This is a genomic window from Streptomyces sp. NRRL S-87, assembly GCF_000719335.1.
GTDB lineage: Bacteria > Actinomycetota > Actinomycetes > Streptomycetales > Streptomycetaceae > Streptomyces.
Map to the genome: position 1 here is coordinate 1 of NZ_JOGB01000019.1, position 113874 is coordinate 113874.

99 protein-coding genes, 2 tRNA genes and 2 pseudogenes (1 of these 103 only partly in view) are annotated in these 113874 nt (G+C 73.6%); 67 read left to right on the top strand and 36 right to left on the bottom strand.

Annotated features, from left to right (window positions below; translation table 11 throughout):
- The 4 genes from IF43_RS0113855 to IF43_RS0113870 all read left to right on the top strand — a co-directional run.
- Positions 1–508 (top strand): Hsp70 family protein (locus tag IF43_RS0113855; RefSeq protein ID WP_030199285.1); only part of this gene is annotated, 508 nt, incomplete at its 5' end.
- Complete coding sequence (gene grpE, locus IF43_RS0113860; protein WP_030199288.1) at positions 508–1128, top strand: nucleotide exchange factor GrpE; 621 nt, start codon at positions 508–510, stop codon at positions 1126–1128. The genes IF43_RS0113855 and grpE, both read left to right, overlap by 1 nt.
- A gap of 34 nt (positions 1129–1162) precedes the next feature.
- Positions 1163–2347 (top strand): molecular chaperone DnaJ, encoded by a 1185-nt coding sequence (gene dnaJ / locus IF43_RS0113865; RefSeq protein ID WP_030199292.1) that lies wholly within the window; start codon positions 1163–1165, stop codon positions 2345–2347.
- A gap of 3 nt (positions 2348–2350) precedes the next feature.
- The gene (locus IF43_RS0113870) at positions 2351–2821 is read left to right on the top strand and encodes a heat shock protein transcriptional repressor HspR (RefSeq protein ID WP_051795296.1); all 471 of its coding nucleotides are present in this window, start codon (positions 2351–2353) and stop codon (positions 2819–2821) included.
- 69 nt (positions 2822–2890) lie between these two features.
- Here IF43_RS0113870 and IF43_RS0113875 read toward each other — a convergent pair whose 3' ends face one another.
- Complete coding sequence (locus IF43_RS0113875) at positions 2891–3868, bottom strand: hypothetical protein (protein WP_030199304.1); 978 nt, start codon at positions 3866–3868, stop codon at positions 2891–2893.
- A gap of 416 nt (positions 3869–4284) precedes the next feature.
- On the opposite strand from IF43_RS0113875, the gene IF43_RS0113885 reads away from it, so the two are divergent.
- The gene (locus IF43_RS0113885) at positions 4285–4566 is read left to right on the top strand and encodes a (2Fe-2S)-binding protein (protein WP_051795322.1); all 282 of its coding nucleotides are present in this window, start codon (positions 4285–4287) and stop codon (positions 4564–4566) included.
- 152 nt (positions 4567–4718) lie between these two features.
- Here IF43_RS0113885 and IF43_RS0113890 read toward each other — a convergent pair whose 3' ends face one another.
- Entirely contained in the window at positions 4719–5123 is a 405-nt protein-coding gene (locus IF43_RS0113890) for a pyridoxamine 5'-phosphate oxidase family protein (protein ID WP_030199312.1), read from the bottom strand.
- Positions 5124–5340: 217 nt separating this feature from the next.
- On the opposite strand from IF43_RS0113890, the gene clpB reads away from it, so the two are divergent.
- The gene (clpB, locus tag IF43_RS0113895) at positions 5341–7926 is read left to right on the top strand and encodes an ATP-dependent chaperone ClpB (RefSeq protein WP_030199315.1); all 2586 of its coding nucleotides are present in this window, start codon (positions 5341–5343) and stop codon (positions 7924–7926) included.
- Between the two features lie 188 nt (positions 7927–8114).
- Complete coding sequence (locus tag IF43_RS0113900; RefSeq protein WP_030199320.1) at positions 8115–8648, top strand: YbjN domain-containing protein; 534 nt, start codon at positions 8115–8117, stop codon at positions 8646–8648.
- 223 nt (positions 8649–8871) lie between these two features.
- Here IF43_RS0113900 and IF43_RS0113905 read toward each other — a convergent pair whose 3' ends face one another.
- Together IF43_RS0113905 and IF43_RS0113910 are read right to left on the bottom strand one after the other, a co-directional pair.
- Positions 8872–10767: an NlpC/P60 family protein gene (locus IF43_RS0113905; RefSeq protein WP_051795298.1), complete on the bottom strand. Its 1896-nt coding sequence runs from the start codon at positions 10765–10767 to the stop codon at positions 8872–8874.
- A gap of 186 nt (positions 10768–10953) precedes the next feature.
- Complete coding sequence (locus tag IF43_RS0113910) at positions 10954–12168, bottom strand: pyridoxal phosphate-dependent aminotransferase (RefSeq protein ID WP_199922724.1); 1215 nt, start codon at positions 12166–12168, stop codon at positions 10954–10956.
- A gap of 122 nt (positions 12169–12290) precedes the next feature.
- On the opposite strand from IF43_RS0113910, the gene IF43_RS0113915 reads away from it, so the two are divergent.
- The 11 genes from IF43_RS0113915 (at position 12291) to IF43_RS0113965 (ending at position 23219) form a co-directional block, all read left to right on the top strand.
- Complete coding sequence (locus IF43_RS0113915) at positions 12291–12536, top strand: hypothetical protein (RefSeq protein WP_030199325.1); 246 nt, start codon at positions 12291–12293, stop codon at positions 12534–12536.
- 478 nt (positions 12537–13014) lie between these two features.
- Complete coding sequence (locus IF43_RS0113920; protein WP_030199329.1) at positions 13015–13542, top strand: DUF2617 family protein; 528 nt, start codon at positions 13015–13017, stop codon at positions 13540–13542.
- 94 nt (positions 13543–13636) lie between these two features.
- The gene (locus IF43_RS0113925) at positions 13637–15310 is read left to right on the top strand and encodes a polyamine aminopropyltransferase (RefSeq protein ID WP_078910140.1); all 1674 of its coding nucleotides are present in this window, start codon (positions 13637–13639) and stop codon (positions 15308–15310) included.
- A 246-nt stretch (positions 15311–15556) separates the two neighbouring features.
- Entirely contained in the window at positions 15557–16378 is an 822-nt protein-coding gene (locus IF43_RS0113930; protein WP_030199331.1) for a hypothetical protein, read from the top strand.
- Positions 16379–16532: 154 nt separating this feature from the next.
- Complete coding sequence (locus tag IF43_RS0113935) at positions 16533–17312, top strand: aldose epimerase (protein WP_030199333.1); 780 nt, start codon at positions 16533–16535, stop codon at positions 17310–17312.
- A 62-nt stretch (positions 17313–17374) separates the two neighbouring features.
- Positions 17375–17914 carry an orotate phosphoribosyltransferase gene (gene pyrE / locus IF43_RS0113940; protein WP_030199337.1) on the top strand — a complete coding sequence of 180 codons (540 nt, stop codon included), beginning with the start codon at positions 17375–17377 and terminating at the stop codon, positions 17912–17914.
- Between the two features lie 303 nt (positions 17915–18217).
- A complete protein-coding gene (gene fbaA, locus IF43_RS0113945; RefSeq protein WP_030199340.1) occupies positions 18218–19240 on the top strand; it encodes a class II fructose-bisphosphate aldolase in 1023 nt (340 codons plus the stop codon).
- Positions 19241–19380: 140 nt separating this feature from the next.
- A complete protein-coding gene (locus tag IF43_RS0113950; RefSeq protein ID WP_030199346.1) occupies positions 19381–19794 on the top strand; it encodes a DUF3151 domain-containing protein in 414 nt (137 codons plus the stop codon).
- Positions 19795–20030: 236 nt separating this feature from the next.
- Positions 20031–20876 (top strand): tryptophan 2,3-dioxygenase, encoded by an 846-nt coding sequence (locus IF43_RS0113955; protein ID WP_030199349.1) that lies wholly within the window; start codon positions 20031–20033, stop codon positions 20874–20876.
- Positions 20869–22095, top strand: coding sequence for a kynureninase (gene kynU / locus IF43_RS0113960; RefSeq protein ID WP_030199351.1), 1227 nt, complete (start codon positions 20869–20871; stop codon positions 22093–22095). The genes IF43_RS0113955 and kynU overlap by 8 nt, the downstream gene beginning before the upstream one ends.
- 242 nt (positions 22096–22337) lie before the next feature.
- The gene (locus tag IF43_RS0113965; RefSeq protein WP_030199368.1) at positions 22338–23219 is read left to right on the top strand and encodes a S9 family peptidase; all 882 of its coding nucleotides are present in this window, start codon (positions 22338–22340) and stop codon (positions 23217–23219) included.
- 431 nt (positions 23220–23650) lie between these two features.
- On the opposite strand, the gene IF43_RS0113970 is transcribed toward IF43_RS0113965, so the two are convergent.
- Positions 23651–24934 carry an adenylosuccinate synthase gene (locus IF43_RS0113970; RefSeq protein ID WP_030199372.1) on the bottom strand — a complete coding sequence of 428 codons (1284 nt, stop codon included), beginning with the start codon at positions 24932–24934 and terminating at the stop codon, positions 23651–23653.
- Between the two features lie 184 nt (positions 24935–25118).
- Here IF43_RS0113970 and IF43_RS0113975 point away from each other — a divergent pair, with 184 nt between their 5' ends.
- A complete protein-coding gene (locus tag IF43_RS0113975; protein ID WP_030199375.1) occupies positions 25119–25952 on the top strand; it encodes a diacylglycerol kinase in 834 nt (277 codons plus the stop codon).
- A gap of 30 nt (positions 25953–25982) precedes the next feature.
- Here the strand turns inward: IF43_RS0113975 and IF43_RS0113980 are convergent, their stop codons facing one another.
- Positions 25983–26465 (bottom strand): GbsR/MarR family transcriptional regulator, encoded by a 483-nt coding sequence (locus IF43_RS0113980; RefSeq protein WP_030199382.1) that lies wholly within the window; start codon positions 26463–26465, stop codon positions 25983–25985.
- A gap of 68 nt (positions 26466–26533) precedes the next feature.
- Here IF43_RS0113980 and IF43_RS0113985 point away from each other — a divergent pair, with 68 nt between their 5' ends.
- Together IF43_RS0113985 and IF43_RS0113990 are read left to right on the top strand one after the other, a co-directional pair.
- Positions 26534–27445, top strand: coding sequence for an ABC transporter ATP-binding protein (locus tag IF43_RS0113985; protein ID WP_037888501.1), 912 nt, complete (start codon positions 26534–26536; stop codon positions 27443–27445).
- Positions 27446–27549: 104 nt separating this feature from the next.
- Positions 27550–29058, top strand: a complete 1509-nt coding sequence (locus IF43_RS0113990) for an ABC transporter permease (RefSeq protein WP_234332161.1) — start codon at positions 27550–27552, stop codon at positions 29056–29058.
- An 89-nt stretch (positions 29059–29147) separates the two neighbouring features.
- Here IF43_RS0113990 and IF43_RS0113995 read toward each other — a convergent pair whose 3' ends face one another.
- The 7 genes from IF43_RS0113995 to IF43_RS0114025 form a co-directional block, all read right to left on the bottom strand.
- On the bottom strand, positions 29148–30365 hold the full coding sequence (locus IF43_RS0113995) for a cytochrome P450 (RefSeq protein WP_030199392.1): 1218 nt from the start codon (positions 30363–30365) through the stop codon (positions 29148–29150).
- Between the two features lie 65 nt (positions 30366–30430).
- Positions 30431–31090 (bottom strand): response regulator transcription factor, encoded by a 660-nt coding sequence (locus IF43_RS0114000; protein ID WP_030199393.1) that lies wholly within the window; start codon positions 31088–31090, stop codon positions 30431–30433.
- Positions 31087–32325, bottom strand: coding sequence for a histidine kinase (locus IF43_RS0114005; protein ID WP_324605111.1), 1239 nt, complete (start codon positions 32323–32325; stop codon positions 31087–31089). The genes IF43_RS0114000 and IF43_RS0114005 overlap by 4 nt, the downstream gene beginning before the upstream one ends.
- Before the next feature lie 184 nt (positions 32326–32509).
- Positions 32510–33184, bottom strand: a complete 675-nt coding sequence (locus IF43_RS0114010; protein ID WP_030199398.1) for a response regulator transcription factor — start codon at positions 33182–33184, stop codon at positions 32510–32512.
- The gene (locus tag IF43_RS0114015; protein WP_063753330.1) at positions 33181–34650 is read right to left on the bottom strand and encodes a sensor histidine kinase; all 1470 of its coding nucleotides are present in this window, start codon (positions 34648–34650) and stop codon (positions 33181–33183) included. The genes IF43_RS0114010 and IF43_RS0114015 overlap by 4 nt, the downstream gene beginning before the upstream one ends.
- 10 nt (positions 34651–34660) lie before the next feature.
- Positions 34661–35839 (bottom strand): acyltransferase, encoded by a 1179-nt coding sequence (locus tag IF43_RS0114020; protein WP_030199407.1) that lies wholly within the window; start codon positions 35837–35839, stop codon positions 34661–34663.
- A gap of 152 nt (positions 35840–35991) precedes the next feature.
- Positions 35992–36942, bottom strand: a complete 951-nt coding sequence (locus tag IF43_RS0114025; RefSeq protein ID WP_030199411.1) for an alpha/beta hydrolase — start codon at positions 36940–36942, stop codon at positions 35992–35994.
- Positions 36943–37285: 343 nt separating this feature from the next.
- Between IF43_RS0114025 and IF43_RS0114030 the strand changes: the two genes are divergently transcribed.
- Positions 37286–37738, top strand: a complete 453-nt coding sequence (locus IF43_RS0114030) for a nuclear transport factor 2 family protein (protein ID WP_234332154.1) — start codon at positions 37286–37288, stop codon at positions 37736–37738.
- 94 nt (positions 37739–37832) lie between these two features.
- Here IF43_RS0114030 and IF43_RS0114035 read toward each other — a convergent pair whose 3' ends face one another.
- Complete coding sequence (locus IF43_RS0114035; RefSeq protein WP_030199424.1) at positions 37833–39806, bottom strand: serine/threonine-protein kinase; 1974 nt, start codon at positions 39804–39806, stop codon at positions 37833–37835.
- 393 nt (positions 39807–40199) lie between these two features.
- Here IF43_RS0114035 and IF43_RS0114040 point away from each other — a divergent pair, with 393 nt between their 5' ends.
- The 4 genes from IF43_RS0114040 (at position 40200) to IF43_RS0114055 (ending at position 45625) form a co-directional block, all read left to right on the top strand.
- The gene (locus IF43_RS0114040; protein ID WP_030199428.1) at positions 40200–41561 is read left to right on the top strand and encodes an aspartate aminotransferase family protein; all 1362 of its coding nucleotides are present in this window, start codon (positions 40200–40202) and stop codon (positions 41559–41561) included.
- A 67-nt stretch (positions 41562–41628) separates the two neighbouring features.
- Entirely contained in the window at positions 41629–42312 is a 684-nt protein-coding gene (locus IF43_RS0114045; RefSeq protein ID WP_030199431.1) for a GntR family transcriptional regulator, read from the top strand.
- Positions 42309–44771, top strand: coding sequence for a dolichyl-phosphate beta-glucosyltransferase (locus IF43_RS0114050; protein ID WP_030199434.1), 2463 nt, complete (start codon positions 42309–42311; stop codon positions 44769–44771). The genes IF43_RS0114045 and IF43_RS0114050 overlap by 4 nt, the downstream gene beginning before the upstream one ends.
- Before the next feature lie 203 nt (positions 44772–44974).
- Positions 44975–45625: a hypothetical protein gene (locus tag IF43_RS0114055; RefSeq protein ID WP_030199439.1), complete on the top strand. Its 651-nt coding sequence runs from the start codon at positions 44975–44977 to the stop codon at positions 45623–45625.
- Positions 45626–45668: 43 nt separating this feature from the next.
- Here IF43_RS0114055 and IF43_RS0114060 read toward each other — a convergent pair whose 3' ends face one another.
- Positions 45669–46409, bottom strand: coding sequence for an SLATT domain-containing protein (locus IF43_RS0114060; RefSeq protein ID WP_030199442.1), 741 nt, complete (start codon positions 46407–46409; stop codon positions 45669–45671).
- A gap of 363 nt (positions 46410–46772) precedes the next feature.
- Here IF43_RS0114060 and IF43_RS0114065 point away from each other — a divergent pair, with 363 nt between their 5' ends.
- The 7 genes from IF43_RS0114065 to IF43_RS0114095 all read left to right on the top strand — a co-directional run bounded on the left by IF43_RS0114065 (position 46773) and on the right by IF43_RS0114095 (position 53013).
- Positions 46773–47117 (top strand): YbaB/EbfC family nucleoid-associated protein, encoded by a 345-nt coding sequence (locus IF43_RS0114065; RefSeq protein ID WP_030199447.1) that lies wholly within the window; start codon positions 46773–46775, stop codon positions 47115–47117.
- A 58-nt stretch (positions 47118–47175) separates the two neighbouring features.
- Positions 47176–47775, top strand: coding sequence for a recombination mediator RecR (gene recR, locus IF43_RS0114070; RefSeq protein ID WP_030199449.1), 600 nt, complete (start codon positions 47176–47178; stop codon positions 47773–47775).
- Entirely contained in the window at positions 47768–48424 is a 657-nt protein-coding gene (locus tag IF43_RS0114075) for a DUF5063 domain-containing protein (RefSeq protein WP_030199454.1), read from the top strand. Before recR ends, IF43_RS0114075 begins: the two co-directional genes overlap by 8 nt.
- A 145-nt stretch (positions 48425–48569) precedes the next feature.
- Entirely contained in the window at positions 48570–49853 is a 1284-nt protein-coding gene (locus IF43_RS0114080) for an aspartate kinase (RefSeq protein ID WP_030199457.1), read from the top strand.
- A complete protein-coding gene (locus IF43_RS0114085) occupies positions 49850–50929 on the top strand; it encodes an aspartate-semialdehyde dehydrogenase (RefSeq protein ID WP_030199460.1) in 1080 nt (359 codons plus the stop codon). The genes IF43_RS0114080 and IF43_RS0114085 overlap by 4 nt, the downstream gene beginning before the upstream one ends.
- A 267-nt stretch (positions 50930–51196) precedes the next feature.
- On the top strand, positions 51197–51799 hold the full coding sequence (locus IF43_RS0114090) for a SigE family RNA polymerase sigma factor (RefSeq protein WP_107048483.1): 603 nt from the start codon (positions 51197–51199) through the stop codon (positions 51797–51799).
- A 107-nt stretch (positions 51800–51906) separates the two neighbouring features.
- Complete coding sequence (locus tag IF43_RS0114095) at positions 51907–53013, top strand: hypothetical protein (protein ID WP_037888543.1); 1107 nt, start codon at positions 51907–51909, stop codon at positions 53011–53013.
- A 28-nt stretch (positions 53014–53041) separates the two neighbouring features.
- Here IF43_RS0114095 and IF43_RS0114100 read toward each other — a convergent pair whose 3' ends face one another.
- The 4 genes from IF43_RS0114100 to IF43_RS42115 form a co-directional block, all read right to left on the bottom strand.
- The gene (locus tag IF43_RS0114100; RefSeq protein WP_030199465.1) at positions 53042–53818 is read right to left on the bottom strand and encodes an SURF1 family protein; all 777 of its coding nucleotides are present in this window, start codon (positions 53816–53818) and stop codon (positions 53042–53044) included.
- 142 nt (positions 53819–53960) lie between these two features.
- Positions 53961–55754, bottom strand: a complete 1794-nt coding sequence (locus tag IF43_RS0114105; RefSeq protein WP_030199467.1) for a prolyl oligopeptidase family serine peptidase — start codon at positions 55752–55754, stop codon at positions 53961–53963.
- A 48-nt stretch (positions 55755–55802) separates the two neighbouring features.
- Positions 55803–55988, bottom strand: coding sequence for a hypothetical protein (locus IF43_RS0114110; RefSeq protein ID WP_030199470.1), 186 nt, complete (start codon positions 55986–55988; stop codon positions 55803–55805).
- A 15-nt stretch (positions 55989–56003) separates the two neighbouring features.
- Positions 56004–56489: a hypothetical protein gene (locus IF43_RS42115; RefSeq protein ID WP_063753332.1), complete on the bottom strand. Its 486-nt coding sequence runs from the start codon at positions 56487–56489 to the stop codon at positions 56004–56006.
- 174 nt (positions 56490–56663) lie between these two features.
- On the opposite strand from IF43_RS42115, the gene IF43_RS0114120 reads away from it, so the two are divergent.
- Positions 56664–57662: a helix-turn-helix transcriptional regulator gene (locus IF43_RS0114120; protein ID WP_030199485.1), complete on the top strand. Its 999-nt coding sequence runs from the start codon at positions 56664–56666 to the stop codon at positions 57660–57662.
- Positions 57663–57884: 222 nt separating this feature from the next.
- On the opposite strand, the gene IF43_RS0114125 is transcribed toward IF43_RS0114120, so the two are convergent.
- Positions 57885–57958: transfer RNA gene (locus IF43_RS0114125), tRNA-Pro, on the bottom strand.
- A 99-nt stretch (positions 57959–58057) separates the two neighbouring features.
- Positions 58058–58996, bottom strand: a complete 939-nt coding sequence (locus IF43_RS0114130; protein ID WP_030199488.1) for a metallophosphoesterase — start codon at positions 58994–58996, stop codon at positions 58058–58060.
- A 164-nt stretch (positions 58997–59160) separates the two neighbouring features.
- On the opposite strand from IF43_RS0114130, the gene IF43_RS0114135 reads away from it, so the two are divergent.
- Positions 59161–59625 (top strand): GatB/YqeY domain-containing protein, encoded by a 465-nt coding sequence (locus IF43_RS0114135; RefSeq protein ID WP_030199491.1) that lies wholly within the window; start codon positions 59161–59163, stop codon positions 59623–59625.
- A 79-nt stretch (positions 59626–59704) separates the two neighbouring features.
- Here IF43_RS0114135 and IF43_RS0114140 read toward each other — a convergent pair whose 3' ends face one another.
- On the bottom strand, positions 59705–61981 hold the full coding sequence (locus IF43_RS0114140) for a transglycosylase domain-containing protein (protein ID WP_030199494.1): 2277 nt from the start codon (positions 61979–61981) through the stop codon (positions 59705–59707).
- A 395-nt stretch (positions 61982–62376) separates the two neighbouring features.
- On the opposite strand from IF43_RS0114140, the gene IF43_RS0114145 reads away from it, so the two are divergent.
- The gene (locus IF43_RS0114145) at positions 62377–62727 is read left to right on the top strand and encodes a WhiB family transcriptional regulator (RefSeq protein ID WP_030199497.1); all 351 of its coding nucleotides are present in this window, start codon (positions 62377–62379) and stop codon (positions 62725–62727) included.
- 97 nt (positions 62728–62824) lie between these two features.
- Here IF43_RS0114145 and IF43_RS0114150 read toward each other — a convergent pair whose 3' ends face one another.
- A complete protein-coding gene (locus tag IF43_RS0114150; protein ID WP_030199499.1) occupies positions 62825–64093 on the bottom strand; it encodes an ArsA family ATPase in 1269 nt (422 codons plus the stop codon).
- Complete coding sequence (locus tag IF43_RS0114155) at positions 64090–65070, bottom strand: ArsA-related P-loop ATPase (RefSeq protein ID WP_030199502.1); 981 nt, start codon at positions 65068–65070, stop codon at positions 64090–64092. Before IF43_RS0114155 ends, IF43_RS0114150 begins: the two co-directional genes overlap by 4 nt.
- A 69-nt stretch (positions 65071–65139) precedes the next feature.
- Here IF43_RS0114155 and IF43_RS40675 point away from each other — a divergent pair, with 69 nt between their 5' ends.
- From IF43_RS40675 to IF43_RS0114180, 5 genes are all read left to right on the top strand, one after another.
- Entirely contained in the window at positions 65140–65301 is a 162-nt protein-coding gene (locus IF43_RS40675) for a DUF4177 domain-containing protein (RefSeq protein ID WP_107048484.1), read from the top strand.
- Positions 65298–65762 carry a RidA family protein gene (locus IF43_RS0114165; RefSeq protein WP_030199511.1) on the top strand — a complete coding sequence of 155 codons (465 nt, stop codon included), beginning with the start codon at positions 65298–65300 and terminating at the stop codon, positions 65760–65762. The genes IF43_RS40675 and IF43_RS0114165 overlap by 4 nt, the downstream gene beginning before the upstream one ends.
- Before the next feature lie 82 nt (positions 65763–65844).
- Positions 65845–66786, top strand: coding sequence for an NUDIX hydrolase (locus IF43_RS0114170; RefSeq protein WP_030199515.1), 942 nt, complete (start codon positions 65845–65847; stop codon positions 66784–66786).
- A complete protein-coding gene (locus IF43_RS0114175; RefSeq protein ID WP_030199518.1) occupies positions 66783–67631 on the top strand; it encodes an MBL fold metallo-hydrolase in 849 nt (282 codons plus the stop codon). The genes IF43_RS0114170 and IF43_RS0114175 overlap by 4 nt, the downstream gene beginning before the upstream one ends.
- A 38-nt stretch (positions 67632–67669) precedes the next feature.
- Positions 67670–67951 carry a ribosomal protein L7/L12 gene (locus IF43_RS0114180; RefSeq protein WP_030199526.1) on the top strand — a complete coding sequence of 94 codons (282 nt, stop codon included), beginning with the start codon at positions 67670–67672 and terminating at the stop codon, positions 67949–67951.
- A gap of 4 nt (positions 67952–67955) precedes the next feature.
- On the opposite strand, the gene IF43_RS0114185 is transcribed toward IF43_RS0114180, so the two are convergent.
- The 3 genes from IF43_RS0114185 to IF43_RS42665 form a co-directional block, all read right to left on the bottom strand.
- Complete coding sequence (locus IF43_RS0114185; protein WP_234332162.1) at positions 67956–68834, bottom strand: nucleotidyltransferase domain-containing protein; 879 nt, start codon at positions 68832–68834, stop codon at positions 67956–67958.
- A gap of 122 nt (positions 68835–68956) precedes the next feature.
- Positions 68957–69631, bottom strand: a complete 675-nt coding sequence (locus tag IF43_RS0114190; RefSeq protein WP_017947815.1) for a Crp/Fnr family transcriptional regulator — start codon at positions 69629–69631, stop codon at positions 68957–68959.
- A 366-nt stretch (positions 69632–69997) separates the two neighbouring features.
- Positions 69998–70192 (bottom strand): hypothetical protein, encoded by a 195-nt coding sequence (locus IF43_RS42665; protein ID WP_051795308.1) that lies wholly within the window; start codon positions 70190–70192, stop codon positions 69998–70000.
- Between IF43_RS42665 and nth the strand changes: the two genes are divergently transcribed.
- The 3 genes from nth to IF43_RS0114205 all read left to right on the top strand — a co-directional run bounded on the left by nth (position 70173) and on the right by IF43_RS0114205 (position 72994).
- Complete coding sequence (gene nth, locus IF43_RS0114195; protein ID WP_051795310.1) at positions 70173–70967, top strand: endonuclease III; 795 nt, start codon at positions 70173–70175, stop codon at positions 70965–70967. The two genes, IF43_RS42665 and nth, sit on opposite strands and share 20 nt — an antisense overlap.
- 82 nt (positions 70968–71049) lie before the next feature.
- Positions 71050–71763: a CoA pyrophosphatase gene (locus tag IF43_RS0114200; RefSeq protein ID WP_030199551.1), complete on the top strand. Its 714-nt coding sequence runs from the start codon at positions 71050–71052 to the stop codon at positions 71761–71763.
- Positions 71764–71794: 31 nt separating this feature from the next.
- A complete protein-coding gene (locus IF43_RS0114205; RefSeq protein ID WP_030199552.1) occupies positions 71795–72994 on the top strand; it encodes a MarP family serine protease in 1200 nt (399 codons plus the stop codon).
- Positions 72995–73029: 35 nt separating this feature from the next.
- Here IF43_RS0114205 and IF43_RS42670 read toward each other — a convergent pair whose 3' ends face one another.
- The 6 genes from IF43_RS42670 to IF43_RS0114230 form a co-directional block, all read right to left on the bottom strand.
- Positions 73030–73209 carry a hypothetical protein gene (locus tag IF43_RS42670; protein ID WP_078910144.1) on the bottom strand — a complete coding sequence of 60 codons (180 nt, stop codon included), beginning with the start codon at positions 73207–73209 and terminating at the stop codon, positions 73030–73032.
- A 130-nt stretch (positions 73210–73339) separates the two neighbouring features.
- A complete protein-coding gene (locus tag IF43_RS0114210) occupies positions 73340–74299 on the bottom strand; it encodes an alpha/beta fold hydrolase (protein WP_030199565.1) in 960 nt (319 codons plus the stop codon).
- Positions 74296–74754, bottom strand: a complete 459-nt coding sequence (locus tag IF43_RS0114215; protein ID WP_030199567.1) for a phage holin family protein — start codon at positions 74752–74754, stop codon at positions 74296–74298. Before IF43_RS0114215 ends, IF43_RS0114210 begins: the two co-directional genes overlap by 4 nt.
- 74 nt (positions 74755–74828) lie before the next feature.
- Complete coding sequence (gene nhaA / locus IF43_RS0114220; RefSeq protein ID WP_051795326.1) at positions 74829–76316, bottom strand: Na+/H+ antiporter NhaA; 1488 nt, start codon at positions 76314–76316, stop codon at positions 74829–74831.
- 229 nt (positions 76317–76545) lie between these two features.
- Complete coding sequence (gene acs, locus IF43_RS0114225) at positions 76546–78501, bottom strand: acetate--CoA ligase (protein ID WP_030199569.1); 1956 nt, start codon at positions 78499–78501, stop codon at positions 76546–76548.
- Positions 78502–78694: 193 nt separating this feature from the next.
- Positions 78695–81106, bottom strand: coding sequence for a SulP family inorganic anion transporter (locus tag IF43_RS0114230; protein ID WP_324605107.1), 2412 nt, complete (start codon positions 81104–81106; stop codon positions 78695–78697).
- A gap of 235 nt (positions 81107–81341) precedes the next feature.
- Between IF43_RS0114230 and IF43_RS0114235 the strand changes: the two genes are divergently transcribed.
- Positions 81342–82652: a hypothetical protein gene (locus tag IF43_RS0114235; protein ID WP_030199571.1), complete on the top strand. Its 1311-nt coding sequence runs from the start codon at positions 81342–81344 to the stop codon at positions 82650–82652.
- On the opposite strand, the gene IF43_RS0114240 is transcribed toward IF43_RS0114235, so the two are convergent.
- A complete protein-coding gene (locus IF43_RS0114240; protein ID WP_030199572.1) occupies positions 82624–83655 on the bottom strand; it encodes an ATP-binding protein in 1032 nt (343 codons plus the stop codon). The genes IF43_RS0114235 and IF43_RS0114240 overlap by 29 nt on opposite strands.
- A gap of 102 nt (positions 83656–83757) precedes the next feature.
- Between IF43_RS0114240 and IF43_RS0114245 the strand changes: the two genes are divergently transcribed.
- The gene (locus tag IF43_RS0114245; protein ID WP_030199574.1) at positions 83758–84588 is read left to right on the top strand and encodes a hypothetical protein; all 831 of its coding nucleotides are present in this window, start codon (positions 83758–83760) and stop codon (positions 84586–84588) included.
- Between the two features lie 395 nt (positions 84589–84983).
- On the opposite strand, the gene IF43_RS0114250 is transcribed toward IF43_RS0114245, so the two are convergent.
- Positions 84984–85844 (bottom strand): HAD family phosphatase, encoded by an 861-nt coding sequence (locus IF43_RS0114250; protein ID WP_030199577.1) that lies wholly within the window; start codon positions 85842–85844, stop codon positions 84984–84986.
- 561 nt (positions 85845–86405) lie between these two features.
- Between IF43_RS0114250 and ssd the strand changes: the two genes are divergently transcribed.
- The 7 genes and pseudogenes from ssd (at position 86406) to IF43_RS0114285 (ending at position 92075) form a co-directional block, all read left to right on the top strand.
- On the top strand, positions 86406–87536 hold the full coding sequence (gene ssd, locus IF43_RS0114255; protein WP_051795329.1) for a septum site-determining protein Ssd: 1131 nt from the start codon (positions 86406–86408) through the stop codon (positions 87534–87536).
- Positions 87533–88678 (top strand): TadA family conjugal transfer-associated ATPase, encoded by a 1146-nt coding sequence (locus IF43_RS0114260; RefSeq protein WP_030199582.1) that lies wholly within the window; start codon positions 87533–87535, stop codon positions 88676–88678. The genes ssd and IF43_RS0114260 overlap by 4 nt, the downstream gene beginning before the upstream one ends.
- Before the next feature lie 884 nt (positions 88679–89562).
- A pseudogene (locus IF43_RS43700) lies at positions 89563–90063 on the top strand (type II secretion system F family protein); the annotation flags it as partial.
- Positions 90060–90878 carry a type II secretion system F family protein gene (locus IF43_RS39410; RefSeq protein WP_078910146.1) on the top strand — a complete coding sequence of 273 codons (819 nt, stop codon included), beginning with the start codon at positions 90060–90062 and terminating at the stop codon, positions 90876–90878. The pseudogene IF43_RS43700 and the gene IF43_RS39410, both read left to right, overlap by 4 nt.
- 132 nt (positions 90879–91010) lie before the next feature.
- The gene (locus IF43_RS0114275) at positions 91011–91223 is read left to right on the top strand and encodes a DUF4244 domain-containing protein (RefSeq protein WP_030199591.1); all 213 of its coding nucleotides are present in this window, start codon (positions 91011–91013) and stop codon (positions 91221–91223) included.
- A complete protein-coding gene (locus IF43_RS0114280) occupies positions 91210–91602 on the top strand; it encodes a TadE family type IV pilus minor pilin (RefSeq protein WP_037888516.1) in 393 nt (130 codons plus the stop codon). Before IF43_RS0114275 ends, IF43_RS0114280 begins: the two co-directional genes overlap by 14 nt.
- Positions 91599–92075: an Rv3654c family TadE-like protein gene (locus IF43_RS0114285; protein ID WP_063753333.1), complete on the top strand. Its 477-nt coding sequence runs from the start codon at positions 91599–91601 to the stop codon at positions 92073–92075. The genes IF43_RS0114280 and IF43_RS0114285 overlap by 4 nt, the downstream gene beginning before the upstream one ends.
- Here IF43_RS0114285 and IF43_RS0114290 read toward each other — a convergent pair.
- A pseudogene (locus IF43_RS0114290) lies at positions 92041–94495 on the bottom strand (DEAD/DEAH box helicase). The gene IF43_RS0114285 and the pseudogene IF43_RS0114290 sit on opposite strands and share 35 nt — an antisense overlap.
- An 81-nt stretch (positions 94496–94576) precedes the next feature.
- On the opposite strand from IF43_RS0114290, the gene bldG reads away from it, so the two are divergent.
- The 14 genes from bldG to IF43_RS0114360 form a co-directional block, all read left to right on the top strand.
- Positions 94577–94918 carry an anti-sigma factor antagonist BldG gene (bldG, locus tag IF43_RS0114295; protein WP_030199598.1) on the top strand — a complete coding sequence of 114 codons (342 nt, stop codon included), beginning with the start codon at positions 94577–94579 and terminating at the stop codon, positions 94916–94918.
- 84 nt (positions 94919–95002) lie between these two features.
- Entirely contained in the window at positions 95003–95428 is a 426-nt protein-coding gene (locus IF43_RS0114300) for an ATP-binding protein (RefSeq protein WP_030199601.1), read from the top strand.
- 625 nt (positions 95429–96053) lie between these two features.
- Positions 96054–98477 carry a sodium-translocating pyrophosphatase gene (locus IF43_RS0114305; RefSeq protein ID WP_030199605.1) on the top strand — a complete coding sequence of 808 codons (2424 nt, stop codon included), beginning with the start codon at positions 96054–96056 and terminating at the stop codon, positions 98475–98477.
- A gap of 141 nt (positions 98478–98618) precedes the next feature.
- Positions 98619–99185 (top strand): hypothetical protein, encoded by a 567-nt coding sequence (locus IF43_RS0114310; RefSeq protein WP_030199609.1) that lies wholly within the window; start codon positions 98619–98621, stop codon positions 99183–99185.
- A gap of 92 nt (positions 99186–99277) precedes the next feature.
- Positions 99278–100855 carry a methyltransferase gene (locus tag IF43_RS0114315; RefSeq protein WP_030199612.1) on the top strand — a complete coding sequence of 526 codons (1578 nt, stop codon included), beginning with the start codon at positions 99278–99280 and terminating at the stop codon, positions 100853–100855.
- 195 nt (positions 100856–101050) lie between these two features.
- Positions 101051–101248: a hypothetical protein gene (locus tag IF43_RS0114320; RefSeq protein ID WP_030199616.1), complete on the top strand. Its 198-nt coding sequence runs from the start codon at positions 101051–101053 to the stop codon at positions 101246–101248.
- A 345-nt stretch (positions 101249–101593) separates the two neighbouring features.
- A complete protein-coding gene (gene topA, locus IF43_RS0114325) occupies positions 101594–104440 on the top strand; it encodes a type I DNA topoisomerase (RefSeq protein ID WP_030199619.1) in 2847 nt (948 codons plus the stop codon).
- A 239-nt stretch (positions 104441–104679) separates the two neighbouring features.
- Positions 104680–108054: a dTMP kinase gene (gene tmk / locus IF43_RS0114330; protein WP_030199622.1), complete on the top strand. Its 3375-nt coding sequence runs from the start codon at positions 104680–104682 to the stop codon at positions 108052–108054.
- Between the two features lie 479 nt (positions 108055–108533).
- Positions 108534–109745 (top strand): DNA polymerase III subunit delta', encoded by a 1212-nt coding sequence (locus tag IF43_RS0114335; protein WP_030199623.1) that lies wholly within the window; start codon positions 108534–108536, stop codon positions 109743–109745.
- A 198-nt stretch (positions 109746–109943) separates the two neighbouring features.
- A complete protein-coding gene (locus IF43_RS0114340; protein ID WP_030199624.1) occupies positions 109944–111527 on the top strand; it encodes an alpha/beta hydrolase in 1584 nt (527 codons plus the stop codon).
- A 93-nt stretch (positions 111528–111620) separates the two neighbouring features.
- Positions 111621–111697: transfer RNA gene (locus IF43_RS0114345), tRNA-Thr, on the top strand.
- A gap of 129 nt (positions 111698–111826) precedes the next feature.
- Positions 111827–112336 carry a GNAT family N-acetyltransferase gene (locus IF43_RS0114350; protein ID WP_030199625.1) on the top strand — a complete coding sequence of 170 codons (510 nt, stop codon included), beginning with the start codon at positions 111827–111829 and terminating at the stop codon, positions 112334–112336.
- A 147-nt stretch (positions 112337–112483) separates the two neighbouring features.
- Complete coding sequence (locus IF43_RS0114355) at positions 112484–113002, top strand: SigE family RNA polymerase sigma factor (RefSeq protein WP_030199626.1); 519 nt, start codon at positions 112484–112486, stop codon at positions 113000–113002.
- A 95-nt stretch (positions 113003–113097) separates the two neighbouring features.
- Positions 113098–113874, top strand: the 5' portion of a protein-coding gene (locus IF43_RS0114360) for a hypothetical protein (RefSeq protein ID WP_030199627.1). 477 nt of this gene lie beyond the right edge of the window; the window shows 777 of its 1254 coding nt (coding positions 1–777); its start codon is at positions 113098–113100; the stop codon falls past the right edge of the window.

Sequence of the window (113874 nt, forward strand, 5' to 3'; positions counted from 1 at the left end):
CTTCGACATCGACGCCAACGGCATCATGCACGTGACCGCGAAGGACCTGGGCACGGGCAAGGAGCAGAAGATGACCGTCACCGGCGGCTCCTCGCTGCCGAAGGACGAGGTCGACCGCATGCGCCAGGAGGCCGAGCAGTACGCGGAGGAGGACACCCGCCGCCGCGAGGCCGCCGAGACCCGCAACCAGGGCGAGCAGCTCGTCTACCAGACGGAGAAGTTCCTCAAGGACAACGAGGACAAGGTCCCGGGCGAGGTCAAGACCGAGGTCGAGGCCGCCGTCGCCGAGCTGAAGGAGAAGCTCAAGGGCGAGGACGCGGCCGAGATCCGCACCGCGACCGAGAAGGTCGCCGCGGTCAGCCAGAAGCTCGGCCAGGCCATGTACGCCGACGCGCAGGGCGCGCAGGGCGCCGCCGCCGGTGACGCCCCCGGTGCCCAGGCCGCCGACGACGACGTCGTCGACGCCGAGATCATCGACGAGGACAAGCCGAAGGGCGGCCAGGTCTGATGTCGGAGGAGACCCCGGGCTTCGACGAGAAGCCCGACGTCCCCACCGACGGCACGACGCCCGACGAGCCGACGGCCGCCGACTCCAAGGAGGCGGCGGCCCCGGCCGGGGACGCAACGGACGTGGCGCTCACGGCGCAGCTGGACCAGGTCCGGACCGCGCTCGGCGAGCGCACCGCGGACCTCCAGCGGCTCCAGGCGGAGTACCAGAACTACCGCCGCCGCGTGGAGCGCGACCGGGTCACGGTCAAGGAGATCGCCGTGGCGAACCTCCTGACCGAGCTGCTGCCGACGCTCGACGACATCGGTCGGGCGCGGGAGCACGGCGAGCTCGTCGGCGGCTTCAAGTCCGTCGCCGAGGCGCTGGAGACCGTCGTCGCCAAGATGGGCCTGCAGCAGTTCGGCAAGGAGGGCGAGCCCTTCGACCCGACGATCCACGAGGCCCTGATGCACTCGTACGCGCCGGACGTCACCGAGACGACCTGCGTGGCGATCCTGCAGCCCGGCTACCGGATCGGCGAGCGCACCGTCCGGCCCGCGCGCGTCGCGGTCGCCGAGCCCCAGCCCGGGGCCCCGGCGAAGGCCGAGGAGTCGGACGACTCCGAGAAGGACACCAAGTAACCAGTAGGACCCGTACGCGGGAGGAGGGACGTCGATGAGCACGAAGGACTTCGTGGAGAAGGACTACTACAAGGTTCTCGGCGTCCCCAAGGACGCCACCGAGGCCGAGATCAAGAAGGCGTACCGGAAGCTCGCCCGCGAGTTCCACCCGGACGCCAACAAGGGCAACGCGGAGGCCGAGGAGCGCTTCAAGGAGATCTCCGAGGCCAACGACGTCCTCGCCGACGCCAAGAAGCGCAAGGAGTACGACGACGCCCGCGCCCTCTTCGGCAACGGCGGCTTCCGCCCCGGACCCGGAGCCGGCGGCTCGTTCAACTTCGACCTGGGCGACCTCTTCGGGGGCGCCCAGGGCGGGGGCGGCGGCGCCGGTGCCGGCGGCTTCGGGGGCGGTCTCGGCGACGTCTTCGGCGGCCTCTTCGGCGGCCGGGGCGGGACCGCGGGCGCACGCCAGCAGCCCCGGCGCGGCCAGGACGTCGAGTCCGAGGTCACGCTGAGCTTCGCCGAGGCGGTGGAGGGCGCCACCGTCCCGCTGCGGATGACCTCGCAGGCCCCCTGCAAGGCCTGTTCCGGCACCGGCGACAAGAACGGCACGCCCCGCGTGTGCCCGACCTGCGTCGGCACCGGCCAGGTGGCCCGCGGTTCGGGCGGGGGCTTCTCGCTGACCGACCCCTGCCCCGACTGCAAGGGCCGCGGTCTCATCGCGGAGAACCCCTGCGAGGTCTGCAAGGGCAGCGGCCGGGCCCGCTCCTCGCGCACCATGCAGGTCCGCATCCCGGCGGGCGTCTCCGACGGGCAGCGGATCCGGCTGCGCGGCAAGGGCGGCCCGGGCGAGCGCGGCGGCCCGGCGGGCGACCTGTTCGTCGTGGTCCACGTGGGCAGTCACCCGGTGTTCGGCCGCAAGGGCGACAACCTGACCGTCACGGTGCCCGTCACCCTCCCGGAGGCGGTGCTGGGCGGCGAGGTCAAGGTGCCGACCCTCGGCGGCCCGCCGGTCACGCTGAAGCTTCCGCCCGGCACCCCCAACGGGCGTACGATGCGCGCCCGCGGCAAGGGCGCGGTCCGCAAGGACGGCACCCGGGGCGACCTGCTGGTGACGGTCGAGATCTCCGTGCCGCAGCACCTGACGGACGACGCCCGGGACGCCCTGGTGGCCTTCCGGGACGCCACGGCGGACGAGGACCCCAGGGAAGAGCTGTTCCAGGCAGCGAAGGGAGCGTGACCCATGAGTGCCGACGGCCGACGACGGCAGTCCCGCTTCGGCGCGGGCGCGTACGAACTGACCGACGAGACCCCCGTCTACGTCATTTCGGTGGCCGCCCAGCTCTCCGGCCTGCATCCCCAGACCCTGCGCCAGTACGACCGCCTCGGCCTGGTCTCCCCGGACCGCACGGCCGGGCGCGGCCGGCGCTACTCGGCCCGCGACATCGAGCTGCTGCGCACCGTGCAGCAGTTGTCGCAGGACGAGGGCATCAACCTGGCCGGTATCAAGCGCATCATCGAGCTGGAGAACCAGGTCGCGGCGCTCCAGCAGCGGGTCGCCGAGATGGCGGCGGCGCTGGAGGGCGCGGCGGTGGCGATGCAGCAGCGCGAGGCGCAGGTGCACGCGTCGTACCGGCGCGACCTGGTGCCGTACCAGGACGTGCAGCAGACCAGCGCGCTGGTGGTCTGGCGGCCCAAGCGGCCGACCGACTGAGGTCCGCGCCCCCTCCAAGGCCCCCTTCAAGGCCCCTGCCCTCCCGGGTGGGGGCCTTCGGCGTGCCCGTCAGCCCTCCGTGCCCTCCGGGGCGTCGGAGGCGTCGAGCGGGGTGTCCAGGATCCCCGAGCGGGCGACGAGGTAGCCGAGCTGGGCCCGGCTGCCGCTGCCGAGGTGGCTGGCCAGCTTCGCGATGTGGGCCCGGCAGGTCCGTACGTTCATGCCCAGCCGGCGTGCGATCGCCTCGTCCACGTGGCCCTCGACGAGGAGTTGGGCGATGGACCGCTGGACGCCCGAGATGCCGGACGGCGTGGGGTCGTACGGGATCTGCTCGGTCAGCGGGGTGGCCCGCCGCCACAACTGCTCGAAGACCTTGACGAGGTAGCGCACGAGCGCCGGGTGGCGCAGCTCCAGGGCCACTTTCTGGTCGTCGCGCGCGGGGATGAAGGCGACCGTCTCGTCGCAGATGATGAGGCGCTCCACGAGCTCCTCCAGCGTGCGGATCTGCACCTTCCCGGAGGCCATCCGCTCGACGTACGCCATCGTGCCCGGGCTGTGCCGGGCGGTGTGCTGGTAGAGCGTGCGCATGCTGACGCCGCGTCGGATGAGCGGCTGGTCGCGCTCGATGGCCTGGTTGAGGATGTGCTCGGCGCGGCCGCCGCCGGGCTGGATGGTCAGCATCTCGGTCTGGCACTCGGCGGTGGCGACGTTGAGGGCCGCGTTGATGCGGTTGAATCCTTCCAGCACGGTGATCGCGTGGGTGGGCGCCGGAGTGAGCGCGCTGATGGCCATGAATGGCTCGAAAGCTTCGGCGAGCTCAATGGTTGCGCGGCGTCGTTGCAGGATCTCCCGCTCGATGGGTTGCAACCTTTGGGTCAGCGCGACCGTCGGAGGTACGGGGCGGAGCCAGTTGGCGTCGTCGGGATCGGGATGGAGCAGCGCGAATTCCAGCAGGCAGGGTGCGGATTCAACTTCTACGCGGGCGATACGACCGGAGCTGAGCGCGGTGGCGTAGAGCTCCGCGCCCGGAGCGCACAGATCCGTCACCGAGTGGGGATGTGTCTGCTTTGCGCTGGTTGTTGTCAAATCTCCCACCCCCAGGGTTATGCATCTTCAGGAACATGATGCATCGCCACAGTGGCATCGACATGGCTCGATCGGTCATCGTCTGTCATGCGGGGGAGAGGAATCCATCCAGTGAGGACGAAGTCGACCATGTACAAGAGATTGCTTCGCTCGGTGGTTGCCGTTGCTCTCTCCACAGTCGTGGCGTACGGGGTGGCGGGCGGCCTCGCGGGGACCGCCGGTATCCCTGACAGTGGCTGGGGCAGTGCGCCCACCGACAGTGGCTGGGGCAGTGCACCGCTGGATGACAGTGGTTGGGGTGACGGCGGCAGGACGACGGGCACTTCCGCGGGGGTGGTGGACGCGTGACCCCCGACGACCGCTCCTTCCGCCGGGAGATGGCCTCCGCCTACCGGTCCGGATGGCAGTTCATCGACCTCGTCACGGCGATCCCGCACCCCGGTGACTCGTTGATGGTCACCCTTTTCGGCCAGCCCATCGTCGTCGTGCGCGAGGAGGACGAGGACGTCCGCGCGTACCGCTGCCTGCGTCGGCCGCGGGGAGCGCCGCAGCCGGTGCGCTGCGAAGTCCGGTACGGAATGGTCTTCGTCAACCTCGATGCCCGTGACCACCAGTTGTTCGAGCCCGACATCACCACCGCCACCCCCCGCAGTGCCTGAGGCGATTCCCCCGTCGTTGCAGATCGCCCCAGGTGCTTCCCCCACACAACGGCGCCATCGTGGACCTGAACACGATGGCGCCGTTGTGCTGCCCGCGTCCATAGCGGGGATCAGCCAAAATCAGGCCGGATCCGGGTCCGGTTCCGGCTGCCTCAGGGCCGGCCCATGGCCCGGTCGAGGCGGATCTCGATGAGCACCCGGTCCGGGTTCGGCGACGGCGTGCGCCCGTACCGCACCGCGTAGCGCGCGACCGCGTCCGCGACGGCCGCGTCGTCCGTACGGACCACCGCGCTGCCCTCCAGCGTCGCCCAGTTCTTCCCGGCGAGCTGGCACACCGCCACCCGGGCGGTTCCCGGCTGCGCCGCCAGGATGTTGCGGACCTTCCGGCTGTTCTTGTTGGTGATCACCCGCGCCAGGCCGGCCTCGGGGTCGTACGTCACGCCGACCGGGACCACGTGCGGCGTCCCGTCGGGACGCTGCGTCGTCAGCGTGCACAGGTGCCGCTCCTGCCAGAAGGCGAGGAACTCGGGCGTCGGGTTCAGTGGATCCAGGGACATGCCCCGCAGCCTAGCCAGGCGCGGCGGCGGGGCGTCCCGCGCACGGGGGGCGCCCGGGGGCGGCCGCGCCGCGCACGCACGCCCTCCCGCGGTCGGTTCGCGGCCGAGGACGTTGAGGCGACTGCCTTGAGTGGAATAGACTCAACTTTGTGCACGTTGACTGAGTCAGGCTGACGAGCCGCCCGCCGAGCACCGCCCTGGAGAGGAGAAGCCGTACGTGGACGCCGAGCTGACCAACAAGAGCCGGGAAGCCCTCAACGCCGCCACCACCCGCGCCGTCAAGGACGGCCACCCCGACCTGACCCCGGCGCACCTGCTGCTGGCGCTCCTCGAGGGCTCCGAGAACGAGAACATCACCGACCTGCTCGCCGCCGTCGAGGCCGACCAGGCGGCGGTCCGCTCCGGCACCGAGCGCGTGCTCGCCGGGCTCCCCAGCGTCACGGGCTCCACCGTCTCGCCCCCGCAGGCCAGCCGCGACCTGCTCGCCGTCCTCGCAGAGGCGGACAAGCAGGCGAAGCAGCTGGGCGACGAGTACCTCTCCACCGAGCACCTGCTGATCGCCACCGCCGCCAAGGGCGGGGCGGCCGGCGGCGTGCTCGTCACGCAGGGCGCCACCGCCGACAAGCTGCTGGCCGCCTTCCAGTCCGTACGAGGAGGACGCCGGGTGACCACGCCCGACCCCGAGGGCCAGTACAAGGCCCTGGAGAAGTTCGGCACGGACTTCACCGCCGCCGCCCGCGAGGGCAAGCTCGACCCGGTCATCGGCCGCGACCACGAGATCCGCCGCGTGGTCCAGGTGCTGTCCCGGCGCACCAAGAACAACCCGGTGCTCATCGGCGAACCCGGCGTCGGCAAGACCGCCGTCGTGGAGGGCCTGGCCCAGCGCATCGTGAAGGGCGACGTCCCCGAGTCCCTCAAGAACAAGCGCCTGGTCTCCCTCGACCTCGGCGCCATGGTCGCGGGCGCCAAGTACCGCGGCGAGTTCGAGGAGCGGCTGAAGACCGTCCTGGCCGAGATCAAGAACAGCGACGGCCAGATCATCACCTTCATCGACGAGCTGCACACGGTCGTCGGCGCGGGCGCCGGCGGCGACTCCGCCATGGACGCCGGCAACATGCTCAAGCCCATGCTGGCCCGCGGCGAGCTGCGCATGGTCGGCGCCACGACCCTCGACGAGTACCGCGAGCGCATCGAGAAGGACCCGGCGCTGGAGCGGCGCTTCCAGCAGGTGCTGGTGGCCGAGCCGAGCGTCGAGGACACCATCGCGATCCTGCGCGGCCTCAAGGGCCGCTACGAGGCCCACCACAAGGTGCAGATCAACGACAGCGCGCTGGTCGCCGCCGCCACCCTGTCCGACCGCTACATCACCTCCCGCTTCCTGCCCGACAAGGCCATCGACCTCGTCGACGAGGCCGCCTCCCGGCTGCGCATGGAGATCGACTCCTCGCCGCTGGAGATCGACGAGCTGCAGCGCTCCGTGGACCGCCTCCGCATGGAGGAGCTGGCCCTGAAGAACGAGTCCGACCCGGCCTCCCGCGAGCGCCTGGAGCGGCTGCGCAAGGACCTCGCCGACAAGGAGGAGGAGCTGCGCGGCCTGACCGCGCGCTGGGAGAAGGAGAAGCAGTCCCTCAACCGCGTCGGCGAGCTCAAGGAGCGCCTGGACAGCCTGCGCGGCCAGGCCGAGCGGGCCCAGCGCGAGGGCGACTTCGACAGCGCCTCCAAGCTGCTCTACGGGGAGATCCCGGCCCTGGAGCGCGAGCTGGCGGAGGCCACCGAGGCGGAGGCGGAGGCCGCCAAGGAGACCATGGTCAAGGAGGAGGTCGGCCCGGACGACATCGCCGAGGTCGTGGGCTCCTGGACCGGCATCCCGGCCGGCCGCCTGCTGGAGGGCGAGACCCAGAAGCTCCTGCGCATGGAGGCCGAGCTGGGCCGCCGCCTGATCGGCCAGACCGAGGCGGTCGGCGCGGTCTCCGACGCCGTGCGGCGCACCCGGGCCGGCATCGCCGACCCCGACCGGCCCACCGGCTCGTTCCTCTTCCTCGGCCCGACCGGCGTCGGCAAGACCGAGCTGGCCAAGGCCCTCGCCGACTTCCTCTTCGACGACGAGCGGGCCATGGTCCGCATCGACATGTCGGAGTACGGCGAGAAGCACAGCGTGGCGCGGCTGGTCGGCGCCCCGCCCGGCTACGTGGGCTACGAGGAGGGCGGCCAGCTCACCGAGGCGGTCCGTCGCCGCCCGTACAGCGTCGTCCTGCTCGACGAGGTCGAGAAGGCCCATCCGGAGGTCTTCGACGTCCTCCTGCAGGTCCTCGACGACGGCCGGCTCACCGACGGCCAGGGCCGCACGGTGGACTTCCGCAACGCCATCCTGATCCTGACCTCGAACCTGGGCAGCCAGTACCTGGTCGAGCCCACGACGAGCGACGCGGAGAAGCGCGAGCAGGTCCTGGAGGTCGTCCGCGCGTCGTTCAAGCCGGAGTTCCTCAACCGCCTCGACGACATCGTCGTCTTCACGGCCCTCTCGAGGGACGAGCTGGCGCACATCGCGGAGCTCCAGATCGGCCGCCTGGCCAGGCGGCTGGCCGAACGCCGGCTCACCCTGGACGTCACGCCCGAGGCCCTGGCCTGGCTGGCGGACAAGGGCAACGACCCGGTCTACGGCGCCCGCCCGCTGCGCCGCCTGATCCAGACGGCCATCGGCGACCGCCTGGCCAAGGAGATCATCGCGGGCGAGGTCAAGGACGGCGACACCGTCCGGGTCTCCCTGGTCGGCGACGACATCCTGGTCGGCCCGGCCCTGTGAGCTGCCACGGGGCCGGCCGGACCCGGCCGCCGGCCCCGTGTCACCGGCCCCGACGGGGGCAGGAGCGGGTCGCGTCCGCGCCCGCCCGCCGCGCCGTGTCCGCTGGGAGCGGATCGACCGTGGCGGGGGTTGCCATGCCCCTCCCGTGATGGGGGAGGATGGCGTTATCCGCACGAAGGGAAAACACGGTGAGCATCGATCCGGCCTCGATTCCTAATTTCGGGGGCCAGCCCGACCCGCAGGCCACTGGACCGGCGGGTCCCGTCGTGCCCGACCAGGACCTGGTCAAGCAGCTGCTGGAGCAGATGGAGCTCAAGTACGTCGTCGACGACGAGGGTGACCTCGCGGCGCCGTGGGAGGAGTTCCGCACCTACTTCATGTTCCGCGGCGAGGACGAGCAGCAGGTCTTCTCGGTGCGGACGTTCTACGACCGTCCGCACGCCATCGAGGACAAGCCCCAGCTGCTCGAGTCCATCGACGACTGGAACCGCCGCACGCTGTGGCCCAAGGTCTACACCCACACCCACGACGACGGCTCCGTCCGCCTGATCGGCGAAGCGCAGATGCTGATCGGCACCGGCGTCAGCCTGGAGCACTTCGTCTCCTCCACCGTCAGCTGGGTCCGCGCTTCGATCGAGTTCGACAAGTGGCTCGCGGAGCAGCTCGGCCTGGAGCAGGAGCTCGACTCGGACGACACCGAGGGCGAGGGCGACGAGGCCTGAGGCCCGCACCCCCCTCTGCCGCAGCGGGACCGGCGCGATGAGCGCGAGGTACGTCCCGTAGGCGCACGACAGCCCGGCGAGGGCGGCGGTCACCGCGACCGCGGCCCTCGGCCGGGCTGTCGCCGTCGTGGCGGTCGGCAGCAGCCAGCGGTGCCGGCCGCCGGTGCCCGCCGCCGGTGGCAGCCGGCGCCGGCGGCTCAGCGCGTCCCGCGTCCGGGCGGGCTCAGAAGCGGCGGACCGTCCGGAGCGAGTCCGGGTACAGCTCGTACGCGCCGGACGTGCCGTTGAGCACCGAGCGCGCGCCCAGGTCCGCCATGGTCGGGCCGTTCGGGGTGCGCCGGCTGGAGGCGAACCGCAGGTCGCCGTGCTGGTCGCGGCCCAGGTAGATCCCCGTGTGGTCGACCGTGCCGTCCTTGGTCTCGGGGTTCTTCGGGTCGGGGCCCACCGCGTCGAAGAACACCACGTCGCCGATCCGCAGCGCGGTCAGGGCGGGCGGGGCGGTCGTGCCCTGGGCCACCACCACCCCGGGGCCGCTGGCGCTCTGGGCCTTGGAGGTGCGGGGCAGGTTGCCGTCCCGGTAGTTCCGGTACAGGACCATCGGGACGCCCATGTGGTGGCCGTAGACCATCCGGACGTACCCCGAGCAGTCGAGGTTGCCCCGCCAGTCCGTCCCGGCGGGGGCGCCGGGAGGCGCGGGGTCGGGGTCGGCGTGCTCGCCGCTGGCCGGGAAGTCCCAGCTCAGCCCCATGTAGTCGTGGAAGTCGGCGCCGACCTCACGCGTCCCGTCGGCGAACTGCGGGCTGTAGCCGGACTCGCCCAGCACCTGGGCACCGCCCAGGGCCGGGTCGTGCACGGGCGTGCCGAAGGGGCGCAGGGCCGAGGCGTACGCGAGGGCGTCCGGGGAGGTGTCGCCGGCCCAGGCGCGGACGCACTGCTCCAGTTCGGGGGTCCAGCGGCCGTCGAAGGGCGCGGGGAGCAGCCGGACCCAGGTGTCGTGGGCGACGACCGGCGGGTCGGCCCAGTACGCCTCGGGCACGGCCACGTCGTACACGTAGGCCTTCAGGGGCAGGCCGGTGCTGCCGTCGGAGGCGAGCGCCCGGACGCCGATCATGCCCGCGTCGAAGACCCGGCCCGGGTCGGTCTCGGGGTCGCGCAGGCTGTGGTGCCAGCCGGCGGGTTCGGCGGCGTCCTTCCGCCAGGCGCGGGCGCGCAGCACCGGGCCGGCCTTCTGGACGCGGACGTACCAGTGCTCGTAGGCCTTGTAGCCGGTGCCGAGCGTGACGGCGGGGCTCAGCACGGAGGTCTTGTCGGCGATCTCCTTCTCCAGGACGAACTGCACCTGTCCGGCCGTGGTGACGATCAGCCGGGCCCGGTAGTGGTCGTTCACGCCGCGGGCGGCGAAGACCAGCGCGAGCGAGCAGGGCGCGCCGGTGGGCACCCGTTCGAAGGAGAACCGGGCGGTGGCGTCGAGGTCGCCGATGCCGTCGTCGAGGAGCAGGGCGTAGCGGGAGGAGTTGTCGGCGGAGAGCCGGAAGACGCCGCGCTCGTTGTCCACGAAGTAGTCGGCGGCCGGGCCGTTCACCAGGTCCCACCTGCCGCCGCCGGGGGAGGAGCCCCAGCCCGCCTCGGCCGCGAGGGTGCGGTGGAAGGCGTCGGTGAAGGGCTTCTTCTGCTCGGTGAACCAGCGGCGGGGGCCGCGTACGGTCACGGTCTTCGCGCCCTTGGTGAGCGTGGCGAGCACCCCCGCGTCGTCCAGGACCTCCGTCAGCTCCGGCGGGCCGGGCACGGTGCGGGTGGTCAGCGTGCCGGCCGGGTGCGGGGCGAAGGGCCAGGTTCCGCCCGCGTCGACGGTCAGGGGAGCGCGCCGGAGCGCCGGGGGCACCGCCGCGTCGCCGCCGACGGGGGCGCCGACCGGGGAGGTCGCGGCCACGGCCGGGGCGGCCGCCGCCGGCCGGGCGGCCACCAGCGGGCCGGCGGCCGCCGCCCCGACCAGCGCCGCCAGGGCCGACCGGCGGCTGAAGGCCGAGCCCGGGACGGTGGTGGTCGAGGCGCCCGCGTCCGCGGCGCCGCCGGCGGCGGACGAGGAGACGGACGCGGAGTCGGAAGAACGCGATGGCACGGCAGGAGCCCCCCGGATCATGATCGTCAATTTCCGGGGACTCTATCCGCGCCCCCACGTCGCCCCCCGGCCGCCCCCGCCAGCCGCCCGGCGGCCTCCGCGACGCACGGGCTCCCGAGGTGGACGCACGGGCCCAGGGCCCGGCCTTCGGGCCGGGCCCCATCCCGCGGAGCGACGTGGCCGCTCTCAGCGAGCCAGCCGGCCCAGGCGGTCCGCGGCCTCCTCCAGTACCGCCGTCTGCTTGCAGAAGGCGAAGCGGACCAGGGAGCGGCCGGCGGCGCGGTCGTCGTAGAAGACCGCGTTCGGGATGGCGACCACGCCGCAGCGCTCCGGCAGGGAGCGGCAGAAGTCGACGCCGTCCTTCTCGCCGAGCGGGGTGATGTCGGTGGTGATGAAGTACGTGCCCCGCGGGCGGAACACCTCGAAGCCGGCCGCGCGCAGCCCGTCGGACAGGATGTCCCGCTTGGCCCGCAGCTCCTCGCGGAACCCCGTGTAGTACGCGTCCGGGAGCGCGAGGGCCTCGGCGATCGCGTACTGGAACGGGCCGGAGGAGACGTAGGTCAGGAACTGCTTCGCGGTGCGCACGGCGGTGACCAGGGACGGCGGGGCGGTGATCCACCCGACCTTCCAGCCGGTGAAGGAGAAGGTCTTGCCGGACGAGGAGATGGTGACGGTCCGCTCGCGCATGCCCGGCAGGCCGGCGAGCGGGGTGTGGGCGCCCTCGAAGACCAGGTGCTCGTAGACCTCGTCGGTGATCACCAGCAGGTCCCGCTCGACGGCGAGTTCCGCGATCGCGGTCAGCTCGGCGGGGGTCAGCACGGTGCCGGTCGGGTTGTGCGGGGTGTTGAGGAGGAGCAGGCGGGTGCGCGGGGTGACGGCGGCGCGCAGCTCGTCCAGGTCCAGGTGGAAGGCGCCCTCGCGGGGGCGCAGGGTGACCGGGACCCGGGTGGCGCCGGCCATCGCGATGCAGGCGGCGTACGAGTCGTAGTACGGCTCGAGCGCGATGACCTCGTCGCCGGGTTCGAGCAGCGCCAGCAGCGAGGCGGCGATGGCCTCGGTGGCCCCCGCGGTGACCAGCACCTCGGTGTCCGGGTCGTACGTGAGCCCGTAGAAGCGCTGCTGGTGGGCGGCGATCGCGGTGCGCAGCTCGGGGACGCCGGGGCCGGGCGGGTACTGGTTGCCCCGGCCGTCGCGGATGGCACGGACCGCAGCCTCGGCGACCTCGGCGGGTCCGTCGGTGTCGGGGAAGCCCTGGCCGAGGTTGATGGAACCGGTCCGGGCGGCCAGCGCGGACATCTCCGCGAAGATCGTCGTACCGAAGCCGGCCAGGCCGCGGTTCAGGAAGGGGCGGGGGCCGGGAGCGGCGCCGGAGCTGTCGTGGGATGCGGTCATGAGCGCCATCCTGCGGGCAACCTCTGGACTTGCTCAAGTGTGCTTTGGGCCGTGCGGAGCGGGGGCATCCCCCGTGCACGCGGGACGCGTCGTCCCCGCTCTCGGGGGACCGAGTAGGAGAAGAAGAGGCGGTGGGGGCTGTGTTCGTGGTCCTGTTCGTCGTCGGCGTGCTGGTGCTCGTGGTGTTCGTCAAGATGGCCGCCAAGGGCCAGTACCAGCACAAGGGGCGCCGCCGGTCCTCCGGCGGCTGGTGGGGCGACTCGGGCGGCTCGTGCGGGAGCGGCTCGTCCTGCTCCAGCTCGTCCTGCTCCAGCTCGTCGTGCGGCGGCGGCTCTTCGTGCGGTGGCGGGGGCGGTGGCTGCGGCGGCTCCAGCTGACCGGCGCGGCGCCGCGTACGCCGCCCGCACCGCGTACGCGGCCCGCCCGGAGTGCGTCGCCCGTACCGCGCACGCGCCCGCATGGCGTGCGTCGCCCGCCCCGACTCCGCCGCCCGTACCGCGTACGCCGTCCATCGCCGCGTACGCCGTCCGGGCGGCGCCCGGCGGCGCCCGGCCCGCGCGCGACGGAGCGTCGGCTTCCGGCCGCGCGCGGCCGGGGCAACTGCCGCCGAGCGCGCTCGTGTTGAACACGTGAACTGGATAGCCCCCGCGGGGATGTAAACCACGTCAAGTTGGGTAAAAACGCTGTGTACGCCGGGCCTTTCATGATTCCCTCGGTTGAGTAGACCAGTCCCCGGGCCTCCTGGGACTTCCTGTGGCCCCGAGCCGGCAACACCCCACGACCGCTGATTTCCAGCCGTGGCCCGCTGGGTGCCGCAGCCGGCCGACCTCCCTCGCGCGTTTGCGGAGCCGACTCATGCTCACGACCCTCAAGACCACGTACACCGACACGCGTGCCGCCGACCTCGCCTGGGCCCTGGGCCGCGCCCCGCTGCCCGCCCTCGCCGTACTGAATCTGGAACTCGCGGGCGCCAAAGTGGAGTTGCGCCTGCTCGGCGCCTCCCATCAGGTGCTGCTCGAGGAGGGTGACGTCGCCTGCTCGGAGACCGTGGCCTGCATGCCCGGCAGCAGCACGCCGCTGCCGCTGGGCGTGGCCAAGCGGGTGGGCGACTGGGAGTACGAGTTCGCCGCCCGGGTCGAGACGCTGTCGGAGGGCTCGTTCGCGGGGCGCGCGCAGGAGCTGCTCGCGCTGGTCGCGGATCACCCGAACGGGCTCGCCGGCACCTTTCCCGGCAGCCCGCACGCCTTCACCGCGCTGCTCGCGCAGCGGTACGAGGGCCAGGTGCGCTGGCGCACCTGGCACGCCTATCCGCAGGAGGGGCAGCTGGTGGCCACCCGGACCCGTGTCGGGGTGCGCATGCCGGCGGCCGCCGTGCCGGGCTGAGCGCGCGGCGATCCGCCAAGTGGCTTACGGAGTGCGCCAGTTGCACCCATGTGGGTGACCGGGTGCGGGCAGGGAGTGACGTACGGTTCCGTCCATGATCGACCGTTCCCCTCCCTGCGGTGGGGAGGCACCGAGCGCACTCGCCGCCCCCGGCGGGCCCCCGGCGCCGGAGCCGCGGGAAGCCGCCTCCCCACCGGTGGCCCTTCCCGTACGGCCCCGGACCGGCCGCATGCTGGTCCTCGCCACCGTGTTCGTCTGCGCGGCCTGCGGACTCGTCTACGAGCTCGAACTCCTCGCGCTGGCCTCCTACCTGATCGGCGACTCCGTCACCCAGGCCTCCGTCGTGCTGTCCGTGATGGTCTTCGCGATGGGGGTCGGCTCGCTGCTCGCGAAACAACTGCGCGGCCGCCCCGCCGCCGGGTTCGGCGCCGTCGAGGCCGTCCTGGCCCTCGTCGGCGGCCTCTCCGCGATAGCGCTGTACGCCTGCTTCGCCTGGCTCGGCGAGTCCAGACCGGCCCTGGTGGCCTTCTCGCTCGCCATCGGCATCCTCATCGGCGCCGAGATCCCGCTGCTCATGACCCTGATCCAGCGGGTCCGGCGGCAGGACGCGGGCGGGGCGGTGGCCGACCTGTTCGCCGCCGACTACGTGGGGGCGCTGGTCGGCGGGCTCGCCTTCCCGTTCCTCCTGCTGCCCGTGCTCGGACAGCTCACCGGGGCGATGCTGACCGGCGCGGTCAACGCGGCGGCCGGCGGCGCGCTGGTGCTCTGGCTGTTCCGGGGGGACCTCAGCCGCCGGGCCCGCTGGCTGCTGCTGGCCGCGAACCTGGGCGTGCTGGCGGTCCTGGCCGGGGCCACCGCCCTGGCCGACGACTTCGAACGGGTGGCGCGGCGGGCGGTGTACGGCAGCGAGGTGCGGGTCGCCGTGCAGACCGGTGTGCAGGAGCTCGTCGTCACCGGGCCGTCGAAGGGGTCCCCGCGCACCCTCGACCTGTACCTCGACGGTCGGCTGCGGGTCAGCGGCTACGACGAGCACCGCTACCACGAGGCCCTCGTCCACCCCGCGATGAACGGCCCGCACACCCGCGTGCTGGTGCTCGGCGGGGGCGACGGCCTGGCCGCCCGCGAGGTGCTGCGCTACCCCGACGTGCGCTCGGTGACCGTGGTGGAGCTGGACGAAGGGGTGGTGCGGCTGGCCCGTACCGACCCGATGCTGTCGCGGCTCAACGACCACGCCTTCGACGACCCGCGGATGCGGGTCGTCACCGCGGACGCCTTCGGCTGGCTGCGCTCGGGCGCGGTGGGCTTCGGGTACGACGTGGTCGTCTCGGACCTCCCGGACCCGGGCATCACGCCCAGCACGAAGCTGTACTCGGAGGAGTTCTACGGGCTGGTCGCGCGCAGGCTGCGGCCGGGCGGCCGGATCGGGGTGCACGCCGGGCCGCTGTCGGCCCGGCCGCGGACCTTCTGGACCGTGGAAGCCACCCTGCGGGCGGCCGGGCTGGCCACCCGTCCGTACACCGCGGGCGGCCGGCTGTCCGGCTTCCCGGCAGGGCCGGACCGCTCCACCGCGCGCGGCGGCCCGCCGTGGGACTGGGGCTTCGTCCTCGCCGCCCGCGGGCGGCCGCCGGCCCTCGGGGTGCAGGCCGGCACCACCACCTGGCTGCGCTCGCTGTCGACGGCGGCGCTGTACGCGGCCTCGCGCGACGCGGAGCGGGTGCGGATCCGCGGGCTGCCGCCCTCGACACTGCCGCACCCGCGGTACTCCTAGGGGGTGCCCGCCGGTCCCGACGGCCCGCGTACCGTGTGGCCCCCGGGATCCGCCGGCCTGCGTACCGCGTGGCCCCCGGGATCCGCCGGCCTGCGTACCGCGTGGCCCCGGGGATCCGCCGGCCTGCGTACCGCGCGGCCCGCGGCGTCCGCCGGCCCGCGTACTGCGTGGCCCGCGGCGTCCGCCGGCCCGCGCCGCCCGCGCGGTACTCGTGACCGGGGGGCCGCGTGGGTAGGCTCGGCTGTCATGGAGCACCAGGTGTTCGTACCGATGGACGAGGACAGTCTCCGGGCGCTGCTGCGGGACCCCGCGCGGCTGGCGCGCTGCGTGCCGGGACTCCAGCCGGAGGCCGTCCTGGAGACGGGCGAGGGCGACGGCCCGGACGGCGCGGGCGGCGGCTCCGGGGCGGTGGCCGGCCGGCTCAGGGTGCGGGTCGCCGGCAGCACCGTCACCTACCGCGGGACGCTCGCCGTGACGGAGGCCGGCCCCGCCGGCTTCCTCGTCTCGGGGGAGGGCACCGAGGTGCGGGGCTCCGGCACCGTGACGCTCACCCTGCGGGTCGGGGTGCGCGGCGCCGAGGACGGCACCTGGCTCGACTTCTCGGGCGAGACCGAGGCGGCCGGGCGCGCCGCCGAGTTCCCGGCGGACGCGGCCCGGGCCGCGGCGCGCCGGCTGCTGGACCGGGTGGGCGCGGCGCTCGCCGACCAGGACCCCGGCCCGGACGACGTGGTGGACGCGGACGGGGCGGAGGACGAGGGGACCGCTGCCGTGCACACCCCGCTCTTCGACGTCGACGTGCCGCCGTCCTCGCTCGACCCGGCGCTCGACCCCTTCCTGGACGAAGGGCTCCCGCCCCGGGTCCCCGCCGAGGCCGCGCACGCCCGGCGCACCATGATCGGCCGCAGCGCCGAGGAGGTGGACCACGCTCCGCCGCGCGGCCGCTACGCGCCCGTGCCGGCGCCCGCCACCGTCACCCCGGCCGCCACCCTGCGCTGGATGGCGCCCGCCGCCGCCCTCGCGGTGGCCTCGGCGGTCGTGGTGGCCCGCGCACTGCGCCGGCGCCGCTGACACCGGCCGCGCGGCGGACGTACGGAAGCGGACGTACGGGTGAGGCGCGTACGGGGCACGGGGCTGACGGACCGCCAGGGTATCCGCGGGCGCAGCCCGTTCGGTGCGACGCACGTACGGCCGACCGGCCCGCGCGCGCCGTAGGGTCGGTCCCATGACTACGCAACTGAGCGCGGGCGGCGTGGATGTGGCCGTCGATCAGGAGAACGGCTGCCGCATCAGCAGCCTGCGGGTGGACGGCACCGAGCTGCTGCGCCAGGGCGAGCGGTACGGCGCCTTCCCGATGGTCCCCTTCTGCGGGCGTACCGGGGGCGGCCGCTTCCGCAACGGCGCCGTCGAGCACCAGCTGCCGCTCAACGCGCCCCCGCACGCGATCCACGGCTACGGCCGGGAGGCCGCCTGGAAGCCGGTGCGGCACACCGGGCGCGAGGCCGCGTTCGTCTACGACCTGCGCGACCCCTGGCCGTACTCCGGCCGGGTGACCCAGGTGGTGGAGCTCACCGAGGACGCGCTGACGCTGACCATGGGCGTGGAGACGTACGAGGACTCCTTCCCGGCGCAGGCCGGCTGGCACCCCTGGTTCCGGCGCAACCTCGGCGGCGCCGACGCGGAGCTCGGCTTCGCGCCCGCCTGGCAGGAGGAGCGGGGCTCCGACCACCTGCCCACCGGCCGCCGCATCGACCCGCTGCCCGGACCCTGGGACGACTGCTTCGGCATGCCCGACGGCGTGGACGTGACCCTGACCTGGCCGGGCCGGCTGGAGCTCAGGGTCACCAGCCCCGCCGAGTGGGTGGTCGTCTACGACGAGCAGCCCGAGGCCGTGTGCGTCGAGCCCCAGTCGGGCCCGCCCAACGGCCTCAACACCCTGCCGCGGCTCGTCACGCCCGTCGATCCGCTGGAGATCACGACGGTGTGGAGCTGGCGACGGCTCTGACCCGTGCCGTACGGCGCCGCCGCCGGGCACCCGGTCCCGGCGGCGCCTCTAAGCTGGGGGCCATGAGTGACGTACGTGGTGAGCTGCTGCAGCAGATCAAGGACAAGGCCGTCGTGCACGGCAAGGTGATCCTCTCCTCCGGGCGCGAGGCGGACTGGTACATCGACCTGCGCCGCATCACCCTCGACGGCGTGGCGGCCCCGCTGGTCGGTCAGGTCATGCTCGACCTGACCGCCGAGCTGGACTTCGACTGCGTCGGCGGCCTGACCCTGGGCGCCGACCCGGTGGCCACCTCGATGCTGCACGCCTCCGCCGCGCGCGGGCAGCGGCTGGACGCCTTCGTGGTCCGCAAGGCGCAGAAGGCGCACGGCATGCAGCGCCGCATCGAGGGCACCGACGTCAAGGGCCGTCGCTGCCTGGTCGTCGAGGACACCTCCACCACCGGCGGTTCGCCGCTGACCGCCGTCGAGGCCGTCCGCGAGGCGGGCGGCGAGGTGGTGGCCGTGGCCACCATCGTCGACCGCGGGGCCGCGGGCGCCATCGCCGAGGCGGGCCTGCCGTACCTCACCGGCTACAACCTCGACGAGCTGGGCCTGAGCTGACCGGCCCGCGCTGATCGGCGCCGGGGGCGGTCAACACCGTGCCCCGGGGCCGGTCCGAAGTCGTGACCCAGGTCCCGGAGGGTCCCGGACGGCTGCCCAGGGCCTGCCGAAACCGGCTCTGAGCTGGGGTTCTGCGAACAAGGCGGAGTGTTTCACGTGAAACACTCCGCCTTGTTCGCGTGTGGGCCGGAAGGGCCGGGTGGACGGCATCGGAGAGTCTGGAAAGATAAGGCGCGACGACGACGTCACTCCCCCAGGTCAGGGTCAAGAAGCTCACCACCGCACATCCCAAGGAGCGGACAGATGCCCATCGCAACCCCTGAGGTCTACAACGAGATGCTCGACCGGGCGAAGGCAGGCAAGTTCGCCTACCCGGCCATCAACGTGACCTCGTCGCAGACCCTGCACGCGGCCCTGCGCGGCTTCGCGGAGGCCGAGAGCGACGGCATCGTCCAGATCTCCACCGGCGGTGCCGAGTTCCTGGGCGGTCAGCACAGCAAGGACATGGTCACCGGCGCGGTCGCCCTGGCCGAGTTCGCGCACATCGTCGCCGCGAAGTACGACGTCAACATCGCGCTGCACACCGACCACTGCCCGAAGGACAAGCTGGACGGCTACGTCCGCCCGCTGCTCGCCGTCTCCGAGGAGCGCGTGAAGGCCGGCCGCAACCCGCTCTTCCAGTCGCACATGTGGGACGGTTCGGCCGAGACCCTGGCCGACAACCTGGCCATCGCCCAGGAGCTGCTGCCCCGCGCCGCCGCCGCCAAGATCATCCTCGAGGTCGAGATCACCCCGACCGGTGGCGAGGAGGACGGCGTCACCCACGAGATCAACGACGAGCTGTACACCACCGTCGAGGACGCGATCCGCACCGCCGAGGCCCTGGGCCTGGGCGAGAAGGGCCGCTACCTGCTCGCCGCCTCCTTCGGCAACGTGCACGGCGTCTACAAGCCGGGCAACGTCGTCCTGCGTCCCGAGCTGCTCAAGGAGCTGCAGCAGGGCGTCGGCGAGAAGTACGGCAAGAGCAGCCCGTTCGACTTCGTCTTCCACGGCGGCTCCGGCTCCACCGAGCAGGAGATCGCCACCGCGCTGGAGAACGGCGTCGTGAAGATGAACCTCGACACCGACACCCAGTACGCCTTCACCCGCCCCGTCGCGGACCACATGCTGAAGAACTACGACGGCGTGCTGAAGGTCGACGGCGAGGTCGGCATCAAGTCCACCTACGACCCGCGCACCTGGGGCAAGCTGGCCGAGGCGAGCATGGCCAAGCGCGTCCTGGAGGCCTGCGCCAACCTGCGCTCCACCGGCACCCGCCTGAAGTAGTCACCGCGGGAGCGGGCGCTCCCGAAGTGAGCACCGCGCTCCGGCCCGTCCGCGGGCCGGAGCGTCCCGGAGGGCCCCTCCGCCGCGCCCCGCGCGGCACCGGAGGGGCCCTCCGTCACACGGGGCGGCACACTGGGGGCATGGCTACTCACCAGAACCTCCTCGGGGGCCCGGCCCCGACGCACCTGCCCGACGACCCGGAGCCCCGCGAGCTGCTCGCGTCCGGCGCCGCGCCCGCCGAGGTGGCCGCCAAGTACCCCGCCTCCTCCCTGGCGTGGGCCCGCCTCGCCGACGACGCCTTCGAGGCCGGCAGGGCCGTCGAGTCGTACGCGTACGCCCGCACCGGCTACCACCGCGGCCTCGACTCCCTGCGCCGGGCCGGCTGGAAGGGCCACGGCCCGATCCCGTGGGAGCACGAGCCCAACCGCGGCTTCCTGCGCGCCCTGCACGCCCTCGCCCGCGCCGCCCAGGCGATCGGCGAGCAGGAGGAGTACGAGCGCTGCTCGACCTTCCTGCGCGACTCCTCGGAGACCGCCGCCGAGACGCTCGGCTAGATCCTCCCGCAACGTGCCCACGGCCCGGTCCCCGCTCGGGGACCGGGCCGTCGGCGTACCCCGGGAACCCCGGAGCGGGCGGCCGACCGTACGCCCGGGTAACGGGAATCGTGGCCCAGATCACCCCGGGACTCCGGCCGGAACCGGGCATATGATGCCCGCAGGGGACCGGGGCTCCACGACCTCACACGGAAGGAGCGGACCGCTACCCGGAAGTCTGTGTCGAGGAGACAGAAATGTCGCACGCCCTTGATGCCTCCGGAGCCGGTTCGGACACCCCGAACCTCGACTTCGCCGGCACCACCCCCTACGAGGACTACGTCCAGGCGGACGTCCTCACCCACCTCCAGCACCCCCTCTCGGACGACCCGGGAGAGATGGTCTTCCTGGTCACCACCCAGGTCATGGAGCTGTGGTTCACGGTCATCGTCCACGAGTGGGAGACCGCCGCCCGCGCCCTGCGCGAGGACGACCTGACCGTCGCCTTCGACGCCCTCGCCCGGTCCTGCCGCGAGCTGGAGGCCCTGAACGCCTCCTGGCGTCCCCTGATCAACCTCACCCCCGCGCAGTTCAACGCCTACCGCAGCGCGCTCGGCGAGGGCTCCGGCTTCCAGTCCGCGATGTACCGCCGGCTGGAGTTCCTGCTCGGTGAGAAGTCCGCGTCCATGCTGGTCCCGCACCGCGGCGCGCCGCGCGTGCACGCCGAGCTGGAGAAGGCCCTGCACGAGCCGAGCCTGTACGACGAGGTGCTGCGGCTGCTGGCCCGCCGCGGCCTGCCCGTGCCGGCCGCGGTCCTGGACCGCGACCTGTCGCAGCGGTACGAGTCCTCGCCCGAGATCGAGGCCGTCTGGGCCGCCATCTACGGCGGCGACGACCAGCACGGCGAACTCGTCCGGCTGGGCGAGGCGCTGACCGACGTGGGCGAGCTGGTGTGGCGCTGGCGCAACGACCACCTGATGGCCACCCGCCGCGCGATGGGCGCCAAGACCGGCACCGGTGGTTCGGCGGGCGTGGCGTGGCTGGAGAAGCGCGCCGGCAAGAACGTCTTCCCCGAGCTCTGGACGGCCCGCAGCCATGTCTGAGCGCACCCCGAACGGGCTCTCGATACGCGCGGCCGAGCTCGACGCCGCCGACGACCTCCGCAAGCTGCGGGAGCGCTTCCTGCTCCCCGAGGGCGTGGTCTACCTCGACGGCAACTCGCTCGGCGCGCTCTCCGCGGGCGTGCCCGACCGGGTCGCCGACGTGGTCGGCCGCGAGTGGGGCGAGCTGCTCATCCGCTCCTGGGACGAGAGCGGTTGGTGGACCGCGCCGCAGCGGATCGGCGACCGGATCGCCCCGCTGGTCGGTGCCGCGCCGGGCCGGATCGTGGTGGGCGACTCCACCAGCGTGAACCTCTTCAAGGCGCTGGTCGGCGCGGCCCGGCTGGTGGCGGCCCGGGGCGACGCGGGGCGCGACGAACTCCTCGTCGACGCCACCACGTTCCCCACCGACGGCTACATCGCCGCCTCCGCCGCCCGCATGACGGGCCTGAAGGTGGTCCCCGTCGAGCCGGCCGCCCTCCCCGCGGCCCTCGGCCCCCGCACCGCCGTGGTCCTGATGAACCACGTCGACTACCGCTCGGGCCGGCTGCACGACCTGCCGGGCCTGACCGCCGCCGCGCACGCGGCCGGCGCCCTGACCGTCTGGGACCTGTGCCACAGCGCGGGCGCCCTCCCGGTCGGGCTGGACGCGCACCGGGTGGACCTCGCGGTCGGCTGCACGTACAAGTACCTCAACGGCGGCCCCGGTTCGCCCGCGTACCTGTACATCGCCGAACGCCACCAGGCGGCCTTCGACTCCCCGCTGCCCGGCTGGAACTCGCACGCCGAGCCGTTCGCGATGGCGCCCGGGTACGTGCCCGCCGACGGTGCGCTGCGCGGCCGGGTCGGGACGCCGGACATCCTGTCCATGCTGGCCCTCGAGGCCGCGCTGGACGTGTGGGACGGGGTCCCGGTCGAGGCCGTGCGCGCCAAGTCGCTGGCCCTGACGGACTTCTTCCTGGAGTGCGTCGAGGTGTACGTGCCGGCCGGCCGGGTCGAGTCCGTGACGCCGGTGGCGCACGCGGAGCGCGGCAGCCAGGTGGCGCTGCGCGCCGAGGGCGCGGCGGAGCTGATGAAGGAGCTCATCGCGCGGGGTGTGATCGGCGACTTCCGCCACCCCGACGTGCTGCGGTTCGGGTTCACGCCGCTGTACGTGGGCTTCGCCGACGTGGAGCGCGCCGCGCGCACGCTCGGTGACATTTCGGGTCACGTTTCCGGGTGATCGTTCCGGCCCGGGCCGCGGTGGCTGAAGTTTCGTTTCAGCGCGCGCTGCGTCCCGGGCCGAAACGACTCGGCAGCCGCCGCGGCCCCGCCGCGGGCCTCGAACGGAGCGAACGGATCCGGTCGGGCCTGATAGCGTCCCGCTGCCCGGTCGGACGTACGGACTGACGTACGGACGGACGACGGGCCGCCCGGATGCCACCGGGCCGGCAACGGCCCCCCGCCCCCGAGAGGTTGAACCGCATGACGGACCCCGCAGTCGAACGGGACGCCGCCGAGGCGGCGTCGGCCTTCGCGCATCCGCCGGTGGCCCCGGACGCCACCGCCGCCTACGGCCCGCACCCCGACCAGGTCGTGGACTTCTACGCGCCCCGTCAGTCCGCACCCGGCCAGGACCGGGTGCCGCTGGTCGTGGTCCTGCACGGCGGCGCCTGGCGCGCCCCCTACGACCGGCAGCACGTCACCCCGCTCGCCGACCTGCTCGCCCGGCGCGGCTTCGCCGTGGCCAACGTCGAGTACCGGCGCGGCAGTCCCGTACCCCACCAGGGCGCCGACGGCCCGGTGGCCGGGCGCTGGCCGGAGACCTTCGACGACGTGGCGGCCGCCATGGACGCGCTGCCGCGGCTGGCCGCGGACGCCCTGCCCCTGGCCGACCTGCGGCGCACAGTGGTGACCGGACACTCCGCGGGCGGTCAGCTGGCCCTCTGGGCGGCGGCCCGGCACGTCCTGCCGCCGGACGCCCCGTGGCGGACGGCCGAGCCACCCGCCCTGCGCGGTGTGGTGGCCCTGGCCCCGATCGCCGACTTCACGGTCGCGGAGGAGCTCGGCGTCTGCGGCGGGGCCTCCGCCCAGCTGCTGGGCGGGCCCGAGCGGTTCGCGGAGCGGCTCGGCTACGCCGACCCGGCCGCGCTGCTGCCCACCGGGATCGCCACCGCCGTCGTGCACGGCCGCGAGGACATCGTCGTACCGCACCGGGTGGCCGAGTCGTACGTCGAGGCGGCCGCGAAGGCCGGCGAGACGGTGGGCCTGACCCTGCTCGACGGCGTCGGCCACTTCCCCCTCATCGACCCGGCCGCCGACGCGGCCGCGGTGGTCTGCGAGGAGATCGCACAGCTGGCCTGGTGAGGCGCTTGCCGTCACCAGATCGGGTGTGCTCCGCCGGGAAGACCTTCCTGCCCACCGAGGCACCTGCCAAGCTCGCGCATATGCGGATGGCAACACGGATGAGGCGCTCGCGCCGCCTGTTGCGGGCGCATGCTGGTCAGCGCGGGGAAGGGGCACCATCATGACGTTGATGGACGAGCGCACCTCGACACCTCCGGCTTCGCCGCCCCCGCCGGGTAGCCCGCCGGGCCGGGTGCGGGGTTCCGCGCCGTCGCGGGTTCGGGCGGCGTTCAGTCCGGTGGTCCTGGCAGCGTGAAGTGCTGCACGCCGGAGCTGCGGGACGGTTGAGCCCGGTATGAGCCCGGTACAGGGGGACCGCTGAGCCCGGTACGGCGGACGGGGAAGGGCCCCCACCGTGCGGTGGAGGCCCTTCCCGTGACGATCCGGTCGGATCAGATGAAGGAGTTGATCTCGATCGTCTCGGTGCGGCCGGGGCCGACGCCGATCGCGGAGATCGGGGCGCCCGACATCTCCTCCAGCGCCTTCACGTAGTTCTGCGCGTTCTTCGGCAGGTCCGCGAAGGTCTTGGCCTTGGTGATGTCCTCGGACCAGCCCGGCAGGGTCTCGTAGATGGGCTTCGCGTGGTGGAAGTCCGTCTGCGAGTAGGGCAGCTCCTCGACGCGCTTGCCGTCGATCTCGTACGCGACGCAGACCGGGATCTCCTCCCAGCCGGTCAGCACGTCGAGCTTGGTGAGGAAGAAGTCCGTCAGGCCGTTGACGCGGGTCGCGTAGCGGGCGATCGGGGCGTCGAACCAGCCGCAGCGGCGGTCACGGCCGGTGGTGACACCGCGCTCGCCACCGATGCGGCGCAGCGCCTCGCCGTCCTCGTCGAACAGCTCGGTCGGGAACGGGCCGGCGCCGACGCGGGTCGTGTAGGCCTTGAGGATGCCGATGACGCGGCTGATCTTCGTCGGGCCCACGCCGGTGCCGGTGCAGGCGCCGCCGGCGGTCGGGTTCGAGGAGGTGACGAAGGGGTACGTGCCGTGGTCGACGTCGAGCAGGGTGCCCTGGCCGCCCTCGAAGAGCACGACCTTGCCGTCGTCCAGCGCGTTGTTCAGGATCAGCGTGGTGTCGGCGACGAAGGGCTTGATCTGCTCCGCGTACTGGAGCATCTCCTCCACGATCGCGCCGGGCTCGATCGCACGGCGGTTGTAGAGCTTGGCGAGCAGCTGGTTCTTGCCCTCCAGCGCCGCCTCGACCTTCTGGGTCAGGATCGACTCGTCGTAGAGGTCCTGGACGCGGATGCCGACGCGGTTGATCTTGTCCGCGTACGTCGGGCCGATGCCGCGGCCGGTGGTGCCGATCTTGCGCTTGCCGAGGAAGCGCTCGCCGACCTTGTCGAGGGTGACGTTGTAGGGCGTGATCAGGTGGGCGTTGCCGCTGATCAGGAGCTTGGAGGTGTCGACGCCGCGCTCGTTCAGGCCCTTGAGCTCCGAGAGCAGCACGGCGGGGTCGACGACGACGCCGTTGCCGATGACCGGGGTGCACTCAGGGGTGAGGATGCCGGAGGGGAGGAGGTGGAGGGCGTACTTCTGGTCGCCTACGACGACCGTGTGGCCGGCGTTGTTGCCGCCCTGGTAGCGGACGACGTAGTCGACGGAGCCACCGAGGAGGTCGGTGGCCTTTCCCTTGCCCTCGTCACCCCACTGGGCTCCGAGCAGCACAAGAGCGGGCACAGGCGTACACCTCTTCCGGATGGGGCATGTCCAAGGTCAGGGGGCGTACGACGATGTACACCGCGGGCTGGGCCGTCGGACCGGTACCCCGGAATAGACGAAGCCCCTGGCGCAATAGCGCAAGGGGCTCTTGCACAAAGATGCTACCCGAGGAAGGACCGAGGTGTCGGCTCCAGAGCCCACCATGAGCCACGCGGGCGCGGCGGAGGCCGGCCTGCTCGTGCTCGTCGACCCGGTCGCCCGCCGATTCGACGGCGAGTCCGTGCGGATCGCGAAGGACGTGCTGAGCGCGGGTGCGGAGGCGAAGATCTGCCTCCCCGAGGGGCCCGAGGAGTTCGCGCGGGCGCTGGCCCGCCGGGGCCATCGGCGGCCGGTGGTCGTGGGGGACGACCGGGCGCTCGCGCGGGCGGTGGCCCTGCTGCACCGGGACCGGGAGCTGCGCGAGGAGGAGCTGTCGCTGATCCCGGTGGGTTCGCCCGGGTCGCTGGCGGTGGCCCGCTCGCTGGGGGTGCCGGCCTCGGCCGTGCAGGCCGCGCGGGCGGTGCTGGACGGGGCGGTGCGGCGGCTGGACCTGCTGGTGGACGACAGCGACGGGGTGGTCCTGCGGGGTCTGCGGATCCCGGCGGCGGCGGGGGTGCCGGTGGCGGGGACGGCGGCCTGGGCGGGCGCGCCGTCGGTGTGGAGCGCGTGCCGGTCGCTCGTGCGGACGCTGGTGCGGCCGCCGGTGGGGTCGGCGTACGCGGCGCAGCACCGGCTGCGGGTGGAGGCGGACGGGGAACTGCTCAGCGACGTGGACCGGCTGGTGCGGGACGTCTCGGTGGCCTCGCGCGAGGGGTTCGCCGAGGTGGTCGTGCGGACCTCCGGCGGCGGCCGCGATCCGGTGACGGCCCGGGCCCGGACGGTCACGGTGTCGGGGGCGGACTTCCGCTACCGGGCGGACCACCGCGTGACGGGCCCGGTGCGGCGCCGCACGTGGACGCTGCAGGCGGGGGCGTGGGGGCTGACGGTGCCGCGCTAGCGGGTGGTCCTCCGCGGCGGCCGGGGTGGGTCAGGTCTTCGGGAGCCCGAGCGTTGCGCGGTGGACGCGCCAACGGTCCATCAGTCCGGTCATCTCCTGGTGCAGGAACTCGAAGAAGGCGGCGGTCTCGGCGACGCGGCCGCCGGCCGGGGTGTCCGGGCCGAGGGCGGCGGCGCCGTCGTGCATGGTGCGCAGCCAGAGGGTCAGGACCTGGTCGCGGCGGGTGAAGGTCTCGTACCAGAGCTCGTTGTGGAGCACGTACCGGTCGCGGCGGGAGCCGGGCTCGCGCTCGCGGCTGACCATGTTGACCTGGGTCAGGTACGCCACGGCGCCGGAGACCGCGGCCGGGCTGATCCGCAGCGCCGCGCTCAGCTCGGCGGAGGTCATCGCGCCGCCGTCGCTGGCCAGCAGGGCGGCGAAGACCCGGGCGGCCATCCGCTGCATGCCCGCTTCCGTCAGCTGGGCGGCGAACCGCTCCACGAAGCGCGACACCGCTTCCTCGTCCCTGGTCATGTCCACCCCCGAACTTTATGCGATTCCCTAACTTCACAAGTTTGTGAAAGTAGCGTACGTTCAACATCATGACGAAGGCAATCGGCGTCGCCGGCCTGCGCAAGTCCTTCGGCCGCACGCATGCGCTGGACGGCCTCGACCTCGTCGTCGAGAGCGGCGAGGTGCACGGCTTCCTCGGCCCCAACGGCGCCGGGAAGTCCACCACCATCCGGGTCCTGCTCGGGCTGCTGCGCGCCGACTCCGGCACCGCGGTCCTGCTCGGCGGCGACCCCTGGAAGGACGCGGTCGAGCTGCACCGCCGGATCGCGTACGTCCCCGGGGACGTCACCCTCTGGCGCAACCTCACCGGCGGCGAGGTCATCGACCTGTACGGGCGCCTGCGCGGGGGAGCCGGCCTCGACCGGGCCCGCCGGGCGGAGCTCGTCGAGCGCTTCGAGCTCGACCCGACCAAGAAGGGCCGCACCTACTCCAAGGGCAACCGCCAGAAGGTGGCGCTGGTCGCGGCCTTCGCCTCCGACGCGGAGCTGCTGATCCTCGACGAGCCCACCAGCGGCCTGGACCCGCTGATGGACGAGGTCTTCCGGGGCTGTGTGGGCGAGGCGCGGGCGGCCGGCCGGACCGTGCTGCTCAGCTCGCACGTGCTCGGCGAGGTCGAGGCGCTGTGCGACCGGGTGAGCATCATCCGGGCGGGGCGGACCGTGGAGAGCGGTTCGCTGGCGCAGCTGCGGCACCTGACGCGGACGAGCGTGAGCGCCGAGCTGGCCGCACCGCCGAACGGCCTGGCCCGGCTGCCCGGGGTGCACGGTGTGACGGTGCAGGGCGCGCGGGTCCGGCTCCAGGTCGACACCGACAAGCTGGACGGCGTACTGCGCGCCCTGACCGCGTCGGGCGTACGGTCGCTGACCTCGACCCCGCCGACGCTGGAGGAGCTGTTCCTGCGCCACTACGCGGTGGACACCGACGGGGCGGGGCCGCGGTGAACGGGGTCGCGGTGGACCGCGTCGGGGTGGACCGGGTCGCGGTGAAGCGCGCCTTCGCCGGCACCGGGGCGCTGCTGCGGCTGGCGCTGCGCCGGGACCGGGTCATGATGCCGGTCTGGATCCTGGTCACCACCTTGATGGTCGTCAGCCTGCCCGGTGCGCTGGAGAGGGTGTGGCCGACGGAGGCCGAACGCGCCTCCGTCTCCCGCACGATGAACGCCAACGGTTCGATGCGCGCCCTGTACGGGCCCGTGTTCGGGGACTCGGTCGCCGCGCTGACCGCCTGGCGCATCGGGGTGTACGCGGGACTGCTCGCCGCCGTCATGAGCCTGGTCATCGTGGTCCGGCACACCCGTGAGGAGGAGGAGACGGGGCGCCAGGAGCTGCTCTCCGCCGCCATGGTGGGGCGCCGGGCCCCGTTGACCGCCGCGTTGCTGGCGGCGGCCGTCGCCGACGGGCTGCTCGGCCTGCTCGTCGCCGCCGGGCTGGCCGGGCGCGGGGTGGCCGGTGCGGTCGCGCTGGGGCTGGCCGTCGCCGGGACCGGGCTGCTCTTCGGGGCGGCCGCGGGCATCGCGGCGCAGCTGACGGAGAGTGCGCGGCTCGCCAAGGGGATCACCGCCGCCCTGCTGGGCGCCGCCTTCGTGCTGCGCGCGGCGGGCGACGCGGGCAGCCTCGGCGGCGGGTCGGCACTGACCTGGGCCTCGCCGCTGGGTTGGCTGGAGCACGTACGGGCCTTCGCGGGCGAACGCTGGTGGCTGCTCGGCGTCCTGGCCGCGGCCGTGGTGCTGCAGGCGGCGGTGGCGTACGGGCTGGCCGGCCGGCGGGACCTCGGGATGAGCTTCCTGCCGACCCGGCCGGGGCCGGCGGAGGGGCGGCTGGGCTCGGCGGCGGCCCTGGCCTGGCGCCTCCAGCGGGGCGGCGTGCTGGGCTGGGGACTGGGCTTCCTGGCCGTCGGGACGGTGTTCGGGAGCATGACCGACGGGATCACCGAGCTGGTCGGCGGCAACGAGCGGACGCGGGAGGTCTTCGAGCGGATGGGCGGGCAGGCCGCGCTCACCGACGCCTTCCTCGCCGCGATGGCGGGGCTGCTCGGCATGGTCGCCGCCCTGTACGTGGTGGCGTCGGTGCTGCGGCTCGCGTCGGAGGAGGGCGGGCAGCGGGCCGAACCCGTGCTCTCCCTCGCGGTGGGCCGGCTGCGGTGGGCCGCCGGGCACCTGGTGATCGCCTTCGGCGGGGCCGCGCTGATCCTGCTGCTCGGTGGGGTCGGGCTGGGCCTGGGCTACGGGCACCGCTTCGGGGCGGTCGTCGGGGCCTGCCTGGCGCAGCTGCCGGCGGTGTGGGTGCTGGGCGGGCTCGCCGTGCTGCTGTACGGGGCCGTCCCGCGGGCGGCCGCGGCGGCCTGGGCGGTGGCCGGGATCTCGCTGGCGCTGGGCTGGCTGGGACCGGCGCTGGACCTCCCGCAGGCGGCCATGGACCTGTCGCCCTTCGCGCACCTGCCGAAGCTGCCGGGTGCGGACCTCGCCTGGGGCCCGCCGCTGGCCCTCACCGTCCTCGCGGCCGGGCTCGTCGCCGCGGGCCTCGCGGCCTTCCGGCGCCGCGACCTGGCCGCCTGAACCGCGCGGCGCCGCCCGCACTGCCCCGCACCGCACTGCCCGCACCGTGTCGCGGAGCCGCCGCGCGGAGCAGGGGCGGTGTGCGCCTGCTAGAACTCCACCAGCAGCTCGCGCAGCCCCCGGATCACGTAACCCTCCTGCCACTCCGGTTCGGCGACGAGCCGCAGGGGCGGTACGCCGTCCGCGAGCAGAGCGCCGAAGGAGGCGGACAGCTCCAGCCGGGCCAGCGGTGCGCCCAGGCAGTAGTGGATGCCCGCGCCGAAGGTGATGTGCGGGTTGTCGGTGCGGACGAGGTCCAGCTCGTCGGGACGGGCGAACCGGGCCGGGTCCCGGTTGGCCGAACCGAACAGCAGCGCCACCTCCGACCCGCGCGGGATCTTCGTGTCCCCGACCTCGATGTCGTCGAGCACCCAGCGCTCGAACATCTGCAGCGGGGTGTCGAAGCGCATCAGCTCCTCCACAGCTGTGGACAGCATCCCCGCCGGGTCGGCCCGCAGCGCCGCCAGCTGCTCCGGGTGCCGGAACAGCGTCCACCAGCCGTTGGCCGTGGTGTTCACGGTCGCCTCGTGGCCGGCGTTGAGCAGCAGCACGCAGGTGGAGACCATCTCCTGCTCGCTGAGCCGCCCGTCCTCGTCGTGCGCAGCGATCAACGCCGAGATCAGGTCCGTGTCCGGCTCCCGCCGGCGCTCCTCGATGAGCTCGCGCAGGTACAGGTCGAACTCCACACAGGCCTGCACCGCAGCCCGCGCCGCGTCCTCGGACGGGTTGAGCTCGAACATCCCGCAGATGGCCGACGACCAGGGCCGAAGCAGCCCCCGGTCGCTCTCCGGGACGCCGAGCAGTTCGGCGATGACGGCCACCGGCAGCGGCTCCGCCACGGCGGCGACCAGGTCCCCGCCCCCGGCCGCGTGCAGGCCCGCCACCAGCTCGGCGGCCATCCGCCGCACGGTGGGCGCCAGCTGCTCGACCATGCGGGGCGTGAACGCCTTCGCCACCAGTCGCCGCACCCGGGCGTGGTGCGGGTCCTCCAGGTCCAGCAGCCCGTTGCCGTTGAGCACGGTGAACGCGTCGTGCGCCGCGGGCGGCGGGGTCCGCCCGAACTCCTCGTGCGTGAACCGGTGCAGGTAGGTCCGCCCCAGCCGGCGGTCGCGCAGCAGCGAGCTCACGTCGTCGTAGTGCGGGATCAGCCACTGACCGGTCGGCTCGAACCAGTGCGCCCGTCCCTCCCTGCGCAGCCGCGCGTACGCGGGATAGGGATCGGCCACGAACTCGCGCGACCACGGATCGAACACAGCGCCCTCGTTCATACCCCGACGCTACCCGCTCACCGCACGGAGTTCTCGAGCCCGGCCGTGTCGATCCCGATCCCGGCCTACGACGGCGTGACCAGCCGGGCCTCGTAGGCGAAGACGGCGGCCTGGGTGCGGTCGCGCAGGCCCAGCTTCACGAGGATGCGGCTGACGTGGGTCTTGATCGTGGACTCGGCGATCACCAGACGGTCGGCGATCTCCGCGTTCGACAGGCCCTGGGCGATGAGGACCAGCACCTCCGTCTCCCGCTCGGTCAGGTCGCCCACCGCCGTGCGGTCGGTGGGGCGGGGGGCCTCCGCGAGCTTGGAGAACTCCGAGATCAGGCGTTTGGTCACCGAGGGGGCGAGCAGTGCCTCACCGGAGGCCACCACCCGTACCCCGTCGGCGAGCTGACGGGCCGAGGCGTCCTTGAGGAGGAAGCCCGAAGCGCCCGCGCGCAGCGCCTGGTACACGTACTCGTCGAGGTCGAAGGTCGTCAGGACCAGCACCTTCGCGTCCGCGTCCGCCGCCACGATCTCCCGAGTGGCCTCCAGCCCGTTGAGCACCGGCATCCGGATGTCCATCAGGACCACGTCCGGCTTGAGCGCGGCGACCTGGGTGATCGCCTCGCGTCCGTCGACGGCCTCGCCGACGACCTCGATGTCCGGCATCGCCCCGAGCAGTACCGAGAACCCCTCGCGGACCATGACCTGGTCGTCCACGATGAGGACTTTGATCGTCATGCGCCGTCCTCGTCGGCCCGCTGCCGCGCGGGTATGAACACCGCCACCTCGTATCCGCCTTCCGCCGTCGATCCGGCCGTCATCTCACCCTCCAGCATCGCCACCCGCTCCTGCATGCCGGTGAGGCCGTGCCCCGCCCCGGGCGAGGGCCGGACGTCGCCGGTCGCCGGACCGTTGACGATCCGCAGGCCCAGGCCGCCCAGAACGTAGCCGATCTCCACCGAGGCCGCGGCACCCGGGGCGTGCCGCAGCGCGTTGCTCAGCGCCTCCTGGACGATCCGGTACGCCGACAGCTCCACGCCCTGCGGCAGGTCCCGCACCGCCCCGGTGACGGTCTTCTCCACCGACAGGCCGGCGTCCCGGACGTTGTCCAGCAGCGTGTCCAGCACGGCCAGCGTCGGCTGTGGGGCCTCCGGGGCCTCGTAGTCCGCCGACCGGACCACACCCAGCACCCGGCGCAGCTCGGTGAGTGCCGCCACCGCGTTCTCCCGGATGGTGGCGAAGGCCTGCTCCAGCTCCGGCGGCGGGTTCTGCACCCGGTACGGCGCCGCCTCGGCCTGGATCGCCACCACCGACATGTGGTGGGCCACCACGTCGTGCAGCTCCCGCGCGATCGTGGTGCGCTCCTCCAGCAGCGTCCGCTTGTCCCGCTCGACCGCGGTGACCTCCTGCTGGGCGGTGACCTCCTGTTCGGCCTCCCGCCGGATGTGGATCACCGACACCACCAGCATGGCGATGCCCGAGGCCACGGTCATCTCGCCGGTGTTCCCCACGGTGCCGTAGGCGTTCGACACGTAGGACACCCCGGCGCCGAGGCCCATCGTCATCAGCCACATCCAGCCGGCTGCCCGATGGGTGGTGCGCAGGGCCACCACGGTCATCACCGTCAGGTGCGCGACGAACGAGGACGGGGTCCAGGGCCAGCCCAAGCCGTTGCCGAACACCGCGAGCACCAGGGAGACGAAGACGGAGAACCACCAGGCGGCCAAGGGCCGGATCAGGGTCGTGGCCACGGCAGCCGCCGGCATCAGCCCCGTCAGGGCCCAGCCGACGGGGCCCATCGTGTACGCGCCGAAGACGAAGGCCAGCCACAGCGTGAACAGCGCCGCCCCCAGGACGGCCGCGTGCGGCGCCCACGCCGAGTACCGGCGCAGACGCTCCGGGAGCAGCTGCGTGAGCGGGCCGTCCGTGGACCTCGGGCCCAGTGGTCGGTAGGCGAACGTGTCCGTGAGCATCTCGCGCCGCAGGTTCCCGAGGACGTCCCTGACGACACGCAGCTCAGGAGGCGGTGTCTGCTGTGTCCGGGTCCCCCCGGCGGCCATGTCGGTCATGGTCGAAACCGTAGGCCGCCGCCCCCTTCGACCGCGTCGGGCCCCAAGGGGATTTCCCCGGGTCCCCCTCAAGTACTACGTCGTCCGCTCAGTAGCCCGTCGGACGGATCAGGCCGGTCTCGTAGGCGTGCACGGCGGCCTGCGTGCGGTCGCGCAGGTTCAACTTCACCAGGATCCGGCTGACGTGCGTCTTCACCGTCTGCTCGGCCACCATGAGCTGCTGGGCGATCTCCGCGTTGGACAGGCCCTGGGCGACCAGGACGAGCACCTCCGTCTCCCGTTCCGTCAGCTCGCCCAGCCGCTCCTTCAGCGGCCCCCGCGGCGCGCCCATCCGGGAGAACTCGGTGATCAGCCGCTTGGTGATGTTGGGGGCGAGCAGCGCCTCGCCCGCCGCGATGACCCGCACGGCCTCCGCGAGCTGCTCGGCGGACGCGTCCTTGAGGAGGAACCCGGACGCCCCGGAGCGCAGCGCCTCGTACACGTACTCGTCGAGGTCGAAGGTGGTCAGCACCAGGACCTTCACCGTGGAGCCGGGGGCACCCGTGATGCGGGCGGTGGCCTCGATGCCGCCCACGCCCGGCATGCGGATGTCCATCAGCACCACGTCCGGGGCGAGTTCGGCGACCTTCTCGATCGCGTCGGCGCCGTCGACGGCCTGGCCGACCACCTCGATGTCGGACTGGGCGTTGAGCAGCACGGTGAAGCCCTGCCGGACCATCACCTGGTCGTCGGCGATCATCACGCGGATCGGGGTCGTGGTCATTCCTGGTCCTTGTCGGGCCGTGGGGCGGGCAGGGAGGCGGGCAGGGAGGCGGGCAGGGAAGCGGCGGCGGCCGGGACGGCGGAGCGTCCGGGCGCCGCGGCGGGCGGGGCGGCAGGGGCGTCGACGGGCAGGACGGCGGTCACCTCGTACCCGCCGCCGGGGCGGGGGCCGGCGGCCAGTTCGCCGCCCAGCATCCCGGCCCGCTCGCGCATGCCGAGCAGCCCGTGTCCCGCCCCGGGAGACGGCGGCGCGGCGGTCGTGGGCGCCGTGTTGGCCACGCACACGTGCAGCTCGCGGGGCCCGTACGCGATGCCCACCTCGACGTGCGAACCGGGCGCGTGGCGCAGGCAGTTGCTCAGCGCCTCCTGGATGATGCGGTACGCGGTGAGTTCGGCGCCCGGGCCGAGCGGGCGGGCGACCCCGGCCCGCTCGACGGCCACGTCCAGACCGGCCCCGCGGACGTTGTCCACCAGCGCGTCCAGATCGGCCAGCGTGGGCTGCGGATGGTGCGGGTCGGCCGGGTCCTCGGGGTCCTCCGAGCGCAGCACGCCGAGGACGCGGCGGAGTTCGGTGAGGGCCTCCAGCGCGTTCCCCCGGATCCCCGCCAGGTTCTCCTTCAGCTCGTCGGAGGGGTTCTCCACGAGGTACGGGGCCACCTGCGCCTGGATGGAGATGACGGACATGTGGTGGGCCACCACGTCGTGCAGCTCGCGCGCGATGCGGCTGCGCTCCTCCAGCAGGGTGCGCCGGGCCCGCTCCTCGGCCGTCAGCGTCTCCTGCGCGACGAGCTGGGTGCGCGCCACCCGGCGGGCCCGCAGGGCGGAGCCGAGGACGAGGGTCAGCCCGAAGTAGACGACGGCCTGGGACACGGTGTGCCGGTAGCCGACGCCGAAGCCGTTGACCAGGACCGCGAGGTAGCCCCAGCCCACCGAGACCGCCAGCACCGCCACCGCGATCCGGGGCCGGACCCGCAGGGACACCAGGAGCAGCACCAGGCCGTGCAGCGTCAGGTTCGCGTACGTCCAGGGCCAGGGGTGGTCCCCGACCCGGGTCGCCGCGAGCACCGTGACGGTGGCCGACGCCAGCGACAGCCAGAAGCCGGCGAGCGGCCGGGACATGGCCACCAGGACGCCGACGCCCTGGGTGACCAGCGCCAGGATGGTCAACTCCGGCTGCAGTTGGTACGTGTTGAAGAGCTGGTCCCCGTACGCGAGCGTCAGGTAGAAGCCGATGATGCACACGCCGACGTGGGGCAGCCGGGCCAGCCAGCGCGGCCGGGACATCCGCGGCAGCGGGTCGCGCCCCAGCGAGAACAGGTCCTCCCGCAGGGTGCGAACCGCCTTGCGCTCCAGGGCGCGCACGGTCTGACCGGCCCAGTCGAGGGCGGCCCCCATCTCTTCGGGGCCGCGCGCGTCCCGGGGCGGTAGCTGCGCCGGCTTCGGGGGCTTCGTCTCCTCGGGGCTCACGTCGCCCAGCCTATGCATGGCTGTCCTCCCGGACGGCCGCGCGGTTCCCGCGGACGATCACGGAGCCCCCGCGGCTGCGACGCCGACCCCCCTGCTCGTACGTACGGAACGCGGTCCAGCACACGAGCAGCGCCAGCACGAACACCGGCAGCCAGGCCAGGCGGGCGGGTATCCACCCCGGGGCGTCGGGCACCGTGTGCAGTCCCGGCAGCCGGGTGCCGAACAGCAGCCCGGTCGCGGTGACGGCCATCATCGCGGTCTGGTGCCACAGGAACACCGTCATCGCGGACAGGTTCAGCAGCGCCACCCCCGCCCAGGCCGCGGGCCGGCGCATCAGCCGGGCCAGCGGCTCGCGCACCAGCAGAGCCAGGCCGCACTGGGCCAGTCCGAAGCAGACCGCAGCCAGCGTGGGCGGGTTGAGGTTGGAGACCTCCGCCCCCGGGACGCCCACCATGGCGGCCGGGTAGCCGCCCCACACGACCAGCGCGGTGGTCGTCGCGGCCCCGCCGGCCAGCAGCAGCGCGGCCGACCGCCGCCGGACGAACGCCCCGCGCGCCCAGGCGGCTCCCAGGCAGTAGGGCACCAGCCAACCCGCCGCCACGTTGATCCACCCCAGCCAGGCGGGTCCGCCGAGCGCGAACCGGCCGAGGTCCACCGCCACGACCGCGACCAGGGGCCACGCCGGACCGAACCGGGCCACCAGTGGGGTGGCGGCGGTCAGAGCGGCGAAGACCAGCAGGAACCACAGCGGAGAGAGCACCAGTTGGAGGAGCGTGTGCAGGGTGTCCCGGTCCACGCCGGCCGCCAGCATCGAGCCGGCCGCCACCGTCCACACGACGAGCACGGCGGCCACCGGCCGGAACAGCCGGCGGAGCCGGCTCCCGGCCCATGCCCCGTACGACACCCCGCGGGCCCGCGCCGATGCGTACCCCTTGGCGGCCACGTGCCCGCCGACCATGAAGAACACGGCCAGGGTCTGGAACACCCAGGACACCGGGGCCAGCCACGGCATGTGCGCCAGCGGACTGGTGCCGCGCAGCGCGCCGTCGGCGGTGGTCAACGCCGTCACCAGCCAGTGCCCGAGCACCACGCCGAGGATGGCGAGGGCCCGCAGCGCGTCGACCGACCGGTCGCGGTCGACGGGCGTGACGGCGTCTATCCGGTGTACGAGGTCGTGCAGCGAGCGCATGGGAGCCTCCGGATGGGTGGATGGGTGGATGGGCCGGTGGGTGGACGGGGACGGGGGGTGGACGGGTGGGGATGGACGGACGGGGGGACGGGAGGTGGACGGGTGGGGATGGACGGACGGGCCGTCGGGTCGGGTGGCGTCGACCAGGTCGGTCAGTCGAGGGCCGGGGAGGAGCCCGCGGCTATGTGGGTGAGCTGGTCCAACGCGAAGCTGCCGGGCTTGAGGTAGTCGCTGTGGCCGCCCGGGCCGGCCGGGAAAACCCGCGCCCCGAAAGCCGGGTCCACCGGATCGGTCCCGAACCCCACCGTCGTGCCCGGCAGTTCGAGGCGGAGGTGCGGCACGTTCGCGATCCAGTCGTCGGCGCCCCGCCCGGCCCAGACGCGGGCCGAGGTGGGCAGCTGAGCGGCCCGGTCGGCGCCCGTGCCCGGGCTCCCGAACAGCACCACGTCGGTGACCGATGGCGGCGTCGCCGTCCGCGCGCAGACCACCGAGCCGTACGAATGGCACAGCAGCGCCACACCGGTGCCGTGCGGCGTGAGCCGCCCGAGCTCGTCGAGGAACGGCTCCAGAGCGCCGGCCGCGTCGTCCGCCCGTCCGCTGGTGAGCACGCTCGGGCTGACGGTCCCCGGGGTCTCGTACCCCAACCAGGCCACCACCGCTACCCGCTCCTGCCCCTGGGCCCGCAGCCGCTCGGACAGTGCGCGCGCGCCCGCCCGGAAGCGTCCGTAGGTGTCCAGCGTGGTGTCGGAGCCCGGCACCAGCACCGCGACCCGCTCGGCGCGGGACAGGTCTCCGAACACCTCGACGACCCGCCCCTCGCCGCGCCCGTCGAAGGAGAGAAGGTTCCCGCCGGCGAGCTCGAGGAGCTTCGCGGCCCGGCTGCCGCGTCCGTCCACCTCGGCCATCCGCGCCGCCGTGATGACATCGGCCCGGTTCGCCGCGTAGCGCGCCGCGGGCGGCGTCCCGTCGGCGAACCGCACGGGGGCGGGAGCGGGAGCGCTGGGCAGTGCGGCCGCGGACACGGGAACGGCGACGGCGCCCGCGACGAGTGCGGCCAGCAACGCCCGGCGCAGGCGGCCGAGTCGAACGGGGCGGGGCGTCATGGCAGTCCTCCGGATCCGGGCCCGGGCCGCCCAACGCGCCCCGTGGAATCCGAAGTTACGAACCTCCCCGGCTCGTTCGCGTCACACTGCGGAGCCGCCTTTCCGCGTAGCTCTCAGGTATGACATGGGTGACAGGGCGACACGCACCCTCGCCGCGTTCGTCCGCGTTCGTCCGCGTTCGTCCGCGTTCGTCCGCGATCGGCCCGGCCGGCATCCGGTTCGTGCGCGCGAGCGGCGGGTAGGCGGCGACTCGACCCCCGCCGATTGTGTCGATGTCAATAAGCGTGCAGACAAAGCCTGTTGTGCCCGAACACGCTTGTGCATGCTGCCGCTCATGGAGCCGTTGAGCGTCATACAGGAGCTGTGGGAACGGATCGGGGCGCAGGACTGGGCGCGGGTCGCCGAGCTGATCGCGCAGGACGCGGTCATCGAATGGCCGGTGAGCGGGGAGCGGATCGTCGGGCGGGCCAACTTCGTGGCCGTGAACAGGGAGCACCTCGACAGCCGTGTGGTCGACGACTGGGCGGTCCGCGTGCTGCGCATCGTCGCGCAGGGCGAGGCGGTGGTCTCGGAGGTCGAGGTCCCCCAGGACCACGTCGTCTACCGGGGCGTCTCGCTGTGGACGGTCCGCGGCGGCGAGATCGTCGCCGGTCGCGAGTACTGGACCAGCCCGGGGCAGGACCCCGCGGCCCCGTGGCGCGCCGGGTACGTGGAGCGGTTGGACCTGCCGCAGGAGGGCACCGCGGCCGGGGACCGGGACGGCGGCCGACCCGTCGGAGGCGAACGGGCGGCCTGACCGCCCCGCCTGGACCGCCCCGCCTGGACCGCCCCGCCTGGACCGTCCCGCCTGGACCGGCCCACCCGGACCACCCCACCTGCCACCTGTCCCGCTAGGGCTCCCTCGTGTAGACCAGCGGTGCCTTCCCGCTGCCGACCAACTCCCGCTCCAGGCTCCCGTCCGCCCGCAGCGTCAGCCGGCTCCACGGACCGGGCCCGCAGGTCACGGGGTCACCGACGGTCACGGTCGACGGGTCGAGCTCGACCGGCGGTCCAGCCGAGCGCAGGGGCGCGGTCCAGGTGCACGTGTACGCGGGGTCGGTCTTGGTCAGAGTCATCACCGGCGCCCCGACGCCGCCCGCGCGCAGCGTGAGCCGCCAGGTTCCGGCGGCGGAGCGCCAACTGCCGAGGTAGGACGCCGGAATCCCGGCGTCGGGGGCGGCTCCGGTGGTGCTGCCGGCCGTCCCGCCGGTCCCCGAGGCCGCGCCGGCGGTCCCGTCCGGCGACGACGGGTCGCCCGTGGGCGTCGTACCACCCGACGGGGATCCCGTACGCCGGAGCGGGCCCGGCGCGGCGGAGTCACCGTGCCCGTGCCATCTGCCGCTCACGAACCCGTACACCGTGCCGCCCGCAAGGACCGCGACCACGAGGGCCACCGCCACCAGGAACAGCGTCGAGCCGGTCCGCCGGGAAGCGGACCCCGCGGTCGGCGGCCCCGCGGGCGGGACACCGAAGCCCCCGTACGCCCCGGCTCCCCCGTACGCCCCGGCTCCCCCGTACGCCCCGGCTCCCCCGTACGCCCCGGCTCCCCCGTACGCCCCGTAGCCCCCGTAAGCCCCCGGACCCGCGCCCGCCGGGCCGAAGCGCCCCGCGCCGGTCCCCGAGGCCGCCCCCGAGGGTGCCCCGGGGGCCATCCCCGACGAGGACACTGCGCCGGCCCCCGCCCCGCCCGCACCGCTCGCCCAGCCCCCCGACCCCGCCGCAGCGGTCGGTCCGTACGGCGGGGCCGGCGTCCGCGGGGCCGGCGTCCGCGGAGCCGGCGGCTGCGGAGCCGGCGGTAGCGAAGCCGGCGCGTGCGGAGCCGGCGGCTGCGGGGCGGACGGGTACGGCGCCCGGGCCTCCGCCACGGGCACCGTGTCCTCCCGTACGGGCACCGCGTCCTCCCGCTCCAGCAGCCGGACCGCGTGCCGCCCCAGCTGGGCCACCAGCGCCCCCGGCAGCCACGGCTCCAGCGCCCGCCCGTCGGCCACCGTGTCCCCGGCCCCGACCCGCGCCAGGACGTCGGCCGGGCTCGGCCGTGCCGCCGGGTCCTTGTGCAGGCAGTCGCGCACCAGTCCCCGCAGCGACTCCGGTACGCCGCCCAGGTCGGGCTCCCGCTCCGCGATCCGCAGCAGCAGCGCGGCCAGCCCGCCGGGGCCGCCCGTGGCCTCCCCGAAGGGCAGCGCCCCGGACACCGCGTAGGCGAGCACGGACCCGAGGCAGAAGACGTCGCAGGCGGGCGTCACGGGCTCGCCCCGCACCTGCTCCGGGGCCATGAACCCGGGCGAACCCACGATCTCCCCGGTCCTGGTCAGCCCCGCGTCGGAGGTGGCGTCCCCGGTCAGTGCGCGGGCGATGCCGAAGTCGATGACCCGGGGCCCGTCGATGGTCACGAGCACGTTCGAGGGCTTCAGGTCGCGGTGGATCAGCCCCGCGGCGTGGATGTCCTGGAGGGCGTGGGCCAGCCCGGCCGCCAGGATGCGCGCCGACCGTTCCGGCAGGGGGCCGTGGTCGCGGTCGACCACCGCGCGCAGGCTGGGCCCGGCGACGTACCCGGTGGCCAGCCACGGCACCGGTGCCTCGGTGTCCGCGTCGAGCACGGGGGCGGTCCACCGGCCGCCCACCCGCCGCGCGGCCGCGACCTCCTGGCGGAACCGCTCGCGGAACTCCGGCCGCCGGGCGAGCTCCTGGTGGACGAGCTTCACGGCGACGGTGCGGCCGCGCGGCGACCGGGCCAGGTAGACCCGGCCCATGCCGCCCTCGCCGAGCCGGGCCAGCAGCCGGTGGCCGCCGATCTGTTGCGGGTCCCCGAAAGCGAGCTGGTCCATGGCCGTGCGGTCCTTCCCCCTGAGGACGTGCCGACCGGGCCGACGGTACTCCGGACCCCGTCCGGCCGCAGCTGCCCGGGCAGTACGGATGACGCGGTAGGGAGGACGCGCGGCACGGGCCGTCCAGTTGCGCCCGGCCCCGCCGCCGCTGTCACGACTCCGCTACGCGGCGTGGACCGCGTGGACGGCGTGGACCGTTCCGCGGCCGCGCCGAGCGCGGGCGGCCCGCCGCCCGCGGCCGGCCCCGGGCCGGCACCGCCGCCGCACGGACTGCGGACACGGGGGTCCGGAAACCGGGGGCCGCCCCGGCAGACACACTGCCGAGGCGGCCCGCCTCCCGGCCGACAGGACGCCGATACCGCGTCCCACCTGTGCACTTTTAGCCTGCAGGACATGACCCCTCAGCCCGACCCGCAGACCGGCGCGGCCGTCAAGGCCGCCGACCGCGCGCACGTCTTCCACTCCTGGTCCGCCCAGGCCCTGATCGACCCGCTTGCCGTGGCCGGCGCCGAAGGGTCGTACTTCTGGGACTACGACGGCAACCGCTACCTCGACTTCGCCTCCCAGCTGGTCAACACCAACATCGGCCACCAGCACCCCAAGGTCGTCGCCGCCATCCAGGAGCAGGCCGCGAAGCTCTGCACCCTGGCCCCCGGCTTCGCCGTCGAGTCCCGCTCCGAAGCCGCCCGGCTGATCGCCGAGCGCACCCCCGGCGACCTCGACAAGATCTTCTTCACCAACGGCGGCGCCGAGGCCGTGGAGAACGCGGTCCGCATGGCGCGCCTGCACACCGGCCGCCACAAGGTGCTGAGCACCTACCGCTCGTACCACGGCGCCACCGCCACCGCGATCAACCTGACCGGCGACCCGCGCCGCTGGGCCTCCGACACGGGCTCGGCCGGCGTGGTGCACTTCTGGGGACCGTTCCTGTACCGGTCGCCGTTCCACGCCACCACCGAGGCGGAGGAGTGCGAGCGCGCCCTGCGCCACCTCGAGGACCTGGTCGCCTTCGAGGGCCCAGCGTCGATCGCCGCGATCATCCTGGAGACCGTGCCCGGCACCGCCGGCATCATGGTCCCGCCGGCCGGCTACCTCGCGGGCGTGCGCGAGATCTGCGACCGCTACGGCATCGTCTTCGTCCTCGACGAGGTCATGGCGGGCTTCGGCCGCACCGGCAAGTGGTTCGCCGCCGAGCACTGGGACGTCACCCCGGACCTGCTCACCTTCGCCAAGGGCGTCAATTCCGGCTACGTCCCGCTGGGCGGCGTCGCCATCTCGGCGGCCATCGCCGAGACCTTCGCGACCCGGGCCTACCCGGGCGGTCTGACGTACTCCGGGCACCCGCTGGCCTGCGGCGCGGCCGTCGCGACGATCAACACCATGGCGGAGGAGGGCGTCGTCGAGAACGCGGCCCGGCTCGGCGAGGACGTCATCGGCCCCGGCCTGCGCGAACTGGCCGAGCGCCACCCGTCGGTGGGCGAGGTGCGCGGACTCGGCGCCTTCTGGGCGCTGGAGCTGGTCAAGGACCGGGAGACCCGCGAGCCGCTGGTCCCGTACAACGCGGCGGGCGCGGACAACGCGCCGATGGCCGAGTTCACGGCGGCCTGCAGGAAGTCGGGCCTGTGGCCCTTCGTGAACATGAACCGCACCCACGTCGTCCCCGCCTGCAACATCACCGACGCGGAGGCGAAGGAGGGTCTGGCGCTGCTCGACGAGGCCCTGACGGTCGCCGACCGGCACACCACCTCGGGCTGATCACCCGGTGCCGCGCTCCGCTGCCCTGGCCTAAGGTGTCCGAAGCCTTACAAAGGAGACGGACCCCATGGCCGGCAGCGGAGCTGTCACCCGCAACACACTTCGCCAGCAGATCGCGGACGCGCTGCGGGACGAGGTGCTCGCGGGGCGCCTGCCCCCCGGCACCGAGTTCACGGTCAAGCAGATCGCCGAGCAGTACGAGGTGTCCGCGACCCCCGTGCGCGAGGCCCTGGTCGACCTCTCCGCCCAGGGGCTGCTCGAATCCGTGCAGCACCGCGGGTTCCGCGTACGGGTGATCACGCTCGCGGACTTCCGCGGCATGGTCGAGGCCCGCACACTGATCGTGGACGGCATCTTCCGCCGCCTCGCCGAGCGCGGCTCCGGCCCGGGGTCGAGCCAGGCCCTGGTGTCGGTGCGGCGCCGGGCCGACGAGGCCCGCCGGGCCGCCGCCAGCGGGTCGCTGGAGGTGCTGATCGGGTACGACCTGCGCTTCTGGCGGGAGCTGAGCGGGCTGGTCGGCAACACGTACATCACGGAGTTCCTGCACCGGATCCGGGTCCAGTGCTGGGTCTTCGCCGTCCCGCACCTGCTGCGCGACGCCAGGGCCCGCCAGGACCTGTGGTGCCGGCACGGCGAGCTGGTCGACGCCGTGACCCGCGGGGACGCGGAGGAGGTCCGGCACCTCGTGCACGACTACAACCAGCACGGTCTCGACTGGGCCGCCGGACTGGAAACGGCGGCGGACTCGTGAGCGCCGACGCCCGGCCCGCGCCCGCGACCCCCGCCCCCTGGCTCGGCGCCGTCGACCTCAGCGTGGTCGTCCCCGCGTACAACGAGGAAGACCGCATCGGCCCCAGCCTGGAGGCCCTGCGCGCGTACCTCGACGCCCATGTCGGAACCCGCGCCGGGGCCTGGGAGCTGATCGTCGCCGACGACGGCTCCACCGACCGCACCGCCGAGCTGGTGGCCGCCGCCGCGGCTGCCGAGCCGCGCATCCGCCTGGTCTCCGCCGAGCGCAACAAGGGCAAGGGCGACGCGCTGCGCCGCGGGGTGCTGGCCTCGGGCGGCCGCCGCGTCCTGCTGACCGATGCCGACCTGGCCACTCCCATCGAGGAGCTCGGCCACCTCGAGAAGGCCCTCACCGAGCCGCACGTCGCCGCCGCGATCGGCTCGCGCGCCCACCCCGACTCCCGCATCGAGCACCACCAGAGCCGGCTGCGCGAACTGCTCGGACGGGCCGGCAACCGCCTGATACGAGCGGTCGCCGTGCCCGGCATCCGCGACACCCAGTGCGGCTTCAAGCTCCTCGACGGCGACCGGGCCCGGGCCGCGTTCGCCGCCTCGCGCCTGGACGGCTGGGGCATCGACGTCGAGATCCTCCAGTACTTCCGGCGCCAGGGCTGGCCCGTGGCCGAGGTGCCGGTGCGCTGGTCGCACCAGGAGGGCTCCAAGGTCCGCCCCGGCGACTACCTGAAGGTCCTCGGCGAGCTGGCCCGCCTCAAGGCGGGCGCGCTGGCCGTGGCGGGGCTGTACCTGCTCGGCTCGCTGCTGCTCTACAAGGGGCTGTGGGCGGACCTCGGCACGAGCTACCTCGCCGACGCCGGCCAGGACCAGAACCAGTGGGAGTGGTTCTTCGCCGTCACGGCGGACAACGTCTCCCACCTGCGCAATCCGCTCTTCAGCGACCTCCAGGGCATGCCCGACGGGGTCAACCTGATGGCGAACACGGTGATGCTCGGCCTGTCCGTGCCGCTCACCCCGGTCAACCTCGCCCTCGGCCCCGCCGTGACCTGGGCGCTGGTGCTGACCCTGGGACTGGCGGGTACGGCCCTGGCCTGGTTCTGGCTGATCCGCCGCTGGCTCGTCGGCAGCCGGTGGCCGGCCGCCCTCGGCGGTGCCCTGGCGGCCTTCGCGCCGCCGATGGTCTCGCACGCCAACGCCCACCCGAACTTCTGCGTGCTGTTCATGATCCCGCTGATCGTGGACCGCGCGCTGCGGCTGTGCGCCCCCGGCCACGCCCGCCGTCCGGTGCGGGACGGGGTGCTGCTGGGGCTGTTCTCGGCGTACCAGGTCTTCCTGGGGGAGGAACCGTTCCTCCTGGCCGCCGTCGGCATGCTGCTCTTCGCGGTCTCGTACGCCGTCGTCGCCCCGGCCGCCGCCCGCGCCGCCGTGCGGCCCCTGGCGAAGGGCCTGGGCATCGCCGCGCTGGTCGCGGTGCCGATCGTCGCGTTCCCCCTGTGGTGGCAGTTCTTCGGCCCGCAGAGCTACCACTCGGTGCTGCACGGCGACGCGGCCGGCAACAGCCCGCGCGCCTTCGTCGAGTACGCCCAGCGCTCGCTCTTCGGCGACGAGGCGCAGGCCGACAAGCTGGCCCTGAACCGCACCGAGCAGAACGCCTTCTACGGCTGGCCGCTCCTCGCGCTCTGCGCCGGCATCGCCTTCCGGCAGTGGCGGCGCCCGGCCGTGAAGGCCCTGACCGCCACCGCCGCCGTGGCCGCCTGGCTCTCGCTGGGGCAGCGCATCGGCATCCCCGGCACGGACCTCGTGGTGCCGGGGCCCTGGCGGCTGCTCGCCCACCAGCCGCTGTTCGAGTCCGTCATCGAGGGCCGCGTGGGCATGGTCTGCGCCGCACCGCTCGCGATGCTCGTCGCCGTCGGGGCGGACCGGATCCGGACCTTCCCGGTGCCGCGGGAGCGCACCCTCGCGCTGCTCGTGGTGGCCGCCGCGCTGCTGCCGATCGTGCCCACGCCCTTCCCCGTGCGCGACCGGGCGCCCGTGCCGCAGTTCATCGCCGACGGCACCTGGCGCCGGTACCTCCCGGCGGACCGCACCCTGGTCCCGATCCCGGTGCCGGACCCCGGCGCCGCGGACGCGCTGCACTGGCAGGTCGAGGCGGGCCTGGGCTTCAAGATGCCCGGCGGGTACTTCAACGGCCCGTGGGGCCCCGAGCGCACGGGCATCTACGGCGCCACGCCGCGTTGGACCTCGAACCTCCTCTCCGACGTCCGGGGCGGCAAGGAGCCCCCGACGATCGGCAAGGAGTGGCGGGACCAGGCCCGGCGGGACCTGCGCTGGTGGGAGGCGGGCCTGCTGGTGCTGCCGCAGGACCAGGAGCGCGCGCAGGTGCTGCGCGACACGGTCACCAAGCTGGTCGGCCGGCCGCCGGAGCGGGTCACGGACGTGTGGATCTGGAGGGGTCCGTTCCGCTAGGTCGTCTCCGGAAGGGACGGCCCACCTGCACCCGCGGTCCCGGGAAGGACCGGCCTGCCCGGTCCTCCGTACGGGCCACCCGCCCGCGGGGCGGCACCGCGCGGACCGGCACCGGGGCCGGTTCCGGTCTCCACCGACCCCTTCGCGCAGGGTGCCCGGCGCACTACCCTGAGGCGACCGGCGGACGAAAGATGGGAGCCCGTGTGGCCTGTGACCTGTGGTTGGTCCCCCTTGTCGACGTGCTGTGCCACAGCCCCGACAACCCCTTCGCGGAAGAGATCGCCGCCTACGACAAGGCGCTGGGCGAGGCCGGCCTGCCACCGGTGCCCGTGTTCGCGTACATGCCCGGACTGTCCGGGGACGTGGCCCCCGTCGCCGGCTTCGACTACGACGCCCTGCACTTCCTGCGCCGGGCGTACCTGCTGCAGGTCTGCGGACTGCCGGTGACGCCGGTGGACGAGCTGGGCGGCGACTACGAGCAGCTGCTGGAGATGTTCGAGACCACCGCGCAGCAGTCGCACCTGGTCTGGCACTACGACCACGCCGGCGCGTACGTGCCGGTGGACTTCCCGGTGCCGCTGGCGAACGAGGAGCTGCTCGCGGGCGGCGGCCCGCTGGGCTCCGCGCACGGTCTGCTGCGCGAGCTGCAGTTCGTGGCGCCGGCCATCGGCATCGACCCGGCCAACCCGCCGGCGCCGCCCGCGCCCCCTGGCCGCCCCACGTCCCTCGAGGAGCCCGCGGGGCCCATTCCGTACGACGAGAGCCCGTTCGCGCGGGAGCGGCACGTGTGGCTGGGCCTGCACGCGGCCGCCACCAGGAGCCTGGGCCAGGGCTCGATGATCATCTTCAGCTGAGCGGATGCGGCCGGGGTGGTGCGTGCCGCGCCCGCCCCGGCCGTCAGCGGGGCTGCTCCGGCGGGCGCTGGCGCGGCATGTTCGGCCGGGTCCCCGGCGGCAGCGGGAAGCGGGCCGGCTGCGGGCCGCCCTCCGGCCGTGCGGAGACCGCGCTGAGCGACTGCGTCACCAGCGGAGCCGGCCCCGAGCGGAACTCCACCATCCAGTCCGCCGTCTCGGAGCGCACCAGCTCCGTCACGTCCTCGGAGAACCGCCGCAGCACGGTCAGGCAGCGCTCCGCCGCCTCGCTCGCCGTGCCCTCCGTCGGTCCGAGGACCTCGCGCACGTTCTCCGAGGCCCAGTCGAACTGGAGCGTCTGCAGGCGCCGCTGCACCGCCTGCGCGGTGGCCACGTCCCGCATCCACCCGGAGGTGAGGCCGAAGAACCGGTCGCAGGCCAGTGCCGCCGCGGCCAGCAGCAGCGCGAGGTAGCCGTACGAGGCCCCGTCGGCCAGCAGCCCGGTCAGCTCCGTCAGCGGCAGCATCGCCCCCGTCACCGCGCCCGCCGCGGCCGCCCCGCGCAGCACCCGGGCCCCGCGCCGCTTCCAGGCGCGGTCCGACAGGTACCACTCGGCGGTGCGCAGGGCATCGGCCTCGACCCACCGGTAGAGCTCGTCCAGGCGCTCCGCGGGCTCGCCCCAGTCGCCCAGCGGGAACGGGCGGCCGGTGAGGTCCTGAGGCTTCGGGCCGCCCTCCTCCCGCGGGTCCCGGGGCGGCCCCTCGGGCTGCATTTCCGGCTGGCTCACCCGGCACTCCCTCTGCCTGCGCTGACGTGATGGTGGTGCGCGTGACCGCGGTGCGCGCAAGCGCGTGCCGGCACGGCGGCGCACGCCTCGCGTGGAGCGTGGTGCGCGTGACCGAGCCTGGACGGTCGCGGGACGGTCCGAACGCAACGATCGGCCGTGACCGCAATGATGCGACAGCCCTTCCTACCGTCGAACGGCGGGGTATGGGCAACGAATCACGGTAATTCCGCCCGCAAGGAGGTGTCGATCGGGCACGGGGACGGCCCGACCTTCACTCGAAAGAGTTGGTCCTCACGGCGTAGGGCGCGCCGCGCGGGGAGCACGTAGGCTCGGTTTGACCGCAAGAGACAGGAGCGAGTGACCGTGATTCCCGGTGGTGGGCAGCCCAACATGCAGCAGCTGCTCAAGCAGGCCCAGAAGATGCAGCAGGACCTCGCCAAGGCCCAGGAGGCGCTGGCCGCCACCGAGGTCGAGGGTCAGGCCGGCGGCGGCCTCGTCACCGCCACGGTGACGGGCTCCGGCGAGCTGCGGGCCCTCGTGATCGACCCCAAGGCGGTGGACCCGGAGGACACCGAGACCCTGGCCGACCTGGTCGTCGCGGCGGTGCAGGCGGCGAACGAGAACGCCCAGGCGCTGCAGCAGGAGAAGCTCGGGCCGCTGGCCCAGGGCCTCGGCGGCGGCTCGGGCATCCCGGGTCTGCCTTTCTGACCCTTTCCGGCACTACCGTACGTACCCCTGAAGCAGCACAGGAAGAAGGCAGAGTCCGTTGTACGAAGGCGTGGTCCAGGACCTGATCGACGAACTGGGCAGGCTGCCCGGTGTCGGGCCCAAGAGCGCCCAGCGGATCGCCTTCCACGTGCTGCAGGCCGAGCCCGCGGACGTGCGCCGGCTCGCGCACGCGCTGCTGGAGGTCAAGGAGAAGGTCCGCTTCTGCGCGGTGTGCGGGAACGTCGCGCAGGAGGAGCAGTGCGGCATCTGCCGCGACCCGCGCCGGGACCTGTCGGTGATCTGCGTGGTGGAGGAGCCCAAGGACGTGGTCGCCATCGAGCGGACCCGTGAGTTCCGGGGCAGGTACCACGTCCTCGGCGGGGCCATCAGCCCCATCGAGGGCGTCGGCCCGGACGACCTGCGCATCCGCGAGCTCCTCGCGCGGCTGGCCGACGGCACGGTCACGGAGCTGATCCTGGCCACGGACCCGAACCTGGAGGGCGAGGCCACCGCCACCTACCTCGCCCGGATGATCAAGCCCATGGGCCTCAAGGTCACCCGCCTGGCCAGCGGACTCCCCGTCGGGGGAGATCTGGAGTACGCGGACGAGGTCACGCTCGGGCGGGCCTTTGAAGGAAGGCGACTACTCGATGTCTGACGCAACCCTGCACGCCGTGGGCCAGGATCCGGGCGACTTCGCCGTCCAGATCGCCGATTCCGTCGAGTCCTTCATCGTCGCGGTCACCGAGGTGGCCAAGGGCGAGGATCCCGACAGCGCGGTGCCCTTCCTGCTGTTGGAGGTCTCCCAGCTGCTGCTGGCCGGCGGGCGGCTGGGTGCGCACGAGGACGTCCTGCCCGACGAGCGGTACGAGCCGGACCTCGGACCCGAGGTCGACGTGGACGACCTGCGCGAGCGGTACGCGGTGCTGCTGGACCCGGTGGACGTCTACTCCGAGGTCTTCGACCCGTACGAGCCGCGCAAGGCGCCGGTCGCGCACCGGCTGTCCGACGACATGGCGGACATCGTCAGCGACCTGCGGCACGGGCTGGCCCACTACCGGGCGGGCCGGGTCACCGAGGCGCTGTGGTGGTGGCAGTTCTCGTACTTCACCAACTGGGGACCGACGGCGTCGGCCGCGCTGCGCGCGCTGCAGTCGGTCGTGGCGCACGTACGGCTGGACCAGCCGCTGGAGGACCTGCACGGACTGGACACCGACGAGGACCTGGCCGAGGACGACCTCGTGGAGCAGGCCGGCCGCGTCATGGCCGACGAGATCGCCGGTCCGCTCGGGGTGAAGGGCCGCTGAACGCGCCCGGAGCCCCCGAGGTCCACGTGGTGAAGATCGCATCTCATGATGTGACACGCCCGGATCGCCATCCGGTCCCTCGTTAGACTGGTCCGGACCGCGGACGGCGGTCGGACCGCAGTAATGGACCGAGCGAGGAGCGCACGTGGGCCTTGTCGTGCAGAAGTACGGAGGCTCCTCCGTAGCCGATGCCGAGGGCATCAAGCGCGTCGCCAAGCGGATCGTGGACGCCAAGAAGAACGGCCACCAGGTGGTCGTCGTGGTGTCGGCGATGGGCGACACGACGGACGAGCTGATCGAACTCGCCGAACAGGTATCTCCGATGCCGACCGGGCGTGAATTCGACATGCTGCTGACCGCCGGAGAGCGGATCTCCATGGCCCTGCTGGCCATGGCGATCAAAAACCTGGGCCACGAGGCCCAGTCGTTCACCGGTAGCCAGGCAGGTGTGATCACCGACTCGGTCCACAACAAAGCCCGCATCATCGACGTCACGCCCGGCCGCATCCGCACCGCGCTGGACGAGGGCAACATCGCCATCGTCGCCGGCTTCCAGGGCGTGTCGGCGGACTCGAAGGACATCACCACCCTCGGCCGCGGCGGCTCGGACACCACGGCCGTCGCCCTGGCCGCGGCGCTGGACGCCGAGGTGTGCGAGATCTACACCGACGTGGACGGCGTGTTCACCGCCGACCCGCGCGTGGTGAAGAAGGCCCGGAAGATCGACTGGATCTCCTCCGAGGACATGCTGGAGCTGGCCGCCTCCGGCTCCAAGGTGCTGCTGCACCGCTGCGTCGAGTACGCGCGCCGCTACAACATCCCGATCCACGTCCGCTCGTCCTTCTCCGGACTGCGCGGCACCTGGGTCAGCAACGAGAAGCCCGCAGAACTGCAAGGGGACGATCAGGTGGAGCACGCCATCATCTCCGGAGTCGCCCACGACGTCTCCGAGGCCAAGGTCACGGTCGTCGGCGTCCCGGACAAGCCGGGCGAGGCCGCGGCGATCTTCCAGGCGATCGCCGACGCCGAGATCAACATCGACATGATCGTGCAGAACGTGTCGGCGGCGTCCACCGGTCTGACCGACATCTCCTTCACCCTCCCCAAGGCCGAGGGCTCGAAGGCCATCGACGCCCTGGAGAAGGCCAAGGAGGCCATCGGCTTCGAGTCCCTGCGCTACGACGACCAGATCGGCAAGATCTCCCTCGTCGGCGCGGGCATGAAGACCAACCCGGGCGTCACCGCCTCCTTCTTCACCGCGCTGTCCGACGCGGGCGTGAACATCGAGCTGATCTCCACCTCGGAGATCCGCATCTCGGTCGTCACCCGCCAGGACGACGTCAACGAGGCCGTCCGCGCGGTGCACACCGCGTTCGGCCTGGACTCCGACAGCGACGAGGCCGTCGTCTACGGAGGCACCGGGCGATGAGCCCCACCCGGTCCGCCCCGGCGCTCGCCGTCGTCGGGGCGACCGGAGCGGTCGGTTCCGTCCTGCTCCAGATCCTGTCCCAGCGCGCGGACGTCTGGGGCGCCATCCGCCTGATCGCCTCGTCCCGATCGGCCGGCCGCAGGCTGGCCGTCCGGGGCGAGGAGACCGAGGTGCTCGCGCTCACCGAGGACGCCTTCGACGGGCTCGGGCCGGGCGACGTGGTGGTCTTCCTGACCCCGGACGAGGTCTCCGCCCGCTGGGCGCCGCTCGCCGCCGCGCGCGGGGCCTGCGTCGTGGACCAGTCCGGGGCCTTCCGCGCGGACCCCGAGGTCCCCCTGGTGGTCCCGGAGCTCAACCCGTCCGCCGTGCACTACCGGCCCCGCGGCATCGTGTCCGGGCCCGGCTGTGCCACCCTCGCCCTCGCCGCCGCGGTGGGCCCCCTCCACGCCGAACTGGGCCTGACGGGCCTGACGGCGTCCTCGTACCAGGCGGTGAGCGCCGCCGGCCGCGCCGGGGTGGCCGCGCTGCGCCGGCAGCTCGCGGTGGTCGCCCGTACCGACGGCCTGGGCGAGCAGCCCGGGGACGTGCGCCGGGCCGTCGGCGACGACCTCGGCCCGTTCGCGGCACCGCTGGCCCTCAACATCGTCCCCTGGTCCGGGACTCCGGCCGGTGACGGCTGGTCGTCCGAGGAGATGGCCGTGCGGGCCGAGACCCGCAAGGTGCTCGGGCTCGACGCGCTGCCGGTGTCCGTCACCTGCGTCCGCGTCCCCGTCGTCACCGGCCACTCCCTGTCCGTACGGGCCGTCTTCGAGGCCGAGGTGGACGTGGCCCGGGCGCACGAGATCCTCGCGGCCGCGCCGGGCGTGGTGCTGGTCGACGATCCCGAGGCGGGGGAGTTCCCGACGCCCGCGGACGCGGTGGGTACAGATCCGGCCTGGGTGGGTCGGGTGCGCAGGTCGCTGGACGATCCGCACGGGCTGGAATTCTTCGTTTCCATGGACAATCTGCGCAAGGGTGCCGCTCTGAACGCGGCCCACATCGCGGAACTGCTCGCCACCGAAAGCGCGTCCGCATAAAGGACGGCCTGGCCGAGGCGTGATCCTGTGCTCCTTTGTAGGATCTGTGTGATCCCTGATCAAGGTGCCGGCCCGACTGCCGCCGGATAAATGGGGCAATTGGGAAGAGTGGTTGCGCATGAGGGTTTTCGACCCGCCGTCAAATACGGCGCCCGATGCGTACAACCCTGACGGGGGAATGCGTGTCCAACTGGCGTGGCAGAGGTCCTCGATATCGCATACGCACCGGTACGCAGCACGATCGCGGCGCCGCTCAGGCGACCCCGGATGCCCGGCGGGATGCCCGTGATGGCACCTGTGCCCTCCACCCGGTCGGGCCTCGTGCCGGCGCCGCGTGAGAGCGCCGAGACGACCACGAACACGGGTGCCGTGACGGCCGGCACCACCGTCGACCACCTCACCGAGACCTACCGCGCGCACTACCGCTCGCTCCTCGGCCTCGCCGCCCTCCTCCTCGACGACACCGCCTCCTGCGAGGACGTGGTGCAGGAGGCGTTCATCCGGGTGCACTCGGCACGCAGCCGGGTCCGCGACCCCGAGAAGACCCTGGCCTACCTCAGACAGACCGTGGTCAACCTGTCCCGCTCGGCGCTGCGCCGGCGCATCCTCGGCCTCAAGCTCCTGTCGAAGCCGATGCCCGACATGGCCAGCGCCGAGGAGGGCGCGTACGACCAGCTGGAGCGGGACGCGCTGATCCGCGCCATGAAGGGCCTGCAGCGCCGCCAGCGCGAGGTGCTGGTGCTGCGCTACTTCGCGGACATGACGGAGGCCCAGGTCGCCGAGACCCTCGGGATATCCCTGGGGTCGGTCAAGGCCTACGGGTCCCGCGGCATCGCGGCCCTGCGCGTGTCGATGGAGGCCACGTCATGAGCCGGACCGGCCCCTCGGCCCTTCCGCCGTCCCCGGAACCGAACCCCGGCGGAGCGACTCCCGGCGGACCGAACCCCAGCGAACCGAACCCGAGTGAGAGCGGCACCGTGAACGCGAGCAACAGCCCCGGTCCCGGCCCCGAGAGCGAGCTGGACCTGCGCGGTCTGCTGCAAGGCGCCGTGGAGGGGCTGGAGCCCGCCGACGGCGCGCTGGACCGGCTGCGGGTCGCGGTCCCCAGGCGCCGGGCCCGCAAGCGGCAGGCCCTCGTCGGAGCCGCGGCCGCACTGCTCGTGGGCGCCGTGCTGCCGGCCTTCTTCCGCGTCGCGCAGACCCCCGACGACTCGGGGGTCGACCACTCCGCGATGGCGGGGCACGGCGAGAAGACCCGGACCGGCCCCGGCAGCGGCACGACCGACCCCGACCTGACCGGACCCGGGGTGCACGGGCCCTCGGTGTGGCCCACCACCCGCGCGTCGAACGGCAAGGGCAAGGGCTCCAAGCACCACACCGGTAAGGGACACGGGACCGGCCCGGGCTCCTCGGGCGGATCCGACGGCGGTTCCGGCGACGGGGGCGAGGGCTCGGGAGGCCTCGGCGTGGACCCGAACCGTCCCGCCTCCGTCCCGCCCGGGACCCCGGCCTGCCAGGCGGACCAGCTCGGCGTCGCGGTGGAGGACGCCCGGACGCCCGACGCCGACGGCAAGGTCTACGGCACCTTCCGCATCACGAACGTCTCGCAGAACAAGTGCGTGGTCGGCGGCGGCGGGTCCGTGAGCGCAGTCGGCGCCGGCCAGAAGGCCCTCACCGTCCTCGACCACACCGCGGGCGACGCCGCCCCCGGCCTGCCGGACCCGTCCCAGGAGATCGCGCAGCTGATGCTGCGGCCCAACGACGGGTACGAGGTGCGGTTCGCCTGGGTGCCGGCGCAGGCCTGCCCCACCCCGGACCCGACCCCCGGCGCCTCCCCCTCGGGCGGTACGACCGACGGCGGCACCGACGGGTCCACGGACCCCGACCCGCTCGAGGACGGCGCGACGCCGTCGGACGGGGACGTGGACGCGGGCCCGGACACGACCGCCGCGGAGCCGGGCTCGGTGCAGGTCACGCACGTTGCGGAGCCGGGCGCCCCGGTGGCCTCGGCCACGATCCCGAACGCCTGCTCCGGCACGGTCTACCGCACCGGCATCCTCCCGGCCCCGCCCGCGTTCGAGTGACCGCGCGGCGCCCACCGGGCGTCGCGGGTCAGCCCACCGGCTGCTGCGCCGGCTCGACCAGCAGGCCCGCCTCGGCGTCGCGCCGGGCCTCGACCTCGCGGCGGTAGAGCCGGAACCACATGAACAGCACGAAGGCCGCGAAGACGAACCACTCCCCGGTGTAGCCGAGGTTCTGGAAGGCCTTCAGGTCCAGGCCGGTGTCGGCCGGCGCCACCGCCGGTACGGGCGTGAGCCCCGCCGAAGCCGTCGGCACCGTCAGCCACGCGTCGTACAGCTCGTACGGCACGAGGTTCACCAGCGAGGCCGCCGCGATCACGCCCAGCTGCCCGGCCGGCAGGCCGCCCTCCGCGTGCACGCCCGGCGAGGTGGAGGTCTCCGACGCCTGGAGCGCGCCCGTCACCGTCACCCGGCCCGCCGGAGCCGCGGGGCCGACGCCCTGCGCGGGGCCGGGACGCCAGCCGCGTACGACCGGGACCGCCCGGCCGCCGTCCGTCTTCAGCAGCGTCAGCACGTAGTACCCGGTGCGCCCGTCGAGCGTCCGGTCCGGTACCAGGAACTGGTCGGCGTACGTCCCCGTGACGCTCGCCGGCCGGCCCGAGGTCTTCTTGTCCACCGGCAGCAGCGCGTCCAGCGGCTCGGCCGTCTGCTCGGTGACCGGCCGGGCGGACGCGGCCTCGCGATGGCTGTCGACGCGGTCCTCGAACCGGCCGAGCTGCCAGGAACCCATGAACAGGCAGAAGGGGACGGCCAGCACGACGAAGAGGTTGATCCCCCACCAGCGCGGGGTCAGCAGAAACCGGTGCACCCCTCCACGGTACGGGGGGTGCACCGGATCACCGGCGCCGGGTCTCCGGCGCCGGTCCCGGTGTGCGGACCGGTCACCGGACGGGTGTTTCACGTGAAACACCGTCCGGTGGCGGAGCGTCACCGGGGGCCCGGCGCGGCGGTCACCGCGGCAGGTGCTCGAGCGCGAACTCGATCTCCATCCGAAGCTGCTTGATCCGCTCCTCCACGACCAGCGAACCGTGCCCGGCGTCGTAGCGGTACACCTCGTGCACCGCCCCGCGCGCGGCCAGCCGGTCCACGTAGTTGTCGATCTGCCGGATCGGGCAGCGCGGGTCGTTCACGCCCGCCGCGATGTACACGGGAGCGCGGACGGCGTCGACGTACGTCAGCGGGGACGAGGCCGTGAACCGGTCGGGGACCTCCTCCGGGGTGCCGCCGAACAGGGTCCGGTCCATCGCCTTCAGCGCCTCCATCTCGTCGTGGTACGCCGTTACGTAGTCCGCCACCGGTACCGCCGCCAGCCCGACCGCCCAGGCCTCCGGCCGCGTGCCGAGGCCGAGCAGCGTCAGGTAGCCGCCCCAGGAGCCGCCCGAGAGCACCAGCCGGCGCGGGTCGGCCAGCCCCGAGGCCACCGCCCACTCCCGTACGGCGTCGATGTCCTCCAGCTCGATCAGGCCGACCCGGTGCTTGAGGGCGTCGGTCCACTCCCGCCCGTAGCCGGTGGACCCGCGGTAGTTGACGCGGACCACGGCGAACCCGTGGTCGAGCCAGGCCGCCGGGCCCGCCCCGAAGGCATCGCTGTCGTGCCAGGTCGGCCCGCCGTGGATCTCGAAGATGGTCGGGAACGGGCCCTCGCCGTCGGCCGGGCGCTGCACGAGCGCGTGGATCCGACCGCCCGGGCCCTCGACCCACGCGTCCTCCACCGGTCGCGAGCCGGGCGCCTTGATGCCGGGCGCCTCCAGGACGACGGTGCCGGTCGTCGACCGTACCGAGGACGGCTGCGCGGCCGAGGACCACAGGTACTCGACGGTGCCGTCCGGGCGGGCCGTGGCCCCCGAGACCGTGCCCCGAGGCGTGTCGACGCGGGCCAGCCCGCCGTCGGCGAACTCGTAGCGCCAGAGCTCGCTGCGGGCCTCGAAGCTGTGCTCGATCAGCAGCGCGGAGCCGTCCGGGTACCACTCGGCGCTCAGGTCGCCGGGCAGCCCGAGGACCAGGTCGGTCTGCTCGCCGGTGGCGACGTCCCAGACCATCGGCTCCCAGCGGCCGCGCCGCTGGTGGCCGATCAGCAGACGGGTGTCGCCGGCGACCGGGGCGAAGCCCAGCACCTCCAGGCCGAGTTCCTCGGTGCCGCCCGCGGTGTCGTCGAGCTCGGCCACGGTCGAGCCGTCGAGGCGCAGCACGCGCAGTGCGGAGTGCATGGCGTCGCCGTGCTCGGTGTGCTCGATGGCGAGCAGGGTGCCGTCGCGGGAGAGGTCGCCGACGCCCGCGGACTCGCGGTGCCGGTAGATCTCCACCGGCGCCCGGTCCGGGCGCCAGACGTGGATCGTCGAGCCGTCCTCGTCGGTGGAGCGGCCCACCACCGCGCTGCCGTCGCGGCCGATCGCCAGGCCGGCGGGGAAGGAGGGCGCGAGGCCGGGGGTGGCGGGCTCGTCGGGGCCGCCCCCGAAGGGCTGGCGCAGCCAGACGCCGAACTCGTCGCCGTCGGTGTCCGAGAACCACCAGATCCACTCGCCGTCGGGGGAGAGGGTGCCGTCGGTCGTGCCGTTGGGACGGTCGGTGGCCCGGCGCCGTGCTCCGGTGGCCCGGTCCCAGGCGTAGAGCTCGAACGTGCCCGTGGCGTTGGAGACGAAGAGGCAGCGGTCGGGAGCGTCCTCGGCCCACTCCGGGAGCCCGACGCGCGGGGCGCGGAAGCGCTTCTCCCAGTCCGGCATGGTCGTCGTGTCTTCGGTGGTCATGGGCCCATTGTGTCCGCTGCGCAGGGGCGGGCCGGGCCGACCGGAGGACTACTCCCAGGCGGTGGTGGAGGTGGCGGCGGAGACCGCGGCGGCCTGGGCGAGGTGGGTGCGCAGCATGGCGGGGTCCTTTTCGGGAGCTGGAACGAGCTGGACGGTTCCGGAGCCACGTCCCGCGGTGACGCTTCCTCCGGTGTCCGGGCCGGGCCGCTGTCGCTGGCCCCTTCCGGTGTCCACTAGCTTCGTCGCAGGTCAGGACGGTCGGAAGGGCTTCCGGGTGGACGGAAACGGTCCTGGACGATTCCGTCCAGCAGAGCCGGAGCCGGAGCCGGAGCCGGAGCCAGAGCCGGGGCCGGAGCCAGAGCCGGGGCCGGGGCCGGGGCCGGGGCCGGCGGGACCGGGGCCGGCGGGGCCCGGCCCTGCGGGGACGGTCTCCAGCAGCCGCTCGTAGTACGGCGCGACCAGCGGGGCCCCGACCCGCCCCACCGTCCAGCCGCGCAGCGCCGGCAGCTCCCGCAGGGCGAGCCGGCACAGCGCCGCCGTACGGTCCTCCGCCTCGCCCAGGCTGCCGGCCAGCAGGTAGACCCCGAGCACCGGGTCCGGCCGGGCGTCGGGGTGGGCGCTCACGTGCTCCACCGGGCTGTCGGAGCGCGCCAGTCCGCGGACCGCGTCGGCGCAGTCGGAGGGGAGTCGGTCGGCCGCCGACGGGGCGCGGAGGGCGGCATGGATGAGGTACATGCCCGCACTGTGCCCAAGCCCGGCTCGCGTGCACATAGTGGCAAGCTGGACACTTCGGGCCCCGACCGGAACCGTCCACACCGCTGGTACCGCCGCGTGACGCGTGCGACGATGCATACGACCTTGATCATTAACACTTGCAGGAACCGCAGGGCTCACACGGGGGGAACCGCTGTGCTCGCCACTCTTGGCCTCGACGCGACGGCAGAGGCCGTCTACCGCGCCATGCTCGCGCATCCGGAAGAGGGGGTGCTGGCCCTCGCCGACCGGCTCGGCGTCCCCGAGGACGCCGTCCGGCGCAGCCTGGACACCCTGAGCGAACTGGCCCTGGTCCGGCCGTCGTACGAGCGCCAGGGGCAGCTGCGCGCGGTGTCGCCGGACATCGGCATGGAGCTCCTCATGGCCCGCCAGCAGGCCGAGCTGGCGGCCCAGCAGCAGCGCATCGAGGCCTCGCGCGCCGCCGCGACCCAGCTCATCGCCGAGTTCGCGGACCTCTCGCCGACCTCGGCCAGCCCCGGGGTGGAACAGCTCGTGGGGCTCGACGCGATCCGCGACCGGATCTCGACCCTGGCCCGCGAGGTCCGCCGGGAGCTCATGACGTTCGCGCCCGGCGGCGGCCACCGCCCCGAGAGCCTGGAGGCCTCGAAGCCGAACGACCTCGCGCTGCTCGACCGCGGCGTGCGGATGCGCTCCCTCTTCCTCGACAGCGTCCGCAACAGCCAGGGCACCGTGGCCTACGCGACCTGGCTCACCGAACTCGGCGGTGAGGTCCGCACCGCGCCGGAGCTGCCCACCCGGCTGATCATCTTCGACCGGTCCACCGCCGTCATCCCCGTCAGCAGCGACGACAGCGCCGCCGGCGCGGTGGTCCTGACCGGCCAGGGCACGCTCACCGCGCTGTGCGCCCTCTTCGACACGGTCTGGTCCGCGGCCACCCCCCTCGGCGCCCCCACCGCCCCGAAGGACGAGGGCACCCTGACGGCCCAGGAGAACACGGTCATCCGACTGCTCTCCCAGGGCCTGACGGACGAGGCCATCGCCAAGCGGCTCGGCGTCTCCCCGCGCACCGCCCGACGCCTCGCGAACGACCTGATGGACCGCCTGAACGCGCGCAGCCGCTTCGAGTTCGGCGTCCGCGCCGTCCAGCGCGGCTGGCTCCCCCACGCGGAGTAGCACCACCGGCCCCACCCCGCCCGGCGCCGCCGCAACGGCCGACGGGGCGGGGCCGGTAGGCCGGGAATGTGGGGGAGGCCCGGGAGGGACGGGGGACGGGAGGCGCGGTCGCGCAGGCGCCGGTCCAGGACCCGCCGGGCCGTTCCCTCCCGAGGGCCGCCGAACATACAGGAAGGGCCTGATCCACTCAGTGGATCAGGCCCTTGACCTGGTCTTACGAAGTCGGGGTGGCGGGATTTGAACCCACGACCTCTTCGTCCCGAACGAAGCGCGCTGCCAAGCTGCGCTACACCCCGATCGCCGCCTTGCGGCCTCTCGGCCCTGGCGACATCGATTACTCTAGCGGACCCTCGCGCTGAGACGAAATCCGGTTTTCACCGGGCCCCCGGCGGGGGCTACGCGGCGGGCGTGAGGGTGAGCAGGGTGGCCTCGGGCGGGCAGGCGAAGCGGACCGGGGTGAAGCGGTTCGTGCCGCAGCCGGCCGAGACGTGGAGGTACGACCGGTTGCCCGCGAGCTCGTGGGTCGACAGGCCCTTGACCCGGTCCGTGTCGAGGTCGCAGTTGGTGACGAGCGCCCCGTAGAAGGGGATGCACAGCTGCCCGCCGTGGGTGTGCCCGGCCAGGACCAGCGGGTACCCGTCGGCCGTGAAGGCGTCGAGGGTGCGCAGGTACGGGGCGTGCACCACGGCCATCGAGAAGTCGGCGTCCGCCTCCGGACCGCCGGCGACGCGCTCGTACCGGTCCCGCTTGATGTGGGGGTCGTCCAGGCCGGTGAAGGCGAGCTCCAGGTCGGGCAGCTTCAGTCGGCCGCGCGCGTTGGTGAGGTTCACCCAGCCGGCCGCGTCGAAGGCGTCCCGGATGTCCTCCCACGGGTTGTGGACGGCGCCCACGACCGGCGGGTTGCCGTTCAGGCCGTGCTTGCCCTGGGCCTTCTCCAGCAGGTAGCGGGCGGGGTTGCGCAGCCGGGGCCCGTAGTAGTCGTTCGAGCCGAAGACGTACACGCCGGGGAACTCCATCAGCGGTCCGAGCGCGTCGAGCAGCTCCGGCACGCCCTCGGTGTCGGAGAGGTTGTCGCCGGTGTTCACGACGAAATCGGGGCGCAGCCCGGCCAGGGACTGCAGCCAGGCGCGCTTCTTGCGCTGCCCGGCGACCATGTGGATGTCGGAGACCTGGAGGATCCGGATCGGGCGCACGCCGCGCGGCAGGACCGGGACGGTGACCCGGCGCAGCCGGAACGACCTGGCCTCGAAGCCGGCGGCGTACGCCACGCCGACCGCCCCCGCGGCTGCGATTCCGGCGGTGACCTTCAGGGGGAGTCCGTAACGCGCGCGCATGGGGACATCGTCGCAGACCCTGCCCGCTGCGGCGGACGGTCCCCGGGCCCCCGTCCCCGCGGGGCGGCCGAACGTCCCCCGTCCTGCGGTCCCCCCTGCGCCCCTCGGCGCGGCCGGGGGAAACCGGTAGGCGCCGACCGGGCCCGACCTGGCAGACTCGACCCATGACCAGCCTCAAGTCCAAGCTGCAGGAAGACCTCACGACCGCCATCAAGGCGCGCGACGAGCTCCGCTCGGCCACGCTCCGCCTCACCCTCGCCGCGATCACGAAGGAGGAGGTCGCGGGCAAGGAGGCGCGCGAGCTCTCCGACGACGAGGTCCTCAAGGTGATCGCGAAGGAGGCGAAGAAGCGCCGCGAGGCCGCCGACGCCTTCGCCCAGGGCGGCCGTCCCCAGCAGGCCGAGCGCGAGCTGGCCGAGGGCGAGGTCCTGGCCGACTACCTGCCCAAGCAGCTCAGCGACGACGAGCTCACCGCGATCGTGGCCCAGGCCGTCGAGGAGGCCAGGGCCGCCGGCGCCGAGGGACCGCGGGCCATGGGCGCCGTCATGAAGATCGTGAACCCGAAGGTGCAGGGCCTGGCCGAGGGCGGCCGGGTGGCCGCCGTCGTGAAGCAGCTGCTGGCCGGCTGAGCCGGAGAAGAGCGGAAGAAAGGGAGGGGCGCCCCGGCCGTCAGGCCGGGGCGCCCCTCCCTTCGTCGTGCCCCGCGTCCTACGGGGTCCCGCCGATCAGGCCCGGGTCGGTGGGGAGGTCGGGGAAGGTGATCCCGCCGTCCCCGCCGTTGCCGCCGCCGTCGGCGCCGCCGGTGTCGGTGCCGCCCGTGTCGCCACCGGTTCCGCCGCGACCGGGCTTGTCGTCGCCGCGGCCGGGCTTGTGCTTCTTGCCCTTGTTCTTGCCCTTGCCCTTGCTGCCGCCGGCCGGGTCCGGGGACTCCGGCAGCGGGACGGTCACGAACTGCATGACCTCGCGCCCGGCCAGTGCGCCCGAGACCGCGTCACGCCAGATGGGGCCGGGGACGCCACCGCCGTAGACCTTCTCGTAGTACTGGCCGCCGATGTAGATGTTCTCCATCGAGATCTGCTTGGCGCCGCCCGAGCCGACCCAGGTCGCGCCCGCCATGTTCGGCGTGTAGCCCACGAACCAGGCGTTGTAGCGGGAGTCGGTGGTACCCGTCTTGCCCGCGCTGTCGCGGTCGCTCAGACCCGCCTGGGCACCCGTACCGGAGTCGACCACGCCGCGCAGCAGGGTGTTGATCGTGTCGGCGGTCTTCTCGGACATGACCCGGTCGCAGCGCGACTTCGGCACCGCGATGGCCTTGCCGTGCGGGTCGGTGATGGACTCTATGGCCACGGGGGTGCAGTACGTGCCGCGGTTGGCGAAGGTCGCGTACGCGTTGGCCATGGTCAGCGGGGACATGCCCTCGGTGCCCAGCGCGATGGAGGGCACCTCCTTCAGCTTCTCGCCGTTGGCGGGGATGACGCCGAGCTTCTTCGCCATGGTCGTCACCGGGCAGAGGCCGATGTCGCTGATCATCTCGACGAAGTAGGTGTTGACCGACTTGGCCATCGCCTCGCGCAGTGCGTACGGGCCGACCTCGGACTCCGACTCGTTCTCGACCGTGTCGCCGGTGTTGACCCACGGCGAGCCGCTGCAGCTCTGCACCGGGCTCGGGTACGGCATGTCGTGCGGCGACTGGTACACCTTGCCCGGCGAGACGCCCTGCTCGATGGCGGCGGCGGCGACGAAGGGCTTGAACGTCGAACCGGTCGGGAAGCCGAAGCTCGATCCGCCCATGCGCTTGTCGACGGAGAAGTTGATCTGCGTCTCGTTCGTGCCGAAGCCGTACGGCTTCGACTGGCCCATGGCGAGGATCCGGCCGGTGCCCGGCTGGACGAGCGTCACGGCGGTGGCGACCTTGTCGTCCTGGTTGACGTGGTCCTTGATGGAGGCGTTGACCGCCTCCTGGGACTGCGGGTCCAGGGTGGTGCGGACGGTCAGGCCGCCGCGGTTCCAGACCTTGGCCCGCTCCTCGCGCGTCTTGCCGAAGACGGGGTTGGAGAGGAACACCGCGCGCACGTAGTCGCAGAAGAAGCCGGCGCCGCTGACGGCCGTGATGCAGCCGTTCTTGGGCTTGGTCACCTTCAGCTTGATGGGCGTGGCCTTGGCCGCGTCGGCCTCGGCCTGCGAGATGTCCTTCACCTCCGCCATGCGCTGGAGCACCGTGTTGCGACGCTTGGTGGCTTCCTCGGTGTCGTTGACGGGGTCGTACCGGCTGGGCGACTGGACGAGTCCGGCCAGCAGGGCGGACTCGGCCAGCGTCAGGTCGCGGGCCGGCTTGCTGAAGTAGCGCTGGGAGGCGGACTCGATGCCGTAGGCCTGCTGCCCGAAGAAGGTGATGTTGAGGTAGTTCTCGAGGATCTTCTTCTTCCCGAGCTCCTCCTCGACCTGGATCGCGTACTTCAGCTCGCGCACCTTGCGGCCGAGGCTCTTCTGCTGCGCCTCGGCGACCTTGGCCGGGTCGTCGCCGGCCTCCTCGACGAAGACGTTCTTCACGTACTGCTGCGTGAGCGTCGAGGCGCCCTGGGCGGCGCCGCCCTCCTGCGCGTTGCGGTTGACCGCGCGCAGGATGCCCTTGACGTCGATCGCCCCGTGCTCGAAGAAGCGCGAGTCCTCGATCGCGACGATCGCCTTCTGCATGTACGGGGAGATGGCCGTGAGCGGCACGACCTTCCGGTCCCGCGAGTAGACGGTCGCGATGAGACCGCCCTCGGCGTCGAGGATGTTCGTGCGCTGACTCAGCGGCGGGGTCTTCATGTTGGCGGGAATCTCGTCGAACCCGTCGACCGTGCCCTTGGCCGCGAGACCGAGCACGCCCGCACCGGGAATCGCGATGCCGGCGAGCACGACGCCGGCCAGCGCGGACACCCCGAGGAACTTGGCGGCCTGCTGGGTCCCGGTGAGACCTCCGCCCGAGCGCTTCTTTGGCATGGGGGAAGCCTACGTTCTCATTCCCCGGACACGCGTGCATGCCTTGGCCTAAGCTGCCCTCAACTGTCACAGCAGTGCGGGGGGAGATCAACCCTTCGGCATGACATTCACCCTTTCCGAAGCGGGTGGACATATGTCCGAATGCCCCGCATCCGTCGCACGGCGCCCCTTGTGAGACGACCGGCTTGTCCCGAATCGCCGGAATGGCCCGTCATGTCGCCGCGTCACTCCGTCGGGTGATCTGCCGCTTACGCATAGTCCGTTCGGACCATTCAAGATTGGGCCCGTCGGGGGTGTTGCGCTGTGCCCGCCTTCCGTAACGTCCTCAACTGGCAGCGGTGAATATGCCGCTACCGCCGTGGGGGAGCCTCGATTCGGGAGAGGACGGCGCCGTAATGGGCTGGGTTACCGACTGGAGTGCGCAGGCAGCCTGCCGCACTACCGATCCGGATGAGTTGTTCGTACAGGGTGCAGCGCAGAACAGGGCCAAGGCGGTGTGCACCGGTTGCCCGGTGCGGACCGAGTGCCTCGCGGACGCGCTCGACAACCGCGTCGAGTTCGGTGTCTGGGGCGGCATGACCGAGCGGGAGCGGCGCGCACTGCTGCGCAGGCGCCCGACCGTGACCTCCTGGCGGCGACTGCTGGAGACCGCTCGTACGGAGTACGAGCGCAGCACCGGCATCCTCGGAATGGATGCCGACGAGGAGGCGGACGTCGCCTACGAGACGTACGCGGCGGCCGGGTAGACCCGGCACCGGTACCCCTTCGCGGGCGGACGCGCTCCACCGCGGACGGACCGGTCCCTCCGGGCGTCCCCGGAGCTCCTCCCACGCTCGTGTCCGATCAGCCCCGCTGACCGGTCGTGAGCCGCTCACCGATGGCCCGAAGCCCGGCGAGGTCGTGCACATCGCCGGGCAGGGCGGCCACCTCGGCCACCGGCACCTCAGGGTGCAGTGACGTGAAGCGGTCGCGCGTCTGCTGCTCGCGCGCGATCACCTGCATGCGTTCGGCGTGCAGGCGCAGCAGCCCGGCGGCGATCAGGTCGGCGTCCGAGGCGCCGCTCGTGCCGGCCGATCCGTTCGTGGGGCCACCACCGCCATGCGGGGGAGCGTCCGAGGCGGTGGAGTCACGAAGTCCAGCTTTCCCGGACTCCTGATCGACAATGCCGCCTTCTTCAAGATTCTCCGCGGCTGCCAGGGCCCGCTCCGCCGAGAGCCCGTCGGCGCCACTGCCGTGCACCCGGTTCAACACCAGCCCGGCCAGCGGCATGTCGTCCGCGGCCAGCCGCTCCACGAAGTACGCCGCCTCGCGCAGCGCGTCCGGCTCCGGCGCCGCGACCACGAGGAAGGCCGTCCCCGGCGCCTGCAGCAGCCGGTACGTGGCGTCGGCGCGGGTGCGGAAGCCCCCGAACATGGTGTCCATCGCCGCCACGAAGGTCTGCACGTCCTTCAGCAGCTGGCCCCCCATCAGCTTGCTCAGGGTGCCGGTCATCATCGACATGCCGACGTTCAGGAACTTCATCCCGGCCCGGCCGCCCACCTTCGCCGGCGCCATCAGCACCCGGATGAACTTCCCGTCCAGGAACGACCCCAGCCGCTTCGGCGCGTCCAGGAAGTCCAGCGCGGACCGGCTCGGCGGGGTGTCCACCACGATCAGGTCCCAGTCCTCGCGCGCCCGCAGCTGGCCCAGCTTCTCCATGGCCATGTACTCCTGCGTGCCGGCGAAACCGGCCGACAGGGACTGGTAGAAGGGGTTCTCCAGGATCGCCCGGGCCCGGTCGGGGTCCGCGTGGGACTCGACGATCTCGTCGAAGGTCCGCTTCATGTCGAGCATCATGGCGTGCAGCGCGCCACCGGCCGCACCCGCGTCCGCCACCGGCCGCGGGGTGTTGTCCAGCACGTCGATCCCCATCGACTGCGCCAGCCGCCGCGCGGGGTCGATGGTCAGCACCACCACCTTGCGCCCCCGCTCGGCCGCCCGTACGCCCAGGGCCGCAGCGGTCGTGGTCTTGCCCACCCCGCCCGCGCCGCAGCACACCACGATCCGGGTCTCCGGGTCGTCCAGCAGCGCGTCCACGTCCAGCAACGGGGGAGTCCTCAGCGCACTGCTCACGCGGCGCTCACCTGCTTCCGCAGCTCCGCCGCCAGGTCGTACAGCCCGGCGAGCTCCATCCCGCCGCCCAGCAGCGGCAGTTCGTACGCGTCCACGCCCAGCCCCGCCAGCACGGCACGCTGCTCTCGCTCCAGCTCCACCCGCTCGGCGTGCTCCGCGGCCTGCTCCAGCAGCGGGTCCACCAGCCGCTCGGCCGGGCCGCCGCGGCGCGCCGCGCCCAGCCCCGCCCGGGACAGCGCCCGCGCCACCTCGCCGCGCCGCTCGCCCGAGGCGGCCCGCAGGGCCTCCTCGTCCAGATGGTGCGGACGCACCATGTTGACCACGACCCGGCCCACCGGCAGGCCCGCGGCCCGCAGCTCGTCGATGCCGTCGGAGGTCTCCTGCACCGGCATCTCCTCCAGCAGGGTGACCAGGTGCACGGCCGTGTCGGGGGACTTCAGGACCTTCATCACCGCCTGGGCCTGGTTGTGGATGGGGCCGAAGCGCGCCAGCCCCGCCACCTCGTCGTTCACGTTCAGGAAGCGGGTGATGCGGCCGGTCGGCGGCGCGTCCATCACCACGTGGTCGTAGACGAAGCGGCCCGCCTTGTCCTTGCGCTTGACCGCCTCGCAGGCCTTGCCGGTCAGCAGGACGTCCCGCAGACCGGGGGCGATGGTGGTGGCGAAGTCGATGGCGCCGAGCTTCTTCAGCGCCCGTCCGGCCGAACCGAGCTTGTAGAACATCTGGAGGTAGTCGAGCAGCGCCCGTTCGGCGTCGATGGCCAGGGCGTGCACCTCCCCGCCGCCCGGCGCCACCGCGATCTTCCGCTCCTCGTACGGGAGCGCCTCCGTGCCGAAGAGCTGCGCGATCCCCTGCCTGCCCTCGACTTCCACGAGAAGTGTCCGCTTGCCCTCGGTCGCGAGGGCGAGCGCGAGTGCTGCGGCGACCGTGGTCTTACCGGTGCCGCCCTTGCCGCTGACCACCTGGAGCCTGCTCACGCGTCGAGCCTAACCACTCGCCTTTCGGGCTGCGCATGAGCCCTCGTCCAGGTATTACGCTCCCCTGCTATGAAGAAGTTCGAATACGCGACGGTCCCGCTGCTGGTCCACGCCACGAAGCAGATCCTCGACACGTGGGGCGAGGACGGCTGGGAGCTCGTCCAGGTCGTGCCCGGGCCGAACAACCCCGAGCAGCTGGTCGCCTACCTGAAGCGGGAGAAGCAGGCATGAGCGCTGTCGAGGCCAAGCTCGCCGAGCTCGGACTGACGCTCCCCGAGGTCGTGCCCCCGCTGGCCGCCTACCAGCCGGCCGTCCGCTCCGGCGCGTACGTCTACACCGCGGGCCAGCTCCCGATGGTCGAGGGCAAGCTCCCGCTGACCGGCAAGGTCGGCGGCGAGGTCTCCGCCGAGGAGGCCAAGGCGCTCGCGGCGACCTGCGCCCTGAACGCGCTGGCCGCCGTGAAGTCCGTCATCGGTGACCTGGACAAGATCGTGCGGGTCGTGAAGGTCGTCGGTTTCGTCGCCTCGGCCCCCGACTTCACCGCCCAGCCCGGCGTCATCAACGGCGCCAGTGAGCTGCTCGGCGAGGTCCTCGGCGAGAAGGGCGTGCACGCCCGCAGCGCCGTCGGCGTCGCGGTCCTGCCGCTGGACGCGCCCGTCGAGGTCGAGTTCCAGGTGGAAGTCGCGGACTGACGCTGCCGCCACCGAGGGGGTCCCGGGGACGCGTCCCCGGGACCCCCTCGAACATCCCGCCGGATCGCCGTAGGCTCCGCCCATGTCGAACGGTGAGACGAACGGGCAGCGCGGCCCGCACGGCGAGCAGGACCAGCAGACACCCGGCCCCGCCCCCGCCGGCGGCCAGTGGTACCCGCCGGAGTGGCCCGACCGCATCCGCGCCCTCGCGGACGGCAGCCTGACGCCCGTGGCCCCCAAGCGCGCGGCCACCGTCATGCTGCTGCGCGACGCCGCCGACGGCCCCGACGTCCACATGCTGCGCCGCCGCGCCTCCATGGCCTTCGCCGGCGGCGCGTACGCCTACCCCGGCGGCGGCGTCGACCCGCGCGACGACGACCACCTGGTGGGCTGGGCCGGACCCGCCCTCGACCACTGGGCGAAGCGCCTGGGCACCGAGCCCGCCACCGCCCAGGCCATCGTGTGCGCCGCGGTCAGGGAGACGTACGAGGAGGCGGGCGTCCTGCTCGCCGGCCCGACGGCCGACACCGTGGTCGACGACACCACCGGGGACGACTGGGAGACCGACCGGCAGGCCCTGGTGGCCCGCGAGCTCTCCTTCGCCGACTTCCTCGACCGCCGCGGCCTGCTGCTGCGCTCCGACCTCCTGGGCGCCTGGGCGCGCTGGATCACCCCCGAGTTCGAGCCGCGCCGCTACGACACCTGGTTCTTCGTGGCCGCCCTCCCCGAGGGCCAGCGCACCCGCAACGCCTCCACCGAGGCCGACCGGACCGTTTGGATCCGCCCCTCCGAGGCAGCCGCGGGGTACGACCGGGGCGAGCTGCTGATGATGCCGCCCACCATTTCGACCCTGCGCTCCCTGGAGCCGTACGGGAGTGCCGCCGACGCCCTCGCGGCCGCCGAAGGCCAGGACCTGACACCGGTGCTGGCGCAGGCCAGGCTGGAAGGGGGCGAGCTGGTGCTCAGCTGGCCGGGCCACGACGAGTTCACCAAGCGGGTGGGGACGACGGGAGGTGCGTCATGACGGACGCCGCCGCGCTGCCGGGCCAGCCCCGTGGTGCCGTGGTCTCGGGGCCGGCGACGGCCCGGGCGGTCAACGTCCTTGCGCCGAACGCCTCCGCCATGACGCTGGACGGCACCAACACGTGGATCGTCTCCGAGCCCGACTCGGAGCTGGCCGCGGTGATCGACCCGGGCCCGCTGGACGAGGCGCACCTGCGCGCGGTGGTCGCGGCCGCCGAGGCGGCCGGCAAGCGGGTCGCCCTCACGCTGCTGACCCACGGGCACCCCGACCACGCCGAGGGCGCCGGCCGCTTCGCCGAGCTGACCCGGACGAAGGTACGGGCCCTCGACCCGGCCCTGCGGCTGGGCGACGAGGGCCTCGCGGCCGGCCAGGCCGTCCGGGTCGGCGGTCTGGAGCTGCGGGTGGTCCCCACGCCCGGGCACACCGCCGACTCGCTCTGCTTCCATCTGCCCGCCGACGGGGCCGTGCTGACGGGGGACACGATCCTCGGACGCGGGACGACGGTGGTGGCGCACCCCGACGGACGGCTGGGCGACTACCTCGACTCGCTGCGGCGGCTGCGCTCCCTGACGGTCGACGACGGCGTGCACACGGTGCTGCCGGGGCACGGGCCGGTGCTGGACGACGCCCAGGGCGCGGTCGAGTTCTACCTCGCGCACCGGGCGCACCGGCTGGCGCAGGTCGAGACGGCGGTGGAGGACGGCTTCACCACGGCCCCGGAGGTCGTGGCCCACGTGTACGCGGACGTGGACCGGTCGCTGTGGCCGGCGGCCGAGTGGTCGGTGCGGGCGCAGTTGGAGTACCTGCGCGAGCACGGTCTGATCCCGGGGCCGCCCGGCTACTGACCTGTCCGGGCTGTCCGCCGGTCACTTAGGCTCCCTGCATGATCTTCGCCGTCATCGCCCTCGTCCTCGCCGTGAACTGGATAACGGCCCACGTCAACCAGAAGGTCCGGGAGGTGGCCCGGAAGACCGCCCGGGTCGAGTACAAGCTCGACCTGATCATGGCCCACCTCGGCATCGAGGAGCCGGAGCCGGCGGGCCTGGACGTGGTCCGGGACCTGCTGCGCAAGAACAAGGAGATCGAGGCCATCAAGGAGTACCGGCGGATCACGGGAGCGGGCCTCAAGGAGGCCAAGGACGCCGTCGAGGCGCTCGACTACTGAGCCCTCACCCCGCGGGCCGCGGGGACTTCACCCCGATCACGGCGGCGTACTCCGCCGCCAGCCACGGTCCGAGGTCCTCGGCGTACGCGTGCAGCACGGCGGGGTCGGCCGTCGGCTCCAGTGCCAGCCGGGCCGCCTCGCGCAGCTGCCCGGCGCGCTCGGGGTAGTACTCCGCGAAGGCCTCCGCCTGCCGCCCCAGGTCGCTGGTCCAGCCGCCCCACCGGGGCATGACCAGCGTGAAGGCGGTCCGGACCAGCTGCCGGGACCAGCCGCGCACCAGCCGCCGGTACGCCGCGTCGCCGGGCCCCCCGGCTCCGCTGCCGGTCACACCCGCGACGGCGACCGTTCCCGCACCCGCGCGCTCGGCCTCCGCGATCCGCTGCCGCAGCTTCGGCAGCAGGTCGGCCAGGTCGCCGTTGGTCTCGCGGGCCAGCAGCGCGTCGGGCCGGTACCGGGGCAGGTGCTCGGCGAGGTCGGCCCCGAGCAGCGGGGTGCACAGACAGGCCACGAACCAGCCCAGGTCGTACCGCTCCGCCTCGCTGAGCAGCCGCTCCTTGCCGAACAGCAGGAGGCCCACCCCGTCGACGACGGGGTGGGCGGAGTCGAGGTCGGCGGCCAGGTCGGCGGCGGCCTCCCGGTCCGCCGCCGTGGGCTCCCCGTGCAGGGCCAGCAGCAGGTCGAGGTCCGAGCGGCCGGGGCGGGCGGTGCCGCGCGGCAGCGAGCCGTACAGGTAGGCGCTGTGCAGCCGCCGGCCGTACGTCTTCACGATGCGGTCGCGCGCGTCGGCGACGAGGCCCTGGAACTCGGCCCCGATGCGGGCGAATGAGCCCTCGCGCTCGATGAACCCCTGCCCGTCCAGTCCCCTGTGCTCCACGCGCCCCATTGTGTCCATGGGCCCCACTGTGCCGCGCGGCCTTTTCGCGGCCCTCGAACCACGCGCGAGCACGCCGAAGGCCCCGCCCGAGTGGGCGGGGCCTTCGGTGTCGCGGCGGGGTGCGGGACGCGTCAGCGGGACCGCTTCGCCAGGCGCTCGACGTCGAGCAGGATCACGGCACGGGCCTCCAGGCGCAGCCAGCCGCGCTGGGCGAAGTCGGCCAGGGCCTTGTTCACGGTCTCGCGGGAGGCGCCGACCAGCTGGGCCAGCTCCTCCTGCGTGAGGTCGTGGACGACGTGAATGCCCTCCTCCGACTGCACGCCGAAGCGGCGCGAGAGGTCGAGCAGGGCGCGGGCGACACGGCCCGGCACGTCGGAGAAGACCAGGTCGGACATCTGGTCGTTGGTCTTGCGCAGGCGCCGGGCCACGGCGCGCAGCAGGGCGGTGGCCACCTCGGGGCGGGCGTTGAGCCACGGCTGGAGGTCGCCGTGGCCGAGGCCGAGCAGCTTGACCTCGGTCAGCGCCGTGGCGGTGGCCGTACGCGGGCCCGGGTCAAAGAGCGAAAGCTCACCGATCAGCTCACCGGGGCCGAGGACGGCGAGCATGTTCTCGCGCCCGTCGGGGGAGGTGCGGTGCAGCTTGACCTTGCCCTCGGTGACCACGTACAGCCGGTCACCCGGGTCGCCCTCGTGGAAGAGGGCGTCGCCGCGGGCGAGGGTCACTTCGCTCATGGAGGCGCGGAGCTCCGCGGCCTGCTCGTCATCGAGCGCCGCGAAGAGCGGGGCGCGCCGCAGAACGTCGTCCACGAGTCTCTCTCCTATGTCGACCTGCATCAGGGGACCGTGCTCCCCATTTTGCCGGACGCTGCAAACAGTGCGATCAATCACAGGATGCCGGACGAACCGGGTGTGCTGTGCCGCCGGGGGCGAATCGATGGGCTGTTCGGGCCACCGCGGAGGGGGGGCGCGGGCGGGTCCCGGGGGCCAAGAGGCCGCCGGGCGTGGGCGGAAGGGCCTGTGGGCGCCATCATGCCAGGCGATTCCGCTCTGGGCGAACAGTGGGGGCGGAGTGATTTCGGAAGCCGTCCGGGGCGTTCGGAACCACTCCCCTGCCGCGGCGGTGCCACTTTGCGGACACGGCCCGGTCCTGTCGGCGGCCGGGCGTAGCCTTCGTCACATGGCAGCAGCGAAGAAGGCCGTACCGGCCCCTGCGACGGCGAGGGCCACGAAGACGACGGCGACGAAGACCGCGAAGACGGCGACGACGGCGACGAAGACCGCCAAGACGGCGGCCGGGCGGACGGCGGCCACCCGGACGGCGACCAGGAAGACGGCGGCCGCGCCGGCCGTGACGGCAGGAGCGGCCAAGCCGGAGTCCCGCCTCGCCATGGTGCGGCGCGCCCGCCGGATCAACCGCGAGCTGGCCGAGGTCTACCCGTACGCCCACCCCGAGCTGGACTTCCGCAACCCCTTCGAGCTGCTGGTCGCCACCGTGCTGTCGGCCCAGACCACCGACCTGCGGGTGAACCAGACCACCCCGGCCCTCTTCGCGAAGTACCCGACGCCCGAGGACATGGCCGCGGCCGTGCCCGAGGAGCTGGAGGAGATCATCCGGCCCACCGGGTTCTTCCGGGCCAAGGCGCGCTCGCTGCTGGGCCTGTCCGCGGCCCTGCGGGACGACTTCGGCGGCACCGTGCCGGGCCGGCTGGAGGACCTCGTGACCCTTCCCGGCGTGGGCCGCAAGACCGCCCACGTCGTGCTGGGCAACGCCTTCGGCCGGCCCGGCATCACCGTGGACACCCACTTCGGCCGTCTGGTGCGGCGCTGGAAGTGGACCGCGCAGGAGGACCCGGAGAAGGTCGAGGCGGAGATCGGCGCGATCTTCCCGAAGAGCGAGTGGACGATGCTCTCGCACCGGGTGATCTTCCACGGCCGGCGGATCTGCCACGCCCGCCGGCCGGCCTGCGGCGCCTGCCCGATCGCCCCCCTGTGTCCGGCGTACGGGGAGGGCGAGACCGACCCGGAGAAGGCGAAGAAGCTGCTCAAGTACGAGATGGGCGGCCAGCCCGGCCAGCGGCTGAGCCCGCCCCCGGACTACCCGGGCAGGCCGGCCGCCCCGCTGGGCGCCGCCGCGGCCGACTGACCCGGTCCGCACCGGGGGAGGAACGAATCGGGCCTCCGGCGGCGTTGAGGCCGTCAGGGGCAGTACAGCGAACGGGGAGCCGATGACAGGGGCGACACGGGCCGGCGGGTCCGGATCCACCGAATCCACGCGGACGGGGCTGTCCACCGCCGGGTTGCCGTCGTGGCTGGACCCGGTGGTCGAGGCGGCGCGCACGGTCCGGCCGACCCAGCTGAGCAGGTTCCTGCCGCCCGCCGGCGACGACGTCCGCGAGTCCGCCGTCCTGATCCTCTTCGGCGACGGCGCCCAGGGCCCCGAGCTGCTGCTCATGGAACGCTCGGGAACGCTCCGCTCGCACGCCGGGCAGCCCTCCTTCCCCGGCGGCGCCCTCGATCCGGAGGACGGCGATCCGGAGGACGGCGCCCCGCTGCGCGCGGCGCTGCGCGAGGCCGAGGAGGAGACCGGGCTGGACCCGGCCGGGGTGCAGCTCTTCGGCGTGCTGCCGAAGCTCTTCATCCCGGTGAGCCGGTTCGCGGTCACCCCCGTGCTCGGCTGGTGGCGCGAGCCCAGCCCGGTCGGGGTGGTGGACCCGGCCGAGACCGCCCGGGTCTTCACGGTGCCCGTGGCGGATCTCACGGAGCCGGCCAACCGCGCCACGGTCGTGCACCCGAGCGGCTTCCAGGGCCCGGCATTCCTGGTCGAATCGGCTCTGGTCTGGGGTTTCACCGCCGGACTGATCGACCGGATCCTGCACTACGCCGGCTGGGAGCGGCCCTGGGACCGCACCCGGGAGGTCCCGCTCGACCGGCTCTCGTGAGACGGTGGCCCACGTGAACGTGCTCGACCAGCTGAACGTGCTGGACATCCTCCTGCTGGTCGCCGCCGTGTGGTTCGCGATCATCGGCTACCGCCAGGGGTTCGTCGTCGGCATCCTGTCCGTGATCGGCTTCCTCGGCGGCGGCCTCATCGCGGTGTCCGTGCTGCCGCTGATCTGGAACCAGGTCACGGACGAGGCCGCCGTGACCACGACGGCCGCCATCGTCGCGGTGGTCGTGGTGATCATCTGCGCCTCGATCGGCCAGGCCTTCACCACCCACCTGGGCAACAAGCTCAGGCGGCACATCACCTGGTCGCCCGCCCGTGCGCTGGACGCCACGGGCGGCGCGCTGGTCAACGTGGTCGCCATGCTGCTGGTGGCGTGGCTCATCGGATCCGCGCTGGCGGGCAACCCGACCAACAGCCTCGGCAAGCAGGCCAACAAGTCCCAGGTGCTGTACGGGGTCTCCCAGCTGATGCCGCAACAGGCGGGCACGCTGTTCTCGGACTTCAGCTCCGTCCTCGCGCAGAACGGCTTCCCGCAGGTCTTCAGCCCGTTCTCCAACGAGCCCATCACCGAAGTGAGGGCGCCCGACCCGGCCCTTGCCCGGAGCCCCGTCGCGCAGCGCGCCAAGCGCTCCATCGTCAAGGTCGTGGGCACCGCGCCGAGCTGCAGCAAGGTGCTGGAGGGCACCGGCTTCGTCTTCGCCCGGCACCGCGTCATGACCAACGCCCACGTCGTCGGCGGCGTCTCGGAGCCCACCGTGCAGATAGGCGGTGAGGGGCGGCTGTACGAGGCGAAGGTCGTGCTCTACGACTGGCGGCGCGACATCGCCGTCCTCGACGTGCCCAAGCTCAAGGCGCCCCCGCTGGAGTTCACCGAGCCCGACGCGCGCAGCGGCAGCGGCGCGATCGTGGCCGGCTTCCCCGAGAACGGCTCGTACGACGTGCGCGCCGCCCGGGTGCGCGGCCGGATCAACGCCAACGGCCCGGACATCTACCACCGGGGCACGGTCCGCCGTGACGTCTACTCGCTGTACGCGACGGTGCGCCAGGGCAACTCCGGCGGCCCGCTCCTGACCCCCGAGGGCCAGGTGTACGGCGTGGTCTTCGCGAAGTCCCTGGACGACCCGAACACGGGGTACGCCCTGACGGCCGACGAGATCCGGGACGACATCCAGGACGGCCAGCTGGCCACCCGCCGCGTCACGAGCGAGGGCTGCGCCCTCTGAGGCGCGTCCCGGAGCCGGGCCGGTCCTCCTGCGCCCTAGCTGCGGGTATGCCGCAGCCGGGCCGAGACCCAGCGGGCCCGGCGGCGCAGGATACGCGGGATGTCGAGGCGTGGGTCGGGGCCCTCAGCGGGGCCGCCGACCCTCTCGTGGGAGCCCAGCGGCGCTGCTGAGCGGCGGTTGCGTGCGGAGTCACCGTAGTCGTGCGTCCAGCCCATACTTCGACGTCTGCCCGGGCCTCATGGTCCGTAACCGTGCGGGGGAGGGCCAATTGGCCTATGCGCGGGGCATGTGAACGTTCGACGTACGCGTGTTCAACACGGGGTCCGACGGATCCCCGTCGGACCCTCAGCGGTCGGGCTCGGGGTCCTTCAGCCAGTTGACGAGCTCCGTCGAGAAGGCCACCGGGTCCTCCTCGTGCGGGAAGTGCCCGAGGCCGTCGAACAGCCGCCAGCGGTACGGCGCTTCGACGTACTCGCCGGAGCCCGCGGCGCTGCGGGTGCGCATCACCGGATCCAGCGACCCGTGCAGGTGCAGCGTCGGCACCCGCACCGGACGCTTCATCCGGCGGTAGAACTGCACGCCGTCGGGGCGGGCCATCGAGCGGACCAGCCACCGGTACGGCTCGATCGAGCAGTGCGCGGTGGAGGGGATGCACATGGCGCGCTGGTAGACCCGTACGTCCTCGTCCTCGGGCAGCCGCGGGCCGGACCAGTCCCGGATCAGGTCGCCCACCAGGGCGCCGCCGTCCGCGACCAGCCGTCGCTCGGGCAGCCAGGGCCGCTGGAAGCCCCAGATGTGCGACCCGGCCCGGCTCTGCGTGTAGTCGGCCAGCATCGCCGAGCGCCAGCGCCGCGGGTGCGGCATCGAGGAGACCACAAGGCGGCGCACCAGCTTGGGGCGCATCACGGCCGCGGTCCAGGCGAGGTAGCCGCCCAGGTCGTGGCCGACCAGGGCGGCGTCGGGCTCGCCGAGGGACCGTACGACCCCGGTGATGTCCAGCGCGAGGTTGGCGGGGTCGTAGCCGCGGGGGGTGCGGTCGCTGCCGCCCACCCCGCGCAGGTCCATCGCCACGGCCCGGTAGCCCGCGTCGGCCAGCGCGGTCAGCTGGTGGCGCCAGGTCCACCAGAACTGCGGGAAGCCGTGCAGGAGCAGGACGAGCGGCCCGTCGCCGAGCTCGGCGACGTGGAAGCGCGCACCGTTGGCCGCCACGTCGCGGTGCAGCACCTTCCTCCCGTCAGGGAGGTCGAGCCGGACCGCCGTGGCGGCGGTGGGCGGGGTGCCGGGGTCGGGTGTCGGGGCCGTCATGAGGACGAGCGTGCCACACCCACGGCCTTGGCACTGACCGGCCGCGGGTGCGGCTTGACGGTGCTGACGACCGCCGCGGTCTCCTTGATGGAGGCGATCGACTTCTCCGGCGGGCTGATCTTCTTGAGCTTGGAGACGGCGAACAGCGAGAGCACGCCGGCGACCAGCAGGAACACGCCGCCGACGATCAGGAAGGACCAGGCCAGTCCGAGGCCGAGGTTGTGGATCCCGTACGCCGCGGCGAAGCTCAGCACCGGCACCGCGAACAGCGCCAGCGTGCCGGCGACGCCGATCGCGCCACCGCCGATGCCCACGCGCTTGACGTCCTCGCGGATCTCGGCCTTGGCGAGGGCGATCTCGTCGTGCACGAGGGCCGACATCTCGGCGGTGGCGACGGCGACCAGCTGGCCGAGACTGCGCTCCACCTCTTGCGGCTCCTGGCCCACTGCGCTCATCGCTGTCTCCCTCACTCGTCCGGGCTCGTCCTGGGGTCCCTCCCCGCGGTAGCCGGGGGAGGCCTGCTGTCAGATCATGCCGGACTGTCGCCGTCGGCGCTGGACGCGGTGGCCGATCCGGCCGCGGGTCCCGTGGTTCCGGCCGCGCCGCCGGTCCCTCGGGCGGCCAGCTGCGCCCGGCGCCGGTGCTCCGCCGCCTTGGCCTCGTGGATCGCGGCCATCCGCAGGTGGTAGGCCGGGTTCTCCTGCTCGTAGATGTCGGGGATGCCGTCCTGGTCCTCGTCGAGCTCCTCGGCCGCGGTCAGCGCCCGGTACGTGCGGTCGCGCAGCTTGAGCAGGATCCCGGAGAGCACGGCGGCGATCAGGGAGCCCATGAGGACGGCGGCCTTGACCTCGTCGGCCAGGACGGCGTCCTCGGTGAACGCGAGCTCGCCGATCAGCAGCGACACCGTGAACCCGATGCCGGCCAGGGAGGCCACGGCGAAGACGTCGGGCCACTGCAGGTCGGGGTTGAGCGACGCCCGGGTGAAGCGGGCCGCCGACCACGTGCCGCCGAAGATGCCGACGGCCTTGCCCACCACCAGACCGAGGACCACACCCAGCGTCTCGGGGCGGGTGAACACCTCGGCGAGCGCCCCGCCGGAGAGGGTCACGCCGGCGGAGAAGAGCGCGAAGAGCGGTACCGCGAAGCCGGCGGAGAGCGGTCGGACCAGGTGCTCGATGTGCTCGCCGGGGGACTGCTCCTCGCCCTCGGCGCGGGTGCAGCGCAGCATCAGGCCCATGGCCACGCCGGCGATGGTGGCGTGGACGCCGCTGTTGTACATCAGGCCCCAGACGGCCAGCGCCAGCGGCACGTACACGTACCAGCCCCGCACCCCCCTGCGCAGCAGGAACCAGAACAGGGCCAGGCCCAGGAACGCGCCGACGAGCTGCGGGAAGCGGATCTCGCTGGTGAAGAAGATCGCGATGATCAGGATGGCGAAGAGGTCGTCCACCACGGCGAGGGTCAGCAGGAAGGCGCGCAGCGCGGAGGGCAGCCAGGTGCCGATGACGGCGAGGACGCCGAGCGCGAAGGCGATGTCGGTGGCGGTGGGCACGGCCCAGCCGTCCAGCGTGCCGCCCCCGATGGTGTTCACCAGGGTGTAGACCAGGGCGGGTACGGCCATGCCGCAGACGGCCGCGATGACCGGGAGGGCGGCGGCCTTGGGGTCGCGCAGGTCGCCCGCGACGAGCTCGCGTTTGAGCTCGATGCCGGCCACGAAGAAGAACACCGCGAGCAGCCCGTCGGCGGCCCAGTGCTGGACGGAGAGGTCCAGCCCGAGGGCCGCGGGGCCGAAGTGGAAGTCGCTGACGGTGGTGTAGCTGTCGGCGAGGGCCGGGATGTTCGCCCACAGCAGGGCGGCGACCGCGGCCGCCAGGAGCAGGACGCCACCGACCGTCTCGGTGCGCAGGGCGTCGGCGACGTACCGGCGCTCGGGCAGGGAGAGGAGGCCAAGGAACCGGCGGCCGGAGCGGTCTTCGGAGGCCGGGTCGGCGGGGGTGCCGGTGGGGGAGGGCGGCAGCGAGGGCGAGGCCACGGTGGGGCACCTCCGGTGGTCGACGGCATGGCAACGGCAGTTGCCGACCAGACTTCCCGGCTCACCCTGAGACTTCAGCGCCTTGAATATTGACGCTTCCTTGATTTTACAGGGTGCGCTCTCGCGAGGTCATATCGGACGATCTTCACCCTAAATGCCGGGAGGGCATCCGGCGCGTGGTGCGCCGGACGCCCTCCGTGGCGTTGTGCCGGGATCAGTCCTCGCTGGCGGCGCTCGGCAGCTTGTCCTGGATCAGGGACATCACCGAGGAGTCGGTCAGCGTGGTGACGTCACCCAGCTCGCGGTTCTCGGCCACGTCGCGCAGCAGGCGGCGCATGATCTTGCCGGAGCGGGTCTTGGGCAGCTCGGCCACCGGCAGGATCCGCTTCGGCTTGGCGATCGGACCGAGGGTGGCGCCCACGTGGTTGCGCAGCTCCGCGACCAGGCCCTCGTCCTCGCTGGCGGTGCCGCGCAGGATCACGAAGGCGACGATGGCCTGGCCGGTGGTCTCGTCGGCGGCGCCCACGACGGCCGCCTCGGCGACCGCCGGGTGCGAGACCAGCGCGGACTCGACCTCGGTGGTCGAGATGTTGTGGCCGGACACGAGCATCACGTCGTCGACGCGGCCGAGCAGCCAGATGTCGCCGTCGTCGTCCTTCTTCGCGCCGTCGCCGGCGAAGTACTTGCCCTCGAAGCGGGACCAGTAGGTGTCGATGAACCGCTGGTCGTCACCCCAGATGGTGCGCAGCATGGACGGCCACGGCTCGGTCAGCACGAGGTAGCCGCCGCCCCCGTTCGGGACCTCGTGGGCCTCGTCGTCCACCACGGTGGCGGCGATGCCGGGCAGCGGGCGCTGGGCCGAGCCGGGCTTGGTCTCGGTGACGCCCGGCAGCGGGGAGATCATCATGGCGCCGGTCTCGGTCTGCCACCAGGTGTCCACGATCGGGCAGCGGCCGCCGCCGATGTGCTCCCGGTACCAGATCCACGCCTCGGGGTTGATCGGTTCGCCCACCGAGCCCAGGATGCGCAGGCTCGACAGGTCGAACTTGGCGGGGATGTCGTCTCCCCACTTCATGAACGTGCGGATGGCCGTCGGCGCGGTGTAGAGGATCGTGACGCCGTACTTCTGCACGACCTCCCAGAACCGGCCCTGGTGGGGGGTGTCGGGGGTGCCCTCGTACATGACCTGGGTCGCGCCGTTGGCCAGCGGGCCGTAGACGATGTACGAGTGGCCCGTCACCCAGCCGATGTCGGCGGTGCACCAGTAGACGTCGGTCTCCGGCTTGAGGTCGAAGACCGCGTGGTGGGTGTAGGCCGCCTGGGTGAGGTAGCCGCCGGAGGTGTGCAGGATGCCCTTGGGCTTACCCGTCGTACCCGAGGTGTAGAGGATGAACAGCGGGTGCTCGGCGTCGAAGGCCTGCGGGGCGTGCTCGGTGGACTGGCGGCCGACCAGCTCGTGCCACCAGACGTCGCGGCCTTCGGTGAAGGCGGTGTCCTGGCCGGTGCGGCGTACCACCAGCACGTTGCGGACCTGCGGGCACTTGTCCAGGGCCTCGTCGATGGCGGGCTTGAGGGCGCTCGGCTTGCCGCGGCGGTAGCCGCCGTCGGCGGTGATGACGAGCTTGGCGTCGGCGTCCTGGATGCGGGAGGCGACGGCGTCGGCGGAGAACCCGCCGAAGACCACCGAGTGCGCGGCGCCGACGCGGGCGCAGGCGAGCATCGCGACGACGGCCTCGGGGATCATCGGGAGGTAGACCGCGACCCGGTCGCCGGCCTCGACGCCCAGCTCGGTCAGGGCGTTGGCGGCCCGGGAGACCTCGTCCTTGAGCTCGGCGTAGGTGATGCTGCGGCTGTCGCCGGGCTCGCCCTCGAAGTGGATGGCGACGCGGTCGCCGTGGCCGGCCTCCACGTGGCGGTCCACGCAGTTGTACGCCACGTTGAGCTTGCCGTCGGCGAACCACTTCGCGAAGGGCGGGTTGCTCCAGTCGAGCGTCTCGGTCGGCTCGGTGGCCCAGGTCAGCCGCCGGGCCTGGGTGGCCCAGAAGCCCAGCCGGTCCGCCGCGGCGTCCTCGTACGCCTGCGCCGTGACGTTGGCGTGGGCGGCCAGACCGGCGGGCGGTGCGAACCGCCGCTCCTCCTTGAGCAGGTTGGCCAGGCTTTCGTTGCTCACCGACATCTCCCTTTCCCAGGGTGTCCGTTGTGTCCCGGGTCATAGCTCATCAGGCACGGGCCCGGGTGACAAGGGGTAACCGGAAATTGGTTTAGACCTGTAGCCGGACGGTGGACGTGCGCAGCGGAAGGCCCTCCCCGCTGCAGGGTGCGGGGAGGGCCATACGGTCTCACGTACGACGGGGTGCTCCGGTTCAGGCGGTGGCCTGTTCAAGTGCCGAGTCCCGCTCGATCGGCCGGATCGCCTCGGTCCGGCCCGCGCCGGTGCTGGCCGCCGCCAGGGCGCCGGAAGGGGCCCCTTCCGGGTTCCCGGGCAGGTCGGAGGCGGTGTCGTGCGGGTCCACGCTGGTGAACACATGCGGCTCGAAAAAGCCGTCGGCCTCCGCCAGCAGGTACGCCTGGGCCTCGCCCACGTGGAAGTACATCCCGTGCAGTTCGAGGGTGCCGTCGGCGAGCCGGCGGCGGACCGACTCGTGTGCACGCAGGTGCTCCAGCTGCTGCACGACGTTGGTCAGGCACAGCTGCTCGACCGCGTCCGCCGGCAGCCGGCCGGAGATCCGGGCCCAGCGGTGGTGGCGGCTCGACATCCGCTCCAGGCTGGGGGCGCCGTGCCGCAGCCAGCGGCGCAGCGGGGTCGGGGGGAGGTCCGGCGGCGTGGTGAGCAGGGCCTGCATCGCCCCGCAGCCGGAGTGGCCGCAGACCGTGATGCTCTCCACCTGGAGCACGTCCACCGCGTACTCGATGGCCGCGGCCACGGAGTCGTCCCCGGACTCGGACCCCGGGAGCGGCACCAGGTTCCCCACGTTGCGCACGGTGAACAGGTCGCCGGGGCCACTGGCGGTGATCATGCTGGTGACCAGGCGGGAGTCGGCGCAGGTCAGGAAGAGCTGGGAGGGTTGCTGGCCCTCGCGCGCCAGCCGTTCCAGCTCGCCGCGCACCAGGGGGGCGGTGTCGCGCTGGAACGCGCTGATGCCGGTGGCCAGTCGGCCCGCGCGGTGCCGCGGCGCCGCGGCGGGGGCCCTGCGGTGTTCGCAGTGGTTCTGCACCGCGTGCCACGGCGTCCACGGACGGCAGCAGTGGTGCGGGCCCTTGGCTCCGTGCGCGCTCCTGCCGGCGGGGGCCCCGCCGCCGGCCGCCGCCTCGGCCGACCCGGCGGCGGGGCGGGGGGTGCGGCCGGTGACCGTGACCCGGCCCCCGTGGGCGAGCTGTGCGTCCTCCCAGTCCTGGAGGGTCTCGTACGCCGCGTGGTCCATGAAGGATCCGTCCAGTTCGAGTACGACGACGGCGTCCTGCGGGATCTGGCTCAGCACCCGGCTCAGCCGGGGCACCGCCAGGAAGGTCAACTGGCCGCGGGCGCACACCCGGTGCACCCCCTCGTGGGCCTCCAGGGTGATGCGGGTCCGGGCGAGCCGGTTCAGGGCCACCGCGATCGCCACGCCGATGCCGACGGCGACGCCGGTGAGCACGCCGGCGAGGACCACGGCCACCGTCGTCACGGCGTACACCAGGGCCTCGCGGTGGCGCGTGACGTTGCGGATGTGGGTGATGCTGACCATCTGCACGCCCACCGCCAGGACCAGCGCGGCGAGGGCGGCCAACGGGATCAGGTCCAGTACGGGTACCAGCACGGCTGCGGCCAGCAGCACCCACACGCCGTGCCATATGGTCGAACGCCGGCTCGTGGCGCCCGCTTTGACGTTGGTGATGCTCCGGACGGCGCCACCCGACACCGGCAGCCCGCCCAGTGCGCCGGAGGCCATGTTGGCCAGGCCCTGGCCGCGCAGCTCCCGGTCGAGCGAGGCGCGCCGCGGCCGGTCGGTCGTGGCGCGCTGGGCGGCGATGAGCTTGTCGGTGGCCACGGCGGAGAGCAGGGACTCGACGCTGCCCACCAGGGTCACGGCGACCACGGCGGCGAGGATGCCCAGCACGGGGCCGTCGGGGAGTTCCGGCAGGGCGTGGCTGCGCCAGGACGGCAGGTCGACGCGCGGCAGGCCGGGCCCGGCCGCGGTGGCCGCCGCCGTGGCCAGGGCTACGGCGGCCAGGGCGGCGGGCGCCTTGCGCAGCAGCCGCCCGGCGCGCCCGGGCAGCCGGGGCCAGACCAGCAGCACGGTGATCGTCAGCGTGCTGACGGCGAGCGCTCCCGGGTGGAGGTCGGCCAGCTGTGCCGGCAGCTCCCGCACGTTGGCGATCGCGGAGCTCTGGGGCGTTCCCCCCAGCACGATGTGGAGCTGCGCCACCACGATCGTGACGCCGATGCCGGCGAGCATGCCGTGCACGATGGCGGGGCTGACCACCAGCGCGGAGCGGGCGGTGCGCAGCAGGGCCAGGCCCAGCTGCGCCGCGCCGGCCAGCACGGTGATCGCGCAGGTGGTGCGCCAGCCGTAGCGGTGGATCAGCTCGGCGGTGACCACGGTGAGGCCGGCCGAGGCGCCGCTGACCTGCAGCGGTGCGCCACCGAACCGGCCGGCCACGATGCCGCCCGCCGCTGCGGCGACCAGCCCGGCCTGGAGCGGGGCTCCGGTGGCCAGGGCGATGCCCAGCGAGAGCGGCAGGGCGATCAGGAAGACCGCGATCGACGCGGAGAGATCAGACGAGCGATCAGACACGGGTACACGGCTCCTCCCAAGCAAAGCTCAACAGTCGGTAAACGAACCGTAATGGAGAGTAAAGAACCCGGTGGGATATAAGCCGCAAACGGATGAAGAGTTCCCACTCTCGGGTGATTAAGCATTTTGTCCGGCTTGTCATATCTTCGTTTGGCTTCCTTGCGTGGGACGTTGCGGACGCGCGCCGAGACGGCGGCACCCCAACGCGGAACACGGCAAGGAAGAGGGTGGGCGGATGATGGCCGCCTCGAAGAAGATCGCCGGGGGCCTGGTGGCCACGGCGCTGGCGCTGGGCGTCGCGGGTTGCAGCAGTTCGGAACCCGCCAGGCGCCCGGCCGCCGGGCATCCGGGCGCGGGCGCCGGGGGCAGACCCGGCGCTCCCGCCGCGCCCGCACCGGGCAGCGTCCTCAGGCTGATCGGCGACGGCTCGACCTCGTACACCGGCGGGCAGCCCAACGTGGCGCTGCCGGAGAAGCTGAAGCCCGGTGAGAAGCCGCCGCAGTTCGTGGTCTTCTCGTGGGACGGCGCAGGCGAGGACAGCCAGAAGCTCTTCTCGCACTTCCGCGAGGTCGGGAAGAAGTACCACGCCCGCATGACGTACTTCCTCAGCGGCGTCTACATGCTCCCCGAGGAGAAGCGGGACCTGTACACCGCGCCGCAGCACGACCCGGGCCGCTCCGACATCGGCTTCGGCGACCTCCAGGGCATCAAGGACACCGCGGAGCAGCTACGCGGCGCCTGGCTGGAGGGCAACGAGATCGGCACCCACTTCAACGGGCACTTCTGCGGCCCGGACGGCGGCGTGGGCACGTGGTCGGTCGAGGAGTGGAAGAGCGAGATCAACCAGGCCAAGTCCTTCGTCAAGAGCTGGAAGACCAACTCGGGCCTGAAGGAGGAGAAGGCCCTCCCCTTCGACTACGACAAGGAACTGATCGGCGCCCGCACCCCCTGCCTCGAGGGCCAGAAGAACTTCATGCGGGCCGCCAAGACGATGGGCTTCCGCTACGACTCCAGCGGCATCAGCAAGCAGGTCTGGCCCAAGAGGACCGAGGGCCTGTGGGACGTGCCGCTCCAACTGGTCCCCATGCCCGGCCGGGCCTTCGAGACCCTCTCGATGGACTACAACTACCTGGTCAACCAGTCCGGCACGACCACCCAGGGCGACCCCTCGCAGCACGAGTACTGGGGCGACCAGATGCGTGACGGCCTGCTGAAGGCCTTCGACCGGACCTACCGGGGCAACCGGGCGCCGCTGATCATCGGCAACCACTTCGAGTCGTGGAACGGCGGCACGTACATGCGTGCCGTCGAGGAGACCATCAAGAGCGTCTGCACCCAGCCCGAGGTGCGCTGCGTGCCCTTCAAGGAGCTCGTCGACTGGCTCGACGTGCAGGACCCGAGGACCCTGGAGCGGCTGCGCACCCTGGACGTGGGCGAGGCGCCGAAGGACGGCTGGCCGACGTTCATGACCAAGGGTCCGGCCGCTCCGAAGCCGGCCGCGCCCGGAGCCCCCGCCGTCAGCCGGCAGGAACAGGAAGAGGGCTGACCGCCGCGCCGGCGAGGCCGTCGGCGCCCTCCTCCGCGAGCCGCTCGTGAAGGACGAAGCCGGGGTCGACCTGCGCCGCCAGGTCGACCCCGGTCTTCGCGTTGCCCCAGCTCTCGGCGTTGCGCAGGTGGAAATGGACCATCTGCTCGGTGTACCGCGCCCAGTCCCGCCGCTCGTACGAGCCGTCCGCCGCCTCCCGCAGGGCGGCCAGCGCGTCCCGGTTGGCGGCCTCCAGCAGCTCGAACCGCGGCGGGCGCCCCTTCTCCATGGCGCGCACCCAGTCCGAGTGCCCGACCGTCACCAGCAGGTCGTCCCCCACCTCGGCGCGCAGGAAGTCCACGTCGTCCGGGCCCTGCACCTTGTTGCCGACGACCTTCAGCGCCACGCCGAAGTCCCGTGCGTACTCCTTGTACTGGCGGTAGACCGACACGCCCTTGCGGGTGGGCTCGGCGACCAGGAAGGTCATGTCGAACCGGGTGAACATCCCCGACGCGAAGGAGTCGGAGCCCGCCGTCATGTCGACGACCAGGTACTCGCCGCGGCCGTCCACCAGGTGGTTCAGGCACAGCTCCACCGCCCCGACCTTCGAGTGGTAGCAGGCCACACCCAGGTCGGCCTCGGTGAAGGGGCCGGTGGCCATCAGCCGGACCGGGCCGCCCTCGAGGTGCAGGGTGCGGGCGCAGGCCTCGTACACCGGGTTGTCCTCGCGGATCCGCAGCAGGCGCGAGCCGGCTCCGGGTGGGGTCGTCTTGATCATCGAGTCGGCGGCGGCGATCCGCGGGTTCGCGCCCCGCAGGTACTCCTTGATCAGCGGCAGTCGCGCGCCCATGGCCGGCAGCGCGGCGGCCTCCTCGTCCGAGAGGCCGAGGGCGGCGCCCAGGTGCTGGTTGATGTCGGCGTCCACCGCCACGACGGGGGCGCCCGCCGCCGCGAGGTGGCGGACGAAGAGGGAGGACAGGGTGGTCTTGCCGCTGCCGCCCTTTCCTACGAAAGCGATCTTCATGTTCACCAAGGGTAGCGACTCGATCGCTCGCAGTGGTCGAACCGAGTGAAGAAGGCCACTCGGGGCGGGGTGCGGTGCTATGGGTGCGTAGGCTCCCTACTTATGAGTACGTCAGCCGATCCGCTCGCCGCCCTGGCCCAGCTGCCCGGCGTCGCCGAGTCCGTGGAATCCATGCGCAAGGCCGTCGACCGGGTCTACGGGCACCGCGTGATGCGGCGGCGCAGCGCGGAGATCACCGCCGAGGCCGCGCTGCGCGGCGCGCGGGGCAACGCAGCGCTCTCCGGGGCGGACTGGGCGCTGGAAGAGGTGCGGAGGCGCACCGACTTCGGCGGCGACGACGAGGCGCGCACCGTGGGCGCCGCGCTGCGGCTGACGGCCGAGGCGGGCCAACTGCTCACCATCTGGCGGCAGTCCCCGCTGCGCGTGCTGGCGCGGCTGCACCTGGTGGCGGCCGGCGGCGCGGGCACCGGGGCGGACGACGGCGTCATCGGCCGGCCGCGACTGGCGGGCGAGCCCGTTGTCGAGCCGCTGGTGGACCTGCCACTGCCGGCGGCCGACGAGGTGGCGGGGCGGCTGGACGGGCTCTCGGGCCTGGTCATGGCGGGGAGTTCGGCACCGGCGCTCGTGACCGCCGCCGTGGTGCACGGCGAGCTGCTCGCGCTGCGGCCGTTCGGTTCGTACAACGGGCTGGTGGCGCGGACCGCCGAGCGCATCGTGCTGATCAACAGCGGTCTGGACCCCAAGGCCGTCTGCCCGGCCGAGGTCGGGCACGCGGAGCTGGGCGCGGCCGCCTACCGTGCGGCGCTGGACGGGTACGTCTCCGGGACCCCGGACGGCATGGCCGCCTGGATCGCGCACTGCGGGCGGGCGGTCGAGCTCGGGATGCGGGAGTCGACGGCGGTCTGCGAGGCGCTGCAGCGCGGCGCGGCGTAACGGGGCCCGCACAGGGTTGCGGCGACACCCGTACTGCTCTGGTGTCGCCGCTGGCATTCACGCCCAGTTACCAAGCGTCCTCGATACGTGCCCATCAGGCCGGGATACTTTGCCCTTGCCTGGTGCGGGCGGCCCTTAATCGAAGGGTCGACGTCGCGTGGGTGCTCGGCGTTCATGCAATCGGTCCGTGGGGCCTTCCTGCGTTCTAAAGATGATCCTCTCGGATGTTCTTCGGTCTCGCGGGCCGTGAATCCTTTGTACCTCTGCGGGGAGTGAAGCGGAACCCCTAACCCCGTTTTCTTTACCTTTCCGGACGGTCGGCACGAATCGGACAGCCGGCGTCCGCGCAGGCCAGGCCCTCCGTCGAGGTGCTGCCCGCATGCAGGCGCACGTTGTCAGGAAGTCGCCGCGGCCAGCGCGCCGGCGCGGCGCCGGCTCGCGTACCAGACCAGGCCGGCCGTGGCAGCGGCCGCGCCGACGGCCGCCGCCGCGACCAGTGCGGGGCGGGCCGGCATCGACAGGCCGGGCAGCCGCTGCTTGAGGCGCACCGGCCGGTTGAACACCAGCACGGGCCAGTCGCGGGACAGGGCCTCGCGGCGCAGGGCCCGGTCGGGGTTGACCGCGTGCGGGTGGCCGACGGACTCCAGCATCGGGACGTCCGTGATCGAGTCGCTGTACGCGTAGCAGCGGGCCAGGTCGTAGCCCTCGGACTCGGCGAGCTGGCGCACCGCCTCGGCCTTGGTCGGCCCGTAGGCGTAGTACTCGATCTCGCCCGTGAAGCACCCGTCGTCGCCCACGACCATGCGGGTGGCGACCACGCGGTCGGCGCCGAGCATCTCGCCGATCGGCTCGACCACTTCGGCCCCGGACGTCGAGACGATCACGACGTCGCGGCCCGCGGTGTGGTGCTCCTCGATGAGGGAGGCGGCCTCGTCGTAGATGATCGGGTCGATGAGATCGTGCAGCGTCTCCGCGACGATCTCCTTGACCTGCTGGACGTTCCAGCCCTTGCAGAGGGCGGACAGGTACTCCCGCATCCGCTCCATCTGGTCGTGGTCGGCGCCGCCGGCCAGGAACACGAACTGCGAGTAGGCGGTCCGCAGCACGGCGCGGCGGTTGATGAGGCCGCCCTGGTAGAAGGACTTGCTGAAGGTCAGCGTGCTGGACTTCGCAATGACCGTCTTGTCCAGGTCGAAGAAGGCGGCCGTGCGGGGCAAGGAGTGGTTTTCCACGCCCCGAGCATATGCGCCCACCATTCGGCGTAAGGTGGGGCGCGTGGGTTTGCTTGAGAAGGCTCTCGGGTACACCATGGAAGTCACGGATCGTTCGCGACCGTGCTAACCCGGTCCGACTCCTCCCCCCCCGAGTCGGCCGTGGGGACGACCCCCGCTCTCCCCCCCGGCGGGGGTCGTCGCATGTCCGGACGCATTTTCGTCCGTTCCCCCGATCCGGTGCGATCGATTTCAACTCCCCGCTGCCGCTCGGGCTTCCTCGCGTCCCCCTCTTCACCCTTCTGGACTCGTGACGGTCCGTAGTGGTTCCACCGCGCAGTGGAACACGCCGGAATGGGTGAACGAGTTATTCACAGGTGGGGGGTTGTCCACAGTTTTCGAGCAAGATCCACATCTTTTTCCCGATCGCTGCACGGTGATTCCGACCGCGAAGTCCGCGGTGGTGGGATTTGCTGCGAGAAGGGGGCGGAGATCGTGGCCGGAACGAAGTCGCGCGAGGCGCGGGAACGACGTGAGGTGCGGTCGGCGGGCGGGGTCCGTACGGAGGTGTCGACCAGGACGGGGGTCCGGGGCGGCGTCGGGCCGGTGCAGAACCGGGCAGAGGGCGGGTTCCGGGCGTACGACCCCGACCGCGGGGGCGCGCCCCTGATCATCACCGAGGACCCGGAGCTGCTCGACGACCTGCTGCGGCTGTGCGCGGCCGCAGGGGCCGAGCCCCGGGTGCACCACTCGGTGCCGGAGCAAAGCGGAGGGCCGCCGGGCCCCTCGGCGGCGGACCGGACGGCCTGGGAGACGGCCCCGCTGGTTCTGGTCGGGGACGACGCGGCCGGGCGGGTACGGGGCGCTCCCCGCCGTCCCGGGGTCTTCCTGGTCGGCCGGGAGCAGGACGACCCGTGGGTGTGGCAGGCCGGGGTGGAGATCGGTGCCGAGCAGGTACTGCGCCTGCCCGACACCGAGTCCTGGCTCGTCGACCGGATCGCGGACGTGGCGGAGGGCGTCGGCCGGCAGGCCCTGGCCGTCGGCGTCATCGGCGGCCGCGGCGGGGCCGGGGCGTCCACGCTGGCCTGCGCGCTGGCGGTGGGAGCCGCCCGGGCGGGCGAGCGGACGATGCTGATCGACGGGGACCCGATGGGCGGCGGCCTCGACGTCCTGCTCGGCGGCGAGCACGCCGAGGGCCTGCGCTGGCCGGACCTCGCGGGCTCGCGGGGCCGGGTCGCCGCCGGGGCCCTGGAGGAGTCCCTTCCGGAGCTGCACGCCCTGAGGGTGCTCAGCTGGGACCGCGGGGACCGGGTGGTGGTGCCGCCCACGGCCATGCGCTCGGTGCTGGCCGCTGCGCGTCGGCGGGGCGGGGTCGTGGTGGTGGACCTGCCGCGCCGGGTCGACGAGGGGGTGGCGGAGGCGCTGGCCCAGCTCGACCTCGTGCTGCTGGTGGTGCCGGCCGAGCTGCGGGCGGTGGCCGCGGCGAGCCGGGTCGCCGGGGCCGCCGGGACGGTGGCGCGCGACCTGCGGGTGGTGGTCCGGGGGCCCTGCCCGCCGGGGCTCGACCCGCCGGCCGTCGCCGGCCTGCTGGAGCTGCCGCTGGCGGGGGAGGTCCCGGCCGAGGCCGGTCTGGAGCAGGAGCCGGGCGAGCCGCCCGGTGCGCGGGCGCGGGGGCCGCTGGCCCGGTTCAGTGCCGGGTTCTGGGAGCGGGCCCTGGTCGGCGGAGGTGCGGGATGAGCACCGGACTGCTGGACGCCGTGCGCCAACGGCTCGCGGAGAGCGGCGCGGATCCCACACCGGCCCGGGTGGCGGCCGCCCTGCGGGCCCAGGGGCGGCTGCTGGGGGACGCGGAGGTGCTGGGGGCCGCCCGTGAGCTGCGCTCCGAGCTGGTGGGCGCCGGCCCCCTGGAGCCGCTGCTGGCGGACCCGGACGTGACGGACGTCCTGGTGGCCGGCCCGGACCGGGTCTGGGTGGACCGCGGCGGCGGGCTGGAGCTGACGCGGGTGGCGTTCCCCGACGCGGACGCGGTGCGGCGGCTCGCCCAGCGGCTGGCCGCGGTCGCCGGCCGACGGCTCGACGACGCCCGGCCGTGGGTGGACGCCCGGCTGCCGGACGGTACGCGGGTGCACGCGGTGCTGCCCCCGGTCGCGGTGGGCTCGGCCTGCCTGTCGCTGCGGGTGGTGCGCCACCGGGCGTTCACCTTGGAGGAGTTGGCGGAGGCGGGGACGCTGCCGCCGGGCGGGGCGCGGATCCTGCGGGCCCTCGTGGAGGCCCGGGTGTCCTTCCTCGTGTCCGGCGGGACCGGTTCCGGCAAGACCACCCTGCTGAGCTCGCTGCTGGGACTGGTGGGGCCGGGCGAGCGGATCGTGCTCGCCGAGGACTCCGCCGAGCTGCGGCCGGACCACCCGCACGTGGTCCGCCTGGAGACCCGGCCGGCCAACCAGGAGGGGGCGGGCCTGGTGACCCTGGCCGACCTGGTCCGGCAGGCGCTGCGGATGCGGCCGGACCGGCTGGTGGTGGGCGAGGTGCGCGGGGCCGAGGCCGCCGACCTCCTCGCCGCCCTCAACACCGGCCATGCCGGCTGCGGGACCGTGCACGCGAACGCCGCGGCGCACGTCCCCGCCCGGTTGGAGGCCCTCGGTACGGCTGCGGGGCTCGACCGGGCCGCCCTGCACAGCCAGTTGGCGGCCGCCCTGTCGGTGGTCGTGCACCTGGTGCGGGACCGGGAGGGGCGCCGGCGGGTGGCGGAGGTGCACGTCCTCGAGCGGGACCCGGCAGGTCTGGTCGTCACGCTGCCCGCACTGCGCTGGGCGGCCCGGGGGTTCGTCCGCGAGCCGGGCTGGGAGCGGCTGCGGCCGATGCTGGGAGGTCTGCGATGACCGGGTGGGCGGCCGCCCTGGTGTGCGCGGGCCTGGCCGTCTGGCTGCCGGCGGCGCGCCGGCCGCTGCCCGAGCGCGCGCGGTGGCTCTTCGGGGGCGGCCCGCCGGAGCGGGCCTCGTGGCACCGGTGGCCGGCCGTGGCAGGGAGCTGGTTGAGGGGGCGGCGCGAGTGGGCCTGTCTGGGTGCGGGCCTGCTGGTCGGCGGGGCCGGGCGGTCTCCGCTGCCGGTGTGCGCGGGGGTGCTGGCGGTGCCGCTGGCGCGCCGCTGGCTGCGGACCCGGGAGGCGGAGCGCGAGCGCGCCGCACGCGGGGCCCGCGTCATCGCCCTCTGCGCGGCCGCGGCCGCCGAACTGCGGTCCGGTGCACACCCGGGCCAGGCCCTCACGGCCGCCTTCCGTTCCTGTGCGGCGCCGGTCGGTACTGACCGGTCTCGGGATCCCGGCACGCCGGACGACCCGGGGCCGGGGTCCGGGTTCGGGTCGGGCGGGGCGCTGCGGGGTGGTGCCGGTGCCGGGGCCCGTGCGGGTGCGGGCGGGGGGTCTCGGGGTGTCGGTCGTACCGGCTCGGTCGGTGACCCCGTCCAGGGGGTGGGCGGATTCGCGCGGCCCGTGGGTGTCGGTGGCGGTTCCGGGGGTGGCGCTGCTCGCGGCGCGGGTGGGGTCCCCGGTCGCTCCGAGGAGGTCTCGGCGGTGGTCAGGGGCTCGGTGCCCGGCTCCGGGGGCGGAGGTGGACCCGCCCGTGGCGTCGTGACCGGCTGGGGCGATCGGTTTCGGCCAAATTCGGGTCGGTGGGCGGTGGCCCTGTGGCCTCGGCGGGCGCTCTCGGGCGCGGGCCGGCCGGTCGTAGCGGGCCGGTCGGGGCCGGCGGGGCCGGCGGGCGGTCCGGCCGTCGCGCACCTGGTCGGGCGGCGCCCCCGGGGGCCCGCGGCCGTCCGGCACCGTCGGGGAGCGGACCCGGACGACGGCGCCGAGTTGGCCGTCCTGGCGGCGGCCGCATTCGGCGGGGACGTGCCGGGTGCGCTGCGGGCGGCCGCCGGGGCGCCCGGAGCGGAGGGGCTGGCCGGGATGGCCGCCTGCTGGCGGGTCGCGGTGGACGGCGGTGCCGGTCTCGCGGCCGGACTCGACCGCCTGGAAAGGGGGTTGCGGGCCGAGCGGGACCAGCGGGCCGCCCTGCACGCCCAGTTGGCGGGGGCGCGTGCGACGGCGGTCGTGCTGGCGGTCCTTCCGGTGGCGGGTGTGCTGATGGGGAGCGCGCTCGGGGCCGATCCGCTGCGCGTGCTGCTGCACTCGCCCGCGGGGCTGGGCTGCCTGCTGACGGGCCTGCTGCTGGAGGGGCTCGGCCTGTGCTGGGTCCGACGGATCGTACGGACGGGGGAACGACCATGACGGCGGAGTTCGTCAACAGCCTGGGGACGCTCGGCGAGTACGCGGCCTTCGCGGCGGGTGGCACGGCCCTGACCGGCCTGCTCACGGCGCGGATCCGCGAGCGCGGCACGCGCCGCCGGCTCGAGCGGCTGCTGGCGCGCGGGGGCGGGGGAGGCCCGTCGGGGGAGCCGGCCCCGGTGGAGTCGGGTCCGGGGGCTCCCGGCGCGGGCAGGCCGGTGGCGTTCGCGGCCAGGAGGCCCCGGGGACCGTGGCGGGCGGGTCGCGGGCGGCGCCTGGGGGGACGGTGGCCGCCGGTCGGCTCCGCGCGGCCGGGCGGGGGGTGGTGGCCGGGGCGCGGGAGCGGTCGGAGGGGCGGCCGTTCCCTTGCACAGGAGGCGGAGGCCCAACTGCCGCTCGCCGCCGATCTGCTGGCCGCCTGCCTGACCGCCGGAGCGGGACCGCGCGAGGCGGCGGAGGTGGTCGGCGAGTCGTTGGGCGGCCCCGTGGGGGAGTGCCTCGCCCGAGCCGGGGCCGAGGTGCGGCTGGGCGGCGACCCGCGCGAGGCGTGGGGGAGGCTCGCGCTGATACCGGGGGCCCGGCCGCTGGCCGCCTGCCTGGAGCGCGCGGCCAGGACGGGGGCGCCCGCCGCCGAGCTGGTGTCCCGGCTGGCCGCGGGGCTCCGGGAGGAGCGTTCCCGGGCCGCCGTCGCCCGGGCCCAGCGTGCCGCGGTGGTGATCACGGCCCCGGTGGGCCTGTGCTTCCTGCCGGCCTTCCTCGCGGTCGGCGTGGCTCCGGTGGTGATCGGCCTCGCGTCGGGCCTGCTCGCCTCCCGCTGACCGCGCGACCGGCCCCCGCCGGAGCCGGCCCGGCCTCTCCCGGGCTCCGCGGGCGCGGGCCGCCGCCGACGGCGTACCGGAAGACCACCGGTACTTCCGAACAACCCATCTCGAACGAAAGGGAGTTACGACATGAAGATCTGGCAGCGGACGTGGATCGGGCGGCGCGTGCGGGCGGCGCTGCGGCGAGGGCGACGGGAAGCGGGCATGACCACCGCCGAGTACGCCATGGGCACGATCGCGGCGGCCGCGTTCGCGGTGGTGCTCTACAAGGTGGTCACCAGCGACACGGTGTCGTCCGCGATCGCCGCGACGATCGGGAAGGCCCTCGATGCGCCGTTCTGAGGGAGCGGTCGGCGCGCGGGCCGACCGCGGGTACGTCACGGCCGAGGCGGCCCTCGTCCTGCCCGCGCTGGTGCTCTTCGCGGCGCTGCTCGTCTGGGCCCTCATGGCCGCGGGCGCGCAGATCCGCTGTGTGGACGCGGCCAGGGCGGGGGCCCGGGCAGCCGCCCGGTCGGAGCCGCCCGGGGCGGCCGTGGCCGCCGCCCGGGCAGCGGCTCCCGACGGGGCGCGGGTCGAGCTCGTGCGGGACGGGGACCTCTGGCGGGTGCGGGTGGAGGCGCCCGCACCCGGGCCGGGGATCCTGCCGGTGCGGGTCGGCGCCGGGGCCGTGGCCCTGGCGGAGGACGCGGTCGGCGGCCCCGGTACGGAGGAGGCGCCGTGAACCGGGACCGGGGGTCGGCGACCGTGTGGGCGGTCGTGGCGGCCGGGGTGCTGTGCGCCGTGTTCGGGGGCGTGCTCGCCCTCGGCCAGGCCGTGGTGGCCCGGCACCGGGCGGGCGCCGCGGCGGACCTGGCGGCCCTCGCGGCCGCCGCCACCTGGAAGGGCGGCGAGCCGGGCGCCTGCGCGGCGGCCCGGCGGGTGGCCCGTGCCCAGGGCGCCGAGCTCACCGCCTGCTCCGCCCCGGGCGAGGTGGTCGAGGTGACGGCCGGCGTCGCCCTGGGGCCGTACGCACCCGTCGTCCGGGCCCGTGCGGGCCCCCCGGAGGCCCTTCCGGAGGCGGGCCGGTCACCCGTTCGGCCCTACGTCGGCGAACGGGACCGGTACGGGCCGAAGAGGAGGGTCCTGCCACCCCCTGGACGCCCGGGGGCCGGGCCGCCCGTCAGGGGGGCGGCGCCGCGGAGAGGAGTTCCGTGAGGAGGCGGACGGCGCCCCGCTTGTGGAGGGGGTCGTTGCCGTTGCCGCACTTGGGGGACTGGATGCAGGAGGGGCAGCCCGCCTCGCACTCGCAGGCGGCGATGGCCTCGCGGGTGGCGGTGAGCCAGGCGTGGGCGGTGCGGAAGGCGCGCTCGGCGAACCCGGCGCCGCCCGGGTGGCCGTCGTACACGAAGACCGTCGGAAGGAGGGTGTCGGGATGCAGCGGCACGGAGACGCCGCCGATGTCCCAGCGGTCGCAGGTGGCGAACAGCGGGAGGAGGCCGATGGAGGCGTGCTCGGCGGCGTGCAGGGCGCCGCCGAGGATCTCCGGGTTGATCCGGGCGGCGTCGAGCTGGTCCTCGGTGACCGTCCACCACACGGCCCGCGTGCGCAGGGTGCGGGGCGGCAGGTCCAGCTTGGCCTCGCCCAGGACCTCACCGGTGATCAGCTTGCGGCGCAGGTACGAGACCACCTGGTTGGTGACCTCGACCGACCCGTAGCAGAGCCGGGCGTCCCCCCAGGGGATCTCGGTCTCGGTCTCCAGCACGGAGATGGACGTGGTGTCCCGCGCGGTGGTCGAGAACGGCGGGCTCGCCTCCTCGACCAGGGCGACGGAGTCATCCAGGTCCAGGTGCTTCACCAGGTAGGTGCGGCCCTGGTGCAGGTGGACCGCACCGTCGTGGACGGCGGAGTGGGCGGCGGACTCGTCGACCGTGCCCAGCAGGCGCCCGGTCGCGGCCTCCACGATCTGCACGGGGCGACCGCCCCCGCCGCGGATGTCGGTGAGGTCCGAGGCCCGTTCGCGACGCGTCCAGTGCCAGGCCGTGGACCGCCGCCGCAGCAGCCGCGCGGCCTCCAGCTGCGGCATCAGGTCCCTGGTGGCGGGGCCGAACAGGGCCAGGTCCGCCTCGGTCAGCGGCAGCTCGGCGGCCGCCGCGCACAGGTGGGGCGCCAGCACGTACGGGTTGTCGGGGTCCAGCACGGTGGCCTCGACGGGCTGCCGGAACAGCGCCTCGGGGTGGTGGACGAGGTACGTGTCCAGCGGGTCGTCGCGCGCGACCAGCACGGCCAGGGCCCCCTGGCCGGACCGGCCGGCCCGCCCCGCCTGCTGCCACAGGGAGGCCCGGGTACCGGGGTACCCGGCGATCAGGACGGCGTCCAGGCCCGAGACGTCCACGCCCAGCTCCAGCGCGGTGGTGGCGGCCAGGCCCAGCAGCTCGCCGGAGTGCAGGGCGCGCTCCAGGGCCCGGCGCTCCTCCGGCAGGTAGCCGCCCCGGTACGCGGCCACCCGCCGGGCCAGCGAGCGGTCCACCTCCGCCAGCCGCTCCTGGGCGATCAGGGCGATGAGCTCGGCGCCGCGCCGGGACCGGATGAAGGCCACCGTGCGGACCCCCTGCACGGCCAGGTCGGTGAGGAGCTCGGCGGTCTCGGCGGTGGCGGTGCGGCGGACCGGCGCGCCCTTCTCGCCCACCATCTCGGTCAGCGGCGGCTCCCACAGGGCGAAGACCACCTCGCCCCGCGGGGAGGCGTCGTCGGTGACCTCGGTGACCGGGACGCCGGTCAGGCGACTCGCGGCCACCGCGGGCTCACTGGCGGTGGCCGAGGCGAGCAGGAACACCGGATCGGCGCCGTACCGGGCGCACAGGCGGCGCAGCCGGCGCAGGACCTGGGCGACGTGGGAGCCGAACACGCCCCGGTAGCTGTGGCACTCGTCGATGACCACGTAGCGCAACGCGCGCAGGAAGGAGGACCAGCGGGGATGGGCCGGCAGCAGGCCCCGGTGGAGCATGTCGGGGTTGGTCAGGACGTAGTTGGCGTACTGGCGCACCCATTCGCGTTCCTCGACGGGCGTGTCCCCGTCGTAGACGGCCGGCCGGACCGCGGTGCCCAGCGGGGCCGCCAGGGCGGCCACGGCGCGCCGCTGGTCGGCCGCCAGCGCCTTGGTGGGCGCCAGGTACAGGGCGGTGGCGCCGCGGCCGTTCGGCGCGCCGGCGCCGTCCGCCAGGGCCGACAGGACGGGTGCCAGGTAGGCCAGCGACTTGCCCGAGGCGGTACCGGTCGCCACGACCACGGACTCGCCGTCCAGGGCGTGCTCGGCGGCCTCCGCCTGGTGGGCCCAGGGGTGCTCGATCCCGCACGCCTGGATGGCCGCGACGACGTCTGTTCGAATGCGGTCCGGCCAGACGGCATGACGGCCCTCCCGAGGGGGCAGATGCTCCGTATGGGTGATGCGATCAGCGCGGCCCGGCCCCCTTGAGAGCCGGTCGAGAACCGTGCCGGGGGCGGGTCGTGTGGGCGCGGCTGCCGTGCGGCGACCGGGGCGGTGAGTACTGGCCATTGGAACTGAGTGTGTCACCGGCATGCGGGACAATGGGTCCGAAGGCGTCGTGCGCGCCTGCCGGTAAGTGATTGAATGCCATCGCGGCTGCCAATCCGTCCCCTACCTTCGGATGGGGAGGCCCCTGGGGGGCACCGCTCGATAGCAAGGTGCTGGAGGATCCGTGGACCTGTCCCTGTCGACCCGCACTGTCGGTGACCGCACGGTCGTCGCGGTCGGTGGCGAGATTGATGTGTATACCGCGCCCAAGCTGCGCGAGCAGTTGGTCGAGTTGGTGAACGACGGCAGCTACCACCTCGTGGTCGACATGGAGGGGGTGGACTTCCTCGACTCCACCGGTCTCGGCGTGCTGGTGGGCGGCCTCAAGCGCGTCCGCGCACACGAGGGCTCGCTGCGGCTGGTCTGCAATCAGGAGCGCATCCTGAAGATCTTCCGCATCACCGGCCTGACCAAGGTGTTCCCCATCCACACCACGGTGGAGGACGCGGTCAACGCCACCGACTGACCTCACCCGGATTCAGCAGCGGGGGCATCGGGCCGTGCAGGCCCGAGCCCCTGTACAGCACGCCGTACGTCCGAGGGGGACCACATGGCCACCGTTGAACTCCGTTTCAGCGCCCAGCCGGAGCACGTCCGCACGGCCCGCCTGGTCGCGGCCGCCGTGGCGCGCCGGGCCGGGGTCGAGGAGGCCGTGCTGGACGAGGTCAGGCTCGCGGTCGGCGAGGCGTGCTCCCGTGCCGTCGGGCTGCACCGCAGTGCCGGTGTGACCGCGCCCGTGAGGGTCGTGCTGACGGACGAGGAGAAGGTGTTCTCCATCGAGGTCGGCGACGAGCTGCCCGGCCCCGGCGGAGCCGGTGGCGGCGCCGCCGAGGCCGACGCCGAGGACGAGGACGAGATGGGCCTCGCCGTCATCAGCGGGCTCGTCGACGACGTCGAGGTCACCCGCGACGCCTCCGGCGGGGTCATCCGCATGAGCTGGCCCACCCCCGCGGACGCCGAGCTCCACCCGGCCTGAGCCCGCCCGCCGCCCCGCGGTGCCCGGGCTCCCGGGCGGTTGCCGGTCGGGGTGTGCGGGCTCCAGGCGTGCCTACGGCACGCACGCGGCCCTACGCCGCCCTGTTCGCGCCGTACGCCCCCTACGCCGTACGTGGCGCCCGCGCCGTACGCCACTACGCCGTACGCCGACATGCCGGCACCGTACGCCGCCGGGCCGTACGCGCTGCCACAGCCCCGCGCCGTGTGCCGCCCTGCGCCGTGTGGACCGCACGGCCCCGGCCGGCGTCGCCGGCCCGGCCACGCGAGCGGGGTGTCGAGTCCGCCGACTTCGAGTACCGGGCCGCCCCGAACGGCGGACGCCGGCGCCGTCGCGGCCGTACCCGGCCCTTCCGAGGGCCGCGAACTCCTCAGACTTCCCGATCATTATTCAGGCCCTGCTGAGCAGGGCCTTTTTCATTTACCTAGATCATTGACCAACCGTCAATGTGTTTGCCCCATTACCGCTTTCGAGCGTAATGGCGTGACGCGATCATTTGCTGAGGAGGGAGAGGAGGCCAATTCCGTTTCCCGCGTACTGTTTTGATCGGGTGGCGCTCCCTACAATCCGTCCACATCTTTTGAGCTCTTCACGTCAAGGAGGACGAATGACGGGGCTCTTCACCCCTCTCGAGCCAGCCCGTACCGCCGGGCTCGCGGCGGCGGTACTCACGGATGACAACCGGCTCATCGTGTACGTCATCGCGGCCGTCGCGCTGGCCGCCCTCGTGGTGGCCCAGCTCCTGGTGCGCCAGGTGCTCGCGGCCGACGAGGGCACCGACAACATGAAGAAGATCGCGGCCGCGGTCCAGGAAGGCGCCAACGCCTATCTCGGCCGGCAACTGCGCACCCTCGGCGTATTCGCCGTGGTGGTCTTCTTCCTGCTCTTCATGCTTCCCGCCGACAACTGGTCGCAGCGCGCCGGGCGTTCCGCCTTCTTCCTGATCGGTGCGGTCTTCTCGGCGATCACCGGATACGTCGGCATGCGGCTCGCGGTCCGCGCGAATGTCCGCGTCGCCGCCGCCGCGCGGGAGGCCACTCCCGGCGAAGGCGAACCCGAAAAGGACCTCACCGCCGTCTCGCACAAGGCGATGAAGATCGCTTTCCGCACCGGCGGCGTGGTCGGCATGTTCACCGTCGGCCTGGGCCTCCTCGGCGCTTCCTGCGTGGTCCTCGTCTACGCCGCGGACGCGCCGAAGGTGCTGGAGGGCTTCGGCCTCGGCGCCGCCCTCATCGCCATGTTCATGCGTGTCGGCGGCGGCATCTTCACGAAGGCCGCCGACGTCGGCGCCGACCTGGTCGGCAAGGTCGAGCAGGGCATTCCGGAGGACGATCCGCGCAATGCCGCGACCATCGCCGACAATGTGGGCGACAACGTCGGAGACTGCGCGGGGATGGCGGCCGACCTCTTCGAGTCGTACGCCGTCACGCTGGTCGCCGCCCTGATCCTCGGCAAGGCCGCCTTCGGCGACGCCGGTCTGGCGTTCCCCCTGATCGTGCCCGCCATCGGCGTGATCACCGCGATGATCGGCATCTTCGCCGTGGCCCCCCGCCGCACCGACCGAAGCGGCATGACCGCCATCAACCGCGGCTTCTTCATCTCCGCCGTGATCTCGCTGGCGCTGGTCGCCGCCGCCGTCTTCGCCTACCTGCCGTCCTCGTACGCGGACCTCAAGGGCGTCACCGAGTCCGCGATCACCGCCCACGGCGGCGACCCGCGCATCCTCGCGCTCGTCGCGGTCGCCATCGGCATCGTGCTCGCCGCCCTCATCCAGCAGCTCACCGGCTACTTCACCGAGACCAACCGGCGCCCCGTCCGGGACATCGGCAAGACCTCCCTGACCGGCCCGGCCACCGTCGTCCTCGCCGGCATCTCCGTGGGCCTGGAGTCCGCCGTCTACACCGCGCTGCTCATCGGTCTCGGCGTGTACGGGGCGTTCCTGCTCGGCGGCACCTCGATCATGCTCGCGCTGTTCGCCGTCGCGCTCGCCGGCACCGGGCTGCTGACCACCGTCGGCGTCATCGTCGCCATGGACACCTTCGGTCCCGTCTCCGACAACGCCCAGGGCATCGCCGAGATGTCCGGCGACGTCCAGGGCGCCGGCGCCCAGGTCCTGACCGACCTCGACGCCGTCGGCAACACCACCAAGGCCATCACCAAGGGCATCGCCATCGCCACCGCGGTGCTGGCCGCGGCCGCGCTGTTCGGCTCGTACCGCGACGCCATCGCCAACGCGGTCAGGGAGGTGTCGGCCAAGGCCGGCGAGTCGGGCCTGAGCCTGGACATCTCGCAGCCCAACAACCTCGTCGGCCTGATCCTCGGCGCCGCGGTCGTCTTCCTCTTCTCCGGGCTGGCGATCAACGCCGTCTCGCGGTCCGCGGGCGCCGTGGTGTTCGAGGTGCGCCGGCAGTTCCGCGAGCACCCCGGGATCATGGACTACACGGAGAAGCCCGAATACGGCCGCGTGGTCGACATCTGCACCAAGGACGCGCTGCGGGAGCTGGCCACCCCGGGCCTGCTGGCGGTCATGGCCCCCATCGCGGTGGGCTTCGTCCTCGGGGTCGGCGCGCTCGGCTCGTACCTCGCGGGCGCCATCGGCTGCGGCACCCTGATGGCGGTGTTCCTCGCCAACTCCGGCGGCGCCTGGGACAACGCCAAGAAGCTCGTCGAGGACGGCCACCACGGCGGGAAGGGCAGCGAGGCCCACGCCGCGACCGTCATCGGCGACACCGTCGGCGACCCGTTCAAGGACACCGCCGGCCCGGCCATCAACCCGCTGCTGAAGGTCATGAACCTGGTGGCCCTGCTGATCGCCCCGGCGATCGTCCAGTTCAGCTACGGGGTCGACGCGAACGCCGGCGTCCGGGCGGTCGTCGCCGCCGTCGCGCTGCTCGTCATCGTCGGCGCGGTCTACGTCTCCAAGCGCCGCGGCATCGCGGTCGGCGACGAGGAGTCCGACGGCGAGGCGGCCGGCGGGACGGCGGAGCGGGTGAGCCAGCAGGTCGACCCGGCCACCGCGGTCTCCTCGTAACCCCTGACACCCCCTCCCAGCAGGGGCTTTGCGAGCGGGCGGGCGGCGCGTACGGACGCGCCGCCCGCCCGCTTCGCGTCACCCGTCAAGGTGCGGGGTGTATCTTCCGGGGCCGAGAGAGCCTTGGAAGGGACCGATCCGGTGAACAAGAAGCTTGCGACGGCGCTGTCCGGCAGCGCGGTGCTGGTACTCGTGCTGTCCGGCTGCGGGGACGACGACGAGAAGAAGGTCAACGACTGGGCCAAGAAGGTCTGCGACCAGGTGCAGCCGCAGGTCAAGAAGATCGTGGACGCCAACACCTCGATCCAGAAGGAGGCCACGGACCAGAGCAAGGCGGACGTGGTCCAGAAGACGGACTCGACGGCCTTCCAGCAGATGTCCGACGCCTACAAGGCCATGGCGAACGGAGTCGCGAACTCCGGCACCCCGCCGGTCAAGGACGGCCAGAAGACCCAGGACGACGCGGTCGCCGAGCTCAACGGCATCGCCACGTCCTACGCGAACCTCAAGAAGCGCGTCGACGGCCTCGACGCCAAGGACCAGGCCGCCTTCGCGGACGGGCTCAAGGGCATCGCCGCCGAGCTCGACAAGCTGAGCAAGAGCGGCAACGACGCGCTGACGAAGCTTCAGTCCGGCGAGCTGGGCAAGGCGATGAAGAACCAGAAGAGCTGCCAGCGCACCGAGCCGCCGGCCCCGGCGACGAGCTGACACCCGCGCGGCGCCCCGGGCCGGACGTGCGCCGCTCCGGCCGGGAGCGGCCGGTCGCACGGATTGTCGGCGGGAGCGGCCACAATGGGCGGGTGAGTACCACCAGCCTGCCCTCGCCCGATCGCGCCGCCCCGCTCCGCGCGGCCCTGCTCGCCGCCGGATTCACCGCGGACGGGCTGCTCGACCTGCTCGGCGCGCCCGCGTACGCCGCCCTGGCCCGCGCCGAGACGGTGCCGGCCGTGCGCGCCACCCGCGGGGACGGCCCGCTCGCCACGCTCACCCGGCTGTTCCTGCTCCAGCACGCCGTCCCGGTGTCGGCCGCCGCGGCCGCCCTGCCGCTGGAGGACGCGTTGGCCGACGGCTGGCTGGAGCGCGTGCCCGCCGGTGCCGGTGCGGTGGGCGACGGCCCGGTGGAAGGCACTGCGGGCGGGGACGCGCCCGGGGACGCGCCCGGGGAGGGCTCCGTGCGGGCCCGGGTCGACGTCCGCCCGTACGGCGGTCCCGACGGCGAGGACTGGTTCATCGTCTCCGACCTCGGCTGCGCGGTCGGCGGCGCCGGCGGCATCGGCAGCCGTGAGGAGGGCGTGGTCCTCGGCGTCGGCGGAGCGTCCACCACGTTGGCCGGAATCACCGTGCGGACCCCGGTCGGTTCGGCCCTCGACCTGGGCACCGGATCGGGCATCCAGGCGCTGCACGCCTCGCAGCACGCCACCCGCGTGACGGCCACCGACGTCAACCCGCGGGCCCTCGACTTCACCCGGCTGACCCTCGCGCTGTCCGCGGCCCCGGCCGCCGAACTGCTGGTGGGATCGCTGTTCGAGCCGGTCGGGGACACGACGTACGACCTGATCGTGTCCAATCCGCCGTTCGTGATCTCCCCGGGGGCCCGGCTCACCTACCGGGACGGCGGGATGGGGGGCGACGACCTCTGCCGCACCCTCGTGCAGCAGGCCGGCGCCCATCTGAACCCCGGCGGCTATGCACAGTTTCTGGCCAACTGGCAGCACGTGGAGGGCGAGGACTGGCACGACCGGCTGCGTTCCTGGGTCCCGCGCGGCTGTGACGCGTGGATCGTGCAGCGCGAGGTGCAGGACGTCACCCAGTACGCCGAGCTGTGGCTGCGCGACGCGGGCGACCACCGGGACGACCCGACCGCCTACGAGCGGCGGTACGCCCAGTGGCTCGAGGAGTTCGAGGCCCGCAAGACCAAGGCCGTCGGCTTCGGCTGGATCACCCTGCGCCGTACGGACGCCGAGCGCCCCTCGATCGTGGTCGAGGAGTGGCCGCACCCGGTCGAGCAGCCGCTCGGCGACACCGTGCGCGCCCACTTCGCGCGCCAGGACTACCTGCGGGAGCACGACGACGCGGCGCTGCTGGAGGGACGCTTCCGGATCGTCGAGGAAGTGGTCCAGGAACAGGTGGGCCTGCCGGGCGCCGAAGACCCCGAGCACGTGGTGCTCCGGCAGAACCGCGGCATGCGGCGCGCCACCAAGGTCGACACGGTCGGAGCGGGTTTCGCGGGCGTGTGCGACGGCTCGCTGACCGCGGGGCGGATCCTGGACGCGATCGCGCAGCTGATGCAGCAGGACCCCGTCGTGCTGCGGGACCGGACGCCGGACGCGATCCGGCTGCTCGTCGAGCAGGGCTTCCTCGAGCCCGCGGACCGCTGACGCCGCGCGGGGCACCCCTGGGTGTCGGCCGCGAGGGTCGGGTCCGCGAGGGTCGGGGTCCCCGCGGCGGTGCGTCCCGGGGGTCTCCGGCGGTACGTCTCGGGGCCGGGGCGGCGGTACGCGCCCCGTTCACCCGGGGTTCGCGTGCCGTACCCCCGGGAGTGCCAGGCTCCCCGCAGGGGAAGGGGGAGCGGCATGGAGAGTGGACCAGCGATCTTCGCCGGAGCGGTGTTCACGGTGTTCGGGGCCGCGATGCTGCTCTGGACGGGAGCGCGCGTGATGCACCGCGCGCCGGTCGCCGAAGGGGTGCGCCCCGCAGTGGCGGTCCCGCTGGCCGTCCTGGCCGGAGCGGTGTTCCTGGCGCTCGGCGTGTGGTGCTTCGCGCATATCTGAGAGCGGCCCGCCGGCGTCCCCGGGCGGGGGCGCGGGCCGTCCGGCGCCGGGCGGCCAGCTGCCCGTACGCGGGCCCGGCCGGGGCTCCTACCAGGGACCGGCAGGCGTCCGGGGGGCGACGCGCGGGCAGCGGCCGGATGGCCGCCTGGTGGCCGCCGGGCGGTCCCCGGATCGGGCACTCCGGGAGGATGCGGCGGCATCCGGGCGGCAGGAAGGGCACTAGTCGGGTTACCGTTCGAGTGGCCGTTGCGGGCTTCCGCTGTTTGACACGGGGGCGGGTTGTACCGTCACACTCCGCAGCGTCGCCGTACTGCGACCGAGTGCCGACCGGAGAGAAGAGCCAAGTTGTCCCCGACTAGCGAGACCGCAAAGGGCGGCCGCCGACTCGTCATCGTCGAGTCTCCTGCGAAGGCGAAGACGATCAAGGGCTACCTCGGCCCCGGCTATGTCGTCGAGGCGAGCGTCGGGCACATCCGCGACCTCCCGAACGGCGCGGCGGAGGTGCCCGAGAAGTACACGGGCGAGGTCCGTCGCCTCGGCGTGGACGTCGAGCACGACTTCCAGCCGATCTACGTCGTCAACGCCGACAAGAAGGCCCAGGTCAGGAAGCTCAAGGAGCTGCTGGCAGAGTCCGACGAGCTCTTCCTCGCCACCGATGAGGACCGCGAGGGCGAGGCCATCGCGTGGCACCTCCAGGAAGTCCTCAAGCCCAAGGTCCCCGTCCACCGGATGGTCTTCCACGAGATCACCAAGGACGCGATCCGGGACGCCGTCGCCAACCCGCGCGAGCTGAACCAGCGCATGGTCGACGCCCAGGAGACCCGCCGCATCCTCGACCGCCTCTACGGCTACGAGGTCTCGCCGGTCCTGTGGAAGAAGGTCATGCCGCGGCTGTCGGCCGGCCGCGTCCAGTCCGTCGCCACCCGCCTCGTCGTCGAGCGCGAGCGCGAGCGCATCGCCTTCCGCTCCGCCGAGTACTGGGACCTCACCGGCACCTTCTCCACCGGCCGCGCCGGTGACCCGAGCGACCCGTCCTCGCTGGTCGCGCGCCTGAACACGGTCGACGGCCGGCGCGTGGCGCAGGGCCGCGACTTCGGCCCGAACGGCCAGCTCAAGGGCGCGGACGTGCTGCACCTGGACGAGGCGAACGCGCGTGCCCTGGCGGCCGCCCTCGCCGACACGTCCTTCGCGGTCCGCTCGGTCGAGTCCAAGCCGTACCGCCGGTCGCCGTACGCCCCGTTCCGGACGACCACGCTCCAGCAGGAGGCCTCGCGCAAGCTGGGCCTGGGTGCCAAGGCCTGCATGCAGGTGGCGCAGAAGCTGTACGAGAACGGCTTCATCACCTACATGCGTACCGACTCCACGGTCCTGTCCGAGACGGCCGTCGCCGCCGCCCGGGCCCAGGTCACGCAGCTGTACGGCGCCGACTACCTGCCGGAGAAGCCGCGGGTCTACGCCGGGAAGGTCAAGAACGCGCAGGAGGCGCACGAGGCGATCCGCCCCTCGGGTGATCGTTTCCGCACCCCGGCCGAGACCGGTCTGACCGGCGACCAGTTCCGCCTCTACGAGCTGATCTGGAAGCGGACCGTCGCCTCCCAGATGAAGGACGCGACCGGCAACTCCGTCACCGTGCGGATCGGTGGCCGGGCCTCCGACGGCCGGGACGCCGAGTTCACGGCCTCCGGCAAGACGATCACCTTCCACGGCTTCATGAAGGCCTACGTCGAGGGCGCCGACGACCCGAACGCCGAGCTCGACGACCGCGAGCGTCGGCTGCCGCAGGTCGCCGAGGGCGACGCGCTGGCCGCCGAGTCGATCACCGCGGACGGCCACGCGACCAAGCCGCCGGCCCGCTACACCGAGGCCTCGCTGGTCAAGGAGCTCGAGGAGCGCGAGATCGGGCGCCCGTCGACGTACGCGTCGATCATCGGCACCATCCTGGACCGCGGCTACGTCTTCAAGAAGGGCACGGCCCTGGTGCCGTCCTTCCTGTCGTTCGCCGTGGTCAACCTGCTGGAGAAGCACTTCGGCCGGCTGGTCGACTACGACTTCACCGCCAAGATGGAGGACGACCTCGACCGCATCGCGCGGGGCGAGGCGCAGTCCGTGCCGTGGCTGAAGCGTTTCTACTTCGGCGAGGGCTCCGGTGAGGGCGCGGGCGGCGCCGCCGAGGCCGGCAACGGCGACGGCGACCACCTGGGCGGCCTGAAGGAGCTGGTCACGGACCTCGGCGCGATCGACGCCCGGGAGATCTCCTCCTTCCCGGTCGGCGAGGGCATCGTGCTGCGGGTGGGCCGCTACGGGCCGTACGTCGAGCGCGGTGAGAAGGACGCGGAGGGCCACCAGCGGGCCGACGTGCCCGACGACCTCGCGCCCGACGAGCTGACCGTCGAGTACGCCGAGCACCTCTTCTCCAAGCCGAGCGGCGAGTTCCCGCTGGGCAAGGACCCGGAGACGGGGCACGAGATCGTGGCCAAGGACGGCCGCTACGGCCCGTACGTGACCGAGATCCTGCCCGAGGGCACCCCGAAGACGGGCAAGAACGCGGTCAAGCCGCGGACGGCCTCGCTCTTCAAGTCCATGTCGCTCGACACCGTCACGCTCGACGAGGCCCTCAAGCTGATGTCGCTGCCGCGCGTGGTGGGCGCGGACGCGGAGGGCGTGGAGATCACCGCTCAGAACGGCCGCTACGGCCCGTACCTCAAGAAGGGCACGGACTCGCGGTCCCTGGAGACCGAGGACCAGCTCTTCACGATCACGCTCGACGAGGCGCTGGCGATCTACGCCCAGCCGAAGCAGCGCGGGCGGGCGGCGGCCAAGCCGCCGCTGAAGGAGCTGGGCGTCGACCCGGTCAGCGAGAAGCCGGTGGTCGTCAAGGACGGCCGCTTCGGCCCGTACGTCACGGACGGCGAGACGAACGCCACACTGCGGCGCGACGACGACGTCGAGACGATCACGCCGGAGCGCGGCTTCGAGCTGCTCGCGGAGAAGCGGGCGAAGGGGCCCGCGAAGAAGGCGCCGGCGAAGAAGGCCCCCGCGAAGAAGGCGACCACCGCCAAGACGGCGGCGGCGAAGACGACGGCGGCCAAGAAGACCGCCGCCAAGAAGACGACGACGGCGGCCAAGAAGACGACGGCGAAGAAGACGACCGCGGCGAGGAAGACCGCCGCGACCCCGTCGACGGACGAGTAACCGCTCCGGCGGAACGAGGGCCCCGAGAGCCGCCCGGCTCCCGGGGCCCTCGTCGTTCCCGCGGGGCCGGGACCGGCTGGGGGTGTCCGGCGGATCACGGCCGGGCGCGGGCCCTGGACCGGCTGCCTGCGGACCCGGGTCGGACCTGCGGACGCGGCCCCCTTCCCTGTGGATCCCCGGGGGCCCCGGGCATCCACAGGGAAGGGCGGACAGCCGAGTGCAGCGGATAGGCTGGGCGGATGACGCGAACCGAGCAGCCAACGGTCGTGCCCGCCTACGACGAAGCCCTCGCCGCCGACTCCCGCGAGCGCGCGGTGCGCTCCCTGCTGCGCACTCCGCCGCTGCGCCGGCTCTGGAGCGCGCAGCTGGTCAGCGGTATCGGCGACGCCCTCGCGCTGCTGGTGCTCGTCCTGCTCGCCTTCCAGGCGGCCGTCATGGAGGACTCCTTCGGCGGCGGCTACCGGGGAGCGGCCCTCGCGGTCGCCGCGGTGTTCGGCGTACGGATCTTCGCCACCCTGCTCTTCGGCGCCGCGCTGCTGGGCCCGCTCGCCAAGCTGACCGCCCCCGGCGGCCGGCTCGACCGCCGTTGGACCATGATCGGGGCCGACGGCCTGCGGATCGCACTGTTCGTCGTCGCCCCGCTGTGGCGGGTCTGGGCCCCGAACCAGGCCCTGACGGTCCTGCTGGCCACGGTCTTCGTCGCGGGGCTGGCCGAGCGCCTGTGGACGCTGGCCAAGGAGAGCGCCGCCCCGGCGCTGCTGCCGGCCCCGCCGCCGGAGGGCGCGACCGTGCGGCCGCTGCCCGACCACCTCGACGCCCTGCGCCGGCTCTCGCTGCGCACGAGCTTCGTGTGCCTGCCCGTCGCCGCCGCCGCGCTGGTCGTGGCCGGCCTGGTCGGCCGGGCCCTCGGGGTCGGGGTGCAGTGGTTCGCGGACAACCCCGCCGCCCTCGGCTCGTACGTCGCGGCCGGCCTGTTCGCCGCGTCCGTCTCGCTGCTCGTACCGCTGGTCCTGCCCGTCGTGAAGACCCCGCGCCCGCGCTCCCCGCTGGAGGGGCTGCGCCCGCCGACGTTCGCGGAACGCCCGGAGAAGGGCCGGACCGGCGCGATCCCGCTGCTCGTGCTGGCCAGTGCCGCCGTCGCCGGTGCCGTCTCGTGCGCCGTCGCGCTCGCCGTGCTGCACTCCGACGACCTCGGCGGGGGCACCGCCGCCTACGCGCTCCAGGTGCTCGCCCTGACCGGCGGCACCGTCGTCGGCATCCGGGCCAGCCAGACCGGCCGGGTGCTGGCCACCCTGTCGCGGCGCCGCCTGCTGGCGCTGGCGATAGCGCTGACCGGCTTCGCGCTGCTGGTGATGGGCCTGGTCGCGGACACCGCCACCGTCTTCTTCCTGGCGCTGTGCGCCGGCACGGGCGCGGGCGTGGCGGCGAACACCGGCCACATCCTGCTCGACCAGGAGACCGAGGAGTTCCGGCGCGGCCGCGTCACCGCCCACCTGCACGCCGTCGTACGGATCGCCGTGGCCCTCGGGGCGCTCGGCGCCCCCCTCTTCGCCGCGGCCATAGGGCCGCACCGGCTGGGCGGCGGCTCCTTCGTGTTCGCGCACGGCGGTGCCGCCTTCGGCCTGATGCTGGTCGGTGCGCTGCTGCTGCCGGTCGCGGTGATCGTGCTGACCCGGGTCGACGACCGGTCGGGCGTGCCGCTGCGGCGGGACGTCAAGGAGGCCCTGCTGGGCGGTGAGCCGGCCCAGGCGCCGTCCGGCAGCGGCTTCTTCATCGCCCTGGAGGGCGGCGACGGGGCCGGCAAGTCCACCCAGGTGCAGGCGCTGACGGAGTGGATCCGCAGCAAGGGCCACGAGGTGGTCGTCACGCGCGAGCCGGGCGCCACGCCGGTCGGCAAGCGGCTGCGCTCGATCCTGCTGGACGTGTCGTCCGCCGGGCTCTCGCACCGGGCCGAGGCGCTGATGTACGCGGCCGACCGGGCCGAGCACGTGGACACGGTGGTCCGCCCGGCGCTGGAGCGCGGCGCGGTGGTCATCACGGACCGCTACATCGACTCCTCGGTGGCCTACCAGGGCGCCGGCCGGGACCTGTCCCCGGTGGAGATCGCGCGGATCTCGCGCTGGGCGACCGGCGGCCTGGTCCCGAACCTGACCGTGCTGCTCGACGTCTCCCCGCAGACCGCGCGTGAGCGCTTCACGGAGGCGCCGGACCGGCTGGAGTCGGAGCCGGAGGAGTTCCACCAGCGGGTACGGGCCGGCTTCCTGACCCTCGCCGCGGCGGATCCCGGGCGCTACCTCGTCGTGGACGCGGGCCAGGACCCGGAGTCCGTGACCACGGTCGTACGGCACCGGCTGGACCGGATGCTGCCGCTGTCGGAAGCGGAGATCCAGGCGCGGGAGGAGGCCCGCCGGGCGGCCGAGGAGGCCAGGAAGGCCGCCGAGGAGGCCGCGCGCAAGGCCGCCGAGGAAGAGGCGCGCAGGGCCGCGGAGGAAGAGGCCGCCCGCAAGGCCGCGGAGGCGGAGGCGGCGCGGAAGGCCGCCGAGGAGGCTGCCGCGCGCAAGGCTGCCGAGGAGGCCGAGAAGGCACGGCTGGCCGCTGAGGCCGCGGCCGCCGCGGAGGCCGCCCGCAAGATCGCCGCTGAGGAGGCGGCCCGTCGGGCCGCGGAGGCGGAGGCCGCCCGTCGGGCGGCGGAGGCCGAGGCGCGCCGGGTCGCCGCCGAGGAGCAGGCCCGCCGCGAGGCGGAGGAGAAGGCCCGTGCGGCCGAGGCCGAGCGGCTGCGGCGGCAGGCCGAGGAGGAGGCCCGGCTGCGGGCCGAGGCCGAGGAGCGGCGTCGGGAGAAGCAGCGGCGCGCGGAGGAGGCCCTGCTGGCGGCCGAGGAGGCCCGCCGGCAGGCGGAGGCGGCCGCGGCGGCGGTGGCTGCGGCTTCGGCTGCGGCTTCGGACGCGGCTTCGGCCGGGGCGGTGCGGGATTCCGGTGCGGTGCGGGATTCGGGTGCGGTGCGGGATTCGGGTGGGGTGTCCGCCGCGAGGAAGGTCCCGCTGCGGAAGGAGCCGGTGGAGCCCTCCGAGGCGGTCACGGTCGAGACGCCCGTCGTCGGCTCGGAAGAGGTCACCCAGACCGTTCCGGCCCCGCAGGAGCTCGGAGCCCGGCCCGACGCGGCGGAGACCGCGGTGCTGCCGCCGGTGCGGGACGACCGGGACGCGGCGGAGACCGCGGTGGCGGAGACCGCGGTGCTCCCGCCGGTGCGGGACGACCGCGACGTGGCGGAGACCGCGGTGCTCCCGCCGGTGCGGGACGACCGCGACGTGGCCGAGACGGCCAAGCTGCCGCCCGTGCGGGAGGACCGCTGGGCGACCGGCGGGTCGGCGGAGGCCCCCGTGGACCGGGTGCCGCCGGGCATCTTCCGTGACGAGGCCCCGGCGGCTGGCGGGAACGACCGTACGGCGGAGCTGCCGGTTCCGGACGCTTCCGGGCGGGCCGGCCGGCCGCGGCCGGCGTGGGCGGAGGAGACTCCGCTGGACGACCTGCCGACGCTGGCCGACGAGCTGCTCGGGCCGCGTGGGGCCGGAGACGAGGGGGACGACCCGGAGGGCGGGCGGGGTCGGCGCCGCTGAGGCTCTCGGGGGTTTGATCGCCCCTCCCCGCCCCTTCCCGCAACCGTGGTTTGCGACCACGGACGCCGCTCCCCGGGGCTCCGCCCCGGTCCCGGGCCGGGCGCTGCGCGCCGGCCCTCCTGGGGCTCCGCCCCAGACCCCGCGCCTCACTGGGCTTCGGACGTCGGTGAGGTTGGGTCGTGGTCCTGGGCTTCGGACGTCGGTGAGGTTGGGTCGTGGTCCTGGGCTTCGGACGTCGGTGAGGCCGGGTCGTGGTCCTGGGCTTCGGACGCCGGCGAGGTCGGGTGGGGGGCCCTTGAGCGTGGGCTGTCGGCGGGGCTGGAGGGGCGACCTCGTGGGCGGGTGATCCCGAGTCTCGAACACCGGCGGAGCTGGACGTACTGCGGGGTGGCAGGGGGCGCCGGCGGTGGGGTGTCGGTGGGAGGGGACAGAATGGGAGGCGGCGCGGGAGGTACCGGCGCGGCAGGAAGGAGGCCCCCATGCCCGTATGGGACGACCTCGTGGGCCAGGAACGCGTCACGGCCCAGCTCGCCGCCGCCGCGCGTGACGCCGACGCGCTCGTGACCGCTGCCGAGGCCGGCGACCCCGCACCGCCCGCCTCGAAGATGACCCACGCCTGGCTCTTCACCGGCCCGCCCGGATCCGGGCGGGCCACCGCCGCGCGGGCCTTCGCCGCCGCCCTGCAGTGCACCAGCCCCGACCGGGCCCTCGGCGCGGAGCCCGGCTGCGGGTTCTGCGACGGTTGCCACACCACGCTCGTCGGCACCCACGCCGACGTGGAGATCGTCCGCACCGACCTGCTCTCCATCGGCGTCAAGGAGACCCGCGACCTGGTCCGCCGGGCCCAGCTCTCGCCCGCCGTCGGCCGCTGGCAGGTGATCGTCCTGGAGGACGCCGACCGGCTGACCGAGGGGGCCGGGAACGTCCTGCTCAAGGCCGTGGAGGAGCCCGCCCCGCGCACCGTGTGGCTGCTCTGCGCGCCCTCGCTGGAGGACGTGCTGCCCACCATCCGGTCCCGCTGCCGGCATCTGACGCTGAGCACCCCGTCCGTCCAGGCCGTGGCCGACGTCCTCATGCGCCGGGACGGGATCGAGCCCGACGTGGCCGCCGCCGCGGCCCGGGCCACCCAGGGCCACATCGGCCGGGCCCGCCGCCTGGCCACCGACGAGCGGGCCCGTGAGCGGCGCCGGGCGGTGCTGCGGCTGCCGATGCGGGTCGACGACGTGGGCGGCTGCCTCAAGGCCGCCCAGGAGCTGATCGACGCGGCCTCCGAGGACGCCAAGCAGGTCGCCGAGGAGATCGACGCCAAGGAGACCGAGGAACTGCGCGCCGCGCTCGGCGCCGCGGCCGGCACCGGCGGGCGGATGCCGCGCGGCACCGCCGGGGTGATGAAGGAGCTGGAGGACAGGCAGAAGCGCCGCCGCACCCGGACCCAGCGCGACAGCCTCGACAGCGCCCTCGTCGAGCTCACCGGGTTCTACCGGGACGTGCTCGCGCTCCAGCTCGGCTCGGGTGTGGCCCTGGCCAACGTGGAGCTGCGGGAGGACCTCGACCGGGTGGCCCGCGCCGGCGGCCCGGAGCGCACGCTGCGCCGGATCGAGGCGATCATCGCCTGCCGCGACGCCCTCGACCGGAACGTGGCCCCGCTGCTGGCGGTGGAGGCGATGACGATGGCCCTGCGCGCCGGCTGACACCCCCGCGGGCACCCTGACCGCCCCCCCCGGCTCACACTCCGACCGACACCCCGGTCGCCACCGAGGCCCGGCCGCCGCGGGGACGCGCCGGGCCCCCTCCGCCACGCCGCGGGCGACCGTCGTCGGTTCGCCCCGCACGTCACCCGTACGGGCCGGTAAGGGACCCGTCGCGCGCCGGAAGGCTAGGCTCCGGGGATGGACACCAGGCGCGTGCTGCGTACCACCGGGACCCTGATCGCGGCGGCCGGACTGCTCGTCTCCGGCTGTACGGCCGGTGGCTCGGGCTCCGAGGCGGCCGCCTCCGTCCCGGCCCCGGGCCGGCTGGCCGGGCAGACGGGGGAGTCGGCCCGCCCGGAGGCGACCCCGGCCGCCCTGGCCCCGTACTACGCGCAGAAGCTCAGCTGGCGGGCCTGCGGCGCGCCCGGGTTCGAGTGCGCCACGCTCAAGGCCCCGCTGGACTACGACCGCCCCGCCTCGCAGGGCGGCAAGGACATCGCCCTCGCCGTCGCGCGCAAGAAGGCCACCGGCCCCGGCAAGCGCCTCGGCTCGCTGCTGGTCAACCCGGGCGGCCCCGGCGGCTCCGCGATCGCCTACCTCCAGGGCTACGCCGGCATCGGCTACCCCGCGGCCGTCCGGGCCCGGTACGACATGGTCGCCGTCGACCCGCGCGGCGTGGCCCGCAGCGCGCCGGTCACCTGCCTGGACGGGCCGGCGATGGACGCGTACACGCAGGTCGACCAGACCCCGGACGACCAGGCGGAGCAGAGCAGGCTGGTGGCGGCGTTCAAGCGGTTCGCGGCCGGCTGCGAGGGGCGCTCGGGCACCGTGCTCCCGCACGTCTCCACCGTCGAGGCGGCCCGCGACATGGACCTGCTGCGCGCGGTGGTGGGCGACCGGAAGCTGAACTACGTCGGAGCCTCGTACGGCACCCTCCTGGGCGCCACGTACGCCGACCTGTTCCCGAGCCGTGTCGGCCGCCTGGTCCTCGACGGCGCGATGGACCCCACCCGGTCGGCCCTGGAGCTCAACCGCGACCAGACGGAGGGCTTCGAGACCGCGTTCCGGTCCTTCGCGAAGGACTGCGCCAAGCACGCCGACTGCCCGCTCGGCAGCGGCGGCCCCGATGACCAGGCGCGCCGCCTGCAGGACTTCTTCAAGAAGCTCGACGCCCAGCCCGTGGCCACGGGCGAGAAGCGCACCCTCGGCGAGGCCCTCGCCACCACCGGTGTGATCGCCGCGATGTACGACGAGAGCGCGTGGCCCCAGCTGCGCGAGGCGATCGCGCAGGCGCAGAACGGCGACGGCGCGGGGCTGCTGGCCCTCGCCGACAGCTACTACGAGCGGGAGCCGGACGGCTCGTACCAGAACCTGATGTTCGCGAACGCCGCCGTCAACTGCCTGGACCTGCCGCCCGCCTTCAGCGGGCCGCAGGCCGTGACCGCCGCCCTGCCGTCCTTCAGGAAGGCCTCGCCGACCTTCGGCCCGGGTCTGGCGTGGGCCGCGCTGAACTGCGCGTACTGGCCGGTCGAGCCCACCGGGACGCCGCGCCGGCTGGAGGCGAAGGGAGCCGCGCCGATCGTGGTCGTGGGCACGGTCCGGGACCCGGCGACCCCCTACAAGTGGGCGAAGGCGCTCGCCTCCCAGCTCGACTCCGGCACGCTCCTGACGTACGACGGCGACGGCCACACGGCGTACGGGCGCGGCAGCGACTGCATCGACACGGCGATCAACCGCTACCTTCTCGAAGGCACCCCGCCGGCCGACGGCAAACGCTGCTGATGAGCTGGTGCGGGGCATCCCGAATCACCATGTAGACTTGCCGTCGCCGCTGTAGCGCACCACTCCCTCGCGGGAGGGCTCCATCGGTGGTGTGCCGCCTTAGCTCAGTTGGCCAGAGCAACGCACTCGTAATGCGTAGGTCTCGGGTTCGAATCCCGAAGGCGGCTCCAGCGAAACCCCAGCACGGACCTCGTCCGGGCTGGGGTTTCTTGGGTTTTCGGCGGTCTTTGCGGGTTTCTCGGTCTTCGCGGGGTGGCTGCGGGCGGCTCTGGCCCCAGGAACCGTCCTAGGGTGATCCGATGAGCGATCACAGCAGTGGCAGCGGTCCCCTCGGTGGGCCGGAGTCGGGTCCGGGCGAGGTCGTGGTGCGGGAGGCCGGGGCGGCGGACCTGGGGGTCCTGAGCGAGCTCTTCCTCGGGTACCTCGAGTTCTACGAGGTGCCGGTAGCCGACCCCGGGCGGCCGCGGGCGTACCTCGCCGAGCGGATGGCCAAGGGCGAGTCGATCGTGCTGCTCGCCGAGCGCCCGGACGGCACCGTCGTGGGCTTCACGCAGATCTACCCCACCTTCTCCTCCCTGGAGATGCGCCCGATCTGGGTCCTGTACGACCTGTACGTCGCCCCCGCCGGCCGCCGCACCGGCGCCGGGCGGGCCCTGCTGCGCGCCGCGCTCGACCGGGCCCGGGCGGCCGGCGTGGCCGGGGTGCAGCTGGAGACGGCGTACGACAACCACGTCGCGCAGGGTCTTTACGAGGCGGAGGGGTTCGTCCGGGAGGAGTTCCACGTGTACTTCCACGGGCTCGGCGACTGACTCCGGGGGCGGGTGTGCGTGTGGGTGGGGAGGAGGTCGTGGCTCAACTGGGGGCGAATAAAAGAGGGGTGAAACATTTCGGCGGGCTCGGCGCGTCGTAGGGAGTGAGGGCGCGCAGTCGGCGCGCGCCGGGGACGGGGGAGAAGGATGGGTCGGTCCCGCACGGACGGGTTCCGCGCGTTCGCCGCGGCGCGCACCGGGCACCTGTACCGCTCGGCCTGCCTGCTCACGAGTGGCGACACGCACCTCGCCGAGGACCTCGTGCAGGAGACCCTGGGGCGCATGTACGTGCTGTGGGGCCGCCGGATCGGGCGGATCGACAACCCTGCCGCGTACGCCCAGACCGTCCTCGTGCGCGTCTACCTCACGCACCGCCGCCGCTACTCCTCCTCCGAGCGTCCCCACGGGGAACTGCCGGGCGCGGACACCGCCGCGGCGCCGGCCGCCGATCCGGCGCTGCGGATCACGCTGCTCGACGCGCTCGGGCGGCTCGCGCCCAAGGACCGCGCGGTGGTGGTGCTCCGCTACTGGGAGGACCGCAGCATCGAGGAGACCGCCCAGGCCATGAATCTGAGCTCCGCCGCCGTCCGGACCCGCTGCTCCCGCGCGCTGTCCCGGCTGCGCGAGCAGCTCGGCGGGAGCCTGGGCGAGTTCGCACTGCGCTGAGGGCGAGGGGTCGGCGCCACCGCGCGCCTGCCGTACCGCCCCGCCCGTACTCCCTCACACGACGTCACCAACACGCCAGGAAGGTGTGGTTCCGCATGCCCTTCGAAGACGAGTTCGAGCAGGCCCTCCGCCAGACCGGAGACGCTTTCGCCGCCGAGCAGCACAGCCATCTGATCGAGGGCGGTGAGCGGTACGGCCGGCGCCGGCTGGTGCGCCGGCGGGCCGCTCTGGTCACCGGGAGCGTGCTGAGCTTCGCCGTGGTGGCCGGCGCGGGCGCGTACGCCGCCGGGACGGTCGGGGGCGGGACCGACCGCACTTCCGTGGCGGCGGCCCCCTCGGTGGACGAGGGCTCCGGCCCGGCCGGTGACAAGGGGCCCGCGGGCGGCTCGGGCAAGTACAGCGGCGAGCAGCTCGTGGCGATCCTCAAGCAGCTGCTGCCCGCGGGCCGGTTGACGGACACCCGGGGCCGGGGCACCCGCGAGTCCGGCCCGTACGCGGCCGGGGTGTTCGACGACGGCAAGGGGAAGGCGGCCGTGTCGGTCTCCTTCAACCGCTTCACCCCCGGCAGCCAGGCGCTCGCGGACATGACCGCCTGCCCGGGCAAGAACGACATCGAGTTCGACGCCTGCACGGAGGAGAAGCTCCCCGGCGGCTCGCGGCTGATGGTCTTCCAGGGGTACGAGTACCCCGACCGCCGGGTGGAGACCAAGAACTGGCGAGCCGTCCTGACGACCAAGGACGGCTACGTCGTCGACGCGAGCGAGTACAACGCGGCCGCCGAGAAGGACTCGCCGATCACCCGGCCGAAGCCGCCGCTCACCCCCGCCCAGCTGAAGTCCCTGGTCACCTCGCCCAAGTGGACGCCCGTGGTG

Excerpts from the sequence above, each read along its gene's own strand:
- IF43_RS39410 (WP_078910146.1), top strand. The coding sequence starts at position 90,060 with ATGACGGCGGAGTTCGTCAACAGCCTGGGGACGCTCGGCGAGTACGCG.
- IF43_RS0114105 (WP_030199467.1), bottom strand. The coding sequence starts at position 55,754 with ATGACCACCGAAGACACGACGACCATGCCGGACTGGGAGAAGCGCTTC.
- IF43_RS0114175 (WP_030199518.1), top strand. The coding sequence starts at position 66,783 with ATGACGGACGCCGCCGCGCTGCCGGGCCAGCCCCGTGGTGCCGTGGTC.
- IF43_RS0113910 (WP_199922724.1), bottom strand. The coding sequence starts at position 12,168 with ATGGCGCTCATGACCGCATCCCACGACAGCTCCGGCGCCGCTCCCGGC.
- IF43_RS0114045 (WP_030199431.1), top strand. The coding sequence starts at position 41,629 with ATGGCCGGCAGCGGAGCTGTCACCCGCAACACACTTCGCCAGCAGATC.
- IF43_RS0114000 (WP_030199393.1), bottom strand. The coding sequence starts at position 31,090 with ATGACGATCAAAGTCCTCATCGTGGACGACCAGGTCATGGTCCGCGAG.
- IF43_RS40675 (WP_107048484.1), top strand. The coding sequence starts at position 65,140 with ATGAAGAAGTTCGAATACGCGACGGTCCCGCTGCTGGTCCACGCCACG.
- IF43_RS0114090 (WP_107048483.1), top strand. The coding sequence starts at position 51,197 with ATGCCCGGCGGGATGCCCGTGATGGCACCTGTGCCCTCCACCCGGTCG.
- IF43_RS0114075 (WP_030199454.1), top strand. The coding sequence starts at position 47,768 with ATGTCTGACGCAACCCTGCACGCCGTGGGCCAGGATCCGGGCGACTTC.
- kynU (WP_030199351.1), top strand. The coding sequence starts at position 20,869 with ATGTCTGAGCGCACCCCGAACGGGCTCTCGATACGCGCGGCCGAGCTC.
- IF43_RS0113965 (WP_030199368.1), top strand. The coding sequence starts at position 22,338 with ATGACGGACCCCGCAGTCGAACGGGACGCCGCCGAGGCGGCGTCGGCC.
- fbaA (WP_030199340.1), top strand. The coding sequence starts at position 18,218 with ATGCCCATCGCAACCCCTGAGGTCTACAACGAGATGCTCGACCGGGCG.
- IF43_RS0114305 (WP_030199605.1), top strand. The coding sequence starts at position 96,054 with ATGACGGGGCTCTTCACCCCTCTCGAGCCAGCCCGTACCGCCGGGCTC.
- IF43_RS0113890 (WP_030199312.1), bottom strand. The coding sequence starts at position 5,123 with ATGTCCCTGGATCCACTGAACCCGACGCCCGAGTTCCTCGCCTTCTGG.
- pyrE (WP_030199337.1), top strand. The coding sequence starts at position 17,375 with ATGAGTGACGTACGTGGTGAGCTGCTGCAGCAGATCAAGGACAAGGCC.
- dnaJ (WP_030199292.1), top strand. The coding sequence starts at position 1,163 with ATGAGCACGAAGGACTTCGTGGAGAAGGACTACTACAAGGTTCTCGGC.
- IF43_RS0113955 (WP_030199349.1), top strand. The coding sequence starts at position 20,031 with ATGTCGCACGCCCTTGATGCCTCCGGAGCCGGTTCGGACACCCCGAAC.
- IF43_RS0114140 (WP_030199494.1), bottom strand. The coding sequence starts at position 61,981 with ATGCCAAAGAAGCGCTCGGGCGGAGGTCTCACCGGGACCCAGCAGGCC.
- IF43_RS0114350 (WP_030199625.1), top strand. The coding sequence starts at position 111,827 with ATGAGCGATCACAGCAGTGGCAGCGGTCCCCTCGGTGGGCCGGAGTCG.
- IF43_RS0114010 (WP_030199398.1), bottom strand. The coding sequence starts at position 33,184 with ATGACCACGACCCCGATCCGCGTGATGATCGCCGACGACCAGGTGATG.
- IF43_RS0114210 (WP_030199565.1), bottom strand. The coding sequence starts at position 74,299 with ATGACGGCCCCGACACCCGACCCCGGCACCCCGCCCACCGCCGCCACG.
- IF43_RS0114170 (WP_030199515.1), top strand. The coding sequence starts at position 65,845 with ATGTCGAACGGTGAGACGAACGGGCAGCGCGGCCCGCACGGCGAGCAG.
- IF43_RS0113925 (WP_078910140.1), top strand. The coding sequence starts at position 13,637 with ATGATCGACCGTTCCCCTCCCTGCGGTGGGGAGGCACCGAGCGCACTC.
- IF43_RS0114040 (WP_030199428.1), top strand. The coding sequence starts at position 40,200 with ATGACCCCTCAGCCCGACCCGCAGACCGGCGCGGCCGTCAAGGCCGCC.
- IF43_RS0114320 (WP_030199616.1), top strand. The coding sequence starts at position 101,051 with ATGGAGAGTGGACCAGCGATCTTCGCCGGAGCGGTGTTCACGGTGTTC.
- IF43_RS0114200 (WP_030199551.1), top strand. The coding sequence starts at position 71,050 with ATGACAGGGGCGACACGGGCCGGCGGGTCCGGATCCACCGAATCCACG.
- tmk (WP_030199622.1), top strand. The coding sequence starts at position 104,680 with ATGACGCGAACCGAGCAGCCAACGGTCGTGCCCGCCTACGACGAAGCC.
- IF43_RS0113950 (WP_030199346.1), top strand. The coding sequence starts at position 19,381 with ATGGCTACTCACCAGAACCTCCTCGGGGGCCCGGCCCCGACGCACCTG.
- IF43_RS0114145 (WP_030199497.1), top strand. The coding sequence starts at position 62,377 with ATGGGCTGGGTTACCGACTGGAGTGCGCAGGCAGCCTGCCGCACTACC.
- IF43_RS0114355 (WP_030199626.1), top strand. The coding sequence starts at position 112,484 with ATGGGTCGGTCCCGCACGGACGGGTTCCGCGCGTTCGCCGCGGCGCGC.
- IF43_RS0114025 (WP_030199411.1), bottom strand. The coding sequence starts at position 36,942 with ATGACGCCCCGCCCCGTTCGACTCGGCCGCCTGCGCCGGGCGTTGCTG.
- IF43_RS0114180 (WP_030199526.1), top strand. The coding sequence starts at position 67,670 with ATGATCTTCGCCGTCATCGCCCTCGTCCTCGCCGTGAACTGGATAACG.
- IF43_RS0114280 (WP_037888516.1), top strand. The coding sequence starts at position 91,210 with ATGCGCCGTTCTGAGGGAGCGGTCGGCGCGCGGGCCGACCGCGGGTAC.
- IF43_RS0114300 (WP_030199601.1), top strand. The coding sequence starts at position 95,003 with ATGGCCACCGTTGAACTCCGTTTCAGCGCCCAGCCGGAGCACGTCCGC.
- IF43_RS0114020 (WP_030199407.1), bottom strand. The coding sequence starts at position 35,839 with ATGCGCTCGCTGCACGACCTCGTACACCGGATAGACGCCGTCACGCCC.
- IF43_RS0113995 (WP_030199392.1), bottom strand. The coding sequence starts at position 30,365 with ATGAACGAGGGCGCTGTGTTCGATCCGTGGTCGCGCGAGTTCGTGGCC.
- IF43_RS0113935 (WP_030199333.1), top strand. The coding sequence starts at position 16,533 with ATGACTACGCAACTGAGCGCGGGCGGCGTGGATGTGGCCGTCGATCAG.
- IF43_RS0114275 (WP_030199591.1), top strand. The coding sequence starts at position 91,011 with ATGAAGATCTGGCAGCGGACGTGGATCGGGCGGCGCGTGCGGGCGGCG.
- IF43_RS0114260 (WP_030199582.1), top strand. The coding sequence starts at position 87,533 with ATGAGCACCGGACTGCTGGACGCCGTGCGCCAACGGCTCGCGGAGAGC.
- IF43_RS0114340 (WP_030199624.1), top strand. The coding sequence starts at position 109,944 with ATGGACACCAGGCGCGTGCTGCGTACCACCGGGACCCTGATCGCGGCG.
- IF43_RS42670 (WP_078910144.1), bottom strand. The coding sequence starts at position 73,209 with ATGGGCTGGACGCACGACTACGGTGACTCCGCACGCAACCGCCGCTCA.
- IF43_RS0113975 (WP_030199375.1), top strand. The coding sequence starts at position 25,119 with ATGAGCCACGCGGGCGCGGCGGAGGCCGGCCTGCTCGTGCTCGTCGAC.
- IF43_RS0114240 (WP_030199572.1), bottom strand. The coding sequence starts at position 83,655 with ATGAAGATCGCTTTCGTAGGAAAGGGCGGCAGCGGCAAGACCACCCTG.
- IF43_RS0114035 (WP_030199424.1), bottom strand. The coding sequence starts at position 39,806 with ATGGACCAGCTCGCTTTCGGGGACCCGCAACAGATCGGCGGCCACCGG.
- grpE (WP_030199288.1), top strand. The coding sequence starts at position 508 with ATGTCGGAGGAGACCCCGGGCTTCGACGAGAAGCCCGACGTCCCCACC.
- IF43_RS0114130 (WP_030199488.1), bottom strand. The coding sequence starts at position 58,996 with ATGCGCGCGCGTTACGGACTCCCCCTGAAGGTCACCGCCGGAATCGCA.
- IF43_RS0114245 (WP_030199574.1), top strand. The coding sequence starts at position 83,758 with ATGAGTACGTCAGCCGATCCGCTCGCCGCCCTGGCCCAGCTGCCCGGC.
- IF43_RS0114085 (WP_030199460.1), top strand. The coding sequence starts at position 49,850 with ATGAGCCCCACCCGGTCCGCCCCGGCGCTCGCCGTCGTCGGGGCGACC.
- IF43_RS0113980 (WP_030199382.1), bottom strand. The coding sequence starts at position 26,465 with ATGACCAGGGACGAGGAAGCGGTGTCGCGCTTCGTGGAGCGGTTCGCC.
- IF43_RS0114335 (WP_030199623.1), top strand. The coding sequence starts at position 108,534 with ATGCCCGTATGGGACGACCTCGTGGGCCAGGAACGCGTCACGGCCCAG.
- IF43_RS0113930 (WP_030199331.1), top strand. The coding sequence starts at position 15,557 with ATGGAGCACCAGGTGTTCGTACCGATGGACGAGGACAGTCTCCGGGCG.
- IF43_RS0114235 (WP_030199571.1), top strand. The coding sequence starts at position 81,342 with ATGATGGCCGCCTCGAAGAAGATCGCCGGGGGCCTGGTGGCCACGGCG.
- IF43_RS42115 (WP_063753332.1), bottom strand. The coding sequence starts at position 56,489 with ATGTACCTCATCCATGCCGCCCTCCGCGCCCCGTCGGCGGCCGACCGA.
- IF43_RS0113985 (WP_037888501.1), top strand. The coding sequence starts at position 26,534 with ATGACGAAGGCAATCGGCGTCGCCGGCCTGCGCAAGTCCTTCGGCCGC.
- IF43_RS0113990 (WP_234332161.1), top strand. The coding sequence starts at position 27,550 with ATGATGCCGGTCTGGATCCTGGTCACCACCTTGATGGTCGTCAGCCTG.
- IF43_RS0113885 (WP_051795322.1), top strand. The coding sequence starts at position 4,285 with ATGGCCTCCGCCTACCGGTCCGGATGGCAGTTCATCGACCTCGTCACG.
- IF43_RS0114005 (WP_324605111.1), bottom strand. The coding sequence starts at position 32,325 with ATGCTCACGGACACGTTCGCCTACCGACCACTGGGCCCGAGGTCCACG.
- IF43_RS0113870 (WP_051795296.1), top strand. The coding sequence starts at position 2,351 with ATGAGTGCCGACGGCCGACGACGGCAGTCCCGCTTCGGCGCGGGCGCG.
- IF43_RS0114185 (WP_234332162.1), bottom strand. The coding sequence starts at position 68,834 with ATGGGGCGCGTGGAGCACAGGGGACTGGACGGGCAGGGGTTCATCGAG.
- IF43_RS0114250 (WP_030199577.1), bottom strand. The coding sequence starts at position 85,844 with ATGGTGGGCGCATATGCTCGGGGCGTGGAAAACCACTCCTTGCCCCGC.
- IF43_RS0114215 (WP_030199567.1), bottom strand. The coding sequence starts at position 74,754 with ATGAGCGCAGTGGGCCAGGAGCCGCAAGAGGTGGAGCGCAGTCTCGGC.
- IF43_RS0113920 (WP_030199329.1), top strand. The coding sequence starts at position 13,015 with ATGCTCACGACCCTCAAGACCACGTACACCGACACGCGTGCCGCCGAC.
- IF43_RS0114135 (WP_030199491.1), top strand. The coding sequence starts at position 59,161 with ATGACCAGCCTCAAGTCCAAGCTGCAGGAAGACCTCACGACCGCCATC.
- IF43_RS0114165 (WP_030199511.1), top strand. The coding sequence starts at position 65,298 with ATGAGCGCTGTCGAGGCCAAGCTCGCCGAGCTCGGACTGACGCTCCCC.